Below are 111426 nucleotides of genomic sequence, written 5' to 3'. Positions count from 1 at the left end.
CGGGAAGCCGAGATAGACGATCTCCATGCCGATGCCCATCCTCCCCTCCCGCCTCGAAGTCAGTGCGTGTGCATATCCATTCCTGTCACTGTAGAAGCACGCCGCTTGCGGCGCTTGACCTGCATCAACCGGCGTGCAGCATGGGCGCGCTTGATCTGCGTCAACAGCCGCGCCTACCCGGCCCATAGACTCGATCTCAGCACGGGCTGACGCCCGTCCCTGCACGTTCTGTCACGGAGCCCCGGCGATGAGCTACAAAAGCATTCTCGTTCACCTCGATACGAGCGTTCCCGCTCATCCACGCTTCGAAATCGCGTTGCAGCTCGCGCACCGCTTTCATGCGAGGCTGACCGGCCTGTTTTCGACCTACGTGCCGCCGCGCCACGCGTTCTTCGTGATGGCCGGCACCGCCGTGTACTACGCGGAACACGAGCGCCTGCGCCACGAACGCGCCGGCGCGCTCGAGCGGCAGTTTCATGCGGAACTCGCGCGCACGAAAATCGACGGTCAGTGGATCGCCCCGGAGGGCTACGCGAACGACGTCGTGCCGCAATACGCCCGCCTCACCGATCTGATCGTGCTCGGGCAGACGGACCCGGTCGATCCCGAGGCCTTCGTCGCCGAACAGTTCGTCGAGCACATCGTGCTGTCGGCCGGGCGTCCCGTGTTGCTGGTGCCGTCGGCAGGCAGCGTCGCGCCGCCGGGGCGGCACGTGCTGGTCGCGTGGGACGGCAGCCGGGAAGCCACCCGTGCGATCCACGACGCGCTGCCGTTCCTTGCGCATGCCGCAAACGTGTCGCTGTTGAGGGTCCATTCACCGAGCGATCAATCGCCGCGCGACCGGATTCCGGGCGCCGACATCGCGCTGACCATCGCGCGTCACGGCGTGAAGATCGACGTGCGCGAGGTGAGCGTCGAAGCCGACACGCCGGTGGGAGACGCGCTGCTGTCGCAGGCTTCGAACCTCGGCTGCGACATGATCGTGATGGGGGCGTACGCGCATTCGCGGCTGCACGAAGTCGTACTGGGCGGCGCGACGCGCACGATGCTGCAGTCGATGACCGTGCCGGTGCTGTTGTCCCGCTGAAGTTCGCGTTCACGGAGACCACCATGTTTCACCGCCTACTCGTCGCGCTCGATGGCAACGACACCGCCTCCCGTGCATTCGACACCGCGTTGAACCTCGCCGCCGACGAGGCCGTCCCGGCCTCCGTCGAAAAGGAGCTGACATGAGCTACAAGACTCTGCTCGTTCACATCGACGATAGCCGCCGCAGCGACACACGCGTCGCAGTCGCGCTCGATCTCGCGCAGCGTTGGGACGCGCACCTGATCGGGCTGTACGTCGTGAGCAAGGACCTCGCGAGGCCGCTGTTCGGCCTCGACGACCACTTCGCTGCCAAGCTCACCGCGCAGGCGGACGTACGGCGGCAAACGGCGCGGGAGGCGTTTCTCACTGCGGCCGGGCGCGCCGGCCGCGCCGCGGAGTGGCGCGCCCCGGCGGGCCCGCCGGTCGACATCACGACGCTGCATGCGCGGCACGCCGACCTGCTGGTGCTTGGCCAGCCCGACCCGCTCGACGCCGCCGCCTACGTCGACGAGCACTTCATCGGCGACGTCGTACTCGGAGCGGGCCGGCCCGCGCTCGTGATTCCGCGCGCGGGAGCCGTGCCGACTCTCGGAGAAAACGTGCTGATCGCGTGGGACGGCAGCCGCGAAGCCTCGCGCGCGATCGCCGACGCGCTGCCGCTGCTCCAACACGCGCGCTTCGTCGGCATCGACGTCGTCAGGAGTACGGATGCCGGGAACACCGCACCCGGCGCAATCGACGTCGCCGCGTGGCTCGCCGCGCACGGCATACGCGCTTCGTTCTCGACGACGTCGCGTCATGGCATTGTCGGCACGGGCGCGACGCTGCTGAACCGGGTATCGGATCTGCACGCCGATCTGCTCGTGCTGGGCGCATACGGCCATTCGCGCGTGCGCGAGCGCGTGTGGGGCGGCGTCACACGGACGATGCTCGAGTCGATGACGGTGCCCGTCCTGATGGGACACTGAGCGGCCGCGCCGACTCCGATATCGCCTGGCTCCAGCACCGTCGAAATGACTCTGCACACAGACGGGTCGCACTGCCTGCTTCGGAAAGCGGATAATGAATGAGGAGCCAATCGCAAGACAGCCGAAGGCGAAGGTCTGGACAAACCGTTTGTTCCGTTTGCCGTGCAATCGATGCAACAGGAAGACATCGACCCATGATCAAGGTGTTGCTGGCCGACGACCACACGCTCGTGCGCGACGGGCTGCGCCATATCCTGCAGCAGGCGAGCGGCTTCGAAGTGGCCGGCGAGGCGTGCGACAGCGCGACGACGCTCGCGCTGATCCGCGCGACACATGCGCACGTGCTCGTGCTCGACCTGTCGATGCCGGGACGCAATGGCATCGAGTTGATCAAGCAGATCAAGGACGAAAAACCTGACCTCCGAATTCTCGTCTTGACCATGCACGCCGAGCAGCAGTATGCAGTGCGCGCTTTCAAGGCGGGCGCATCCGGCTACCTGACCAAGGAGAGCGCGAGCGCGGAGCTGGTCGGCGCGGTGACGAAAGTCGCCTCCGGCGGCGTCTACGTGAGCCTCGCGATGGCCGAGCGCTTCGCGCAGCATCTGAACGAGCCTGCCGACGCGCTGCCGCACCAGCGGCTGTCCGATCGCGAATTCGACGTGTTCCGGCGCCTCGTCGAAGGCCAGAGCATCACCGAGATCGCCAACGAACTATGCGTCAGCGTGAAGACGATCAGCACGCACAAGACGCGCATCCTCGACAAAATGCAGATGCCGAACGAGAACGGGCTCGTTCGCTACGCGATCCGCCATAAGCTGTTCGACGACGAAACTGGCCTGTAACGCCTTCCGGCCCTGCCCTCGCTTTAACGACAGGAACCGCGTGCTTGCGGCCACGATCCGACAGGAGATTTCGAGATGACCGATACCGCTCGACAAGATGCCTGGGAAATCGGCGAACCGCACTTCCCCCCCTCCACGCCACTGGAGCAGCAGTTGCGTTTTGCGCTGCACTATGCGGTGCTCGCGCCGTCGAATCACAACACCCAACCGTGGCGGTTCATCGTCGACGGCGAGACGGTACAGCTCTGCGCCGACCGCATGCGCGCGCTCCCCGTCGTCGATCCTTTCGATCGCGAACTTCTGATGAGCTGCGGCGCGGCGTTGTTCAATCTTCGCGTGGCGCTGTGCCGTCTCGGTCTCGCGTATGCGATCACGCTGTTTCCGTCGGAAGCGGATCCTGACATCGTTGCGCACGTACGCGTGTCGCGCGACGGGCCTCGCGACCCAAAGTTGCACGATCTTTTCGACGCGCTGACGGTGCGCGTGACGACGCGTGCGCCGTTCGTCGATGAACCCGTTCCGGCGGCGCTGCAACGCAAGCTTCACGACGCCTGCGACGACGAGGGCGCGATTGCCTGCTGCGTGGAGCAACAGCCCGCGCGCGAGGCGCTCGCGCAACTGATCGCCGACGCCGATCATGCGCAGTTCGCGGACCCGCGTTTCAGGCGCGAGCTCGCCAGCTGGGTCCATCCGCTGCGACGCGACGACGGCATGCCCGCTTACGGTACGGCTGTTGGCGCGCTGCTCGATTTCGCGGCGCCGCTCGTCACCCTGGCCGTCCGCGTAATCGATGCGGGGGCGGGCCAGGCTGCCACGCATCAGCATCTCGTGCAAGGCTCGCCGCTGATGGTCGGCATTGCCACGATGCGCGACGACCGCGAGGCATGGCTTGCGGCCGGACAGGCGCTCGAACGGATGCTGCTGGTCGCGGCATCCGCGGGACTGACCGCTTCCTATCGATTGTGTTGAAAAAGTCTTGTTTTGGTCGGAGACGCAGGAGTTCGCAGCACGTTTTCGAGTTGTGGCGATCGGCGAAGCGGCGACCTTGAACGAGGCAACGGTCCCCCGTTGCTCGTCATGCAACGGTCTGGTTCATCTGCTTGCTTCCAGGCATGAACCGCTTGGCCATTCTTCGCAGGTTTTGCGCAGTCGCTGCCATCAGGAACTCATCATGAGCACCGCTTGGACCTCGCAGTCGCAAACGGTCCAGTTTCAGGATGCGTTTGAGATGCGCAAAGAGCATTTCCACCTTCTTTCGCTCACGGCAAGATCGCTTGTATTCAGGCGTCTTCGCAATACGCCTGGCCTCGTCGCGTGCAGCTTCATGGATGCTGCGGGCAATCTTGCGGAATGGTGTATTCGGGCAGCAGCGCTCCTTCATCGAACAGCTCCCGCAGTCGAGCGGGCTTGCCCGATAGATGATCGTGTCTGCCTTCGTGATGCGCGAGCGCGGATTCCTGAATTTGCGCCGATCACTGCGTAGTGCGTGCCCGGTAGGACAGCGATATTCATTAGCGAGTTCATCCCATCGGAACTCGCTGCTGGACAATGTATTGTCCTTGCGCGTCGTTTTATCCCAGACCGGAACATGTGGTGCAATTTCCTTCTCTTCGATCATCCAGGCAAGCATCGCTGCTGAGCCATACGCGGTGTCGCCTGCAAGACGTCGAGGTTTGAGATCGCGCCGCTGCTCAACGCGATCAATCATCGTCCTGGTTGATTCCACTTCGTGGGAACGGTTCGCGGGCGTCGCCTCGACGTCAACGATGATCCCTGCTTGCAGGTCAATCAGATAATTGGTCGAGTAGGCGAAGAACGGCAAGCCACCCTTGGCGGCTGTCCAGCTCGCAGCGGGATCCGTCAGGGATATCCTCTTTGGAGGCGTCGATGACTCTGTCATCTCCGCCGCTTCGGTGCCTGCTGGATTCGCTTCTTCCAACGCTTCCAGATACTCCCGCACGGCACGGCTTTGGCCCTTGACACAACCCCAGTCGATGGGTTCAGAACCCGGAACACCGCGTACAGAACTCGCGTCGGCTCTGATGATGCTCGCGTCAATCGCGAATCCTTCACCCTTTACGAGCCCTTCGGACATGCACCGACCCAGTACCGACTCGAACACATGGCGCAGCACATCGCTATCGCGGAAGCGACCGTGGCGGTTCTTGGAGAATGTCGAGTGTTCGGGTACGGCGTCCTCCAGGCCCAGGCGGCAGAACCATCGATACGCCAGATTCAGATGCACTTCTTCGCATAGCCTGCGCTCGGACCGGATGCCGAAACAGTAGCCCACAATCAACATGCGGATCATGAGCTCCGGATCAATCGATGGCCGTCCCATGGGACTGTAGAACGGCGCAAGATGCTGGCGTAGATCACGCAGATCAAGAAAGTGATCGATGCCTCTCAACAGGTGCTCGCGAGGGACGTGACTATCGAGGTTGAACGAGTAGAAGAGTTTGTCCTGTCCGCTGCCCAGTTGACCCATCATGACGAATCACTCCCGTCGATCGATGGCTTCCAGGATACCCAACAATCCGCATGCCGGGCGACTTTTTCAACACAATCTATCTGAACCAGCCGATCGAAGTGGACCCGCTGCGTGAGCGGCTCCGCACGCTGCTGCACACGGATGCGGTCCCGCAGCTTCTGCTTCGTGTCGGACGCGGCCCGCGTGTGAGCCATGCGCCGCGGCGGCCACTGGCCGATGTCGTGTCCTGATACGTTTGATCGAGGTCAACCAGCACCGATTCGCCATCCGTACACTGATCTTATTTCTGGTGCGGGAGCTTTGCCGTGATCGTGCGAATCCGAAATCGTCTACTCATATGCGCGGCGCTTGCGCTGACAGCCGGCCTCGCCTACGGCGAACCCGAGCCGAGCGCGCTCGTCGATCAGCAGCACTGCATGTTTTGCCATACACGCGATGCGCCGTTTCTCGCGCCGTCGTTCCAGCAGATCGCCGAGCACTATCGCAACGTGCCCGACGCGCAAACGATGCTCGAGCAGAAGCTGCGGCTCGGCGGCAAGGCGCACTGGGGCGATACGCCGATGCCGCCGGCAGTCGAGCGCGGCGGGCCGCTGTCGGCCGGGGACGCGCACACGCTCGTGCAATGGGTACTCAGCCAATGAGCCCGGATGGCGACGTCACAGTGCACGCATCGCGGCGTCGATATGCAATCCGGCTCGCAGCAGTTCCGCACGAGGATAACGCACGAGTGCGAATGCGCGCGTCCGGGGTGGATCACCAGGAATCCGAGCAACTCGGAACTCGATTTCGTGGCTCGCCTGAGTATCGTCCTGTCTGATCACGTTCATGAGATCCAGACGAATGCTGCGTCTTTCGACATACAAGTGGTCGGTGGGATGGGAGTAAACGTCGCAAACCCGATCGAGTTCAAGTTCGACCGCCTCGGTTGGAACGCGAAGGGCAGCCAGGTTGCGGGCGTTCTCTTCAATCTGAACCTCCAGCCGGGCCAGTTCGTCAGCATCGGCATCCGGTCGATCTCCGAGCACCGAGCGGATACCCACGCCGCGGCGTTCGAGCAAAGCCACTCGCGCTTCGAGAAGCTCGCGTCCTTTCGCGACGAGGTCACGTCGATCTACAGCGAGTCGGGCTAGCCCTTCGAGCGCCAGTTGGTCCACCAGCCGCCGCGCAATTTCGTCGCGGAGGTCGGTCTCCGTTCGACCGCAGATGATGATGCGATGGTCGCTGAAGCACAGCTTGGTCTGGGCGACGTCATGGCGCACCAGCTCGCCCTCGAGCGCAACGCCGAGTACGCGTCGCTCGTACATCGCCATGCCGAGCGTCGCGTATGCGTGGGTAAGGTCGGAATTTTGCGCGAAGAAGCCGCGCAGTTGTTCCGAACGGCTGAAAATCTTAGCCAGATCATCAGGCGTGGCGAAGAATGCGCGAATGAATGGATCAGTGGACCAGGCAGCCGCATTGGCCTCATGCGAAGGGGGCAAAGAGGCGGTCAATCTGTCGATGTAGTCCAGCGAAACGGCGACTGCGTAGCCGAGCCGTTCCTTGTGGCGCTGCGCCAGTCGCAAACGCGGGTTGACCGCGATGGCGCGATCGATCATTTCATCGAGGCGCACAGTCCCGCTTTGTGGATGTTGCGCGTGCTTTTGGCCCGATAGCCAGGCAAGGAAACCCATATCTCCACCTGTCGTGAGGAAATTGCGTTACCCGCTGCTGATCCGTCGCAGGCGACAGGGTTCGCCGGGACAGTCGAGATCGACTTTAAGGGTCCGCGGCCGCGTCGTTTTGATCTGCGTCAACACGAGACGATGCGCCTTTCAATGTAGGAATTGATTTGCCTGTGGACCAGTTGGAAACCATGCGCCAATGTGGCTTAGGTAACGTTCAGTGCCCGTTCGCTGTGAGTTACTGATCAGGATCAACTCGCAGCCCTTGTGGCGGTCTTGTCCAGACCGACTCTCGCGCTGAATCGAACCAGGACATCAAACGGCATGTTCGGGGGACGAACTCATGACCCACGCGGCCCGAATCGTAGGCACGATACTGCTTGGCGTGTTGCTCGCCTTGACCGGCGCTCTGTCGGATGCGGAAGCGGCCGATGGAGAGACCCTGATCAATGTGAGGGCGCGTGGCGTGCTGCGCTGCGGCGTGAGCGAGGGCATTACGGGCTTCTCTTCCCGGGACACCGCCGGACATTGGGCGGGTATCGATGTGGATTTCTGCCGCGCGTTGGCCGCGGCGGCGCTTGGCGACAGGGACAAGGTCGCGTTCGTCCCGCTCAAGGCGTCCGCGCGATTTCCAGCGCTTCAGACAGGCCAGATCGATGTCCTCTCGCGCAATACGACTTGGACATTGCTTCGTGAGGGCGCATTGAAGGTGCAGTTCGCGGGCGTGCTGTTTTATGACAGCCAGGCCTTCATGGTTCCAGGCCAGGGTCAAAAGCAGTCGGTTGCATCGCTCGAAGGGAGCACGGTGTGCGTGCAGAAGGACACTTCCACACTCGATCATCTGATCGCTTATTCGAGCGCAAACGGATTGAATCTCAAGCCCCTGGTGATGGATTCCGCGGACGACTCGAGCCGCGCATTCTTCGCGGGCCGCTGTGCGGCGTACTCGGCGGACTCGTCTTACCTGCAGGCGCTACTCCTGCGCGCACCCGGTGGTGCAGCGGCCTTTGCGATTCTTCCCGAAAGGATTGCGAAGGAGCCGCTTGGACCCGTCGTGCGTGGCGGTGATGAACCATGGCTTACGCTCGTCCGGTGGGTGCTCCTGACGCTGATAGCAGCCGAAGAACTTGGCGTGACACGGGAAAACCTTCAGGCGCGCACGAGCGAGCCGGCCGTTCAGCAGGCGCTCGTGCCCGACGACTCGGTCACCCGGACGATCGGCGTCGAACCCGGCTGGACGCTACGGGCCCTGCAAAGCGCGGGCAATTATGGAGAGATGTTCGACCGGAACGTCGGAGCGCACAGTCCTCTGCGCCTCGAGCGTGGAATCAACGCGTTGTGGACGCATGGCGGCCTGATGTACGCGCCGCCAGTTCGATAGGTCACGCGAGGCCCACATGAGCGATCTACAGGTCTATATCGTCGTCGGGGTCTTCTCGGCCGTCATCCTCGCGATCGCTTTCAATGTGATCGACATGGCCGTGGCGGCGCTGGTCGGCATGTGCGCGCTGATTGCGCTGAACATACTCGACGAGCAGGATCTTCTCGCGGCGGCCCGAATCGCGGCGGGACCGATCAGCCTGCTGTTCGGAGGCATGGTGGTCGCCCGCATCCTGTCGACAACGGGTCTCTTCGACGTGATCGGCGACTTGTACCTTCGGGCGACCGGCGGGAGTGGCAGACGCTTCCTGCTTCTGCTGATCGTGATTGTCGCGCCGCTGTGTGCGTTCCTGCCGAATGCAACCACGGTCATTCTGATCGCGCCGATTATCATCCGGGTGGCGGTGGCCCTCGACGTAGACATCGTTCCACCGATGATCCTGACCGCGATAGTCAGTAATGCAGCCGGGCTGCTGACGCTGGTCGGCGATCCGGCGACGTTCCTCGTCGGCAGCTCGATCGGCATGACGTTCGGCGAATATCTGAACCGCGTTAGTGCAGGCGGACTGCTGGCGCTGCTTGTGATCGTGCCGTTGCTGCCTTTCCTGATGCGCGATATCTGGAAAGTCCGCAGGAGCTTACCGCCCACCGAGCACGCTGCGCGAATCACAAGACCCGTGTACGCAGCTGTGTCACTCGCGGTGCTGGCGGCCATGATGGTGCTGTTCGTGTTTGGCGAAAATCTGCCCACGCGCATCGTGCCGCCCGTGGTCGCGCTGATTGCCAGTGCGCTGGCGCTGCTGGTCGGCTACGCGGCGAGGATCGAGCCGACTGAGAACGTGCTGCGCGACGTCGACTGGAAGACCCTTCTGTTCCTCGCGTCCATCTTCTGTCTGGTTCAGGCAATGGCGAAGACAGGTCTTCTTCAGGTCATGTCGCTCAAGCTCTATCAGGTGTTCGGTACGCAACTGTCGCTCGTTGCACTGGCGATGATCGCGGGGATCGGCGTGCTCTCTTCACTGCTCGCCAATGTACCCGTAGCCGCCGCGTCGATTGTGATGGTCAAGGGTTACCTGGTGACGGCGCAGTTCGTGCCCGAGGTCGCGCTGTCGGATCAGTTCACGCAGTGGCCAGCGGCCACCATTCCGGTGTTCGTCGCCATGATGTTCGGCGCGACGCTCGGCGGAAATGCCACACTCGTTGGTGCTTCGGCGAACATCGTGTCAGCGGGAATCTGCGAGCGCGAAGGCAAGCCCGTCACCTTTGCGCGGTTCCTTCGCTACGGGTTGCCGGTGACGATCGCGCAGCTCGCGGTATCGGCCGTCTACGTGCTCGCGCTTGCGCGTTTCATGCGGTAAAACCGACCTGCGCCTGTCACGTGCACATGGCGCGCGGCGCGACGATGCCTCGCGCGTTGCGCTACGCCTCGTCGTCGGCTCTGCCCGTCAGCGCGTGCCGCGCGGCGTCGCCCTGCTCGTGCGACTCCGCGTAAAACATTTGCGCCCGGCGAATCACGATTTTGAGCGCCGCGATCACCGGCACCGCGAGAAAAATCCCCGCGACGCCGCCAAGCTGATCGCCCGCGAGCAGTCCGACGATCACCAGAAACGGACTGACCTCGACGCCCTCGCTCATCAGATACGGATTGAGCACGTAGTCCTGAAACAGCCGATACAGCCCGATAAAAAGCAGCAGCCACAAGATATGCGGAAAGCCGCTGAACACCGCGACCACGAGCGTGATCGCTATCGCGGCAAGCGGCCCCGCGAACGGCACGAATTCGAGCAGCGCCGCGCTGACCGCGAGCAGAAACGCGTACGGCACACCGAACAACGAGAACGCAACCCCGTAGCACAGCAGCGTGGCGAGCGACAGAAGCAGCAGCGCGCGTACGTACTTCGACAGCAGCACGTTCACATCGTCGACGATCTCGCTCCATAGCATGCGATGCGGCCGGTTCATCAGCGCGAGAAACGCTTCGCGCATCTTCTCGCCGTCCTTGATCAGCAGGAAGCTCAGGATCGGAATCAGCACCAGATAGATCACGTTGCTCGCCGCATGCACGACGCCGAGCCCGACGCTGCGCGCCAGCGGAACTGCCTTGTCGGAGCCGGTCTCGATCTGGCTGCGCACGAAATCGAGGATCCGCTCGCGCAACGGTTCGAGAAAATGCGGCAGCGGCAGGCGGTTCTGCACGTCAGTGCGCAGCAGCGCGGGCAGTTGCTTGACGAGGCGGGACGCCTGATCCTGCAATTCCACGCCGAACACCGAACCCACCACCGCGAGCAGCGCGACCACGACGACGAACACGAATGCGATCGACGCGACGCGTGGCACGCGGCGCGGCCTCACGCGTTCAACCAGCGCCACCATCGGGTAGATCAGATAGCTGAAGAACACCGCGAACACGACGACGAGCACCGTCGTCGACGCGATGTAGATGATGAAAAACAGCAGACCGATCAGAAACGCGGTCCAGACTTTCCTGGCCGCGCCGACGTCGAATCCCAGCATGAGGCGTCCTCGAATGGGCGATGCGAGTCCGGCGCGACGCGGCGCGCACCGACGGCGTGCGAAAAGCCTCGCACGTGGTGCGTCAGCGCACGGCTTGCGTGCCTGACGTGATGCGCTCCAATCCGGGTCGGTGAAGCTGCGGCGCGCGCTAACTCTTCACACGCTCACGCAGTTCATCGGCCTCTTCACCGATTCTCGCCTGCATACGCCCGGCTATCTTTTCGGCCGCTCCTTCGGCCTGCTTCGCGCGATTGCCGGTCACCTTGCCGATCGCTTCCTTGACCGACCCCTTCAGTTCCTTCGCCGTACCTTCTACACGATTCTTGTCCATGATGCCTTCCTGCTGGTTTGGACTGTGGAGTTGCCTGCTGGCGTTGCAACGAAACAGCCAAGGTGCGGCGCGACGCGCCGCGTTATGGCGCGGATCGCTTCGTGTGAGGCGATTCGCGTCGGAGCAACCTTAAACCTCAAGCATGCACCGTTCCCGGCGCCCACGGCGCAGCGCAGAACCGCATGACTTCGGCCTTCAGGATGTCCTCTGGTATCGCATAGTAGATCGGATAACCCGACCTCAGATATAGCTGCAATTGCAATACTTCGTAACAGCGCCCCAATGCCAGGCATACCTAATGGCGGGCGAACTTCAATCAAGACAGTCAACGCAAATCGGGAAAATCCTCTTCCCAGTACTCGTCGGGCAGACGCGCGGGTTCCGCCGCGCGCTCCATTTCGCGGCGCCGCAACTCGACGCGGCGGATCTTGCCGGAGATCGTCTTCGGCAGTTCGCTGAATTGCAGGCGACGAATCCGCTTGTACGGCGCGAGTTTTTCGCGCGAGAACGCGAACACCGCGCGCGCGAGTTCGGGACCGGCCTCGTAGCCCTGGCGCACGGTGACGAACGCTTTCGGCACCGACAGACGCAACGCGTCCGCGCTCGGCACGACGGCCGCCTCGCCGATCGCCTCGTGTTCGATCAGCACGCTTTCGAGTTCGAACGGACTCAAACGATAGTCGGACGACTTGAACACGTCGTCCGAGCGGCCGACGTACACGTAGTAGCCGTCGTCACGACGCAGCGCAACATCCGATGTGCGATAGAAGCCGTTGCGCATCGCCTGCGCGGTCGCGGCCGCATTGTTTGCATAGCCGGTCATCAAGCCTAGCGGCCGTGCGGCGAGCGTCAGCGCGATTTCGCCTTCGCCGACGGGGTGGTCGTCGGCGTCGAGCAGTTCGACCCGGTAGCCCGGCAGCGGACGCCCCATCGAGCCGGACACGACCGGCTGGCCCGGGGAATTGCCGATCTGGCAGGTCGTTTCGGTCTGGCCGTAACCATCGCGAATCGTGATACCCCACGCGTGCTTCACGCGCTCGATGATCTCCGGGTTCAGCGGCTCGCCCGCGCCGACGATCTCGCGCAGCTTCACCGGATAATCGCCGAGCCGCTCCTGCACGAGCATGCGCCAGACGGTCGGCGGCGCGCACAGCGTAGTGACGTTAAAGCGCACGAGCGCGGCGAGCGTGTCCTTCGGGACGAAGCGCGCGTAATTGAACACGAACACGCAGGCCTGCGCGTTCCACGGCGCGAAGAAGCAGCTCCACGCGTGCTTGGCCCAGCCCGGCGAGCTGATGTTCCAATGGATGTCACCGGGTTGCAGGCCGATCCAGTACATCGTCGACAGATGCCCGACCGGATAGCTCTGATGCGTATGCTCGACGAGCTTCGGCTTCGACGTGGTGCCGGACGTGAAGTACAGCAGCAGCGGATCGCTGGCGCGCGTGACGCCGTCCGGTGTGAAATGCGGCGAGGCCTCGTACGCGGCGGCGAGATCGATCCAGCCGTCGCGCGGCGCGCCGGCCGAGAAGCGTGTGAGCGGCAGGTCGAGCGCATCGAATTTGCCCAGCTCCGCGCTATCGACGACGACGCACTTCGCGCCGCCGATCTGCACGCGCTCGCGCACGTCATCGGCGGATAGCTGTGTGGTCGCGGGCAGGACGATCGCACCGAGCTTCATCGCGGCGAGCATCACGTCCCATAGCTCGACCCGGTTTGGCAGCATCAGCAGCACGCGGTCGCCGCGGCCGACGCCCGCGCCGCGCAGAAAATTCGCCATCCGCGACGAGCGCTCCGACATCTGCGCGTACGACAGACGCAGGCCGTCGCCTGAAGGATCGTCGACGATCCACAGCGCGGGGTTGTCGTTATCACGCGCGATTTCGTCGAAGTAGTCGAGCGCCCAGTTGAACTCACCGAGCGCGGGCCATGCGAACTCGCGGTACGCACGGTCGTAGTCGGTGCGATGGCGCACCAGCAGATCGCGCGCTTCGAGAAAGGCTTTCGCTGCTGTCATCGTCGTCTCCTGTTTTGCCCGGTCTTTTTTTTTGTTGCCGCCGCTGTGCCTCGACCAGGCACCGGCGGCGAGGCTATTGTGCGCTCAAACGGCACCATCAAACACGGCTGTCCGTGACTGCGTCATCGCTGGTGCTGACGAGCGTTCCGGCGATCGCGGCAATGCGGCAAGTGTAGGCAAGCGGCTGGCGCCGCTCGATGCCAGCTCCGCTCATTCTTGCTGAGCGCCTTTACCATACTGCTACCATACGGGTGCACAGCGGGGTGCACAGCGCCCCGTTATGTCAGGGGCTTGAGAAACCGCAACCCGCCACCGCTGAGCGCTTTTGCCAGACCCACCGGAACCCGATGAAAAGCGACAAAGGCACGATCTCCGTCAGTCTCGTCGAGGAAACGCTCGCGCTTGCGAAGGCGCGCGGGCTCGACACGCGACCGCTCGCGGAAGCGGCCGGCATCGCCGCACCGATGCTCGCGTCGCCGAAAAGCCGTGTGTCGTCGGCGCAATATGGCGCGCTGTGGGCCGGCATCGCACGCGCACTCGACGACGAGTTCTTCGGCCAGGACTCGCATCCGATGAAATGCGGCAGCTTCATCGCGATGACGCAGATGGCGCTCGGCGCGCGCAACGGCGCGCAAGCTCTTTCGCGCGCGGTCGGCTTCATGCGGCTCGTGCTCGACGATCTCGGCGCGACGATCGACACCGACGCGCAACGCGTGCGCCTGAAGTTCATCGAACGCGTGGGCACACGCAAGCCCGCGATGTTCGCTTACGCGACGTATTTCATCCTCGTGTACGGGCTCGTGTGCTGGCTCGTGGGCCGGCGCATTCCGTTGCTCGAGGCGCGCTTTCGCTGCGCTGCGCCGCCCGCCGCGCACGAGTACCGGCTGATGTTCTGCGAAGACATGCATTTCGACGAGCCCGAGTCGTACGTCGATCTCGACCCTGCCTTTCTCGAACTGCCGGTGATCCAGACCTCGCGCTCGGCGCGCCCGTTTTTGCGCGAAGCGCCAGGCAGCTTCATCGTCAAGTACCGTAATCCGGGTTCGCTCGCCGCGAGCGTGCGCAAAACGCTGCGCGCGCTGCCGATGTCGAACTGGCCTGCCGCCGATCAGATGGCCGCGCGCCTGCACGTCGCCGAGGCGACGATGCGGCGGTATCTGAAGCAGGAGGGCCACACGTATCAGTCGATCAAGGACGCGCTGCGGCGCGACATCGCCATCGCCGAACTGCAGCGCACGCAGCGCACCATCGCCGATATCGCGAACGCCGTCGGTTTCGCGGAGCCGAGCGCGTTTCATCGCGCGTTCCGCAAATGGACCGGCATGCGGCCGGCCGACTATCGGCCGGCCCGGACCGCCGGGGCCGATCTCACGCGACGCGCCGAATCGGACTAAGCTTTAAGCGGCAACAGGCCAGCCTTGAGCGAGGTATCGGCCCGCGCCACCGGTTCACACCGGCAGGCGCGGCGGCCGTCAGCGATGAACACGTCTCCGCGTCTCCCGCTCCGGCAGTCCGGTTCGCGCAGGCCGCTTATCCGCGGCGGCATCGTGGACCGTTTGATGCGCGGCATCGCCGTGCTCGGCGCGCTATGCGCGATCGGCTTCGCGACCCGCGAAGCGCTGGCGCCGGTGCAGCCGGCCAACGCGGCGAGCGCGGCAAGCCTCGCCGCCGCGACCGCGAACAGCGTCGTCGTGATTCCGGTCAACGGCGCGATCGGGCCGGGCAGCGCCGATTTCATCGTGCGTGGTTTGCAGCGCGCCACCACCCAGCGGGCGCAGCTCGCGGTGCTGCAGCTCGATACGCCCGGCGGCCTCGATACCTCGATGCGACAGATCATCAAGGCGATCCTCGCCTCGCCCGTGCCCGTGGCGACCTTCATCGCACCAAGCGGCGCGCGCGCCGCCAGCGCCGGCACCTACATCGTCTACGCGAGCCATATCGCGGCGATGGCGCCGGGTACGAACCTCGGCGCGGCGACCCCGATCGAGATGGGCATCGGCGGCAACGAGCCGCCCGCGGGTGGCGGCCCGCCGGGTGCGCCGGGACTGCCGGACATGCACACGCTGCCTGGCAGCGCGTCCGCACCCGCCGCTTCGTCGCCTAACGCGTCGCCCCAAGCCGCCGGCGCCCTGCCGCTCGACACCCAATCGACCGAGATGCGCAAGCAGCTCCACGATGCCGCCGCCTACATCCGCGGCCTCGCGCAGATGCGCGGCCGCAACGCCGACTGGGCCGAGCGCGCGGTCCGCGAAGCGGTGAGCCTGTCCAATGAAGAAGCGCTTGCGCAGCACGTCGTCGATATCGTCGCGCGCGACGTGCCCGACCTGCTGCGCCAGCTGAACGGCCGCACGATCGTCACGAGCGCCGGCAGCGTCACACTGCAGACCGCGCATGCGCCGCTCATCACGCTGGAACCCGACTGGCGCAGCCGCTTTCTCGCCGTGATCACCGATCCGAGCGTCGCGCTGGTTCTGCTGATGCTCGGCATGTACGGCCTGTTTTTCGAATTCGCGAATCCGGGCTTCGTGCTGCCCGGCGTGGTCGGCGCGATCAGCCTGCTGCTCGGCCTGTTCGCGATGCAGATGCTGCCGATCAGCTACGTCGGCCTCGGGCTGATCTTTCTCGGCATCGCCTTTCTGATCGGCGAGGCGTTTCTGCCGACCTTCGGCTCGCTCGGCTTCGGCGGCATAGTCGCATTCGTGGTCGGCGCGATGATGCTGATGGATACCGAAGTGCCCGGCTACGGCATCCCGCTGCCGTTGATCGCGGCGGTCGTCGTGTTCAGCGCCGCGTTCGTGTTCGGCGTGGCGCAGCTCGCGCTGCGCGCGCGGCGGCGGCCGGTGGTGACGGGCTCGGAGGCATTGATCGGCTGCGTCGGGGTGGTGCTGGAAGGCGGCCTGCTGCCCGAACCCGAACACGTGGCGGGCGGCACGCTGGCCGGCTGGGCGCGTGTGCACGGCGAGCGCTGGCGCGTATTGAGCACGATGCCGGCCGCGCCAGGGCAAAGCGTGCGCGTCACGGCGCGCAACGGCCTCACGCTGACCGTGATGCCTGTCACCCCGGTCGACGTCATACAACAAGGAGAACGCTCATGATCGGCTTCACATTCGGCTTCAGTAGCATCCTGATCCTGCTCGTGGCCGCGCTGATTGCGTCGTCGGTGCGGATCTTTCGCGAGTACGAACGCGGCGTCGTGTTCATGCTCGGCCGCTTCTGGAAGGTCAAGGGGCCCGGGCTCGTGCTGATCATTCCTATCGTGCAGCAGGTGGTCCGCATGGACCTGCGCACAGTCGTGTTCGACGTGCCGACGCAGGACGTGATCACGCGCGACAACGTCTCGGTAAAAGTCAACGCGGTCGTGTATTTCCGCGTGGTCGATCCGGAAAAGGCGGTGATCCAGGTCGCGCGCTACTTCGAGGCGACCAGCCAGCTGGCGCAGACGACGCTGCGCGCGGTGCTCGGCAAGCACGACCTCGACCAGTTGCTGTCCGAGCGCGAGCAGCTCAATACCGACATCCAGAAGGTGCTCGATGCGCAAACCGACGCGTGGGGGATCAAGGTGTCGATCGTCGAGATCAAGCACGTCGATATCAACGAAACGATGATCCGCGCGATCGCGCGTCAGGCCGAAGCCGAGCGCGAGCGGCGCGCGAAGGTGATTCACGCGGAAGGCGAATTGCAGGCGTCGAGGCAATTGCTGGAGGCGGCGCAGACGCTCGCGCGGCAGCCGCAGGCGATGCAGCTGCGCTATCTGCAGACGCTGACGACGATCGCCGCCGACAAGAACTCGACGATCGTGTTTCCGCTGCCGATCGACCTGGTGAGCGCGGTCATGGAACGGTTCAACAGGTCTTCGGCACCATAAGACGATCCCGGAGCGCACCGGAAAACCGGAACGCCCGGCTGTTTTTTCCCGCTCCCCAGGAGCCCATCATGCACATGTTTCCCCGCATTGGACTCGGCGCGCTATTGGCCGCCGTGAGTATCAGCACCGTCTACGCGCAAGCGGTGACGCAGCCCGCCGACCCGTCGGCGCCGAAAACGCGCGCTCAGGTCCGCGCCGACCTCGTCGACTGGCTCGCCGCCGGCTACGACCCGAACGACTGGGTCAACTATCCGGAGAACGCGCAGCGCGCAGGCCGCATCGTCGCGCAACGGCGCGCGCAGCAAGGCGACACTCCGATGAACGTGCAGTAACGCGGTCGCGGCTTCCGTAGCCGCAGCCGCCTGAATGCCGCCCGCCGCGGGCGGCATGGGTACGGCTTGCGCCGCGGCAAGGTATCATCCCGTCCCTTCAACCCCTACGCAGCAAACCATCCGCACTCAGCCGGAACCCGCACCATGCCAATCTGGGTCGATGCCGACGCCTGCCCGGCCGTCGTCAAGGACATGCTCTATCGCGCGGCGCGCCGGACCGGCATGCCGCTGACGCTGGTCGCCAATGCGTTCCTGCGCGTACCGCCGTCGCCGCTGATCCGCGCGATCCAGGTGCCCGCCGGCTTCGACGCCGCCGATCAACTGATCGTCGAGCGCGTCGCCGCGGGCGATCTCGTGATCACCGCCGACATTCCGCTGGCCGCCGCCGTGCTGGCAAAAAACGCCCATGCGCTCGATCCGCGCGGTAACTGGTACACGCCCGGCACGATCGAAGAACGGCTGCGGATGCGCTCGATGCTCGACCAGTTGCGCGCGAGCGGCGTCGACACGGGCGGCCCGGCCGCCTTCAGCGCGCGCGACGGCAAGACGTTCGCTGGCGAACTCGATCGCTGGCTCGCACGCCACGCGCCGCGCGGTGATGCGCCGGCGCCACACTCGGGCGGCCAACCGTCCGCCTGACGGGCCTGGGCGACCTGCCGGCTCCTACGTCAGCGCCGGGACGCCGCCATTCGTGTCTACAATTCCGCGGTAACACCGCCGCGCGGGCCGCTTTGCGCGGCCGCGCAGCGACTGCCCCAATCACAAAGAATTCCTTTCTGACCGACGCGAGAGAAAAAGACCCGCAAAATGGACTCGATCAAACGCTACTTCGGCTTCGACGCCGTCGGCACCAACCTGCGCACCGAAGTGCTAGCCGGCGTGACCACATTCCTGACGATGGCCTACATCATCTTCGTGAACCCGGCGATTCTCGGCGACGCCGGGATGCCAAAGAGCGCGGTGTTCGTCGCGACCTGCATCGTGGCCGCGCTTGCGTCGCTGATCATGGGTCTATACGCGAATTACCCGATCGCGCTCGCGCCCGGCATGGGCCTGAACGCGTACTTCGCGTACACGGTCGTCAAGGGCATGGGCTATACGTGGGAGGCCGCGCTCGGCGCGGTGTTCGTCTCCGGCTGCCTGTTCCTGATCGTCACGCTGTTCCGCGTGCGCGAGGTCATCGTCAAGGGCATTCCGCATTCGATCCGGATCGCGATCACCGGTGGTATCGGCCTCTTTCTCGCGATCATTTCGCTGAAGTCGGCCGGCATCGTGGTCGGCAATCCGGCGACACTCGTCACGCTGGGCAATCTGCATGACCCGCACGTCGTGCTCGCCGCGATCGGCTTCTTCGCCATCGTCACGCTCGATCATCTGCGTGTGCGCGGTTCGATCCTGATCGGCATCGTCGGCGTGACGATCCTGAGCTTTTTCTTTGGCGGCAACCAGTTTCACGGCATCGTGTCCGCGCCGCCGTCGATCGCGCCGACGCTGTTCCAGCTCGATATCCGCAGCGCGTTGGCGAGCGGCGTGCTGAACGTGGTGCTGGTGTTCTTCCTCGTCGAGCTGTTCGATGCGACCGGCACGCTGATGGGCGTCGCGAACCGCGCGGGGCTGCTCGTCGAAGGCCAGATGCATCGGCTGAACCGCGCGCTGCTCGCCGACAGCACTGCGATCCTCGCCGGCTCGATGCTCGGCACGTCGTCGACGACCGCATATATCGAAAGCGCATCGGGCGTGCAGGCCGGTGGCCGTACCGGCGTCACCGCGATCACGGTCGCCGTGCTGTTTGTCGCGGCACTTTTTTTCGCGCCGCTCGCCGAAGTCGTGCCGCCGTATGCAACCGCGCCCGCGCTGCTGTACGTATCGTGCCTGATGCTGCGCGAAATGCTCGACCTGCCGTGGGACGACGCGACCGAAGTCGTGCCGGCCGCGCTGACCGCGCTGCTGATGCCGTTCACCTACTCGATCGCGAACGGGGTCGCATTCGGCTTCATCTCGTACGCGGCGCTCAAACTGCTGACGGGCCAGGCGCGCAAGGTGAAGCTCGTCGTCTGGATCATCGCGGCGATTTTCCTGTTCCGGTATTTCTATCTCGGCAGCGAGTGAGGATGGAAGTCGGCTACGTGCCGCCGACGGATTTGACGCGGTCACGGCTTGCGCGCGACCGGGATGAGGATGACGCGGAACTGTGCGCTTCGGCAGCAATAACGCTTGCCGAAGCTTCAATGCCGACAACCAGTCGATGACGCCCGGTCAGTCAGGTACGCCAGTTCGCCTCATAAAAACGTACGTAACCGCTTCTGAGCACGAGACACTGTGCGCGCGTTTCCGACAAGAGCCGGCGCGTGGCGGCCTCGATGCGGGGCCGGTGCGCGTCGAACGCGACGATCATGTCTTCCAGACGGGGCGATGCGGCGCCAAAGTGATCTTCGAGCGCTTCCGCGGTGATCATGCACTCCACCCTCTGCCCATCGACCATTGCCGGAAACGCCAGAGTAAGTTCGCGACCTGAATATTCAGGGGCTTCGTTCGGAAATAGGATCTGCATGGGAGTCACCTGGAAGAGTGCGCGCACGATGCGCTCAGGGTAATGCGCGCGCGGGTTGCTTGCTGTCGCGTCGCCGCTCTTTCCTCCTTGTCCCATGCAGTCGACGCGGGCCCTCACCTCGACGCGGGATCGTCAATTCGCGCCACGCGGAGGTGAATTGATTCACTTTAGACGAGTTAACGCCAGGTGCAAGATTTCCCCGTTTTTTTCTTGAATGTGCGACTGAAGGCGCATGTTGCGACGCGGCATAAAGCGGCGTCCGATCCCGTGTAAAGTGTCGCGCACCCAGCCACTGATCCGTACGATGTCCGCCCCCACCCGCCCGCCTGTGATTCGCGTCGAGCCGCTCGGCCAGAGCTTCGAAGCACCCGATTCGCTGACGATTCTCGAAGCCGCCGGTTTTGCGAATCTGCGTTTGCCGCGTTCGTGCCGCAACGGCACGTGCAGGACGTGCTTGTGCCGGATGAAGTCCGGGCAAGTGCGCTACTCGATCGAATGGCCGGGCGTAAGCCGCGAGGAAAAGGCCGAGGGCTATATCCTGCCGTGCGTGGCGATCGCCGAAACCGACGTGGTGATCGAAGTGCCGGATGCGGTCTTGCTACCGGCGCGTTGAGTGGGATCGAAGCGCGAGCGTGAGGCCCCCGCTCGCCGACGGCTTCAGATGCAGCGTCTTACCGCCCATTGTTCATGGCGCGGGCGATTTTCTTGTCCGTGTTGTACTGGCTCAACGCATACACCGACCAGATCGCGGCCGGCACCCAACCGATCACCGTAAGCTGCAGAATCAGGCAGATGATGCCCGCGAACGGACGCCCGATCGTGAAAAACTGAAACCACGGCAGAATGATGGCAAGCAAAAGACGCATTCGGTTTTCCTGTTCCTGTCGTTGCGGCAGCGTGCGTTAGTCCGAGTGGGACGCATCTGCCTCGTTAATGGACGTATCAAGCGGACGTATCAAGCGATATCAAGCGGCGCAAACCGCGGCACCTTGACGCCTTCCAGTTCGACCAGCTCGAAAAATACCGTCGCCGGCCGGGTCCAGATCGTACCGTTGGCCGCCTTGTAGACGATCATCGTGACCGTCGGATCCGATTCAAGCGTGGCCTCGCAGACCAGTTCGTAAATGCCGCCTTTGTAGTGCCGGTAACGCACGGTGCATGTCCTTGTATTTTGGGTTCGATCGACGTATTTGCAAGCGCGGCACCTTCAGCCGCCCTCCTTCATCTGCTTCAGAATCTTGTAGACGGTCGCGCGGCCCATCGTCAGCACCGCGGCCACGTAGTTCGCCGAGCTGCGGCCGCGAAACGCGCCCTGCGCGTGCAGCGCCTCGACGATTTCACGCTTGTGCTCGCGCGTCAGCGCATTGATGCCGATCTGCCGGTCCCGCAACCACGTGTGCAGATACGTATTGATGCGGTCCTGCCAGTCGTCGCGGAACAGATCGTCGGCGGGCGCGTCAGTCATCGTGCCGCCCTTGATGAACAGATCGAGCGTCGAGCGCACGTCCTCGAACACTGCGATGTTGAAGTTCACGCACAGGATGCCCGCGGGCTTGCCGTCGTCGTCGAACAGGATGTTGCTCACGCAGCGCATGCGGCGGCCGTCCCAGTTCAGTTTCTCGTAGGGACCGATGGTCTGGCCGCGCGCCGCGAAGTGCGCGTCGTCGAGCACCGACGGAGCGCCCACCTCGAGCCGCGACAGATTGTTCACCAGATACGCGATGGTCTGATCGCGCAGATCGTGAATCACCACTTCGGCACAGGGATAGAGCAGCGCGGCGATGCCGTCGGCGATCGGCGCGTAGCGCTTGAGCAGCAGGTCTTTGACAGGAGACACGTTCGGGTTTCGCATGGGAAAGACGCGAGGTTCGAAGGAGGCGACGCGCGGTATCGGGCAACGACGGTGTGAGATGCCCGCAGCGGCCCCCGTCGCGCGCGCCGCCCGCATTCAGGACTCGCCATTGTAGCGGCCAGGCGCCGGGCCTCGCGAGTCAACACCGCACAGCAATTTTGTCCGTCTCGCGAGCGCATTTTTTTCATGCGATAAACGTTGATCCAACCGAAACCCACCGAACGGAGCAAACCGATGGCCACACTCGAAGCGTTTCGCGCCGTGCTCGACGACAAGCGCACGCCGGAGATCATCCGCAACCACATCATCGATTCGCTGCAATACGCACTGCGCAACTTCGGTCAGGTCTTCACGGCGAAGGAACTCGAATGGCTGGCCGGCTGGGATGATGCGCGCCTGCCGCTCGCGGCCACGCGTGAATTGCACAAGCGCCTCGCTGAGACGTCGCGCTGACGCGTTCAGACAGCGAACCTTGCGCTCGCCACTCGCGCGTCTCACGCCCGCCACAGCTCTGACACGCTATCGCCAACCGCTCGCGAAGCCCCGCCAGCCGGGCGTTCTGGCCGCGCGCCGAAGTTTTCACTATCCAATCACCCCCTTTTCAGGCATCATATTGGAATAGTTGCACCACGCACCCATATAGCACTGGCAGCACCAGGCAGTCTCAAACCGGCATCTCCGCACCACCCCCGACTGTTCGACCGCCGCTCGTCGGCGATCCCGTCATTCCGGCAATGCGCCACCTGCATTCGCCGTCGCGAGAAGTACACCGAGCGGTTCAGCATCATGCGTCCGGCGCGTCAATTAGCGTCGCTTCAGCGTTTTTCCGGTCGAATTCGCGCGACCGCTCGAGCCATTGTCATTGAGTCCGCCGGGTCTAGCAGGCCTGTGCAAACCATTTTTATCGCGGCGCGCCCATCGGTGCTGCGCCGCCGGTTCGCGTCGCGACGCGTCAGAGAGGCGCTGCCGGAAGCAGCGCCACCAGTGCGCCTCGCGGACCACGCAATACAGGACACGTTGTTCATGAATTCAGCAGTCAAGACCTACAAGGGTTACGAAATTCACCCGCTCGTTTATCCGCGCCGCCCGGCGGGCGCTCCGGCGGGCCGCGATCCGGGCGCCGGCTACGACGCGTCGGTGCGCATCTGCCGCGTCGGCGCCAATCCCGCGGCCGACGGCCGGGTGTTCCGCCTGCAGTATCTGTTTCCGTTCGACGGCATGGGCAAGGCGCGCATCGCGTGCATGGCGCATGCGGAACGCTTGATCGACGGCCAGGTGAGTGGCCAGTCGGTCGCCGATCTTTGAGCGGCGTCATCGGCGCGTCACTCACGTCGCGCAGCGTGCTTTCGGGCGCCGCTGCTTTTCCAATGAATCCGCAGTCGCGCCGCTTGCAATGCGCGCGGCCGGCTTCCCCTTTATCCCATCGACCAGGAGTGATGCATGGCGAAAGAAGAACTGCTTGAACTTGACGGTATCGTCGACGAAGTACTTCCGGACAGCCGCTACCGCGTGACGCTGGACAACGGCGTCGTGGTCGGCGCTTATGCGTCCGGACGCATGCGCAAGAACCACATCCGTATTCTCGCGGGCGATCGCGTGACGCTCGAATTGTCGGTCTACGACCTGACCAAGGGGCGGATCAATTTCCGTCACAAGGACGAGCGCTCGAGCGGTGGCGGTGGGCCACGGCCGGCGTCGCAGGGGGCGCGGCGGCGGTAAGATGCGCCGCTTCGGTGCATCGGGCGTGCGAGGTCTCGCATGCCCCGCGCCGGTGCAACGCGACTGGCGTGGCCGCGTCGCCCCGCTCCCGGGCGATTCGCAGACAGCGCCCACGAAATTCCCTAGCGGCCCGCCCCATTCGCGGGCGCCAACCCACATGCCCTCCCCGGCAAGTCCCGCAGCACGGCAACTGGCACATTTATTGCTTAATCGGTAGTCAGTTGTCCCTCCCACCGACTCCATGCTGCGTGTTCTCCTTGTCACCGACACAGACAAACCCATCGGCGATCTGCGCGATGCGCTCGCCTGCCTCGGCTGCGAAATGCTCGCCGGCACCGCGACGCCGCAGGCGCTGCATCGCGCGGTGCAGGACGAGCGGCCCGACGTCATCATCATCGATACGGAGTCGCCGTCACGCGATACGCTCGAACAGCTCGCCGTGATGCACGCGACCGCGCCGCGCCCCGTGCTGATGTTCAGCCATGACGCGAACCAGCAACTGATCCGCGAGGCGGTGAACGCGGGCGTCACCGCGTATCTGGTCGAAGGTCTCGCGACCGAACGGCTCGCGCCGATCCTCGAAGTCGCGCTCGCGCGTTTCGCGCAGGAGTCGCAATTGCGCGAGCGGCTCGCGCAGGCCGAGAACGAACTGGCCGAGCGCAAGCTGATCGATCGCGCGAAACGCCTGCTGATGGATCAGCAGAAACTCTCCGAACCGGCCGCCTACGCAAGTCTGCGCAAACGCGCGATGAACCAGGGCGTCAAACTCGCCGAGGTCGCGCGCGAGGTCGTCGCGTCGGCCGGCTCGCTCAAGTGATGCGCTCATGAATCCAGCCACTTCCGTCACCGCGGCGGCCTTTGCGGAGCCGCCTGAAAAGACCCATCTGCGGCTCGGCTTCGTCGCGTTGTCCGACGCGGCGCCGCTCATCGCCGCGAAGCTGCTCGAGTTCGGCCACGCGCACGGACTCACGCTCGAACTGTGCCGCCAGCCGTCGTGGGCGGCCGTGCGCGACAAGCTGCTATCGGGCGATCTCGACGCCGCGCACACGCTTTACGGCCTCGTATATGGCGTGCAGCTCGGCCTCGCCGGCCCGCGCACCGACATGGCCGTGCTGATGGTGCTGAACCGCAACGGCCAGGCGATCACGCTGTCGAATCGTCTCGCCGATTTGCTCCAGAAACACGGCACCTTAGCCGACGCGCTCGCGGCGCTCGGCCGCAAGCCGGTGTTCGCGCAGACCTTCCCGACGGGCACCCATGCCATGTGGCTGTACTACTGGCTCGCGGCGCAAGGCGTCGATCCGTTGCGCGACATCGACAGCGTCGCGATCCCGCCGCCGCAGATGGTCGCCGCGCTCGCCGACGACCGGCTCGATGGTCTATGCGTCGGCGAGCCGTGGAATGCGATGGCCGAAGCACACGGCGTCGGCAGAACGATCGCGTATTCGAGCGAGGTATGGCCCGAGCATCCCGAGAAAGTGCTCGCCTGCCGCCGCGATTTCGTCGACGCGCATCCGCACACGACGCGCGCGCTCGTGCAGACCGTGCTCGAAGCGTGCCGCTGGCTCGACGGTGCCGGGCATCGCGACGAGATCGCGCGCTGGCTCGCGCGGCCCGAATACATCGGTATCGAAGAGACGCTGATCGCGGCGCGGTTGGGCGACCGCATCGACCCGGCGAACGCACGCCGCCTGCCGATGCGTTTCTTCGACGACGGCGCGGTCAACTATCCGCATCCATTCGAAGGCGCGTGGTTCCTCACGCAGTTCGAGCGCTGGGGGATGATCGATGCACGCAACGATTACGAAGCGATCGCCGCGCGCATCAACCAGACGCAGCTATATCGCGAGGCCGCCGCACGCGTGAACGTGGCGGTACCGGGCGAGGACGTGACGCGGGAATTGATCGATGGCGAGGTGTGGGGAAGCGGCTCGCCATCCGCCGCCTATGCTCGGCGTTTTGCGATCCGCCGTTAAAGCGGACCGCACGCGAAAGCTCAAGACAATGCTCAGAAGTTGTACTTGTCGATATTGCTCGCATCGAACGTCGTCGGCGGTCCGAGAATGATTTCGCCTTGCGCGCCGATCGTGCGCTTGCCGAGCTTGCCGGCGTCGAACGTTTCACCTTCCTTACCCGTAATCTTGCCCGACGCGAGCGACGCCGCCGCGTACGCGGCCAGATAGCCGAGCTGGTTCGGATCCCACAACTGGAACGCCTGCACGGTGCCGTTCTTCACGAACGCGCGCATCTGGTTCGGCGTGCCGAGACCCGTCACCACCACCTTGCCCTTGCTCGACGATGACGAGATATAGCGCGCCGCCGCCGCGATGCCGACCGTCGTCGGTGCAACGATGGCCTTCAGGTTCGGATACGCCTGCAGCAAACCCTGTGTTTCGACGAAGGACTTCTGATCGTCATCGTTGCCGTACGCGATCTTGACGAGCTTGACCTTCGCGTACTCCGGCTTCTTCAGCTCTTCCTGCATCCACTTGATCCAGGTGTTCTGGTTCGTCGCGTTCGGCGTCGCCGACAGGATCGCGAACTCGCCCTCGCCGCCCATCAGCTTCGAAACCAGTTGCACCTGGCCCCGGCCGATGCCCTCCGCGTTCGCCTGATTGACGAATAGCTGACGGCCTTCGGGCGCGGTATCGGAGTCGAACGTGACCACCTTGATGCCCTGGCCCATCGCTTTCTTCAGATACGGCACGAGCGCGTTCGCATCGTTCGCGGCAATCACGATCGCGTCCTGGTGCTGCGTGATCAGCGTATTGATGTACGACACCTGCGAGGACGCGCCGGCATCCGATGGTCCCACCGCCTTGCCCACGCCGCCGAACTCCTTGATTGCGGCGAGGCCGCCGTCGTCGGCGATCACTTCATACGGGTTGTTGATCTGCTTCGGCACGAACGCGATTTTCAGCCCGCTTTTCAGGTCCGCGGCGAACGCGCCGCCGCAACTGATCGCGAGCAGCGCGGCGCATAGGGCGGCCATGCCGGTGTGACGTAGAGGTTTGAACATGAAGTGTCTCCAGCGTTGTTGTGGACTAGGATGAGGATGAGGATGAAGCAGACGCGGCCGCGGACTTCGCGATGAAACGCCGGTCGCGCGCCGCCCGCCAGCGCGCGACGAGGTTCGGAATCAGCACCGACGCGAGCAGCAGCACGCCGGTCACGATGGTCAGCGTTTCGCTCGATACGTCATCGAGCGTCAACGCGTTCTTCAGCACGCCGATGATCAGCAGCGACAACAGCACGCCGATCATCGAGCCGCGTCCGCCGAAAATGCTGACGCCGCCGAACAGCACCGCCGCGATCACCGATAGCTCGAAGCCTTCGCCGTTATCGCCGCGCGCACTCGTGAAACGCAGCGTATAGACGATGCCCGCGAGCGCGCTGACGAGGCCCGACAGCACGAACAGGCGCAAGCGGATCTTCGCGACCTCGATGCCGGAGAAGGCGGCGGCGGTCGGATTCGCGCCGATCGCATAGAGACTGCGGCCGAACGCGGTGGCTTGCAGCAGCACGGTGAACAGCACGGCGGCGACGATCACGATCATGAACGGCCACGGAATGAACGTCGCGGCAAGCGTGTTCATGCCGAACGCCGTGTACTCGACCGGAAAATCCGCGACCGCCTGATCGCCGAGCAGCACATACGCGAGACCGCGAAACAGCGCGAGCGTACCGATCGTGACCGCGAGCGACGGCAGATTCAGCTTGACGATCACGAGCCCGTTCAACAGCCCGGCCAGCGCACCTGCGATCAGAACCAGCACGATCACGACCGGCATCGGCAAGCCCATGTGCCACAGCACGCCCATCAACGCGCTCGATGCACCCAGCACCGACGCGACCGACAGATCGATCTCGGCGGCGACGATGATCAGCGTCATCGGCAACGCCATCAACGCGATTTCGGTCAGATCGGCGAGCACGTTGCTCAGGTTCGCACCGGTCAGAAACACCGGCGACAACCAGCGCCCCAACACGAGCGACACGATCAGCACGATCACGAGCAACACTTCCCATTGCAGCGGCGTTTCACGTTTGCGCGTGAGCAGCGCGGAATCGGGTTTAGCCATGATCGCGTTTCCTCATCATGCGTTTGGCGACAGAGCGGGCCAGCAAGGTATCGGCGGCGATCGCGGCGACGATCAGCGCCCCCTGGATCGCCTGCTCCCAGAACGGCGACACATGCAGCACGACGAGCGCGATGCTGATCACGCCGAGCACGAGCGCGCCGAGCGTCGCGCCGAGAATCGTGCCGACGCCGCCCGTGATCGCGACGCTGCCGACCACCGCCGCCGCGACGACCTGCAATTCGATGCCCTTCGCGGTGCTTGCATCGACGGTGCCAAAGCGCGCGAGCCACAACGCGCCGGCAAAGCCCGCGATCGCCCCGGACAGCAGAAAGCCCGACATCACGCGACGCTCGACGTTCACGCCCGCGAGCCGCGCGGCCTCCGGATTCGAGCCGATCGCGTAGTGCTCGCGACCGCCGCGAAACTGCTTCAGATACACGGACAGACCGGCCAGCACGACGAGCGCGATCAGCGCGAGCGTCGGGATGCCGAGCAGCGTGCCGGTCGCGAGCCGCGAATACGCGTCGGGCAGACTGGTCGCGTTGATCTGGCCGCCGTGCACCCACGCGTAATCGGCGCCGCGAAAGATGTACAGCGTCGAGAGCGTCGCCACGAGCGAAGGCACGCGCCCCACCGCGACCAGCAGCGCATTGATGCCGCCCGCGACGAGCCCGAACGCGAGCCCCGCGGCGAGGGCGACGAGCACCGGCATATGCGGGAACACAACGTACAGGCTCCCCACCGCGTACGCGCTGATACCCACCGTCGAGCCGACCGACAGATCGATATGCCGCATCACGATCACCACGGTCATGCCGGCCGTCAGCAGACCGATGATCGACACGTTCAGCAGCACGTCGCGCAGATTCTGCAGATTCAGGAACTGCGGCTTCGCGATCCCGGTCCCTGCGATCAGCAGGATCAGTACGACGAACAAGGTAGTTTCGCGGCTCTTCGCGATGCTCGCGACGAGACCGCCCGGCGCAGCGGCGGAACGTTTCGGCAGCGACTGCTGTACCGGCGCCGGATGGGTCGAATGGCGCATCATGCTGCACGTCCGAAGGGTGAAAGACCCTGGCCGAGCGCGGCGCCCATGATGCGCTCCTCGTTCGCGTCGGCGCGCGCGATCTCCGCGCTGATGCGGCCTTCGTGCATCACGAGCACGCGATCGGCCATGCCGAGCACCTCGGGCAGCTCGCTCGAAATCATCAGCACGGCCATGCCGTCGCGCACGAGTTCGGCCAGCGCGCCATACACCTCGGCTTTCGCGCCGACGTCGATGCCGCGCGTCGGTTCGTCGATGATCAGCACTTTCGGGTCCGTCGCGAGCCATTTGCCGAGCACGACCTTCTGCTGGTTGCCGCCCGACAGTGTGCCGACCGGCGCGTTAGGATCGCCCGCCTTCACGCGCAGGCGCGTGCCCCACCGGTTCGCGAGCTGCGTTTCGCTGCGCGTCGAAATGAGACCATGCCGCACGAGCCGGCCGAGCACCGTCATCGACGCATTGCGCGCGATGCTCAGTTCCAGCGCGAGCCCTTGCTGCCGACGATCCTCCGGCACGAGCGCGAGCCCCGCGCGCACCGCGGCCGCGGGCTTGCCGGTGTCGAGCCGCTTGCCGGCGAGCCAGACCTCGCCCGCGTCGAGCGGATCGATACCGAAGATCGCGCGCGCGACCTCGCTGCGTCCCGCCCCAACGAGGCCCGCGAGCGCGACGATCTCGCCCGCGCGCACGTCGAACGAGACGTCCTTGAATACGCCGATGCGCGTCAGGCCACGCACCGACAGACGCACGTCGCCGGGCGTGCAATCGGCCTTCGGATAGAACGTTTCCAGATCGCGGCCAACCATCTTCGCGACGATCCCGTCGGTGCTCAGATCGGCGGTCAGTGCGTCGAAAACTTTCGCGCCGTCGCGCATGATCGTCACGCGCTGCGTCAGCGCGAACACTTCGTCGAGCCGGTGCGTGATGAACAGGATGGCGACGTTGCGTTCGCGCAGCTTGCGCACGATCGCGAAGAGCCGCTCGACTTCGGGCAGCGACAATGCGGCGGTCGGCTCATCCATGATCAGCACGCTCGCGTTCAGCGACAACGCCTTCGCGATTTCGATCACCTGCTGGTCCGCGATCGACAGACCGCGCACCAGTCGATCCGCGCGCAGCTCGACGCCGAGCGACGCGAGCAACCCGTCCACCTCGCGATGCATCGCGTCGTACTGGATGCGGCCGAAGCGGTCGACCGGCTGCCTGCCCATGAAGATGTTCTCCGCGATCGACAGATCGAAGAACAGCGTCGGTTCCTGATAGATCACCGCGAGCCCGGCGTCGCGTGCTTCGGCGGGCGTCGCGAAGCGGCGCGGCTCGCCGTTCACCAGCAGTTCGCCGGCGTCGGGCTGATGCACGCCAGCGAGGATTTTGACGAGCGTCGATTTGCCCGCGCCGTTCTCGCCGAGCAGCGCATGCACCTCGCCGGGCCACAGCACGAGGTCGCCGTCGGACAGCGCGCGCACCCGGCCGAAGGATTTGCTCGCGTGCCGCAATTCGAGTCGCGGCACCGCGGATGGGGATGGCTGCACTGCGTTGTCTCCTAAGCGTCTGCTTGTACGATTTTTGTCCGTGCGCGCGACGCATCAAATACGGTAGTACCGTTCTGCGTTGCGCCGAAACAGCGCATCTTTCTCAACTTCGCTCGCATCCGCGACGATCGCCGCATACGCGTGCCACAAATCCGTGTACGAGCCGAACAGCCGGTCGACCGGAAAGTTCGACGCGAACATCGCGCGTTCGACGCCGAACGTATCGATCGTTTCCAGCACATAGGGCCGCAGGCTTTCGACGCTCCAGTGATGATCGAACATGGCAAGCCCACTGATCTTGACCACGATGTTCGGACACGCCGCCAGCGCGCGCATGCCATCGCGCCAAGCGCGATAACCCGCCACGCTATTGCGATCGACGAACATGCCCGCGTGATTGACAAGCAGAAGCGTGTCCGCATGCGCGCGTGCCAGCGCGGCCGCCTCTTCCATCTGCGACGGATACAGTTGCAGATCGAACGACAGGCCGTAACGACGCAGCAGCGCGAAATGCTCACGCCACTGCGGCTCGTGCATGAAATGACGGCCGACGTAATCGAACAGCCTGTTGTCGTGCACGTTGAGAATCTGCCGGATGCCGCGCGTATTCGCGAACGAAGCATGCGCTTCGAGCAACGCGGGCGCGTTCTGCGCGGAAAGATCGACCGCCGCGACGATCGCGTTCGGCATGCCGCGCGACACCTCGCGATCCGCGATCGACTGCAGCCAGCGCGTTTCCTCGACAGGATCGGCCGGATCGTGATTCGCCTCGACGTGCACGATCTTCAGTACGTCGATGTCGCCCGCTTCACCGAGCAGATCGTCGAGCAGATAGTCGTGCTTCAGATCGCGCGCATCGCCGACGAACGACACGCCCGGGTTCTCCAGCCACGGATAGCGATGCGTCTTCAGATCCCACAGATGGATATGCGAATCGACAACCTGCATGCGGCACCTTCGTCGGGTGAAAAGCGTTTCGAGGTTCGTGCGTCGTTGCGGGGTTCAGCTGTGTTCAGCGCTACTCAATGACTGAGATGAAAGACGGGTTCGAGCGTTCGCGACAGCGGCGTATGATCCGGCGCGGTCTGCATGATGTCGGCCATGTAATCCCACCATTTGCGCATCACGTCGAGTTGCGGCAACTGGTCCATCGTGTGATCGCTCGTGCGTGCGAGCACCGCGAAAAGATGATTCGTGTCGGGGTCGAAGAAAATCCGGTAGTCGCGCACGCCGGCGTCGTACAACGCGTCCACGAGCTCGGGCCAGATCTGCGCGTGACGCCGTTCGTATTCTTCGCGCATGCCGGGGTTGAGCACCATCCGGAAAGCGATTGTCTCCATTGCGGCCTGCCTCCTGTCGCTCCTTCGAACGACTATAATTCCTGCATCGATAGCCTCTCAATCCGTTGTTGGGATTGGGCGATCCACAAACCGAATCGCACGGGCACCCACACTGGCACCATGAGCCAACATTCAGCCGCCGTCGCACTCGTCAACCGTCTCAAGTTCAAGCATCTCGCCCTGCTCGTCGCGCTCGACGACACCCGCAACCTGCACCAGGCCGCCGAGGCCGTCAACGTCGCGCAACCGAGCGCGAGCCGCATGCTGGGCGACATCGAGGAAGCATTCGGCTTCCTGCTGTTCGAGCGCAACGCGCGCGGCATGACGCCGACGCCACTCGGAGTCGTCACGCTCGCTTACGCGCGCCGCGCCCTTGCCGAACTCACGCGCTTCGCCGAAGACCTCGACGTCAAACGACGTGGCGGTCACGGACAGTTGACCGTCGGCGCGATCATGGGCGCCGCGCCCGATCTGCTGGCGATGTCGGTCGCCGCGCTGAAGACCGAAAGCCCGCTGCTCAACGTACGCATCCTCGGGGAAACGAGCGACCAGGTCGTGCAATTGCTGCATCGCCGCGAGGTCGACCTCGCCTTGGGGCGTCTGACCAATCCCTTGCAGCACAATGACTTCAGCTTCGAGCCGCTCGCGCGCGAAACGCTGCTGCTCGTCGTGCGCGCCGTGCATCCGCTCGCGCGGCGCGCGCGCATCACGTTGCGCGAACTCGTCGTGTGGCCGTGGGTTGCGCAGCCGGTCACGAGTCCGGCGCGCGTGCTGTTCGAGGAAGAACTTGCGCGCGCGGGGCTCGCCACGCCGGTCAATCTGACCGAGTGCGCGTCCATCTTCGCGACGCTGCAATTGCTCGAGAATTACGATGCCGTTGCGATGCTGCCGGAGTCGGTGGTGCGTGATCATGTACGCGGCGGACTGCTCGTCGCGCTGCCGCTCGAAATCGGTAAGAGCCTCGCGGGCTTCGGCATTCTGACGCGCAAGGAGGAGCCCCTCGCCGAGCCGGCGCTGCGCTTCATCGAACTGCTGCGCGGCTTCTCGCGCAACCTCGCGCGCGACAATCCGCTCGACGCGCCCAGCACGCTGACTACGCCCGCCACGGTCAATTGACGCCAGCATCGCGCGCCGCTTATTGCAGATTGACGAACAGGCCGCCGTCGACGAGCAGCGCGGCGCCCGTCACATAGCGCGCGCGGTCCGACGCAAGAAACACCACGCAATCGGCGACGTCGTCGGGATGCCCCAGGCGGCCGAGCGGAATGCGCTTCTCGAAGTAGGCCTTCTTCGCTTCATCGGCGAGATCCTCGGCATTGAGGTCGGTGGCGATCGTGCCCGGCATCACCGAGTTGCAGCGGATGCCGAACGGCCCCAACGCAATCGCGCACGACTGCATCAGCGAATGCACGCCGGCCTTGGTCGGCGTGTAATGCGTCTGCATGCCGCCGCCCACCAATGCGCTGATCGAACTCGTCGCGACGATCGCGCCACCGGTGCCCTGCTTTTTCATCTGCTGCGCAGCGGCCTGCGTCACGTAGAACGCGCCGTTCAGATTGACCGCAACCGTCGATTCGAGCACCTCGGGCGGCATGTCGAGAAACGCGTGGAACGGGCAGATGCCGGCATTGCTCGCGAGCACGTCGAGCTTGCCGAACGCGTCGACCGTGCGGCGCACCAGCTGCTGGCCCGTGTCACGCGCCGCGACGTTGCCCTCCACCGCTATCACGTGGCGCCCCAACGCCTCGATTTCGCCGACCACTTCCGCGACCGCGGAACGACGGCCATACGATGCGTCGTTCTCACCCCAGTAGTTGATCGCCACGTCCGCGCCTTCGCGGGCGCAGGCCACCGCGATCGCGCGTCCAATGCCGCGCGAACCGCCAGTAACGATCACGACCTTGTCCTTGAGCAGCACGTTACTCTCCTCGTTCAATGCTGATAAGGCCGCACCAGCGCGCATTGCGGATTGAGCCGCACACCGAAGCCCGGCGTGTCCGGCACCTTCATGCGACCGTTGACCGGCACCGGTTCGTCGAGCAGCAGCGGGTTGAACATCGGCACCACTTCGTCGGCCTTCGGCGCCATCATCAGGAACTCGGAGAACGGCGAGTTATGACGCGTGACGACGAAGTGATAGCTGTACACCGACGATCCATGCGGCACCACCATCACGTTATGCGCATCGGCGAGCGCGGAAATCTTGATCAGCTCGGTGATGCCGCCGCACCAGCCGACGTCGGGCTGGATCAGATCGCAGCACTCCATTTCAAGCAGCATCCGGAAGCCCCAGCGCGTCGCCTCGTGCTCGCCGGTCGACACCATCATGCCGCGCGGCACGTTACGGCGCAGTTCGGCGTAACCCCAGTAATCGTCAGGCGGGAGGCATTCTTCGAGCCATTTGAGGCCGTATTCGTGCGCGCCTTGCGCGAGCCGCGTCGCGTAGCGCAGGTCGAGGCTCATCCAGCAGTCGTACATCAGCCAGAAGTCGTCGCCGACGCGCGCACGCATGTCGGCGAGCTTGTCGAGGTTCTGTTTGAGGCCCTCTTCTCCTTCCGCGGGACCATGCTGCAACGGCAGCTTGCCGCCGATGAAGCCCATCTCCTTCGCGAGATCGGGGCGCGCGCCGGTCGCGTAGAACACCAGCTCGTCGCGCACGGGCCCGCCCAAAAGTTGATAAACGGGCTCCTTGCGAACCTTCGCGAGCAGATCCCACAGCGCCAGATCGACGCCGGAAATCGTATTGAGCACGATGCCCTTGCGCCCGTAGTACAGCGTCGCAAAGTACATCTGATCCCACATCTTCTCGATGTCGGTCACGAGCTGCCCTTCGAGAAAACGCGCGAGATGCTTCTCGACGATGAACGCGCCGATCTCGCCGCCGGTCGTCACCGCGAAGCCCACCGTGCCGTCGCTCGCCTCGATCTCGACGACCAGCGTGCCGAGCACGTTGATGCCGAACGACTGGCGGCTCTGGCGATACTCGGGATAACGCGCCATCGGCGTTGCGATGTGATCATCGATCCAGTGTCCGCCGGCCTGATCGTGATAGTCCGCGCCGCCGCCGCGAACGATGAAGGCACGCACGTGCCGGATGGTAGGCATGGCCATGAAAGGGCTCCGTGAGAGAGGCGTCGAAGCGGCTCGACAACGCGGGCTCGACGCGTGTTCAATACGCGTGCAACAGGCGTGGAATTCGTGAGCGGCGCGCTCAGTAGGTGGCGCGGCCGCCGGACAGGTCGAACACCGAGGCGGTGCTGAACGCGCAGTCCTCAGAAGACAGCCACAGGATCAGCGACGCCGCTTCTTCCGGCAGCAGGAATCGGTTCATCGGAATCTTCGACAGCATGTAGTCGATGTGCTGCTGCGACATCGAATTGAATATCTCGGTTTTTGCGGCGGCCGGCGTGACCGCATTGACGAGGATGTTTCTGGTCGCGAGTTCCTTGCCGAGCGACTTGGTTAAACCGATCAACCCCGCTTTCGATGCGCTGTAGTGCGAAGCATTCGGATTGCCCTCCTTGCCCGCCACCGACGCGATATTGACGATGCGCCCATAGCCCTGCTTCAGCATCTGCGGCACGACGGCGCGGCAGGTCAGATACGGGCCGATCAGGTTCACGTCGATCACGCGGCGCCACACGTCGGGCGCGAGCTCCCACGTCGTACCGATGCCACCGGTGATGCCCGCGGAGTTGATCAGCACGTCGATCGAGCCGTGCTCGGCGACCGTTTGCGCGGTGGCCTGCTCGACCGCGGCTTCGTCGGTCAGCTCGACCGTGACGGCGCTGACCTTGCCGAGTTCGCCCAGCTCGCGCTGGCTACGCGCGAGGCGTTCGCCATCGACGTCCCACAACGCGACCGACGCGCCAGACTGCAGCGCCCGCTGCGCGACCGCGTAGCCGATGCCGCGCGCGCCACCGGTGATGACGACCGTGCGCCCCTCCAGATCGATCCGATTCATTGCTGTGCTCCTGTGGGCCGCCGAGCGGCGTGCCATCGAGTTGTTGTATATCGTTGCGGTCAATATACGGGCGGTGCGATCCGCCAACAATTCGACTATTGGAGGGGGCGATAGCAAAAGTGGATCGGCGGCTAGTGCGTTCGATATGCAAACAGACCTTAGTCACCCGCCGCGACGAAAAGCATCGAAACATAAAGAATGGTCGACACGGCGATGATGCCGACGCCGACCAGCACCTTGGTCTGGTCGAAGTTGATACCGCCGATGATCGCTATGCCGATTCCGAAGACTGACGACAAGGTGCCCACCGCCGCGAGGCCGACATGGATCTTGCTGCGGATCAGCCTTTTGCGCTCCGATTCGGCAGTGGATTCCGGTTCGCTCTGTTCCATTCCCTGCTCCTTCGCGCGCAACGCGATGACCATAGTGAAACCTGAGCCGCAATGGCCAGCGCGACATCGAACCCCCGGTTGCCGCTCGCCGTCGCGTGCCTCGATACGTTTGAAGCGTAGTTTATTTACGCCTTCTTAACTAAGCGCCGTTACTTGACGTCCGCGCCATCGCGCGACACCTTCGCCGCGATGGCCGACACGAACACCGCGCGCACCGAATCGCCGACCTTCAGTTTCTCGAGCGGAATGTCCGGCGACACGTCGAGCGTTTCCGTGCGTGACGGCCCGCGCAACGTGACAGTGCGATGCTTGCGATCGATCTTGCGCACTGTCGCCACGATTTCGACGCGCCGCGCCGACGCCACGACGCCATTGGCCGCCGGCTGTGTGACCTCGGTATCGAGGCGCTGGCGAATACCGTTCGGTGCGAGTTTGTCGACGCCGACCAGCATCGCTTTCTTGTACGCAATCGTCACGATGTCGCCGATATGCAGCTTGCTTAAGTCGGCGGCTTGCGGATTCACGTCGAAGGTTTCCTCGCCGCCTTGCGGGCCGCGCAGCGTCACGCTGTTCGTCGCGGGATCGATCGCGACGACGCGCGCCTGGACGTGCAGCAGCGCCGCCGCGCCGATTGCCTCCTGTTCCGGCGCGGGCGCCGACGCGTTGTCCTGCGCGATGGCCGGGCCCGCCGCGGCGACAGAAATCGCCAGCGCCACCGTGATCGCCTTCACTCGCGCGTGCCCTGTACCCGTTGTCTTGCGAGCCATGAAATGCTCCTTTTGATTGCGTCGTCGTTACGGTCAATGCATTTGTCGCAAATCGCGCACTACACGCCGCGGCCGCAAGTGCGAACGCATCGAATAAAAGAAACGGGACTTATAACCGCTGCTATCAAACCGCGAGCCGCTCTTGAAACCAAAGACGGTTCGTTTCCAATGCGTCGATTTGTCAACAAGGCCTGATTGCGAAAAGCGCGTGCTTCTCGATGCGATGAAATTGCCATGCGGAGTTGTTTCGGATGAGCCCGCAAGAGCAGCCGCGCGGCTTTGCGCGCGCGTTCCATATGTAAACAGACCCTAGCAAACGCGTAAAGGAATGGCAAGGCAGGCGCAACGCGCCGCTGTTCCCGATTAATCGGTCTTGATTGCGTCAAATTCTGGTGGTGAGTTGGCGATTCATATGGCGCGAAAAGATCGCGCATCGAATGGGAAGCAGGCTAGGCGTCATCGTTCGCGGCATGCTACGCGTGAGCCGCGAGTCAGCAGAAACCCTTACTGGTTGATACTGAAGCTATTGCGCGTCACGGCATCGACAAGTACAAAAAATTGTCGTCATTCATTGGAATACTGGTGATACCGCTTCATTGATCGAGCGAAATTTGCCGTTAAAGCGAAGTGAAAGGACGCCAGAGCAGGTGCGCACAGCGTGTGCAACCGTAGGCACAGCGTTTGCTCAAATTCGCGTCAGCGTTTAACGCACCACATTGGTTTATCGAAAGGACACCTCACATGGTCACGACCCGCCCCTGCACCGCCGCCTGCGTCATCGACGGCCGCCTCGTCACGCTGACTTTCTATCCGGACAACGGCGTCTTGCGTATTGCCGATTCCTCCGGCGTCTGCCTGAGGGAAACCCGCTGGCATGCGTCATGGCGCGCTCTACTCGATGAATTCCGCGGCTACTACGAAGCAGCGGAACACGGCGCTACGGCGCGCGGCGTCGACGATATCGTCGCGCGCCTCGGCGAGCGCAGCAATCAAACGCAGTGGGAATCGGCTTTCGCGTGAAATTGCGGGCGTTTGCGGGCGAGCGCCTGAAAAGTGGCGGCGGCAAAGCGCTGCACCTGATCGTCTCTCAGGGAACCCGCGTTGTACTCAGCGCGCGCGATTCGAGGCGCCCCGCTGTCGCTCGCGAACAGGTCATTGACCGAAATAAGTCTTGCACTCCGTATCAAACGAGCAGGACTGGCTGCGCCGGCCTCCCGCTTGCGACTCGCCCGCCGGGACGCCGCCATACGACGCGTTGCGCACGCCCTGCTGCGAATCCCAGTTCTGACCGAACGACATGTCGGTCGTCGCCTGCGCCGATTCGTTCGCATCGTGTTGCATCATCGCGCGCCCCGATGCACCGGGGTCCGCCTGACCGCTCAATTCCGCCGCACTGGCCGTGCTCGGCACGAGAAACAGAACGGCGATTGCGGCAATCATCAATAAACGTACTCTCATTTCCGGACTCCTCGAACCCGGCGCAGCAGTGTTCGTCCTCCACAAAGAATTGATCCGCGAAAAGCCAACCTGCCCAAAGGGGCCGAGGAACGGGTCGATGCCAATGCGCTACTGCTGCGACGGGTCATCGAACTAAGCGTCTGTTGAATTGCCGCGCCTGCGAGCGATCCACGACGCGTTCCCACACGTCGGCGGAATCGGCCCACACAAGCTGGCTGTAAGTCTGCATTGCGTAGTTTTTCGTCTTTCTTTTATAGCTCGCGCCTCCCGGAATTCAATCCCGTGGCTTGCACCAATGTGGTCAATTGTCCACAGCGTTCGATAAACCGCATTCTCTGAGAAAATCAATGTGTACGACGCGTGCTTTGCGCCCGCATTGCGTTATGATGCTGCTATAACGCGCAAAAGGCGGCACCCGCACGTCGACGAAAGTCCGGTGAAAGACGGACAGCGTGGAGTAGCTCCACCCACTCGCAATCATTGCATCGAGACACAGAGTTTTTCCTCGCGAACGTCAGGCTTACCGGCCTCGTTTGCCGCGTTGCGACATGCTGAAATATTTGCTGATCGAGACTCTCAGTTTGAGGGTCGGTTGTTCCGGCGGCCATGTTTGTCATAGGCCGTATTGCAATTCAGGGAGCAACGTTTTTTAACCCGGCACATGGCATTCCCTTCAATCGACAACCCATCGCGGGGCGGCCCCATCCAGTCGGGCTCGACGCTTCACGGCGTTATTCCCGCAATCTATCTTTGACAGTACGCTGCACGTTTAAGAAGGACGAATATCCTATGGACGAAAGGAAGCGAGATAGCATGATTGCGTATCTCCGCCATCGTATGGACGAGTTTGGTATCAGACCAGAAGACCTTGCTGCCGCGCTGGCGACCGAGTCATTGGCGAAAAAGGCTGAACGCTATCGCAATGCAACCGGAGACAGTTGGGACGGCAATGGCGAAATGCCGCAATGGCTCAAGCAGGCTATTAGCGCCGGCCAGAGCATCGAGCATTTCGAATTGTCCGAAAAACCGGCGCCCGCTCCCCAACCGAAAAAACAGGTCGACTGGTCGAATGACCCGTTCGCCGGCACGCGGCTCGGGCGGCAGAATAGCCGCTAGGTGCAAGCCGCCGCGCTCGAAGACACGGGTGTAATGGCCGCGGCTTCGAAATGAACCGCCGTGCCACGCACCGGTTTGGCGCAACCGCTTGCCACATCCACGGCATTCACGGTATTCCCAGAATTGATGGCATTCGCCGCATCGGTGCTATTTGCATGATTCGCGGCAGGCTGCGCATATTGCGGCAGCTCGATAAACGCGCTGACCTGACGCACGATCCGCCAGAACGTCTTGTCGAATAGACGGGCCTGCTCGTCAGCGGACACGTGACCGCCCGCGAGCGGATCGGCAATAGTCCAATCCACAAACGCCGGCGCGCCGGGAAATACCGGTGCATGCAGTCCGCCGACGAATGCGTCGAGCGCGATCACGACATCCATGCGCGGCGCCCATTCACCGGTGAATTCGAGCCAGCTTTTCGGACTCAGCACCGCGCGCGCCGAAATGCCCGGCCGCAATTGCGCGACCGCAAGTGGATGAATGCGCGCGGCTGGTTCAGGGCCCGCGCTGAACGCGTCGAACCGGTGTCCGGCCAGTTCGCGCAGTAAAGCTTCTGCAATGATGCTGCGGATCGAATTATCGCGGCAGAGAAACAACACCTTATATTTTCTGGACACGCTTACCCCGTACCGTTGTTCTTTTATTGGCCTCTGGGCGGAATTGTGCCGCTCCAGTCTTGCGCCCCCGTGACACTATGGCTTCTTTTTTATTTGCGCCACGGGATTCGCACCAGGTATCTCGATTCTCGGGCACAGAGCACAACTTAGCGAACGACGTGCAGTGTACCAGTGTCCGGCCCCCATTTTCAGTACCCCGTCAATATTCGTCTCACCAAATGCCGCCGGTGGCAGGCATGGGCGCGGCGGGCGTGACCTCGAACGACGTCGCAAGGGCAACGCTAAAGGCCGGAGTCCCGAGCAATCCGGTCGACGTCTCTCGCCTGCCGGTCACTTGCGGGCTCATCGCGCAACTTGCGCGGCGATACGTCAGAACTTCAGGCCATTGAGGAACTGGAACCAAAGATTGCCGAGCGTGCTGGCCGGATGCACGTCGCTAGCGGATTCGTCACGCCTCGCGTGGTTCGCGCGGTTGGAGTGCGGGGTGTCGTGCGGGGTGGCTTGTGCTTCGGTTTGACCAGCGGTTCGCTTTGAAGCCGTCGGCGCCGCGCCGGTTTCTTGCGCGGGTTCCTGCGGTTCGCGTTCGTCCGCTCCAGCCTCTGCCGTTTGCGCTCGCTTCCCAGTCCTGCTGGCGCGCTGCGCTTTTTGCGCGGCGTGTGCCTCGTCGCGTCGCGCCGCCTGCAACGCCGCGACGCTGTCGGCAATCTGCGCGGCGCGCTGGGCTTCGCATTGCCGCCCGAGCAGCACGCCGAACAGCACGTCGCGATTGTGACCCTGATCGGCGAAGCGGATCGCGATCGACACCATCGCCGCATACGCGGCTTCGTCAGCTGCGCGCGCCACCGCCTCGCGCTCCGCTTGCGTGCGTTGCCGGCGCATGTGCTCGGCTTCCCACTCGCGCATCTGTTCGGCATAAACCGTGTCGTAGACTTCGCGCTGCCCGGCATCGGACAGGATCGCGTACGCGTCCTTGATTTCCTGAAACGCGGCGCGCGCGACGTCCTCGGCGCCGTGGTTGCGGTCCGGATGCCATTTCATGGCGGCTTTCCGGTAAGCCCGCTTGATTTCGTCGTCGGTGGCGTGCGCGGGCACGCCGAGCGTGTCATACAGGGTTGCCATGCCAGGCTCGATCTCGCAGGGAATCCATGCGGGCATCGTAGCATGCAAAAAACGGCGTCATCGTGAAGCGGCCTCGATGCGCACGCGCGCATACGGGCACAGCCGCGCGGCTCGGCGGCTTGCGGCGGCATGGTTATATCGTTAGAACAAAAAGTCGCTTAGCGGCGCGGCGGCCGCTCATTAAGATGACGCTTCAAAGTCCGGTTCGTCCCGGCCGCTCCGTTCACGGCCGTGCGCGTGCCTTGCCGGCTCCGCATGCGTTCCGCATGAACCGTACTGTCAAGCGCACCGTGAACCGCAATCGAGGGAGCATTTCGTTGAGCAGATCTCATCATTCCCGCCCGCCGCTCGTCGTCGGTATCGGCGGCACGACGCGCGCGGCCTCGTCGACCGAGCGCGCGCTCGCCTTTGCGTTGCGCGGCGCCGAAGCCGCGGGCGCCCACACCCGCCTGTTCGGCGGCACCTTTCTGCATAGCCTGCTGCACTACGCGCCGGAACAGCCCGCCCGCACCGACGAACAGCTGGAACTGATCGAGGCCGTGCGTCGTGCGGACGCGGTGATCATCGCCACGCCGGGCTATCACGGCGGCGTGTCCGGACTCGTGAAGAACGCGCTCGATACGCTCGAGGAATTGCGCGCCGACGAGCGCCCGTATCTGGATGGCCGCGCGGTGGGCTGCATCGTCACCGCGTACGGCTGGCAGGCGGCTGGCTCCGTGCTGACGTCGCTGCGCTCGATCGCGCACGCGCTGCGTGGCTGGCCGACGCCGTTCGGTGCGGGCATCAACACGCTGGAGACGCGCTTTGATAGCGCCAACAGCTGCTCCAATCCGAAGGTGGTCGAGCAACTCGCGACCGTCGGCCGGCAGGCCGCGCAGTTCGCGCTTGCCTTCAATGCTCTGCAGGCGCATTGCGTGCCGGGTGCGTCGAGCGATTCGAGCGCGAGCCTCGCATCCGCACCAAACACCAGCACCATCGCCGCGGACAGCCGCTCCGCGCGCGTTCTGCACGCCGTCTGAAGCGCTGCCCGCCACACCGTGACGCCGCCGCAATCGCGCGCGGCGCCACGCTTTGCGTGGAGCGACCGTGCGCCACATAACAGACACCGCACCCCCACGCGAATACTGTGACCGAACACAGCGACTTTGATCCAATCCGGGCTTTTGATTACCACTCCTGCCTCGCGCTGATTTGCTTCCGACGAAAGATTGGTTCACCCGCTGCGCAGCGCGCCCTACGCTTGACCCTGCCCGCCGCTTCATTGACCTTCGGCATCGACAGGGCCGCGCCGCACGCATTGGTATTCCGCACAAGAATCGCGGACACACTGACAAGTCAGGATCATGAACTCACACATCCGCTACAAGGGCTACGAGGTCGAAGCGGCAACGCAACTGCTCCCGAACGGATTATTCGCCGCCAATCTGACGATCGAGCAGCGCGACGAAAACACGCGCAAGGCTTATTCGTTCGACGCGCTCGATTACTTCTTCGATGAAGAGCATGCCCTCGCTTATGCGTCTGACTGGGGGCGTATGTGGATCGACAATCACCAGTAAGCAGATCGTAGCGCGCATCGGTGCCGATGACGGCAAGCACAGTGCGCGCTGTCCATCGCCCGGCATCGGCTTGCACGCGGATGTGCAAGAATAGGTGAACCCTTGCGTTCGCGGTTCGCACGCGTGAGTTGCCCGCCATATCGACGGATACCGCCGAAACTCGCGCCCCCTCTCCCCGGATTTCGCGCTGCCCGCGTCGCGAACTCGCGTAAAGGCAAGCCGCATACTTGCATTCGCAGCGCGCCGCCCGCGACGCAGCCATCCATATGGAGACGCCGGCCATGACATGGACCGTCGACGCACAACTCGCGCTAAGCGCGACACAAGCGGTCGAGGCGCTGCAGTCCGGCCGCCTCAAAGCCGCCGACTACGTCGCCACCCTGCTCGCGCGCGCCGCCGCGCTCACGCACCTGAACGCACTCACCACGCTCGACTTCCACGGCGCGCTCACCGCCGCGCAGCGCATCGACGCATTGCCGCCGGCCGAGCGGGCCCGCCTGCCGCTCGCCGGTTTGCCCATCGTCGTCAAGGACAACATCAACACCGCAGGCCTGCCGACCTCTGCCGGCACGCCCGCACTCGCGGGCTTCGTGCCGAAGACCAACGCGCCATCGGTGCAACGCCTCGTCGATGCGGGCGCGATCGTGCTCGGCAAGGCCAACATGCACGAACTCGCGTTCGGCATCACGAGCACGAACCTCTCCGCGCATGCGGGGCCGGTGCGCAACCCGTACGATCCGTCGCTGATGCCCGGTGGCTCGTCGGGCGGAACCGCCGTGGCGATCGCCGCGCGCATCGTGCCCGCTGGGCTCGGCACCGACACCGGCGGCTCGACCCGCATCCCGGCCGCGCTGACCGGCACTGCGGGCTTACGTCCATCGGTCGGCAATGGCGGCGCCGAGCGGCGCTATCACGACCCCGACGCGGTCGTGCCGATCAGCCATACGCGCGACACGGTTGGGCCGATGGCGCGCAGCGTCGCCGATCTGGCGCTGCTCGACCGCGTGATCACCGGCGACGGTGCGCTGCCCACGGTTGCGCTCGATCGCTTGCGCATCGGCCTGCCCGCGCCGCTGTGGGACGCGCTCGAACTGCAGGTCGAGGACGTCGCGCGCGCCGCGTTACAAAAGCTCGAAGCCGCGGGTGTCACGTTCGTGCCGGTCGCGATGAATGAGTTGGAGCATCTGAACGGCATGGTCGGCGGTCCGGTCGCCATTCACGAAGCGCGCGACGACGTGCTCGCGTGGCTGGTCGCGAATCAGGCACCGGTGCAAACCGTCGCCGGGCTGGCCGTGCGCATCGCGAGCCCGGACGTGCGCGCGATCTACGACGACGTGCTCGCCGACGTGCTCGGCCCGCACTACACGGCGGCGCTCAACTACTGGCGACCGCGGCTGCAAAGCTACATGGCCGCGACCTTCGCGAATGCCGCACTCGATGCGTTGCTGTTTCCGACGACGCGGCTCGTCGCGGTCCCGATCGACGATCTGCACGGTTCGTCGACGGTCACGATCGACGGCGGCCCGCCGATCGATACGATGGAAGCGTTCCTGCGCAATACCGATCCGGCCAGCACGTCCGGCATTCCTGGGCTGTCGCTGCCGGCGGGGATGAGCGCGAGCGGCCTGCCCGTCGGTATCGAACTGGATGGACCGCTCGGCTCGGACAGGCGGCTACTGGCCATCGGCGTCGCGATCGAACAGGTACTGGGAGCGTTGCCGCCGCCGGTGCTTTGAGGTTTGTGCTTTAATGCCTGCGCGTTGTTGCCCGCACTCATACGCTTTCCTGCCCGAACCTCACCCTAAGCGACGATGACGATACCCGCCACCGCCCTCTCATCTCGCGGCCTCATGCGCCGCGTCGTTCACCTGAGCGTGGTCCTCGCGCTCGCCTTCAGCGCCGGCGCCTGCGCGCGCCTCTCGACGGTCGATTCCGACGCGCTGTGGAAGATCGTCGACATTCGCTGCGTGCCATCGCAGCAGGCCACCGGCACGCCGGGTCAATGCACGGTCGTCGATCTTGACAAACGTTACGTCATCCTGAAGGATATTCTCGGCCGCTCGCAGTTTCTGTTGATGCCGACCGATCGCATCACCGGCATCGAAAGTCCGCTGATCCTCGCGCCCGATGCCATGGACTACTGGAGCGACGCGTGGGATTCGCGCCACTACGTGCAGCAAGCGGTCAAACGCGATCTGCCCGACGATCAGCTCGGTGTCGAAATCAACTCCGAATATCGTCGCACGCAAAACCAGTTGCATATCCACATCGATTGCATGCGGCGTGAAGTCAGCGCCGCGCTCGCGAATCACGCACACGACACGCCCGGCGAATGGCGTTGGGACACGCTCGATGGCGAACGCTACCGGATCATGCGCGTGAACTCGCTGAGCGGCGCCGACAACCCGTTCCGGATCGTCGCGCGCGACAATCCTGCCCCAGCGACGATGGCCACGCAAACGATCCTCGTCACCGGCGCGGGACCGTCCGCGGATCGGGATGGGTGGCTGATTGTCAATAGCGGTATCGACATCGATGGCGGCAGCGGTGCGGCCGAAGGGCTGCTCGACCACGCGTGCCGCGTAGCCGACCCTCATTGAGCGTTAACCGAACACGCGCCAAACCTTACCCTCTGGCATTCGAACGGCTATCACTTCTCCGCCTTGAGTTGCAATGCAGAAGGAATGGCCTGAACCGCATATTTCGCGGTTCAGGTTCAACCCCAACCAGAAGCAAACGCTTCATCAGCCCGTCGACGCGAGCCGTGAGAGCTGGCGTAAGGGCGATCGTGTGTGCGTTTGCACTGCCCGTTGCGACGGCGTATGACAGGTTGCCGTTCTGGATCGAGGGGAGCAGCGACGACGGAAGAATTGGGGCGCCGGCGTACTGCGTGATGTTGCTGGAGGTGATCGTGGACTGGCCGTTGGCGACAGTGTCGATCCAGAGACCGATATAGCCAGCTGTAACGGCTGGCATCGTCTGCGCACCAGTCGCTGCCGCCGCCCCCGCCAGAAGCTGTAGCGAGACCTGTCTCGCGCGCCGGGTCGGCTGAGTCGAGCTGTTGCCACTGGGACCGTTCAGCGCCAGCGACGGGTTCGCGCTGTTGTAGTACGGTAGAACCGTGTTGTTCGTGTCCGTCTCGAGGAAAGTCGCCTGAATCAGGTAGTTCGACGCCAGCAGGCTTCTACTGGAAAGCTGCCGATAACACGCTGGTGCCGTTCACGCTGCCAGATCTTCAGGGGCTTTACACAACGATCCTTGCCCAAGGATGGGTGGCGTTCCAGAAGCGCACCACACTGAAAGAAGAAATCGCGGCAGCGACTACCATCGCCGCCGTGCAGGCGATCGTCTGGGCCTAGCCCTTGACTGCGGGAACTTCAGTTTTCCACCCCGGCGGCACCTGAATCATGAACCGGTCACCCTGCCGGATGATCGTCCATTCCATCGGCCCATCGATATTGAATACCGCAGCGCCATTCAGAACAATGAAGGCGCCAATGGCCGTACAGTACACCACGCCTGAGCGCCACCGCACCGATCCGCAGACCAGGATAATCGACCACAGGATGAATACCCCGGCGGGGTAGGTATAACGCGATCCCGCACCGCCCCAGAAGAAATGAGTCCCCGACGGGCTCTTGAGTATGCCGCCCGCCCATGCTGCACTGGTAATAAACAGCAGCATGAGCATTGGGAGGCGCGCTCGCGTGGTCAGGCCGATGACGATGACGACCCCGATCGCGGCTGCCGCCCATATTGCGACCGGTGGATGTGCGTCAATGGTCGATGGTGAGATCAGAAGAGTGGCGAGGAGGTGTGCGACGAGTTCGTGTACCCAGACCAGATCATTGGCGGGCAATACCTGCCGATGCGCGGCATACGTGACGAGTTGCAGGCCGCAACCGGCCAGATAGGTCGCAAAGACTGGCCATCCGGCCGCGCTCATGGGTTTGCGAAGCATCCACGTGCGGTGAAATACGCATAGAAGCGCGATAGGAAGCGCAAACACGCCGAAGGGCCCCGTAGTCGACAGCAGCAGCATGCAGATCGCTCTCAGCGCTGTCTCCCAACGCGACTGCGCGACGTCGTCTACCGTCACCGTTTCCCAGATGAACACCATGAATGCCGGCGCCAGTACCCATTGCAGGTTGGTGATGTCGAGAAACACTTCCCCGCTCTGAGGGGCAATCCACGGCACGAGCGCCATCAGCGTCGCCATCAGTTGTGGCGCGCGCACCCATTCATAGCGCAACAGGGCGCGATAAAGATAGGCGGATGAGGCGGCCGACAGCAGCAGGCAGCCGATGACGAAGAAATGCGGCGCGGCGCGCAAAGGCAATACCGACCATTGAAACAGCGTGATCAGCCGCGGGATGGTATGCAGATACCCTGCGTACTCCTGATGCAGCGAACATATGCCGAACGAATAAGCCGCGACGAGGAACTGGGCCGCATCTTCAGCCCACAGATATCCGTGGAGAATCCGTAATGGAGCCTTGGCGAAAAGGATCGCTGCTGCCAGAAAGGCGACAGACAGCGCGCCATATGACGAGGTGAATTTTTTAACCATCCAGAACACGTCCGCTTGCGGTCGGGCAAAGTTCGCTATCTTATATGAGGCGTCCGGTGGGATTTGACCTTTACGCTAAAAGCGCCATCCCGCATAAAACATATGCCCGCATCACCATGTGTAATTTGCGGTGAGCATATGTGCGCCTTTCACACCTGCCGGCGATGCATTGTCGGTGGTCCCGAAGTGGATCGGCGCATAGATGTAGTTGTACCGAAGGCTGAAATGCCCCTTGCTAACCGATACGCCCACTAACGAGCCGAGGTGCAGAGCTGGCGATGTCGTCAGCACATGATCGGTGCCCGGAGGGCCAAGCTTCCAGCCGTCCGTCTCGACAATAGCGTTCGTCGTCCACGTTGTGCGATAGATGGCCGGGCCCGCTTCGACGCCGACAGTCCATCCACTGCCGAGATCCCAATAGGGCTCAGCAGTGAACGCAAGTGCCTGAATCTGCCCGGACGAGCGGAAATCGCTCATCTGGTCGCAGTCGTTGTTCAGGCAGGTTTTTGAAACGGGATCATATCCGCCGACAAGCCCGCGCGCGGGGACCGCGATGCGCGCGTTGCTGATGTTCCGCAATACGTTGATCGGCCGATTGCTGTTCGGGCCAGCATTTTCGATTGCCGCGACAGGTGCGCAAGCGCTCGCCAGAGTTCGCGATGGCGATTGGCGCGACGTGCCCGCATGGCTCGCTGGCGCTTGCATCGGTGCGTTCGTTTCATGAGCATCGGGTTGCGGAGCAGCCCACGCATCGTACGGTGATCAACGAAGCGGGATGGTTGTGGCGGTTGCTGTTTCTGAACAACAACTATCATGCCGTGCATCATGATCTGCCGCGGGTGCCGTGGTTTGCACTTCGCAACGTCTACGAAACCTCCCGCCCGCAGTACGTCGAACGCTCCGGAGGCTTTCTGGTACAGGGCTACGGCGAATGGTTCAGGCAGTACTGAATCGCCGCGGTTGCGCATCCGGTGGCGGTCGTGGGGTCCGTCCAGTTCCGGGAAAGTCCGCCTGCCGTCCTATCTGGCGACGTTGCCCCCTACGCGCCACAATCGGGTGCAGGAGGCTGATGATTCAAACATGCGCTGGCTGCGTTCTCCGTAAGCCTCCACGATTCCCGGTGCGGGTCATGCTCCGGGTATCAGCGAAGTCGCGTATGCGCAGCGGTACCGCCTTCGCCCGCATGGCTAGCACTTGCCGCCGCGCGTTTCATAAACGTACTGGGCGTCATCCCACAGCACCGCTTGAAATGGCGGCCAAAATGGCTCTGATCGAAGAAGCCGACCTCCGTCGCGACCACCGAACCCGGCACGCCTTCGAGCAACAGCGTCTGTGCGCGCTGAATGCGCAGCCTGCACAGATAGCGATACGGCGAGGAACCGTATTGCTGCCGGAACACCGTGGCGAAACGCGACACGCTGAGCGCGGACAGTGCGGCGAGTTGGGCGAGCGTCACCGGTTCGTCGAAATGAGCTTCGATGAACGCGCGGGCGGCACTGAGGCTGATGGACTGTTTCATCACGTCACGATGGTCGAGCGGGCCGCAGGCTGTTTCTCGAAACGCCGGATGGAAAACGCGTCGAGGGGAATCATCGTGCTGCCTGTGGCGACGAGTTCCGCCAGCGTCTCGCCGACGCCCGGACCGATCTGAAAACCCGAGCCGCTGAAACCGAACGCGTAGAACAAGCCGTCAACCTGCCCACTTGGACCAATCACCGGCTCGCCGTCAGGCAGATAGCTTTCCACGCCACTCCACACGCGAATGATATGCAGCGGCGCCAACGCGGGCACGAGCCGCCGCATCTGCGCCAGTTGCCGCACGGTATTGATGGGCAATACGGAGGCTCGGCTCGTGACGGCATCGGCGGGACCGGCTGGACCGCCGCCGACGATGATGTTGCCGCGCGGAATCTGCCGAAAGTAAATGCTCTCTTCCTTCACCGATGTGAACACGCCCATTGACGACTTGAACACATACGGCACCGGCTCGGTCACGCACATTTGCGGGCCGCGCGCGGTAATCGGCACTGTTTCGCCGAACTGTTCGGTGAGCCGGCTCGCCCATGCGCCGGCGCAGATCACGAGTTGCGTCGCCCAGTAGACGTCGCCGCGCACGCTTTCCACGCGAAACCGTCCAGCGTCTTTTTCGACGCGCACGATCTCCGTATCTTCGATCACCTGCCCGCCGAGCCGCACGGCCGCGCGGCCAAACGCGGGCGCGGCGAGGCGCGGATTGGCGTGGCCGTCGAGCGGCGAGATCGAGGCCGCCAGCACCTCTCGGCCGAGAAACGGAAACCGCCTGAACATTGCCTCGCCGTGCAGCACTTCGAGCTCGAGTCCGTAGGCACGCGCGTCGATCGCGTACTGGTCGAAATTCTCGACGCCCTTCTGGTGGTAGCACACGCGGGTGTGGCCAGAGGGCAGGAACTCGATGTCCTCGCCGAGCAGTTCCGCCGAGCGTTGCCATGTGCGCAGAGCGCGGTTCGCCATCGCCAGTTGCGGCAGCGCGCGGCCTTGCCGGCGAATGCCACCGAAGTTCACGCCGCTCGCCTGCTGTCCGGTGAGTCCGCGTTCGAGCAGAATCACTGATCGATTGTGCTGGCGCAGAAAGAACGCCGTCGTCGTTCCCATGATGCCGCCGCCGATCACGATGACATCGGCCTCGTTGCGGGTTGTCGCGCTCATTCGATCACCTCGTCGCTCACCCCTTCGGTAAGCGCCACGGGTAGCGGTTTGACCGGCGCCTGGCCGCGCAGCCGTCCCACTGACGACAGCGGCACACTCGCCGCCGCCGCGATGATTTCGGCACCCGCGTGGCCACAATAGCGCCCCTGGCAACGGCCCATGCCGACGCGAGAAAACGCCTTTGCGCGATTGGCCTCTTTAGCGCCGGTCGCCCGCACCACGCGGCGCAGTTCGCCCGCCGTGATCGCCTCGCAACGGCAAACAATCGTTTCGTCAGGCAGTGACGTCGCGAATTTCGCCGGCCACGGAAAGGCTTTGCGCAAACCCGCGGCAAAACACGTGAAGCGCACGAGTTCGGCGCGCAAGCGCTCCACGCCGTTGACCGGTACACCGTGATCCTGCAAAGCCGCCAGCGCCGCAAGACGGCCGGAGCGTTCCGCCGCGTCGGCGCCGCGCACGCGTGCGCCGTCGCCCGCGAGATAGACGCCCTTGACGCTGCTGCGGCCGTCGGCGTCGATTTGAGGAAGCCACTGTTGCGCGTCCTCGTCGAACAGGAACCGGCAACCCGCGAGGTCCGCGAGTTGCGTCTCGGGCCGTAGGTGGTAGCCGAGCGCAATCGCGTCGCACGTCAGTTCGAGACGCTTGCCGCTGTGCAGTGCGACCTCGACCGAACTTACGCCGTCTTGCGGCGAGCCCTTGATCTCGAGCGGCTGCACGCCGTGATGAACCGGCACGCGAGCGGCGGCCAGCACGCGCGTCAACACGATGCCCTTTCTGAGTGCGGCGGGAATCGCCAGTAGGCGCGGCAACGCGGCCACGCGCTGCATCAACGTCGAGGTGTCGAGCACCGCGGCAACCTGTGCGCCTGCCTTCACGTACTGCGCGGCCACCAGATACAGAAGCGGCCCGCTGCCCATCATCACGACGCGCGAGCCGATCACGCAGCCCTGCGATTTCAGCGCGACCTGCGCGCCACCGAGGCTATAAGTGCCCGCGTGGTGCCAGCCCTTGACCGGCATCAGCCTGTCCGTCGCGCCGCTGCAGACGATCAGCGCGTCGAACGCAAGCGTGTGATACCGCGTGCCGGTCACAAGATGTACCGTGTTCGGCGAAATGTTCCAGACCAGTGTTTCAGGCAGGTAGTCGATGCGGCTCTTCAATGCATCGAAGCTCTGATGCAACGACGCGGCGCGGTCGGCCTCGGTGCCATAAAGCGTCTCATAGCTGCGAGAAAAACCTTCCGGCTGCCGCCGATAAATCTGCCCGCCGTCACGCCGCCCTTCGTCGACCACGACAGGCCGCAGCCCCGCTTCGACGAGCGCCTGCGCGGCGCGCACGCCCGCCGGCCCGGCCCCGATGACGACTACCCGCGGGGCCATACACCCTCCGCGGCTTCGGCCAGCTTCGTGACGATCGACATGCCCGGCATCGCCGCCGTGCTGCATGCGCGCACGCGGTCACCTTGTGCGGTCCATACCCAGCAGTCCTGGCAGGCGCCCATCAGACAGAATCCGGCGCGCCGGCCGTCGCCGAATTCGGAGTCGCGCAAGGTGCCCGTGCCGGTGAGCAAAGCGACCATCAGCGTGTCGCCTTCGGCGGCCTCGCGTACGATGCCGTCCACGATAATCGGAAAGGTCTTGCGGCCCGTTTCCGCGAGGCGTACAAATCGTCCGCTCATGCCGGGGTCGCCTCCACGGTCTGCAACCGGCTCAGTTCGGCGGCCGGATGGTGGCACAGAATCTCCGCGCCCGAAGGCAGCTTCTTTAGCGACGGTGGCGTCAAGTTGCACTTGCCGTCGATACGTACCGGACAGCGCGCGCGAAACGAACACAGCTCGGCCACGTCGGCGCTTTCGCCCATCGCCGGCAAAATGGTGGCGACCATGCCGCGTCGCGCATCGAGCCAGCCGGGCTTCAAGGCCGGCACGGAATCGACCAGCAAGCCGGTGTACGGGTGATACGGCGGCGCCGCGAGCACGTCGCGTTGCCCCGCTTCCACGCGATGCCCTGCGTACAGCACTATCACTTCGTCGCAGATCGCGCGCACGGTGGAAATGTCGTGGCTGATGAACATGTACGACACCTCCAGTTCGCGCCTCAACTCGGCGAGCAGATCGAGGATCGCGGCGCCCACCACCGTGTCGAGCGCGGAAGTCACTTCGTCGCACAGAATCAACGCGGGATCGGCGGCGAGCGCACGCGCCAGATTCACGCGCTGCTTCTGGCCGCCCGACAGTCCGGCCGGCGTGCGTGTCGCGATGGACGCCGGCAGCTTCACCAGATCGAGCAGTTCCAGCATGCGTTTGTTCGCGGCCGTTCCACGCAGATGGTGATAGAACGCGAGCGGCCGTGCCAGGATATCGGCGATCGAATGACTCGGATTGAGCGCCGTGTCGGCGTTCTGAAACACGATCTGGATCTGCCGATACTGCTCCGGGGTCCGCCGCGAAATTTGTGAGGGCAGCGGCTCGCCGTTGAACAGCACGTCGCCGCGCGCCCTGTCGACTAGGCCGGCCACCACGCGCGCAAGCGTAGTCTTGCCGGAGCCCGATTCGCCGATCACGCCGAGCGTGCTGCCACGCGGGATGGACAGGCTGACGTCGTCGAGCACGCGTACGGCTGGCGCACCCTGGCGGTCGATGCGGCCATAACCCGCGGAAAGTCCGCGAATTTCCAGCAACGGCGGCACGTGTTTGCCGAGGTCTTGCGGCAACGCCAGCGCGGCTTCGGGGCGGCGTGTCGCGGCCAGCAATTGGCGCGTGTACGCATCCACCGGCGCGTCGAGCACCTGCGTGACCGCGCCATTTTCCTTCACCGCGCCGCCGTTCAACACGACGATGCGGTCAGCCATCTGCGCGACCACCGCCAGATCGTGCGACACGTACACGGCCGTGGTGCCGAGTTCGCGCACCACCCTCTTGAAGGCCGCCAGTACTTCGATCTGCGTGGTGACGTCGAGCGCGGTGGTCGGCTCGTCGAACACCACGACGGCCGGATCGGTGATCAACGCCATCGCCGCCATCAAACGCTGCAACTGGCCGCCCGACACCTGGTGCGGATAACGCTCGCCGATCGTTTCCGGCGCGGGTAGCGCGAGCGAGCGGAACAGTCCGATCGCTTTGGCGCGCGCGGCCTCCTTCGTCATCAGGTGATGCAGCAGCGCCGGTTCTGTGACCTGATCCATGATCGTGCGCGCGGGATTGAAACCGGCCGACGCGCTCTGTGCGACATACGCGACCGTGCGCGCCCGCAACGCGCGACGCCCCTTCGCGTCGAGCGACAACACGTCGAGCTCGCCGATGCGCACCGAGCCGCCGCTGATCGCGCAGCCCGAACGCGCATAGCCGAGCAGCGACAGTGCGATCGTGGTCTTGCCCGAACCGGACTCGCCGATCAGCGCGAGCACTTCGCCCTTCTTCACCGAAAAATCGACCCCCTTGACGATCTCCGTCACCGGCCCCGGCGCAACACCCGCGACGACTCTCAGGCCCTTCACTTCGATCATGTCCCGATCAGCCATCACGCACCTCCGTGGCTACGGCTGCGCCGCCGCAGGTTGTCGATCAGCAGATTCATGCCGATGGTCAGCGTCGCAATCGCGACGGCCGGCATCAGCACGGCGGGCGCGCCTTCCGACAAGCCGCCGATGTTCTCGCGCACGAGCGATCCCCAGTCGGCGTTCGGCGGCTGCACGCCGAGACCGAGGAAGCTCAGCCCGCTCAGTAGCAGCACGATGAACACGAAGCGCAAGCCGAAATCGGCGAGCATCGGATGAATCATGTTGGGTAGCACTTCGACGCGTGCAATATAGAAGATGCCTTCGCCGCGCGCTCGCGCCACCTGCACGTATTCGAGGCCCATCAGGTTCACCGCCAGCGAGCGCGAAATGCGGAACGCGCCGGGAATGTAGGCCAATGCGGCGACTGCCGTCAGCATCGGAATCGACGAACCGAACGCGGCGATCACGACGAGCGCGAGCACCTTGCTCGGGATCGAAATAAGAGCGTCGAACAGACGGCTCAGGATTTCGTCGACCCAACGGCCCGACACCGCCGCGAGCAGGCCGAAGAACGTGCCGATCACGCTGGCGAGCACCGCCGCGGCGAGCGCGAGGCCGACCGTGTAGCGCGCGCCGTAGAGAATCCGGCTGAGCATGTCGCGGCCGAGATAGTCGGTGCCAAGCGGATAGGCCGCGCTGTAGCGGCCGAAGATTTCCGTCGAGGTCAGCGTGCCGCCCTGGTACGGCGCGACCAATGGTCCGATGAACGCGACCAGCAGCCAGAACGACACCATCAACAGGCCGATCAAGCCGAGCACGGAGAAGCGGTGCACGAGCCGTTTGAGCATGCCGTGTTTAAGCGCCGCCGCTTCCACCGGCGCGGGCGCGACGACCACTTCGTCGCGGCGCACGTCGTACAGCTCCGTGGTCGCGTGAGGAACGTGGTGGGGATTGGTAGATTGGCTCATCATCGACGCAGCCTCGGGTTGGAGAGGATTTGACACAGGTCGGCGATCAGCACGAGCGCGAGATACGCCGCGCAGAACACCATCACGCAGCCCTGCACGAGCGGCATGTCGCGGTTGGTCACCGCGTCCACCATCAGACTCGCAAGGCCGGGATAGTTGAAGATCGACTCGACGATCACCACGCCGCCGAACAGGTACGACAGGCTCAGTGCCACGGCGTTGGCGATCGGGCCGATGGTGTTCGGCAGCACATGCCGCCACACCACGCGGACCGGCGAGGCGCCCTTGAGCAAAGCCATTTCCACGTACGACGCATTGAGCTGGTCGAGCACCGCGGCGCGCGTCATGCGCGCCATCTGCGCGACAAGCACGCAGCACAGTGTCATCACCGGCATCGCGTAGATGCGCAGCAGCGCACCGAACGAATGCACTTCAGACAGATAGGAGAGCGCTGGCAGCCAGCGCAGCTTGACGGCGAAGATCAGCACGGCGATCGTCGCGATCAGGAATTCCGGGACGGCCACTGTGGAAAGCGTCAGCACATTGAGTGTGCGGTCGAGCAGCGAGCCGCGAAACATCGCCGACGAAATACCGATCATCAGCGCGACCGGCACCGAGACCAGCGCCGTGAGACCGGCGAGCACCAGCGAGTTGGGCAGACGCGTCGCGATCAGTTGGCTGACGGGCAGGTTGTTCGACAGCGAGGTGCCGAAGTTGCCGCTGAGCACATGGAGGAGCCACACGAAGTAGCGTTGCAGCGCGGGCTGGTCGAGACCGAACTGATGTCGCAAGGCGGTCACGGCTTCCGGGGTCGCCGCCTGGCCGAGCGCCTGCTGGGCCGCGTCGCCGGGAAGCAGGCCGGTGATGGCGAACACCACCGCCGACACGAGCAGCAAGGTGAGCAGCGCGAGGCCGAGTCGCGCGGCGATGAGACGTTGCGCATGTGCTTTCATCAAGACCCCTCCTTCCCATGCAAAGCTGTCGATCAGAGTTAGCGCTTTAGCGCTTACTCTGATCCCATGCAAAGCTGTCGACCAGAGTTAGTGCTTCAGCACTTACTCTGATCCCATGCAAAGCTGTCGACCAGCACCAACAAGCCCAGCTCAGGTTTCGAGCCAGACGTTTTCCGCGAACATAAAGCCCATCAGCCCGGCGAGCGGAATAGAGCCGAGGCCCTTGAGCTTGTTCGTATACGCATCGAGCGAACTCTGAAACAGCGGAATACCGATGCCGCCGGTCTCATGCACCAGCACCTGCATATCGCCATAGATTTTCTTGCGCTTCACCTCGTCCGGTTCCCCGCGCGCGGCCAGCAGCATCTGATCGAATTTCGGGCTTTTCCAGTTCGCTTCGTTCCACGGTGCGTCCGACTTGAAGAATTGCGTGAAAATCACGTCGGCGCTCGGACGCGCGTTGACGTTGCCGAAGCCGAGCGGATGCTTCATCCAATGGTTCGACCAGTAGCCGTCGGCCGGCACGCGCGTCACCTGCAGATTCAGGCCGGCCTGCGGCGCGACCTGTTGAAGGAACATCGCCATTTCAACCGACCCATCCGCAGCCGGCGACGCGAAAATCTGGATCGGCGCGCTGCCGATCTTTGCCTTCTGGAAGTAGAACTTCGCCTTGTCCGGATCGAACGCACGCTGCGGCAAGCCGGCCAGGTAATACTTATTGGTCGGATCGATCGGCTGGTCGTTGCCGATCGTGCCGTAACCCTGGAAGATCGCCCGGCGCATCTGCTCGCGGTCCTGCAGATACATCATGCCTCGACGAAAATCGTCGTTGCCGGTAATGCCGCCTTCGTCGCGCACGATCAGGTCGGTGTACAAACCGGTCTTCGTCTCCAGCACGGAGAAACCACCGGCGCTCTTGATCTGTGTGGTCGAACGCGGGGTCAGCGCGTTGATCAGTTGCACGTCGCCCGAAAGCAGCGCGTTCACGCGCGCCGATTCGTCGCCAATGCCAATCAGCTCGATTTCGTCGAGATGCGGCATACCCGGCTTCCAGTACTTCTCGTTTCTGATACCGACGGTGCGCACGCCCGGCGAGAATTCCTTGACCTTGAACGGGCCGGTCCCGATCGCCGTTTTGAAGTCCTTGGTGCCGTCCTTGATGATCTGGAAATGCGAGGTGGCAAGAATCACCGGCAGATCGGCGTTCGGACCTTCCAGTGTGATGGTCACTTCGTTCGGGCCGGTGGCCTTCACTTCCTTGATCTGGTCGGCGAGCGTCTTTGCTTTCGACGCGGTTGCCGGATCCTTGTGGCGCATGATCGAGTACACCACGTCGGCCGGCGCGAGCGCCTTGCCGTCGTGAAACTGCACGCCGCTGCGCAGCTTGACGACCCATACGGTGGCGTCTTTCGTATCGAGCGATGTCGCCAGCGACATCTTCGCGCCGAGGTGCGAGTCGAGTTCGGTCAGGCAGTTGTAGAACATGAAGCCGCGAACGTAATCGGTGCTTAGCGAGCCCTTTGCGGGATCGAGCGTATCAGCCGCGGAGGCGGACTGCGTCGCCACGCGGATCTTGCCGCCCTGCTTCGGCGTGGCCTGCGCGAGGGCCGCGCCGCTCGCGCTCAGCAAACCAGCGCCCGTGACGGACATCATGCCGGCTGCGGCCAACGCGCGCAGCACGTCGCGCCGCGAGGCGCCCCTGGCCGTCAATCGCTCCAACCCGGTGCCGAGTTCAAGAGCGCCATGCTGCGAGTTTTCCTTAATCATCGAACTTCTCCGCGGGGGTGAGCAATGAGGTTGAGCAGGCGTGGCTGCGTGGTTTTGAGTGCCAGTCGAACAACGAAAAATCAATAAAAAATGTCTTTGATGCGGTAATACGTGCCTACGAGCGGCAGGAACCAGGGCTTGCCGGTGTGGCCGGGAATCGCGGGCCATTCGGTCTCGCGCCACGGATTCCGGTCTTCGTGACCGTCCATCACGTCGGCCATCACCTGGCCCATGTGCGTCGACATCTGCGTGCCGTGGCCGCTGTAGCCCATCGAAAAATAGATGCCGTCGTGCTGGCCGGCGTGCGGAAGACGGTCGGCGCTCATGTCCACCAGACCGCCCCAACAATAGTCGATGCGCGCGCTCGCGAGCATCGGGAACATCGTGGCCAGGCCTTTTTGCAGGATGCGTCCGCTCTTCGCATCGGACGGCCGTTCGGACGCCGTAAAGCGCGCGCGGCCACCGAACAGCAACCGCGAATCGGGCGTCACGCGGAAGTAGTTATGCATCAAACGCGTGGTGGTGTACGCGCGCCGGTTCGGGAACACTTGCGCCAGCAAATCCGGCGACACGGGCTCCGTCACGACGATGAACGAGCCGATCGGTGCGAGGCGCCGCCGATACCAGCCGAACGGGCCATGCCGCGACGGACCGGTCGCGATCAGCACCTGCTTCGCGCGCACTTCGCCGCGCGCCGTGGTGATGCGAAAGCCGCCGCCATCTTTCACGATCGCGGTGACGGCAGCGTTCTCATACAGCTTCGCGCCACGCCGCACGGCGGCGTCGGCGAGACCGACCGCGAACTTGCCCATGTGCATCTGGCCGCCGTGCCGCTGCAGCAGCCCACCGTAAAAACTGTCGGACTGGATTTCGCTGCGGATACGGCTGCAGTCGATCAGTTCGATATCCGAATCGACTTCACGGCGAATCGCCTCCGCCGTCTTCTCCAGATGCGCGAGGTGATGCGGCTTGGACGCCAGCTTCAGCTTGCCGGTCGCAATGTAATTGCAATCGATGCTTTCCTCGCGAATCAGCCGCTCGACCGTGTCGACGGCATCAGAGAACGCGCGGTAGCACGCGCTCGCGCGCTCCACGCCGAGCTGCGCGACCAGCGCGACGAAGTCCTGTGCGACCCCGGTATTGACCTGCCCACCGTTGCGCCCGGACGCGCCACCGCCAATGCGGCCCGCGTCGAGCACGGTCACCGTCGCGCCGCGCTTGCCCAACGCCTGCGCCGCCGACAGTCCGGTGAAGCCGCCGCCGATCACCACCACATCGGTCTGGCCCGCGACCGGACCCTCGCACGCCGAAAGCAGGGGCGGTGCGGTGTCGAGCCAGTAGGAATCGAGCTTCATCCGGTCAGTCCTTGATTAGCAATGAGCGAGGCGGCGGGCAATCTTCGGCGCGTGAAAAAGCCGGCGCTTACAGACCGAGTTCCGAAGCCAGATGCGGAATGTCGTCGACCTCGTGGTACTGGTAATACGGAGTGGATGGTTCGTGGCCCCGGTTGACGAAAGCCTTGTGCTTGATGCCCATGTCGTGCGCGGTCATCAGGTCGTAACGCAGGCTCGACGAAACGTGCAGCACGTCTTCCGGATTGCAGTTCAACTGGTCGAACATGTATTCGAAGCCTTGCATGCGCGGCTTGTACGACTGCGCCTGCTGGGCGGTGAAAACCGCATGGAACGGTGCGCCGAGCTTGTCGACGTTGCGCTGGATCTGGTCGTTCGATGCATTCGACAGAATCACCAGCTTGTACTTCTTCGCGAGGCGCGACAGACCTTCCGGCACGTCCGGATGCGGCCCCCAGGTCGGCACCGCTTCATAGATGCTCTGGGCGCCCGCCTCGTTGAACTCGACGTTCATACGCTTGCAGGCGCGGCGCAGCGCGTTGACCACCACGTCGCGATACGGCTTCCATGCGCCGAGCACTTCGTCGCGGCGATAGCCCGCGTAAAACGCAACGAGCTTCTCGAGATCCTCTCCGTTCAACAGGTGGCCGTACTGTTCGCGTGTCATGTCGCCCATGCGAAACTTGATCAGCGTGCCGTAGCAATCGAAGGTGATGTATTTCGGTTCGAATTCGATCATGGTGCAGTCCTATCGTGGTGGTGAACTCGCAGTCGGAGTTCATTGGCGAAAACTGGATAAGCTCATTCCTGTAAAAGATTTAATCAGCGCAAAAACAAAGATGTTCCTGATTACGGCGCTGCTGGTGACACAAACCATGCGTTTTTGAGGCGGTTGACAGCACAGAATGCGGCGATCGGACTGAAAGCCTTGTCTGCTCTGGATTTGCGGGCGGTATGCAGTCAGGCGCGCAGGTCGATCAACACGCTTTTGAAGCGCAGGTTCGCCTCGTAGGCCTGGCGGCCCAGGTCCTTGCCGATGCCGGAGCGCTTGTAGCCGCCCGTGGGAATCATGAAGTCCGAGGTGCGGCCATAGCGGTTGACCCACACCGTGCCCGCTTCGAGCCCCCGCACGAAACGCAGCGCCCTGCCGAGGTCGGCGGTATGCACACCAGCCGCGAGGCCGTACTCGGGGTGCTGCGCTAGCGCGAGCGCTTCTTCTTCGGTATCGAAGGTTTGCAGCGTCAGCACGGGACCGAAGACTTCTTCACGCACCGCTTCGGAGTGGGCCGTGACGTCCGTCAGCAAGGTCGGGGTATAAAACGCGCCGTCAGCGCCGCCGTCGGCCCTGATACCGCCGTAGCGCAGCGTCGCGCCGGCGTCCAGCGTGCGGGCCACGATGTTTTCGATGCGCGCCGCCTGCGGCGCCGAGATGATCGGCGAAAGCGTGGTACCGGCCGTCCACGTCGCGCCGGGTCTCAACTCGGCGAAGATCTTGCCGATGCGCTCGGCGAGCGGCTCGGCGAGGCTTCGCTCGACCAGCAGACGGGAGCCCGCCACGCACACCTGCCCCGCGTTGCCCGTGATCGCACCGGCAATGCGGCGCGCGACGTCGTCCAGACGCGGCGCGTCGGCGAATACGATTTGCGGGCTTTTGCCCCCCAGTTCGAGCGTGACCGGCTTGGTGCCGCTGTTTGCGCACGCGGCCATGATCGACGCGCCGGTCCGCGTGGAGCCCGTGAACGTGACCTTGCTGATCTTCGGATGACGCACCAGCTCGTCGCCGGTCACTCTGCCATCGCCCTGGAGCACGTTGAAGATGCCCGCGGGCACGCCCGCCCGCACGGCCAGTTCGGCGAGCCGCAAGACCGAGAACGGCGTCATCTCCGACGGCTTGAGCACCACCGCGTTGCCCGCCGCCAGCGCCGGGGCGATCTTCCACGAGGCCATGACCAGCGGGAAATTCCATGGCGCGATCGCGCCGATCACGCCGTAGGGCTCGGCGATCGTCATGCCGAGATGATCGTGATCGGTGGCCGCCACATCGCCGCCGAGCTTGTCGGCGAACTCGGCGTAAAAACGAATGCCTTCGGCGGTGAACGGCACGTCCCAGCCGATCGCCTGGGCAATCGGACGCGTCGAACCGAGCGCTTCCAGCCGGCCGAGCGTCGGCGCGTCAGCTTCGACCAGCTCGGCAAAACGGCGCAGAGTCTTCGCGCGCTCACGCGGCGCCATGCGCGCCCAGCCACTGTGTTTGAAAGCCTGCCAGGCGTTCTCGACCGCGCGGTCCACTATGGCGGCATCGGCGAGCGGCACGGACGCATACACCACGCCGTCCGACGGCCGCGCCACCTCGATCCGGCGCTCGCCCTCCTGCACATATTCACCGCCGATGTAATGGCCGCTGCGAATCGCGACGTCGTCCGGATTGAAGCTGTCCATGAGAAAGGTTTCCTGTGTGACTGGCTGGTAGTCCGTGCGGCGCATTTAGAGGACGCCGCTGCCATGACAAAATCGTAGAGCCGCGGGCCTGGCATATGTCGCTGACAAAAATCGCCACGCAGCAGAATTCACCTGTAATGCGCGCCCAGACCTGGCGTTTTGCATCGAATTTCGATGCAGCCCTTTCCGGGGCACGCGATAAAAGGATCGTCCTAGTCACACCATGCACCGGATGACAAAGTGACGGTGTAAGCCTTCGGTCAATCAGGGAGCACGGCGTGTCCGATTCGATTACCTACAGACGCTTCACCCTCGACGACATTGCCGCCGCGCACGCGTTGACGGTCGAACTGAAATGGCCGCATCGCGCGGACGACTGGAGATTCGTCGCGCTTCTGGGCGGCGGTTTCGTCGCGGAAGACACGAGCGGCGTGATCGGCACGGCCCTGTGCTGGAAATACGGCGCCGAGCGCGCATCGCTCGGCATGGTGATCGTGTCGCCGGCGCACCAGGGGCGCGGCATTGGCAGAAAGTTGATGGATCTCGTGCTGGAAGAACTGGGCGGCCGCGTCACCTTCCTGCACGCCACGACCGCGGGCCAGCCGCTGTACGAAAAGCTCGGCTTTCGCGCGGCCGGCACGCTCGACCAGCATCAGGGCGCGGCGTTCCAGCCGCCGCTCGTGTCGCTGCCGCCGGGCGAGCGTTTGCGCCCGCTCGGTTCGAGCGATACCGCGCGCCTCATTGAACTGGCCTCGCGGGCGAGCGGTCTGGACCGAGGCGAAGTGCTGCCCGCGCTGCTGGGCACCGCCGACGGCATCGCGCTGGACCGCGACGGCGAACTGATCGGCTTTGCGCTGTTTCGCCGCTTCGGACGTGGCTTTGCGATCGGTCCGGTAGTCGCGCCCGCGTCGGAAGACTCGAGTCGCGCCAAGGCGCTCATCAGCCACTGGCTGGCGCTGAACGAAGGCGTATTCGTGCGGATCGACACACCGGGCGAAAGCGGTCTCACGGAGTGGCTGGAGCAGTTGGGATTGCCGCGCGTGGACACGGTCGTCAAAATGGTTCGCCCCGTTCCCTCCGGCGAGCCCGCGAGCGGTGGACCGCATGGGCATTACCTGCAATACGGCATCATCAACCAGGCAATCTGCTGATCATCATGGCCTTCCTCTATAAAGCCGACCCAACGCGCGGCGCCCAGTGGGCCAAACTCTTCGCACGGAAGGCGCCGGATCTGCCGTTCCACATCTGGCCCGATCTCGGCGACCCGGCCGCGATCCGCTATCTAGCAGCCTGGCAGCCGCCTGAAGATCCCACGCGCCTCCTCCCCAATCTGGAAGTCGTGTTCTCGGTAGGCGCCGGCATCGATCAGTTCGATCTGTCGGGCGTGCCGGAGCATGTGCCAGTCGTGCGCATGATCGAACCGGGGATCGTCGACGGCATGGTCGAATATGTCACGCAGGCCGTGCTGACGATTCATCGCGACCTGTTCGACTATGCCCTTCAGCAACAGCAGCAGGTTTGGCGCGAGTTGCCGCTCAAGCCGGCCAGCGAGTGCCGTCTGGGCGTGCTCGGGCTCGGCGTACTGGGCACGGCCGTGCTGAAAAGGCTGCACCTGTTCGGCTTCGCCTGCGCAGGGTGGAGCCGTTCGGCTCGCGAGATCGGAGGCGTGGACTGTTATGCGGGCGAAAGCGAGCTGGATGCGTTTCTCGCGCGCACCGATGTCCTGATCTGCCTGTTGCCGCTCACAGCCGCCACGCGCGGGCTGCTCGACGCAGAGTTGTTCGCGAAGCTGCCGCGTGGCGCGTCGCTGATTCAAACGGGTCGTGGACCACATCTGAACCAGCAGGACCTGCTGGCGGCACTCGAAAGCGGCCAGCTGCACAACGCCATTCTCGACGTCACCGACCCCGAGCCGCTGCCCGCCGGCCATGCACTGTGGACGCATCCGCGCGTGCGCATCACGCCGCATATCGCCAGCGCGACGCGGCCGGAAACCGCGGTCGAGGTGGTGCTGGAGAATCTGCGCCGTCATCGCGAAGGCTTGCCGATGCTGGGACAGATTGACCGCACTGCGGGCTATTGAGCGCACAGCCGAACGAATGGCCGCGCGGCGCGGATTTTCAGCGTTCGCAGCAGAAAATGCTGAGGCCCTGCATCAAAACGCGTCGCGCGCGCTTTTCAGGCAATTGTTTAGGTGAGCAAGCGATCGTCGTTGCTCAGTAGTATGGAACGGTCAACAGCCCCTTCCCGCGACGAGAAACCATCATGCCGATTCAATCGCTCATCGAAGCCGACCGCAAGCATCTGATTCACCCGGTCATCAACTACCGCACGCACGAAGCGCACGGCGTCACCGTGCTCGAATCCGCCAGTGGCGCGTTTCTGCGCGACGCGGCCGGCAACGAACTGCTCGACGCGTTCTCCGGACTATGGTGTGTGAACGTGGGCTACGGCCAGCAGAGCATTGTCGACGCAGCCACCGCGCAGATGCAGAAGCTGCCCTACGCGACCGGCTATTTCCATTTCGGCTCCGAGCCGGCAATCGAACTTGCACAAAAGCTGATCGAGCTGTCGCCTGCTTCGCTGCAACATGTGTACTTCACGCTTGGCGGTTCCGATGCGGTGGATTCGGCGCTGCGTTTCATCACGCATTACTTCAACGCGACGGGCCGTCCGTCGAAAAAGCACGTCATCGCACTGCAACGCGGCTATCACGGCTCGTCGACCATGGGCGCCGGGCTCACTGCCCTGCCCGCGTTTCACCGCAATTTCGATCTGCCGCTGCCGAACCAGCATCATCTGCCGTCGCCCTACGCGTACCGCAACGATTTCGCCGACGATGCCGCGCTGATCGCCGCCTCGGTGGGCGCGCTCGAAGCGAAGGTGGCCGAGCTCGGCGCCGACAACGTCGCCGCATTCTTCTGCGAGCCGATCCAGGGTTCGGGCGGAGTAATCGTGCCGCCAGTTGGCTGGCTCAAGGCGATGCGTGAAAGCTGCCGTAAGCTGGGCGTTCTGTTCGTCGCCGATGAGGTCATCACCGGATTCGGCCGCACGGGTCCGCTGTTCGCCTGCGAGGGCGAAAACGTCGAACCCGATCTCATGACGGTGGCCAAGGGCCTGACCGCCGGCTATGCGCCGATGGGCGCCGTGCTGATGTCGGACGAAATCTACCAGGGCATTGCGGACGGCGACGCCGAAGCGGTCGTCGGCCATGGCCATACGTATTCGGCGCATCCGGTGAGCGCGGCCATCGGCCTCGAGGTGCTGCGCCTGTATCACGAAGGCGGGCTGCTCGCGAACGGCGTGGCACGCGCGCCGCGTTTCGCGCGCGGGCTCGACGCGCTGCTCGCGCATCCGTTGGTAGGCGACTCGCGCTACCGCGGCCTGCTCGGCGCACTAGAACTCGTCGCCGACAAGGACAGCAAAGCGCGCTTCGATCCGGCGTTGAAACTGTCCGAACGGATCGCCGCCGCCGCGTATGAAAACCGCCTGGTTTTCCGCGCCTTCGGCGACAACATTCTCGGTTTCGCACCGGCGCTCTCGTACACCGAAGCCGAGTTCGATCTGATGTTCGAAAGGCTCGAAAAGACCCTCGATGACGTTCTCGCACAAGCCGACGTACGCGCCGCGTTGAAGGTCAAAACTCATGCGGCTGCATGCTAGAGTGGAGGGTCATCCTGGATCCATCGCGGGAGCGACAACGTTACGATGAGCAGCGACTGTAAGCTAGACCGGATTGACCTGCGCATACTTTCCCAGTTGCAGAAGAAAGGCCGTATAACCAACGTCGAGCTTGCCGACGCGGTCGGGCTGTCGCCCAGTCCTTGCCTGATCCGGGTCAAGCGTCTGGAGAAAGCCGGCTACATCATCGGCTATGGTGCGCAGATCCAGCTCGAAAAGCTCGGCGACGTGCAGATCGTCTTCACCGAAGTCACGCTCGCCGACCATCGGCGGGAAGACTTCATCAAGTTCGTGAACGCGATTCGCGACATCGACGAGATCGTCGAGTGCCATCTGGCGAGCGGCGGCTATGACTATCTGCTGAAGTTCGTGACGCGCAGCGTGAGCCATTACCAGAGCATCGTGGAAGGTTTGCTGGAACGCGATATCGGTATCGCGAAGTACTTCAGCTACGTGATCATCAAGTCGCCGTTCGTGAAGAGTCATTACCCGCTCGAAACGTTGTTCTCGCAGAATCATCATTAGGCTTTCAACGCTCGCGTGGCGTGATTAACGCTCGGCATCTCCGTCGGCCGGTGGACTCCACTGCGCGAATTCCTCGCTCAGAAAGTCCAGGCAAACCCGTACCTTCGCTGACTGCGCAAGCCGCGCCGGATACACCGCCCACAGATTCGCCGGTTGCGTGACCTCGGGCAGTACCTGCTGCAACTGGCCGCTTTCGAGCAGCGGCCGCACGTCCCACATCGACCGCAGCACGATGCCGCGTCCGGCGAGCGCCCACTGAACCGCCGCCTCGCCATGATTGGTCGACAACGGTCCCGTGACCTTGATCGAGACCACCTCGCCGCGCACTGTCAAACGCCATAGACCGAACGGATGGTCGCGCTCCTTGATCGCAAGACACGCATGCGATGAAAGCTCTGCAAGCTGGCGCGGAGCGCCATGCCTCGCAAGGTAGCCTGGCGACGCACACAGCACGCGATGATTCGACGCGAGCCGCCGCGCGATCAGATGCGGCGCAATCTCGTCGCCGATGCGCACATCCAGGTCGAAGCCTTCGCCGCCCACGTCGACGAGACGGTCGAACAGATCGAGCCGCACGCTCAACTGCGGATAGCGCTCGGAGAAGCGCGCAAGCGCAGGCGCGACGAAGCGCCGGCCGAAGCCGAAGCTGCTGGAAATGCGCAGCTTGCCGGCGGGAATGCGGCGCGTGGTGGAGACGTCTTCCACGAGCTGATCGACGTCGTCGAGAATCTTTTCCGCCCACGTATAAACTCGCTCGCCCGCTTCCGTGATCGCCACCCGCCGCGTGGAACGGTGCAGCAAACGCGTACCGAGCGTTGTCTCGAGCACATTGATGCGTTTGCTGACATACGCCGCGGACACCGACAAGGCTTCCGCCGCCGCGCTGAAACTGGCCTTGCGCGCCACTTCACAGAACACGCGCAAATCGCCGAGATCGGGTGATGGGTCAACGCTCATAGATTGATGACTGGCGGCGCGGTTTATACACGAATCGTGCACAGTGGCTTAACTGAAGCGACCATTTTAGTCTCAAACAGCGGGAATAAAATAACCGTTATCGAATCGTCAAGAAGTCCCCAACGGAGAAGCACAAAATGTCGAAGAAATACCGGATTGCCGTCATCCCCGGCGACGGCATCGGCGCCGAGGTGATGCCCGAAGCGCTGCGCGTACTCGAGGTCGCGACCCAACGCTTCGGCATCGAGCTCGAGTATCAGCACATCGAGTGGGCAAGCTGCGACTACTACGCGAAGCACGGCAAGATGATGCCGGACGACTGGAAAGCGCAACTGCAATCGGCCGATGCGATCCTGTTCGGCGCGGTCGGCTGGCCCGATACCGTGCCCGATCACATCTCGCTGTGGGGGTCGCTGCTGAAGTTTCGCCGCGAGTTCGACCAGTATGTGAATCTGCGGCCCGCACGGCTGTTTGCAGGCGTGCCGTCGCCGCTCGCGGGACGCAAGGCCGGCGACATCGATTTCTGGATCGTGCGCGAGAATACCGAGGGCGAGTATTCGTCGGTGGGCGGCGTGATGTTCGAAGGCACCGAGCGCGAATTCGTGCTGCAGGAGTCGGTGTTCACGCGGCACGGAAGCGAGCGTGTGCTGAAGTTCGCGTTCGATCTCGCGCAGCGCCGCGCGCGCAAGAAAATCACCGTCGCGACGAAAAGCAACGGCATCGCGATCAGCATGCCCTGGTGGGACAAATGCGCGGCCGCTATCGCCGTGCAGTATCCGGACGTCAGCTGGGACAAGCAGCACATCGACATCCTGTGCGCGCGGTTCGTGCTGAACCCGGACCGCTTCGACGTGGTCGTCGCGACCAATCTGTTCGGCGACATCCTGTCCGATCTGGGCCCCGCGTGCACGGGCACGATCGGCCTCGCGCCGTCGGGCAACCTGAATCCGGACCGCAAGTTTCCGTCGCTGTTCGAGCCGGTGCACGGCTCGGCACCCGACATCGCGGGCAAACACATCGCGAATCCGATCGCGATGATCTGGTCGGCCGCGATGATGCTCGACTTCCTCGGCCATTCGGGCGGCAAGGAGCGCGACGCGCACGACGCGATCCTGAAAGCGATCGAGGCGACGCTGATCGAAGGTCCGCACACCGGCGACCTCGGTGGCAAGGCGAACACGACCGAAGTCGGCGAGGCGATCGCGGCAAAACTTGCCTGAACAGCCCACTCACTCTATATCAGGACACTCCCCCGTGAGCACGGAAGCCTATCCCATCGAAGTCGAATTCCCCGATATTTCGGTTCACGAACAATCGGCGTCCGGCATTGCCTACGTCCATACGTTCGACTCGGACGCACTGGGTCCACACGTGATGATCAATGCGCTCACGCACGGCAACGAGGTGTGCGGCGCGATCGTCGTCGATGAATTGCTGCGGCGCGGGTTGCGGCCCCGGCGCGGGCGCCTCACGCTGTCGTTCGCGAATGTCGCCGCGTACCAGCGCTTCGATCCCGCGAATCCCGATGCCGCGCGCTTCGTCGATCAGGACTTCAACCGCGTCTGGACCGCCGCCGTGCTCGACGACGCGTCGCGCACGTCGAGCGAACTCGAGCGCGCGCGGGCGATGCGCCCGGTGGTCGAAACGGTCGACGCGTTGCTCGACCTGCATTCGATGCACGAGCGGTGCAAGCCGCTGATCGTCGCGGGACCGCTGCAAAAAGGCATCGACCTCGCGGTACGGCTCGGCACGCCCGCCACGGTGATCTGCGACGAAGGCCATCCCGAAGGCCGCCGCATGCGCGACTACGAAGGGTTCGGCGACGCCGCGAGCCCGAAGAACGCGCTGCTGATCGAATGCGGCCAGCATTGGGAGCGCAGTGCGGTGGCAGTCGCGCGCGATACGGCTGCGCGCTTCCTGCTGCTGTCCGGTGTGATCGACGAAACGGATCTGCCGCCGGGGTGGCTCGCGCCGTTGCCGCCCGCGCAGCAGATCGTGCGCGTGACGCAGCCGGTCGTCGCGACGAGCATGGACTTCAGCTTCGCCGCGGCGTACACCGGCCTCGAGGTTTTCGCCGAGGCGGGCGCCGTGATCGGCTGGTCGAACGGCGAGCCGGTGTGCACGCCCTACGACAACTGCATCCTCGTGATGCCTTCGCTGCGGCAGTTGCGTCCCGGTGTGACCGTCGTGCGGTTGGGCAGGATCGAGCAGACGGTGACGAACACCCAAACCCGCGGCCAATGAAGCAGGCCGCGCCCACTCTGGAGCTAACGTAAAGATGAAGGTGCAGCAACTCAAGCAAAGCGTGAATCTGCGGAATCTCGAAGACTGGGGCAAGGTTGGACTGCCCGGCGCGAGTTCGCAGCAGAAAATGCTGTGGCACGTCGAAAATAAGTGTCGCGCTCTCGGCGAACTACTACTCGTTGAATAAATCGGCGGCGTCGCACGCGTAGCATTCATCCTTCAGAACCCTCGCATCATTCATTCACCCTTGCACCGGCCTGCGCGCCGCCGCATGCCCCGGCTTGCCCAGGGCCCTATGAAGGAGTCGTTCGATGTCTCTCGCACTCACCCGCAGCGATCTGATTCGCCGACACAATTTCATTGACGGACAATGGACCGGCGCGTTCAACGGCGCCTGCTTCGCGGTCAGCAATCCAGCCACCGGCGAGACCATCGCCGAGGTACCCGATAGCAGCAGCGCCGAAGCACGGGCCGCCGCCGACGCCGCAGCGCACGCGTTTCCCGCCTGGCGCGACATGCTTCCGCGCGAGCGAGCGGAGATTCTGCGGCGCTGGCATGAATTGATCGTCGCCAACACCGAAGACCTCGCCAGGCTGATGTCGATGGAGCAAGGCAAGCCGCTCACGGAGAGCCGTGGAGAAGTCGCATACGGCGCGTCGTACGTGGCCTGGTTCGCCGACGAAGCGACACGCATCTACGGCGATCTGATTCCGCAGCAGCAGCGCGGCAAGCGTATGACTGCAGTAAAGGAACCGGTCGGCGTGGTCGCGGCGATCACGCCGTGGAATTTCCCGCTGGCGATGATTGCTCGCAAGATCGCGCCCGCGCTCGCGGCCGGTTGCACCGTTATCGCCAAACCCGCCGAGGACACGCCGCTCACCGCACTCGCGCTTGCAGCGCTCGCCCAGGAAGCCGGCTTACCCGATGGTGTGCTGAACATGCTATCGGCGTCGCGCAAACAAGGCGTGATCGCAGTCGCCGACTGGCTCGCCGATCCGCGCGTGCGCAAAATCACGTTCACCGGGTCCACGCCGGTGGGCAAGCATCTCGCGCGCGAAGCTGCCGGCACGCTGAAGCGGCTGTCACTTGAACTCGGCGGCAACGCGCCCTTCATCGTCTTCGAAGACGCCGACCTGGACGCAGCCGTTACCGGATTGATGGCGGCGAAATTCCGCAACGGCGGCCAGACATGTGTGTGCCCGAATCGCGTCTATGTGCACGCCAGCGTCTACACAGACTTCGCGAATCTGCTGGCAAAGCGCGTCACCGCCCTGAAGGTCGGGCCCGCAACGGACGCGGGCGCGCAAATCGGCCCGATGATCAACGCGCGTGCGGTCGACAAGATCGCTCACCATGTCGAGGACGCGGTCCAGCGCGGCGCGACCGTGCTGGTGGGCGGAAGGCGTCTGACGGAACTCGGCGCGAACTTCTACGCGCCGACCGTGCTAACTGATGCTAACGACGACATGCGATTCTGCAGCGAAGAAACCTTCGGGCCGATCGCGCCGTTGTTTCGCTTCAATGACGAAGCAGAGGCGGTCCGCCTCGCAAACTCCACCCCATACGGGCTCGCCGCTTATTTCTACACGCAGGACGTACGGCGCATCAACCGTGTCGCCGGGCAGCTCGAGGTGGGCGTACTAGGTATCAATGAAGGCGCGGTATCGAGCGAGGCGGCGCCGTTTGGCGGCGTGAAGGAATCCGGTTACGGCCGTGAAGGCTCGAAGTACGGGCTCGACGACTACCAGGCGGTCAAGTACATGTGCCAGGGCGGCCTGAATTGATCTCCGGGGGGACAGAAGAAATGGAGATTTGCGGATGAACGTGGAAACCTCGTCAAGCAGCGATCTCTCAGGTGAGCGATTCTGGGAGAACGTTCGAGCTGCATATCCAATGCAGCAACCATTGATGAATCTGAACAATGCGGCGGTCAGCCCCCCGCCAATTGTCGTCGAACAGGCCACCATCGATGCCTACCGGTTCGTCAGCCGGAATCCTGACGTCAATATGTGGAGCAAGCTGGACGCCGCCCTGCCGTCGGTCAAGGAACAACTTGCGGCGTTGGCGGATTGCAGTCCAGAAGAGATTGCGTTGAATCGCAACTCATCAGAAGGCTTGTCGACGGTGATCTTCGGCCTGCCCTTGTCGGCAGGCGATCAGGTGTTGATCTCCGAGTGGGACTATCCGAGTGCGCGTGCCGCATGGATGCAACGCCAGCAGAGGGAGCGAATCACGGTCGCGAGCGTGGACTTCGATGTCATGGGCAGTGACGACGAAATCGTCAGGGCGTATGAAGAAGCGATGACTTCCAGCACGCGCGTGATATTGCTTACCCATATGCTGCACTGGACTGGTCGGCTCTTGCCGGTCAAACGCATATGTGAGCTGGCGCGCGAGAGGAAGATCATCACCATCGTCGACGGCGCCCAGACGTTTGCGCAAATGCCGGTCAGCTTCCGTGATCTCGATTGCGACTTCTTCATCACCAGCCTTCATAAGTGGTTATGTGCACCGGTCGGCAATGGCATGTTGATCGTCAGGGCAAACCGCATCGATGAAACGTGGCCACTGCTAGCCCCGTTTGACACGCCGCCGCTGCGCATCGATAAGTTCGATCACTGGAATCTCGGCACTTACAATTCAGCGCTGCAGGCAGGAATCGCACCGGCGCTGGAATTTCATCGAAAGATCGGCCCCACGAAAATCCACGCGCGGTTGAAGGAGCTTAGCCATTACTGGATTGAACTCGCCCACCATATCCCTGGCTTCACGCTACACACGCCGTTGAACGCGGACCTGGGAGCGGTCAGCCTATTCTCGATCGCCAATGTCGATTCAAGGAAGGTCGAGCAGGCGCTTCTGGAGCGCCACCAGATTCATGTGAAGTATCGTCAGGCACGGCACATCGAAGGACTTCGCGTGTCACCGCACATCTACATGCTGAAGACCGATATGAACGCTTTTGTGTCTGCGCTGGCACAAGTAGTCCATACGAGCCGCGGATAACCTTGCGGATTCAATCGACTGGTGCCGCAACGGAGGCCGGCAGCTTGATCGGCTCCCTCTGGTGTGAGAGCCCGCTGAGGTGGCGATCCGACCATTGCGGAAGGCCGGTGCGAAACATTTACAAGATATGTGTTGACCCGACACGCGAACGCGGTTATGGTGGCGACCGAAGTTCAAGAAGTCCGATTGCTGTTCATCAATGTCTCGCTATTCCCAGCGGTATTCGTTGTCCTCTCCCTCCTTGACGCTTCGTGCGCTCGTTACCTGAGCAAGTTTTCAATTTTTTTCGTCAAGGATTCTTCATGGATACCGGTACAGTTAAGTGGTTCAACGACAGCAAGGGTTTTGGCTTCATCACCCCGGACAAGGGTGGCGACGACCTCTTCGCGCATTTCTCGGAAATTCGCAGCGACGGTTTCAAAACACTGGCTGAAAACCAGAAGGTGAGCTTCGAAACGAAGCAAGGCCCGAAGGGTCTGCAAGCGGCTAACATCAAGCCGCTGTAAGTTGGAAAAGCCCGCTATACGGCAACCGTTAGCGGGCTGCAGCGACATCCTCGCGGAGCTTCGTCTCCCACAGTTGGCGCAATCAATTTTCGGCAATAGTGGTTCAAACAGATTGCCAAGCTCCCAACTCTTCGGTAGACGCCATATTCCCCTTCCGGCCGCAGCGCCGAATTGTTCGCTTCCCGACTCAGTCTGGATTCGGTTCGCAATGGCTTTGAGCAGCTTGTCTGCCTCGCCCGATTAACGAACTCCAAACGGAGCGGCTACGCACTGAAACATCATTAAATTACAGAATAAACAACAAACGTACTCATCATTACAACGGCTATACCGTCGAACTGTCGGCGCATCGTTTGCCTTGTGGCAACTTCTCGTCTGACCTGCTGCTCGAACGTGCGGGCTGCGCCCGCCATTGGGTCGACAATCGAGGCTGAGTAAGTCAAATCAGGGGTCTCAGGACTGCGCCGGGAAATCGACTACTTTAAGTGGGCGAAAAAACAATCGCCCCGCGGTCTTCGAAGTGCGTGAAACTCCGAATGAACCGGTATTTCTGACCATCGATCTCTATCCGGTTGGAACCAGAATGGGTCATTTTGAGAATGTCGCCCGCAGTAAGCGCAGCTATCACGCCAAAATACTGCCAGTGCCCCTGATCTTCTGTGACCCTGCCAATGTACATAGCGCAAAGGCCATCGCACCCTTGCATCATAATGACGCTGCCGCTCGTATCGAGCGAAAGCTCAAGATATTCGGCCAGCGTCGAGAGCGCATCATTAGTCGCCACGTAAATTCCCCATGGGCATGGGAGCCCATGCTTGTCACACACGAGGATCGCCGGACGCTCGCTGCCACGAACTCCGGTGCTTCTCGATCCATTCCGCGGCCCAACCGGCGGCAAAGCGAATCGCATCCTCGCGCACGTCGAAGCCGGCCAGATCTCCACTTGAATGGACGTCGTACTCGCGCCCGTCGTCGCCACTACTAGAGATTCTCGCATGCGCGATATATTCACCGTCGGCCCGACGTGGCGTGGGATCGACACGAAAAATTGCCGGGTACGCGTCCATCAGTTTCTCCTCACCGCATGCTGCGGAGACGGCCTCGCCCGTTGGACAACCGGCACGAGACCGGATTCGACCCACGCCCGATGTGTTGCCGATCCGGCCGCGTCGCATGGTTTCGGGCGATCGCAATACGCAGCCTTTCGCGCCTTAACCTGCACAGCCGCAGTTGCGCCTCGAGAAACGTCAGCGTGTCGTGATGCGGAAAGATCGTCGTGCCCGTTCCCTCGCGTTCATCGATAGATAGCCGACAGGTATTCAGTTCTCTTTCCCGGAGTACGACTTCGGCCTCCACACTGCGATGCTGCATGATCAGATCGTCGAGTCGGGACATGGCATCTCATTAGATCAGTCGTTCGAAAAACGCGCTTTCGTGGACAAGCGCTGCATGCAAAGCAATCACGTGCACGCGGCCAGCCGTCTGAAAAAGCGTCGGCAAACGCAATTCGAAACGAAGGACGGCGCGCCGCTGCTCGCGAATCACGCAGGGCCGAAAAGAACCCGCTTCCCTACTCACCATCCCAGATGGTCTTGCCCGGAGTGCATTCGTCGATAAGGAGTTCGCCGTAAGCAGTTGAGGCGCGCCTCGCATCACCGGTACACAAAAATGGCCTCTCGACGTGGAGGTGAAAGACGCGGCTTCTTGCCTTGAGCCCGTCACCATCGGGCTCCTTGATCCGGACTGCCGCGTCGAAGCCTTCATCGTAGTCGTGGGCCGAACCGGGCCGCGTGGCCACGTGCAGAAAAATAAGCGGACAAACTTCCAGTCCTTTGTACAGGTGAATACCGTCTGCCATAGTTACCTCTGTTTCGCCGCGCTGAGGCGGCACGTTTTCGGGAGGCTAGCGGCAACCGGTCGTTGTCCAGCGACCATATTCGCGCAGAAACCTGGGGGCACCTTCACGATGGCGCATACGCCGACCGCAAATGGGTTTTATGGCGAGCGCGAGCATCGGGCACCAAACTCATACTACGCGCAGCGCCGACCTGCGTCGCGGAATATTCTCAGCGTCTGGATGGCAATTCTCGCCGTCATCGTTCAGGTAACTTCTGCTGACGCAAGAGCGGGCGTCGGGCCGGGTCCGTCAGTCTTGCGGGTAGATTGTCTTTAGAATTCGGCGTAGCTGTCCGTCACGAGGCTCACCGATGCGCTCCTTCTGAGCGCGAAACCGCAAGCCATACCCTATAAGCTCGCTGGCCCCGTTTCGATGTACGCTCCGGCTCGTTTTCCCCAACGTGGCGCAAATGATGTCGAAATCGCGCCCCGGACTCGATTCACTTCCTATCATGTAATTCGAACGCGGCGAACAAGCCGCCAGACGAACATGATGCGGCACGGTCATGCCGGGTTCCAGCCGCTCGTGGACCTGGCGCCTATCTACCCGTTATAAGGCCATCGATATGAACACGCCATGCATCATTACCGTCGCCATCACCGGTTCCGTGCCCCGCAAAAAGGACAACCCGGCCGTGCCCATCTCGGTCGCCGAACAGATCGAAAGCACGCAGGGAGCGTTCGAGGCCGGCGCCACGCTGGTCCATCTGCACGTGCGCGACGAGAACGAGAATTCGAGCTCCGATCACACCCGCTTTGCGCAGCTTCAGGAAGGGATTCGCAAGCACTGCCCCGGTATGATCATCCAGTTTTCGACGGGCGGCCGCGGCCGGTCGTTCGAGCAACGCGGCTCGATGCTCGACCTGCGTCCGGATATGGCGTCGCTCGCGACGGGCTCGGTCAACTTTCCGACGACCGTTTATGAAAACCCGCCCGACTTCGTCCGTTCGCTTGCATCGATGATGCTCCAGCACAACGTGAAACCGGAGATCGAGATTTTCGATCTGGCCATGCTGTACAGCACGGTCGATCTCGTGCAGCAAGGACTACTGAAGTCGCCAGTGCACGTGCAGTTCGTGCTCGGCGTGAAGAATGCGCTGCCGGCGCGGCGCGAAATTCTCGAGTTCGAGGTCAAGCAGCTCGCGGCCTTGCTGCCGGACGCGACGTGGACCGCTGCCGGCATCGGCCGGCATCAGCTGGAGGTCAACCACTGGACGCTGGAAATGGGTGGCCATGTCCGCACCGGCCTTGAAGACAACGTGCGCTGGGACAAGGACACGCTCGCGGCGAGCAACGCACAACTGGTGGAACGCGTCGCGTCGCTGTGCGGCGAATATCAGCGCCCGGTCGCGACGGCCGCGCAGGCCCGCGAGCTGCTCGGCCTGCCTCAGGCCTGAATCCACGGGGCGCGCAACGGCGCAACGCCTGCGTCCCGGAGCAGCCCGGGAGCAGGCGGAGAAAGCCTGAATCATGGCGGCAAGAATCGATCCAATACTGATTGACCCTCATTGCGTTTTGCGCCGCTACGAACGCCGCCGGGCCGCGAGGTCATCCGGCAGTTTACGCTCCCCACCGAGTGTGCAAGTATCCTTGCCAAGGTGTATCCCGCACATCTTTGCGAGGTCCCAGATGGCCTGGAAACTTTGGAAAACCGAGAAGCAGCAGGACGACACGCGCAACTGGCCGAGCGGTACGCACGAGTCGTTAAAACAGCTTCTGGATATGTACCTGAACAGCGACTCGGCACCATTTGCGAACTGGGCCGCACCGGGGATTACCTTCCCCCCCGATGTCGAAGCGCTTGCCCGCAACGGGGTCCGGGGATATCAGCTTGCCCTCTGGTTCTGGCTTTTTGCCGAGAAGCACGGCTCTATCGCGGCAAAAATGGTGCGTGAATCTTTTTGCCTGCTGGCCGACGCAATGCAGGCATCATCCGGCGACAGGATCGACGCGCTCCTCGAACTCGAAAACCGCCTCGCGCATTCTGTCGAGGGCCTTTCCGCTCAACAGTCCACCTTTCGGCTGGAGAGTCTGTCCGTGGAGCTACCGACAGAGTTTTTCCTGGCTACGGGCTTGCTCCGGCTCGCACCGGACTCGCCTTATGCCGGAAGCGAGGGCTCCAGTCTGCAAGGTAACGACTTCAAGCTGGCCGATTGTTTTCGCCATGCAACCGAGGAGGGACTGTCGATCTTCCGGCCGATGATCGACGCGGTCGACTTTGACGCAAAATCGCTGCCCGACTGGAAGTGGAGCGCTCATCCCGGCGCCGCCGAGCGCCATCTGCAACGACGTCACAACAATCCGCTATTTTCGCTGCATCGCCAGATGGTGACGGCCCACGAGGTCTTTGAAGCACGTCTTGCCGATGCCCAGTCGCTTCAGGACATCAGGAGCGCGCTCAATGAGACTAGCCGCTCGTTCTCCGGGACGACCGAACTGCCGCTGAACTGGCAGTCCTTTCTCGAAGGATACCGGGACCACGTCGACAGACTCGATGAACGCCGCCTCGTCGCCGGCGGACAGAGCACGTCCCTCGCAGAGGCCATTGGAAAATTGCGCACCGACATTCTCGCGACCTGGCGCGCTTCGATTCACAAGAACCCGCACAGTCTCGCCACCCTGGAGCAGGAAGAAGCGAAACGGGCCAAGCGACGGACGTTGCTGTATGAATGCCACTGGACCGCCCAGCTGTTGGGTCACGGGTCCGCGATTCCGCCGGAAGAGGTCGTTCCTGCCCTGCTGAGCGAGTCCGCCCCCGAACTGGAAAAGGCAGTGACCGGCCTGCAAAGCGAACCGCGACTGCACGAGACGCTTGCCCAGTGTCGCGCAACTGCGCATCGGCTCGTCAACGAGCTTCGCGCGGCGGGTCACCCTCTTCGCGAGATCGACGACAAGCTTCGCATTCTGGATGGCGCGCCCGGGAAGTTACCGGACTGATCACCTTCGCGGTGAGCCATGCCTTGTCACCTTTGCCTTGCACAACTACAAAGGCCACTTATGAATTCGCCCTCTCGCGATCCTCTCGATACAGCCACAGAGGCGGCGTCGACACTTTCAGAATATCTGGAGCTTTCGCTAGACCAGGGAAAGAGCCTGATTCTGGTTCGCTCTCAAGGCGAAAAGAGCGATGTCTACCTGGGTGAACCCGGCGAGCCGGATGCAGACTTGATAAGCTGCGCGGCCATTCGGAACGCGGTGGTCCACGCCATTCTGGAGTCCACGCGCTCGGGACTGAACGAATTGGTCATTGATGGACAGACCTACCGTTTCGTTCGGACCTTCGCGCAGGTTGCCGAGCATGGCGCCATCGTTTTTACACCCGCATAGACAGCCGGAACATGAGCTAACGCCAGGCCTGCGTGAACTCACCGATTACGCGCGCAAGATGCGCCTGCATCGCCGTGCGCGCAGCGCTCGCGTCCCGGGCCATGATCGCCGCAAAGATGCGCTGATGGTCGTCCTGTGAAGCCGCCCGCAACGCGGGAGTATGGAAGTGCTCCTCGATCTTTTTCCACAACGGGTCGGCGCGGGAGTTGTCCCATATCGCGGTCACCACGAGCACGAGCATTTCGTTTCCCGTCGCGCGCGCAATCGCCAGATGAAAATCGCGGTCAGCGGCCTCGTTCGCAGCCTTGTCCTCCATGTTTTCGCACATTGCGCGCAACGCGGCGAAGAGCCGGTCGAGGTCCGAATCTTTGCGTTCGGTAGCAGCGAGCGCCGCGATCCCGCTTTCGATCACCGACCGCGCGCGCAGCGTCTCGATCGGGCCCAGTCCGCTCGGCAGTCTGAACATGGCGGAGCGCGCCTGCGCTGCTTCGGCCACATAGATGCCCGACCCAACACGGACCTCAACCACGCCCTGCACTTCCAGCGCGATGATCGCCTCCCTCACCTGCGTGCGGCTCACGCCAAAACGCTCGGCTAGCGTGCGCTCGGAAGGCAGGCGCGCACCCGGCCCGAAGTCGCCAGCCGCGATCAGGTCGTGGATCTGTTTCGCGAGCCCGACATAGGAACGGTCGGTCGCGTCCGCATCGGCGGCGCGGCCGGCTAACGTGTGCGAAAGATCGGCCATCCGGGAGTCTCGAAAGCGTCGAAGCCGCCAGGGAGCGGTGGCTCGAGTTCGCGAGAATGGTACACCAGTTGCCGGGGCACGCTGTCCCGGTCCGGCGCCCCCAGCCTTTGGCCATCGCGTCGACCTGGCGGGGGTTTCAGCCCGCTCGAGGCCGTCCGTGACGCCGTGGTAAACCACTATCGCGCGCACATTGGTATGCCAGTACTGTCAGACGTGAAGACGTTCGCGCAGACCCTTCGTTTCGCTTCCAGGCGGCGCCTTTGAAGAGGTCATTCCACTGCTTCGGCGAGTCCGAGCCAGCCCCGCTGCAGCACATTCCGCAAGATTCCCTGCTTCACGCACAGATTCCGGTGATCCACGACCGCCCTGTGCGCCGGCAATCGGTAAGTTCAATCCAACATAAAGGAGACGACATGCTTTCAGGAATCCAGGTGCTTCGAGCGGCGGCGACCGCGTCATTGGCGCTGTGCGCAAGCGCGGCTTTCGCGCAGGTTTCGTTCGTTTCCGGACCGTCCAGCGATCCTACATGCATGGTCCCCTGGAAGAGCGACACGAAGTTCATCAAGTATCCGAAGAAGAACGGGCCCTACCGGATCGCACTCGTGAACGGCTATATCGCCAACACCTGGCGTATCCAGATGATCAAGACGGCCAAGGCCTACACGGCGCAACCGGCCATCGCCGCCAAGCTCAAGGAATTCAAGGTCGTCTCGACCGGCGAGGACGTTCCGGCGCAGATCTCGGCCGTCAACAACTTCATCGATGCCGGCTATGACGCGGTCATCGTGAACGCGCAGAATCCCTCCTCATTCGGCCCCGCGATCCGCCGCGCGAAAAATGCCGGCGTCGTGCTGATCGCTTTCGACAACACGCTCGACACCGAAGACGCGATCAACGTCAACGTCGACCAGTACGGGCTCGGCGTGCTGTGGGCCAAGTGGCTCGCGAGCCATCTGTCGAACGGAGGCAAGGTGCTCGAGGTTCGCGGGGTGGCGGGTACATCGGTCGACACTGACCGGCACAATGGTTTCCTGAAAACGTTGGACGACAGCGGCAAGAAGTGGACCGTCGTCCAGGTCTACGGCAAGTGGGACGACGGGGTCGCGCAAAAGGCCGCCGCCGACGCAATTGCCGTGCAGGGTCATTTCGATGGAATTTCCGCGCAAGGCGGCGACACGGGGGTCGTGCGCGCGATGATCGATGCGAAACATCCGTTCGTGCCTTTCGGCGGCGAGACGGAGAACGGCTTTCGCAAGTTCTGCGCGCAGTATGGAGCCCAAGGCCTGAAGTGCACGTCGGCGGGCACCGGTCCCGCGCAGGTCGCCGTGGCGATCAAGACGGCACTCGCCGCGCTGGACGGCCAGACGATTCCCGTCGCGATCAAGCTGCCGCTCGACGTCACCGACGATTCGATGCTGAAGGCGGGCGTCAACTATTTCCCGAACGACTCCGACAACTTTTTCGTCGGCAACTCGTTTCCGACTTGCGGCATCAATTTCTCTGCGCAGGAAATCATGAAGCAGAGCCAGGGCAACCAGTGATCGGATGATGATCGGCGCTGTGACGGGAGACGAAGCATGCGGCAGGATGCGGAGCAGCCGTTCTTTCAGATGTCCGGCGTGTCGAAAAGCTACGGCGGCGCCGTCGCGCTCGATCACGCCGAACTCAAAGTTTGCAAGGGCCGCATTCACGCGATCCTCGGCGAGAACGGCGCGGGCAAGTCCACGTTGCTGAAGGTGATGTCCGGCGTCGTGCAGCCGGACGAAGGGACGATGCACCTCGATGGCCGGGAGGTCTCGTTCGCGTCGCCCGCCGAGGCGAACGCGGACGGCATTGTCTGCGTGTATCAGGAGTTGTCGCTGATCCCCGACTTGAGCGTGGCGGACAACATCTTCGCTTCGAACCCGCCGCGACGTTTCGGGATGATCGACCGGCGGGCCCAGCGCCGTCAGGCCGAGGAGGCGCTCGCGCGAGCGGGCGCCGCCGACATCAATCCGCTCGCGAAAGTCCGCGACCTGCCGCTGTCGCGCCAGCAGATGGTCGAGCTCGCGAAGGGCCTGGCACACGCGCCGCGCATTCTGATCCTCGACGAAGCCACCTCGGCGCTGACCGCGGCCGACGTCGCGCGCGTGATCGAGGTGCTCAAGCGCCTGCGCGAAGAGGGGCTCGCGCTGCTGTTCATCTCGCACCGCATGCACGAGGTGAAGGCGCTCGCGGACGAATGTACGGTCTACCGGAACGGTCGTCATGTGATGAGCTTCGAGGCGGGCACGCGCTCCGACAATGAGGTCGTCGAAATGATGATCGGCCGGAAGTACCAGCATGCGTTTCCTGCCAAACCCGCGGCCAAACCGGCGGACGGCCCCACCACCGCCCCGGTTCTCGCCTGTCATGATCTCGCGTGGAGCGACACGCTGCGGGGCATCAGCTTTTCATTGCAGCCTGGTGAAATCCTCGGGCTGGGCGGCCTCGACGGACAGGGCCAGCGCGAACTGCTGCTCGCGCTGTTCGGCGTGTTGCGCGGTGGCACTGGCAAGATCGAGATCGACGGCAAGGCCGTGTCGATCGGGAGTCCGACGGCCGCGCGCGCCAACGGAATCGGTATGGCGCTGATACCGGAGGACCGCAAGACCGAAGGCTTGATGCTGCCGATGTCAGTACGCGAGAACCTGTCGTTTGCCGCGCTCGATCGCATGTCCACCGCCGGCGTCATCGATCGCGACCGCCAGCAGTCGCTCGTCGAGCGGATGATGGAGCTGCTTGCGATCAAGTCGTTCAGCGTCGACGCGCCCGTGGGCTCGCTGTCGGGCGGCAACCAGCAGAAGGTGGTCATCGCGAAGTGGCTGGCCCGGCAGCCGAGGATCCTGCTGCTCAGCGACCCGACGCGCGGTATCGACGTCGGCACCAAGCAGGAGCTTTATCAGCTGCTCAGGCGCCTCGCCGATGAAGGCGCCGCGGTTCTGTTCTATTCGACCGACTATGACGAGCTGATCGGCTGCTGCGACCGTGTGCTCGTACTGTACGAAGGCAGGATCAAGAAGGAACTCGTCGGCCCGGCGATCACCGAGCAGAACCTGATTGCCAGTGCTCTCGACCTGCCCGTCGGACAGATTTCGCCTTCCACGGGAGTCGCGCTATGAGCGGGCTGCGTTACTGGTATGCGGAGAATCGCGGGGCGGTGTTCGCGTTCGGCCTGTTCGTGCTGATGTTCGCGATCTATCTGTTCAACTATCCGTCGGCGTTGTCGGCCAACGTGTTTCAGACGGCAGCGAACAAAGCGGTACTGCTCGCACTCGTCTCGATGGCGCAGGCGCTCGTGGTGCTGACCGCCGGCATCGACCTGTCGATCGGCACGACGCTGGTGCTGACGAATTGTGTTGGCTCGTGGATCGTCACGGGCGACACGCTGCACAGCGCGCTCGGCATCGCCGGTGTGCTCGCGGTGGGCGCGCTGTGCGGCGCGCTGAACGGCGTGATCATCATTTTCGGCCGGCTGCAGCCGATCGTGACGACGATAGCGACAGGCGCCGTCTACTACGGACTGGCGCTGCTGCTGCGCCCTGTGCCCGGCGGATCGATCAACGAGGCTCTGGCCGACGCACTGACGGGCAAGGTCGCCGGCGTCCTGCCGGCGAGCTTGCTGATTCTGCTCGCAGCGATCGTGATCATCTGGATTCCTTTCAAACGCTCGGCGCTCGGGCGCGCGGCGTACGCGACCGGGTCGTCCGAACCCGCGGCTTTCCTGTCCGGCATGCCGATCCGCCGCGCGAAGTTTGCGAGCTATACGCTGGCCGGCCTGCTCGCCGCAATCGGCGGCCTGTTTCTGACGTTCTTCACCGACACCGGCGAAGCGAGCCTCGGCAGCGCGAACTCGTACACGCTGTTTTCGATCGCCGCGGTCGTGATCGGCGGCGTGTCGCTGCTCGGCGGCAAAGGCACCGCGATCGGCGCGGTCTTCGGCGCATTCGCGTTCCGTTCCATCGGCGATCTGCTGTTCGTGTTCAACGTCGATGCGCTGTGGCAGCCGCTATTCCAGGGCGTGATTCTTCTGCTTGCCGTCGCGATCGGCGCGGCCGGGTTGTTCAGGGTGCGCAACCGTCTGGAGTGGTTTCAATGAGCCACGCTTCCGCAACCAGCCGGACCACGTTCGTGTCGAGGCTCACGCGCAGAATCGACAAACCGATCGTGATCGCGTTCGCGTGCATCGTCGCGCTGCTGCTCGTCGGCGGGATGTTTTCGCGCAACTTCACGTCGCCGGAATACATCCTGCTGCAGCTGAAGGTCGGCGCATTCCTCGGCATCATTGCGACCGGCCTGATGATGGTGATCCTGCTCGGCCACATCGACCTGTCGCTGCCGTGGACGATCACCGTCGGCGCGATGATGGCGTGCGCGGTCGCGGGGCACGGCGAACTCGGGCGCATTCTCGCGATTCCGGTCGGGATCGGTTGCGGCGTGCTGATCGGCATCGTCAACGGCATCCTCGTTGCGCTGCTGCGCATCCCGTCGATGATCGCGACGCTCGCGACCAATGCGGTCGCGCAAGGCATCATGATCGTCTATACCGGAGGATCGTCGCCGCAGGATTCCGCGCCCGAGGTGATGCGCTGGCTCGCGGCGGGCTGGCTCGTACCGGGCGTGCCGAATGCCGTCGCGCTGTGGGTGGTGATCGGCGGCGCCACGATATTCCTGCTGTCGCGCACGACCTTCGGCAGGACGCTGTACGCGATCGGCAACACCGAACGCGCGGCGTATCTTTCCGGCATCAATACGCGACTCGTGACCGTGGCCGCGTTTGCCGTTTGCAGCGGGTTCGCCGCGTTTGGTGGCGTATTGCTCGCGGGTTATGCGTCGAAGGCGGCGCAGTCGATGGGCGATGCCTACCTGTTGCCGGCGATCGCGGCAGTCGTACTCGGCGGCACGTCGATTCTGGGCGGACGGGGTTCGTACCTCGGCACCGTCGCCGGCGCGATCCTCATCACGCTGCTGCAGTCGATCCTCTCGGTCGCGCAGATGCCGGAGGCCGGGCGTCAGATCATCTACGGCGTGGTGATCGCGGCGATGTTGCTGCTGTATGGGCGCAGCAAGCGGGAGACGTAGGTTTTGACGTCGAGCCGCTGGTGCGTCGTTCGGAGTTGATCGTTGAAACGGATACTGATTATCGGCATAGGCGCGGGAAACCCCGAGTACGTGACCATTCAGGCGGTCAATGCGCTCAATCAGGTCGACGTCTTTTTCGTCATGGACAAAGGCCTGCCGAAACGAAAGCTCATTGCATGGCGCAAGGAAATTATCGAGCGCTATGTGAAGGACCGGGCCTACCGGATCGTGCAGACGACGAGTCCCGAACGCAAACGTGACGAGCGCGATTACATTGCAGCCGTCCGGGAACTCAATCAGGAAAAGCAGCGGGTTTTCGAGCGTCTGATTGCGCAAGAGCTGTCAGACGGCGAATGCGGCGCTTTTCTCGTGTGGGGCGATCCGTCGCTATACGACAGCACGGTGCGGATCATCGGTGCGATCTCGCGCGGCGGCCGGCATGAGTTCGAGTACGAGGTCATTCCGGGAATCAGCAGCGTGCAGGCGCTTGCGGCGAAACACCGGATCGCGTTGAACGAGATTGGCCAGTCGATCGCGATCACGAACGGACGGCGTATCGCGGAGGGTTTCCCGGACAATGTGGATAGCGTCGTCGTCATGCTCGATGCGCAGAACGCTTTCCGGCAACTCTGCAACGAGGATCTGGACATTTACTGGGGCGCATACGTCGGCACGCCAGACGAAATCCTGCTGGCGGGCAAACTGTGTGACGTGGTGGATCAAATCGAGCGTATCCGCGCCGATGCACGCGAGCGGCATGGCTGGATCATGGATACTTACCTGCTGAAACGACGAGGCGAAGCGGAGGAATAGTCGTCGCGCTGGCCGACGGACGCTCCGTGAGCGCCGGCTTGGCCCGTCGAAGCGGCGACTCAGGCCGCCGGAAAGCCCACCGGAATGAGATAGACGACAGTCTGGCCGGCAGGCAGGGCGAGCGCGTGCGCCGCAGGAGGCCCTTCGACGGCGGCAACGGGCACGGCCACAAGCCCGAGAACGGTGGCCTGAAGCAGTATGTTCTGGGCCGCATGCCCGACCTCGTGGTCGGTATACGGCTTGGCTCTCGCGCCATACCTCTCGGAGAGCCGACCGGCATCGGCGGCGATCACGATCAGGGCCGGAGCCGACCCGACAGACGCTTGCCCGACTGCAAGAGCTTGCAGTTTCGGACGCAGGTCGGGCGAGTCCCGCGTCTCGGCCCGGTGGCCTTGAGGCAGGTAGTGCATCACCTGCGCAGGGGTCACCACGTAAAGTTCAAGCGGGTACAAAGCGCCGGCCGACGGAGCCGCGCGAAAGCGGTCCCCGCCGGTGATGCCCTGCCCGGCCCACAACAACTGGCCGATGGTGTCGACAGGCAGCGGGTCCGGCCCGAACCTGCGTACGGACCTGCGTTTCTCGATGGCTTCCTCAAGCGAGACCGAGCCGGCGAGCTTGGGCTTGGGCAACTCAGTCTCATTGGTGAATTTCGCCGGGCTCGCCTGCGCGAGGCTCGTGGTTCCCTCGGCGATCGCGCCTGCGGCCAGCGCAACCAATAGTTCGCGGCGTTTCATCGGGCACCTCCATTCTCACGGAGCAAACACCAACGCGGCTAAGCAACGTGACCCGCCGCGACCGGCGTGCGACGCACTTCCGACAGGTAAATCAGGATCAGCGAAACCCATACGATCCCGTAGAGGAACATGAAGCAGGTGGAACGTACCCGGAAAAAATCCAGCAATATGCCGAAGATAATCGGCAGCAGGAAGCCGCCAAGGCCCCCTGCAAGTCCTACGATCCCGGTGACGACGCCCATGTTCTCCGGAAAATCGTCGGCCACGTACTTGAAGGTCGACGCCATGCCAAACGCTAAAACGGCGCCGAGCACGAACGTCAGCGCAACGAATGCATAGATGGACACCCGCAGGTGAATGCTCGCGGTACCGTCGATCGTGTGAATCACGAAATCGGTCGGCGGATAGGAGAGCAGAAACAGGCAAATCCACGCGACCCATAGCCCCCACCAGGTCACGCTATGCGCACCCAGGCGATCCGCCAGCGCTCCGCCTACGGCCCGCAACACCGACCCCGGCAACGAGAATCCCGCCGCGAATGCAGACGCCATCACCAGCGACATCCCGTACTCGGCCTTCAGATATTGCGGAATCCAGAGCGATAGCGCGGTAAAGCCGCCGAAGGTGATCGAGTAGTACTGGCACAGCCGCCAAACGTTGGGATCGCGCAATACCTTGAACGAATCGAGCCACGATCCTTTCGATTTCCCCGCACCCGGATCAGGCGCCGACGCGAACCAGAAGATCACGGCCGTCACGAGCAGCGCGACAGCATAGACTCGTGGCACGAAACGCCAGCCATAAGCCGCCTGCAACGACGGTGTGACGAACAGGTTGACCGCGGCGCCCGCGGTGCCCGCACCGAAGAAACCCATGGCGAAGCCGCGGCGCGCAGGCGGAAAAAACCGCGCGACATACGGCGTACCCACGGCGAACGATGCACCGACACAGCCGAGAAAGAGTCCGATCAGCAGAAACTGCCACAGTACGGTCGCATAGCTGACGATATAGACCGGCACCGCACAAACGACCAGCAACACGGTCATCACGATACGGCCACCGAAGCGGTCAGTCCATGTGCCGAGGGGCAGACGCATCAACGCCCCTGTCAGCACCGGGGTCGACGTCAACATGCCGAACTCGGTGCTGTTCAATTGCAGTTCCTCGCGCAATGGCACGCCGAGCACGCCGAACATCATCCAGACGACGAAACAGACGAGAAATGCAAACGTACTCGCAAACAGGACTGACCACGCCTTCGCCGATACGACCGGTTCCACGGCCGGTCGGCCGGTACCACTTGGTGCACTCATGCAAGCTCCATCGTCTATTGGACCAGTGGTCCGTTGGTCTCACCCAGTTCGGTCCCTTCGATACAGGCACGCGACGCGAGGATCGTTACGTACTGCTGCATCGCCTTCTGTCGTACGCGCTCGTCAAGAAATCCCGCAATCTCCGCCTCGACGTCCTCGAATGGCACCGGCGTGCCGGGCACGCGGCGCTCGATGCGCACGATGTGAAAGCCGAAACGCGTATTGATGAGGCGAGGCAGCATGCCTGTCTCCTGCGTGTCGAACACTGCGCGCTCGAACTCGGGCACGCTGTCGCCGCGCAGCAGTTGACCCAGGCTGCCACCCACCGCGCCCGATGGGCAGTTCGACAGGTCGCGGGCCACGGCTTCGAAGGTCTCCGGCGCGGCGAGTACCGCGCCCAGCGTCGCCTCGGCCTTGCCGCGGATCAGGGCGAGCGGCGTCTGCGGAGTCACCGCGAACAGGATGTGGCTCGCGTAGACGATTTCATTGCGCACAAAGCGCGATGCATGGGTCGCGTAGTAGCGCTCGCAGTCCGCACGCGTCGCGGCCGGCACGGAAAGCTCGCGTCCGAGCAGCCGATCGAGCGCGGCGTCGTCAAGCGCAACGGCATCGTCGATCAGTTCGAGCGCGCAAGCGCGCTGTCGCAACAGCTCGCGGATCGCGAGCGCGCGCCGGCTGGCTGCGAGCGCATCGGCGGCGTCGGCGTGATGGCGCGCCTCTTCGGCAATCGCCGCAGCATCGATCACGACGCCATTGACGCTTAGCGTGGCAGCCTCGTTTATATCCTCTCGCGCGGCTCCCGCAAGCCCGGAGGGCGGCATGGTGCTCATCCCGGTTGCCTCAACGCTTGCGTACCAGCTGGTACGGACGGATCAGATACGCGACCGAGGCGATCCCGCTCCAGATGTGGACCATCCGCGTGAACGGCGCGACCAGGAAGATCGTGAAGCCCAGTGCGATATGCACCTGATAGGTCAGCGGCACGCCGATGAGCAGTCCTGCCACGCCCGGCCGGAACGTGACGACCCCCTTCACGTAGTCGCTCAACTGCTCGAACAACACGCCGTCCATGTGGTGCATCGACAGCACGACGGTGCCAAGACCTAGTGCGAGTTGCACCCACAGCATCAGCACGATGATGATGTCCCACGTGCGGCTGTTGTGGCGAATCCGCGCGTCCGTCAGCCGTCGATGTATCAGGATGGTCAGGCCGATGATGGCCACGACCCCCGACACGCCGCCGGCCACCATCGCCACCAGTTGGTGACCCGTGGCGCTCAGGAACGGAGACACCAGCCAGTGTGGTGCAAGAAACCCGGCGAAATGGCCGAGCACCACCACCAGCACGCCCCAATGAAACAGGTTGCTGCCGAGGCGCAGCTGACCGTGCCGCAGCAGTTGCGACGAATCGCTCTTCCACGTGTACTGCTCACGGTCGAAGCGGATCAGGCTGCCGAGCAGCAGTACCGCGAGGCAGATGTACGGATAGATTCCGAACAGGAACTGATGGAAGTAGTCATCCATGCCGGTTCTCCTGAGAGCGGTTGCGTGCCGGCGTCGAGTGAGCGCTATCGTCGGGACGCCGGTCGTAAAAACGGATGGGCTCCTGCGCCGGGGCAGGCGCGCCGCCGAAGCGCACCGGCTCGTCGACCCAGGCTGCGTCGAGCGCGTGATAATCGGCCGGGCCAGGCGGTGAGTGCGCGTCGTCCCCGCTGATTTCGCGCGGCGTATCGGCCCCGCGCACGCCCGCGAGGGTCGCCAGCGCGCCGACCACGAAGCCGTAGGCACTGCCCCGCTTCGTGAGTTGAGCTGCGATCGATTGCAAGATCTCCGCCGTTTCCGCGAGCAATGCACGTGCTTCCTCGCCCGGTAAGCGCGACAGATACTCGAGGAACACCGGGAGATAGTCGGGCAGTTCGCCCGACGCAAGATAGAGTCCGTGCTGCTCGTACATCTGCAGCAGGTCGATCATCGCCTGGCCCCGATCCCGCGATTCACCATGCACATGCTCGAACAGATAGAGCGAAGTGCTCCGTCCGCGGTCAAACTGCGCGACGTAGTTCTCTTGCAGCGTCATGAGATCACGCGCTTCGAAGTATTCGAGGAAGCGCTCGAGGCCGGCCTTCGATTCGCGGGTCAAGGCGCGCTCGCCGTCCAGCAGTGGACGGACCTCAGGCAACGCCTTCAGCAACTGTTCGTCCGGGTAGTCCAGCAGCGCGCCGAGCACGGAGTAGACGAGCCCGGTTGGCGTGGCAGTCGATTTCATATCAGGACTCCTGCCGGATGGGGATCGTGCGACGGCCTTTCTTCGTGCTGAACAGGCTCATTTCCGACTTGCCGTCCGAACAGCCGTTACCGAACGAGAAGCCGCATGATGAACGCAGGTCAAAGGCATCTTCCGCATACTCGCGATGCGTAGTCGGAATCACGAAGCGGTCTTCGTAGTTGGCGATCGCCAGATAGCGGTACATGTCCTCCACCTGGGCGACCGACAAGCCGGCCTGGGTCAGCACGCCGGGAACTTCGATCTGGTCGACATGGCGGGCGCGCATGAAGGCACGCATTGCCAGCAGCCGTTCGAGTGCCAGCTTGACGGGCTGTTCCTTGCCGGCGGTCAGAAGGTTGGCGAGATAACGCAGCGGGATGCGCAGCGCGTCGACATCGGGCAGATACCCGTGCATGCCGAGTTCGCCGCTGTTGGCCGCCGCGTTGATCGGCGATAGCGGCGGCACGTACCACACCATCGGCAGCGTGCGGAATTCCGGATGCAACGGGAAGGCGATTTTCCAGTCGATCGCCATCTTGTAGATAGGCGAGCGCTGCGCACCTTCGATCCAGGCTGCCGGCACGCCATCGAACTCGGCCTGGGCGATGACCTTCGGATCGAATGGGTCGAGAAAAAGCGAGAGCTGCGCTTCATACAGATCGTGTTCGTCTTCGACGCTGGCGGCCTGGTTGATGCGATCCGCGTCGTAAAGCAGTACGCCGAGATAGCGGATGCGGCCGACACAGGTTTCCGAGCAGACCGTGGGCTGGCCGACTTCGATGCGCGGATAACAGAAGATGCACTTCTCCGCCTTGCCGGTCTGCCAGTTGAAGTAAATCTTCTTGTACGGGCAGCCCGATACGCACATGCGCCAGCCGCGGCACTTGTCCTGATCGATCAGCACGATGCCGTCCTCTTCGCGCTTGTAGATCGAGCCCGAGGGGCACGACGCGACACAGCTCGGATTCAGGCAGTGTTCGCACAGCCGCGGCAGATACATCATGAAGGTGTTTTCGAACTGCCCGTAGATGTCCTTCTGCACGTCCTCGAAGTTGTAGTCTTTCGAGCGTTTCTCGAACTCGCCGCCGAGGATCTCCTCCCAGTTCGGCCCCCATTCGATCTTCTCGAGCCGCTCGCCGCTGATCAGCGAGCGCGGCCGAGCCACCGGCATCGCTTTCGCATCGCCCGCTTCCTGCAGGTTCGCGTAGTCGAAGGTGAAGGGCTCGTAGTAGTCGTCGATCTCCGGCAAATGCGGATTGGCGAAGATCTTGGCTAGCAGCCGCCACTTGTTACCCTGGCGCGGCTCGATCTTGCCGTCGGTGCGGCGTGTCCAGCCGCCGCGCCAGCGCTCCTGATTCTCCCAGTCCTTCGGGTAGCCGATGCCGGGCTTGGTCTCAACGTTGTTGAACCACGCGTATTCCATGCCCTCGCGGCTCGTCCAGACGTTCTTGCAGGTCACCGAGCACGTATGGCAGCCAATGCACTTGTCGAGGTTGAGCACCATCGCGATCTGCGCACGCACTTTCATGATGCTTCTCCTTGCCGCAATGGCCGGACAGGTGGGCTCATGGTAAGAGGCGGGGTCTCGTCGAGCCAGTCGATCTGCTTCATCTTGCGCACGATCAGGAACTCGTCGCGGTTCGATCCCACCGTGCCGTAGTAGTTGAAGCCATACGCGAGCTGCGCGTAGCCGCCGATCATATGCGTCGGCTTGAGCGCCACGCGGGTGACCGAATTGTGAATGCCGCCACGGGTGCCGGTAATCTCCGAGCCGGGCGTGTTCACGATCTTTTCCTGTGCGTGATACATCAGCACCATGCCGCGCGGCACACGCTGGCTGACCACGGCGCGCGCGCACAGTGCGCCGTTCGCGTTGTAGCACTCGATCCAGTCGTTATCGACCACGCCGATCGCTTTCGCATCGGCCTCCGACATCCAGACGATCGGTCCTCCGCGCGAGAGCGTGAGCATCAGCAGGTTGTCGGTGTAGGTGCTGTGGATGCCCCACTTCTGATGCGGCGTAATGAAGTTCAGGACGATCTCCGGGTTGCCGTTCGAGCGCACCTGCTCCATGTGCTCATAGCTGCCGGTTTCAATCGGGGGCTTGTACACACACAACGACTCGCCGAACGCACGCATCCACAGGTGATCCTGATAGAGCTGCTGGCGACCGCTCACCGTTCGCCACGGAATCAGCTCGTGCACGTTGGTGTAACCCGCGTTGTACGAAACGTGTTCCGATTCGATACCGCTCCAGGTCGGCGACGAGATGATCTTGCGCGGCTGGGCCTGAATGTCGCGAAAGCGGATCTTTTCGTCGGCACGCGCATCGGCGAGGTGCGCGTGTTCGATCCCGGTCATCGCGGAGACCGCGTCCCACGCCTTGACGGCCACCGCGCCGTTGGTCTCGGGCGCGAGCGACAAGATGACCTCGGCGGCATCGAGCGCCGTGTCGATGCGCGGACGGCCATTCGCACAGCCCGCTTCGGCGACCCGATAGTTGAGGTCCCCGAGCAACGCGACCTCCTCCTTCGTGTCCCAGCTCACGCCCTTGCCGCCGTTGCCGAGCTTGTCCATCAACGGCCCGAGCGAGGTGAACTTCGCGTACGTGCCGGGGTAGTCGCGCTCGACCACGAGCACCGAGGGCATGGTCTTGCCGGGCACCGGCTCGCATTCGCCATGTTTCCAGTCCTGCACGTCGAACGGCTGGGCGAGTTCGGCCGGGGTGTCATGCGCGATCGGCGCGAGCACGATGTCGCGTTCGACGCCGAGGTGTCCCTGGCTCAACTCGGAGAATCGCTTTGCGATGCCCTTGAAGATCTCCCAGTCGCTCTTCGACTGCCAGGCCGGGTCGACCGCGGCCGACAGCGGGTGAATGAACGGATGCATGTCGGACGTGTTCATGTCGTCCTTTTCGTACCACGTCGCGGTGGGCAGCACGACGTCGGAATACATGCAGGTGGTCGACATGCGGAAATCGAGCGTGACGAGCAGGTCGAGCTTGCCGCGCGGCGCCTCGTCGTGCCAGGCGATCTCTTCAGGACGCGGGTGGCCGGACTTGAACACTTCCTCGCCCTGCACGCCATTGGTCGTGCCGAGCAGGTGCTTCAGAAAATATTCGTGCCCCTTGCCCGACGAGCCGAGCAGGTTCGAGCGCCAGACGAACAGGTTGCGAGGAAAGTTGACCGGATTGTCCGGGTCCTCGCAGGCCATGCGCAGGCTGCCGGACTTCAGATCGCTGACGACCGTTGCCCCGGCCTGCGCCGGGTCAGCCAGCGCCCGCCCGTAATCGAGCGGGTTGGTCGCCAGTTGCGGCGCGGACGGCAGCCACCCCATGCGCTCGGCGCGCACGTTGTAGTCGATCGGCGCGCCGTGAAAACGCGTCGGGTCGGTTAGCGGCGAGAGCAGCGCCGTGGGGTTCATCGGGTCGTAGCGCCACTGGTCGGTATGCGCATAGAAGAACGATGTCGCGTTCATATGACGCGGCGGGCGGTGCCAGTCCAGCGCGAAGGCGAGCGCGGTCCAGCCCGTTTGCGGCCGCAGTTTTTCCTGGCCGACGTAGTGTGACCAGCCGCCACCCGACTTGCCGATGCAACCGCACATGATCAGCATGTTCATGATCGCGCGATAGGCCATGTCCATGTGGAACCAGTGATTGATGCCGGCTCCGATGATCACCATCGACTTGCCCTCGGTCTTGTGCGCGTTCTCCGCAAACTGGCGCGCCACCGAGATCACATCCGCGCGCTTGACACCCGTGATCGCTTCCTGCCATCCCGGCGTGTACGGCACATCGTCGTTGTAGTCCTTTGCGATGTGCTCGCCGCCGAGCCCCTGGTCGAGCCCGTAGTTGGCAACGAAGAGGTCGTGGACCGTGGCGACGAGCATCTCGCCATTGCGGGTGGCGATCCTGCGCACGCCGATCCGGCGCGAAAGTTGCGAAGCATGCGTGGTGTGATGGAAATGCGGGTGCTGGATATTGCCGAAGTACGGGAACAGCACGTCGAGCACGTCGTCATGCGCATCGGCGAGCGAAAGCCGCGGCGTGACCGGCGCGCCTGAGGCCGCTTCGGACTTCAGGTTCCATTTGCCCTTGTCCTCGCCGTCCTTTTGTCCCCAGCGAAAGCCCACGGAGCCGACCGGCACGATAAAGTCATTGCTCGCCGTGTCGATCATCACGGTCTTCCACTCCGGATTGCTGGCCTGACCGAGCGCGTCGTCGAAGTCCGAGGCGCGCACGAGCCGTTCGGGCACATAGGCGTCGCCATGCGGCACGAGGCGCACCAGACACGGCATGTCGGTGAAGCGTCGGCAGTAGTCGACGAAGTAGTCGCTCTTACCTGCCAGATGGAATTCCTTCAGGATGACGTGACCCATTGCGAGCGCGAGCGCCGCGTCGGTGCCTTGCTTGGGGTGCAGCCAGATGTCGCCGAACTTCGCGCCTTCCGCATAGTCAGGGAAGATGGAGACGATCTTCGCGCCCTTGTAGCGCACCTCCGTCATGAAATGCGCGTCCGGCGTGCGCGTCTGCGGGACGTTCGACCCCCACATCATGATGAAAGTGGAGTTGTACCAGTCCGCCGACTCCGGCACGTCGGTCTGCTCGCCCCACGTCTGCGGCGAGGCAGGCGGCAGGTCGCAATACCAGTCGTAGAAGCTCAGGCAAACGCCGCCGATCAGCGAAAGATATCGCGAACCCGCCGCATACGAGACCATCGACATCGCCGGGATGGGCGAGAAGCCGATCACCCGGTCGGGTCCATGGTGCTTGACGGTATAGACGTTGGCGGCGGCAACGATTTCATTCACTTCGTCCCACGTGGAGCGAATGAAGCCGCCGAGGCCCCGGCGGCTCTGATAGCCACGCCGCGCCGTCTCGTCCTCGACGATCGACTGCCAGGCTTGCACGGGTTCCAGCGAGGCGCGGCGCTCGCGCCAGAGCTTGACGAGCGCACTGCGCACGAGCGGGTATTTCAGGCGGTTCGCGCTATAGAGGTACCACGAGTAGGATGCGCCTCGCGAGCATCCACGCGGCTCGTGATTGGGCATGTCGGGCCGGGTGCGCGGGTAGTCCGTCTGCTGCGTTTCCCACGTGACGATGCCGCCTTTGACATAGATCTTCCACGAGCATGACCCCGTGCAGTTCACTCCGTGTGTAGAGCGAACTATCTTGTCGTGCTGCCAGCGCTGTCGGTAAGCATCCTCCCACTGCCGGTCTTCGTCTGTGACGGCTCCGTGACCATCCGAAAACTGGGGACGAGGGGCCGTAAAGTAACGTAACCTGTCCAGAAAGTGGCTCATGTGCGTCCTGCCTCTATCAGATTAGATCGGTGCAAGGTCACAACAGGATTTGAAACTTACAAGCGCGGAGCTGACGTCCGCTTCATGCTTGACCGGTTGCCTTGCCCTCCCCCCCGACACGTCGGCAACCGAGCGATATGGTGACACGCACGGCGCGTCATGGTCAATCTGATCCGCAGCCGTGCGGCTAATCTTCGCCAGGTACCCTGCGTCGAAGGCACGATGCTTGCAATGGTATTGTCGTTTCTGCGGTTGAGAATTGACATACATCATGCCGACCGGGTTCTTCATGTATAGACCGACAGGAGATCAATCATGTGCCGCTGGCTCGCGTATACCGGCAATCCGCTTCAGCTCGAAACAGTGCTGTTCAACGCCCGACATTCGCTGATCGATCAGAGCCTGCATTCTCGGCTCGGCCACACCACCACCAATGGCGACGGTTTCGGGATCGGCTGGTATGGACACCCTACCGACATTCCGTTTCGTTACCGCTGCATCCAGCCGGCGTGGAGCGACCGCAATCTACGCGAGGCCGCGCGGGCGATTCACTCACCGTTGTTCGTCGCGCACATACGTGCGGCGACCGGCACGCCGTCGCAGGAAACCAACTGTCATCCGTTCCGCCACGGCCGCTGGCTGTTCGCTCACAACGGGCTGGTGCGCGACTTCCCGAAGGTGCGCCGCGATCTGATGGTGGCGATCGACCCCGAACTGTTCCCTTCCATCGAAGGCTCGACCGATTCCGAAGTGCTGTTTTTTCTCGCGCTGACTTTCGGGCTGGAGCTTACGCCCGTCACCGCGCTCGAACGGATGGTCGCCTTCGTCGAAGCCACGGGCCGCAAGCATGGCGTGGACGAGCCGCTGAACATGACGGTGTGCGCGACTGACGGTGAGCAGATCATCGCGGTCCGTTATTCGAGTGAAGGACAGTCGCGCTCGCTGTTTCACACCACCTCGTTCCGTCATCTGCACGAGATGTATCCCGACGATCCACGCATCGAGGCGGCCGGCGAGAATGCGTTCCTTGTGCTGTCCGAGCCGCTCTCGGACCTGGCCGGCTGGTGGCAGGAGATTCCCGAGAGCACGGCGGTGGTCGCGCGCGGCGGCGAGATTGAGCAGTACCCGTTCAGGCCGCAACCGGCCTGAATTGACCGCGGTCCCCGGCGGCCGACCGCGTGCGCGATCTGAAGCTTGCGTTGAATGCATCGGGTCCGCAATTTGCTAAACGTTGCCGCGAGGCGTCATGGCGACGGTGCATCTGGCCCGGCACGGCATCGTCACATGCTGACATTTCGCCGACAACCGCGGGGCCGCTCTTTCCCGACGATCAAGGAGAACTGGACATGCCAAAGAAGCGCTCGAACGAATCGCCGGCCGCGCGCGGCACCGGCAATGGCAGGATTCTCGCCGCACCCGTTTTTTCGCAGCCACAGCCCACGCCGGATCCGCAAACGTTCGTAGTCAGGCATGCATCCGATGCCGCAGCCTACAAGGTCATTGACGAACTGAACCGGGAGCACAAGCTGACGGCGCTCCCGTTTCCCGCGCCGCGCGGCGGCACCGAGCCCCGCCTGACGTTTGCGGAGGTGATCAACAACAACCAGACGCTCCTCGACAGCATCAACGCGAGCGGACAGCTCGTCTTTCACGCCACCGGCGATTGTGGCAGTACGAAAGGCCCTGCGACCCAGAATGAAGTGTCGGACAAGATGGTCAGCGATTTCGACGAAGCGGATCCCGCGGAGGTGCCGCAATTCAACTTTCTGCTCGGCGATATCGTTTACAGCTTTGGCGAAGCGCAGTACTACTACGATCAGTTCTATGAGCCGTATCGCGACTACCACGCGCCGATTCTCGCCGTTGCCGGCAATCACGACGGCATGGTTTCGCCGTTGCAGCACGAGAAGAGCTTACAGGCGTTTGTCAGGAACTTCTGCTGCGACCGCTTCCAGGTCTCTCCCGATGCGGGCCAGCTTTCACGTACGGCACAAATCCAGCCGGGCGTTTTCTTCACCTTCGAGGCGCCGTTTGTGCGCATCATTGCGTTGTACAGCAATACGCTCGAGGATCCCGGCGTGATTGCAGACCCTCACATCGGCAACAGCCAGCTGAAATTCCTGAAAGCGGCGTTATTGCGGGTAAAGAAAGAAAACTATCGCGGCGCGCTGCTTTTCGCGCATCACCATCCCCCCTATGTGGCGCGCGGCCGTCACGGCTGGAGCGTGGACATGCAACAGCAGATCGATACAGTCTGCAATGAGGTCGGCGTATGGCCACATGCCGACCTCGCGGGCCACGCGCACAACTATCAACGCTTTACGCGAACCCGTCCCGATGGCACCCACATCCCTTACATCGTCTGCGGGAACGGCGGTCACGCCGTGCAGCGGCTCACCACCAATGGACAACCGCCACTTCGCGCGCCGCAGTTGATCCAGGCTGCGTCAAACGATACGGATGCGGTCGTCCTGGAAAACTACGACGACCGGAACTTCGGTTATTTGCGGCTGATCGCCAACGCAAGGCAATTGCGTATCGAATACCATCCTGCGGTTGACGGACCCAACACGAAAACCCCCGACGATCAGGTGACCATCGATCTGGCCACCCGGCAGGTCGCTCATTACGTTGCCCGCGACTCCGGCATACCCGCTCTTGCGGAGCGCATCCGGCAGTTCGCGCAAGACCAGCCTCACAAAGGCTGATGGGCGCTCCTCAGTTCCCGATCAGGTCTCCAAGGACTAAAGATTTGTCACTTCGTACCGTAATAGCAAAGACGAAGTGGCAGGTAGCATTCGAGAAGTCGCTCAAACAGGTAGTCGGAGACCAGCGTGAAATCCAAAGCGGCATCGTGCCCTGATAAATTCAAGCCGATTCGGTCTGAGGGCGATACTGACGCACACACCAATGGTTGGTCAGCCCGGAACCAGCAGTTCCTTGCCTATTTCCTCTCCCGGTATGGTCGACACAGGACCATACCGCTGACGAGTTTCCTCATTGCCCTTGCCGCCGGCGTTGGCATAGCTTCTCTTGTGCACCAGGCAGCCAGTGAAGCGGCGATGACCCTACGTCTTGCGTTGTCGATCGCGGCAGGCGTCACCGGCCTCGTGGTTGTGCGTCGCAAACTCTGCGTTGACCATGCTCAGCAGCGTGCCGCTACCGCATTGGCGAGCGGGCTTCTGCATGCCAATCGCGACTGCCTGAAGATGCTGGCGACGGACGGGAAAATGCTGCGGGTGTCGGAGCATGGCGCCATGTTGATGGAGGCGGAGTCACCGGACCAACTCACCGGCGCCGACTGGCTGGGTTTCTGGACCGGCGACGACCGCACAGCGGCCGAGACGGCTCTCGCGGGCGCCCTTTCAGGGACGAGCACATCTTTCACTGGCAGCTGCGCGACGACCAAGGGGCGTACCAAATGGTGGAATTCCACGCTCACGCCGGTGACAGGCGACGATGGTGCCGTCTCCGCGCTCCTGTGTGCGTCCGAGGATGTCACTCAGCAATGCGAGTTGTTGAAAACACTTCGCGAACGCAATGATCTGATGCATGAGATGGAGACTCATGTCGGCCTGGTGTTCTATTCGTGCTCGGATTTTGAACACTTTGATCATGTCAGCGCAGGGGTTGAGGGCGTGTTCGGCCTGACGCATCAAGAGGTCAGCAGGAGGCCTTCCGCGTGGCTCGATCTCGTGGTTCCCGAGGACCTCGAGCCCGTGCTCGCCGAGATGAAGCGCGTCACGTCCGAAGCGACAGAAGGCCGCGTCGAATACCGCATCCGCCGCCCGGATGGTTGCCTGCGCTGGATTCGAAGCACGGCCTACCCCGTGCGCGATGGCGGCGCAAACGTGACGCGCATTGTCGGTGTCAGCGAGGACATCACGCTGGAACAGGAACGCCTCGCGGCGCTTGACCGACTGGCCTACACCGACGGGCTGACGGGTTTGGGTAACCGCGCCGCCCTGGTCCGCAGCATGAAGACGCTTTGCAGGCAGAACGTCGCCTTCGGTCTCATGTTCGTCGACCTCGACCGGTTCAAAGTCCTCAACGATACGCTCGGCCATACAGCCGCTGACCGCCTGTTGAAGAACATTGCGAAAGTCATTCAGGGCGCACTTCCTCCGGATGCATGTGTGGCGCGCCTCGGCGGAGACGAGTTCGCGGTCATCGTCACGGGCGAGAGCGACAAGGCCACGTTGGCAACGTTGGCGCAGTCTCTTCTCAACCTGTTTTCAAACGACGTTCGAAAGGACCACGCTGCGCCATTCGTCACGGCGTCGATCGGCATATCTATCTTTCCTGAGCACGGTCGGGACCACGAGGCGCTCCTCACAAGCGCGGATATCGCCATGTATGCGGCGAAAAAAGGTGGGCGCAACGGCTTCAGGTTTGCCGACAAAGCGTCCAGCGATCTGCTCGGAGATTTCGAACTCGAGCGCGATCTGCCTACGGCGCTGGCGTCGAACCAGTTTGTCCTCCATTTCCAGGGCATTCATGAGCCAGCCTCTCTGGCGGTGAAAGGCGTCGAAGCACTCGTTCGATGGAATCATCCGGCGCGAGGGTTGGTGGGTCCCGCCAGCTTCATCCCCATACTGGAAGAAAGCGGGTTCATCGTCGAAGTCGGGGCGTGGGTCATGGACGCGGCCCTCGCGCAACTGGCGATCTGGCAGAGCGCCGGAAGAAAAGGGCTTTCCATGTCGGTGAACGTGTCTGCGCGTCAGCTCAGGGATGACTCCCTGGTCGCCATAGTCGACGAGGCGCTGCGAAAACACCAGGTGTCGCCGGGCCGCCTTGAAATCGAACTGACCGAAAGCGCGTTGATGGAAAACTCATCACTCGCTCAGGCAACGTTGTTGGCGCTCAAGCGCCTTGGCGTGCGCATCGCAATCGACGATTTCGGCACGGGGTACTCCAGCCTGCGCTATCTGGCCGATTTCTCACCTGACATCGTCAAGATCGACCGTTCATTTACGGCAAGGCTGGGCAGCGACGCGGCGGCTACGTCAATTGTCCGCGGCATCATTCAGATGTCGCACGAACTCGGCATCAAGGTGACGGCTGAAGGTGTCGAAACGAATCAACAGTTTCATGCGTTGCGCGAAGCGGGCTGCGACTATGTGCAAGGGTTCTGTTTGTCCATGCCGACGGATGCGGAGAAACTTTTGCGCGGCGAAGGTTTGGCATCCTCGTGCGCAGCGGGAGAAACTAGCTGCTGCTTGCGCTGAGAAACAGATCGGCGACGACCGAGCGCAGCCAGCGATTGCCGGCCTCGTGATGGTACTTCGCATGCCAGTGCTGGCGCACCGCAAACTTGTCCACCGGGAAAGGACACGAATGGACTGCGACGTCATTCGTGTGCGCCAGCGTTTCGCCAATGTGCCGAGGCAGCGTAGCGATAAGATCGGTCGAATTGATGATTGACCCAAGCCCGAGAAATCCAGGCAATTCAAGCACGACGTCGCGTTCGATGTGCTCGCGCAACAACGCCTGTTCGAGCAGTTGCGCTCCAGTGCCCGCGGCAATCACAACGTGCCCCTCGGCGCAGTATTGCTTCAAACTCATCCGCGCACGCACGCGTGGATGATTCCGATTGGCGAGGCACACCCAGTCCTGCAGATAAAGCTGTTGCTGATACATACCGCCCCCGAGCCACGGCAGGTGCCCGATCGCAAGATCCGCCTCGCCGGATTCGAGCGCTCGCTCCGTATTGCCGTCGATCCTTGCCGCCTCCAGCCGGATGCCCGGTGCCTGAGCCCGCACATGCGCCAGCAATCGCGGCAGAAGCGTGACGTGGCTCGCGTCTGTCATGCAGATACGAAACCGTCGCTTGGCCGTGGCGGGATCGAAAGCGATTTCCCACGCAGCAAACCGGCGCAGCGACTCCAGAATCTCCCTGCACGGTCCGATCAAGGCGTCCGCTTGCGGAGTGGGCGCCATGCCGCCCGGTGTGCGGACGAACAGTGGATCCTGCAAATGATCGCGCAAGCGGCCTAACCAGATACTGACCGTCGGCTGACTTTGTCCGAGCTGTTCAGCGGCGCGCGTGACACTGCGCAAGTCGTAAAGCAGGTCGAAAAGCTGAAGCAGCTTGAGGTCCGGAAGCTCAGTGGTACTCATGGCCGTATTGTCATATGCAATACAGCGATTGTACCCATTGCATTGGGCCCGTGGACCGGCGTCAATCGAGCGGAACGGTCAACCGGTCGATAACCGCTTGCGTCTGCGGACGAACACCGCGCCACCATTCAAACGCCTCGGCCGCCTGCTCGACGAGCATGCCGACACCGTCGGCGATACCTTGCACGCCCGCATTGCGCGCGAGCCGCAGAAACGGCGTGAGCCCCTTGCCGTATGCGAGTTCATACGCGGCCCCGGTTGGGCTGAACACGCTCGGCGCAACGGGAGGCAACTGACCGGTGAGGCTCGCGGAAGTGGCGTTCACGACGAGGTCGAACTGACCCATCGCGTCGAGTTCCCGGTAGCCACATGCAAGCAGTGGGCTGCTGCTTGCGACTCGCGCTACCAGCGCCTCGGCCTTCGCCACGTCCCGGTTCGCGACGACCAGTTCCGCCGGCCGCGCCGCGATGAACGGCAGTAACGCGCCGCGCACCGCTCCTCCCGCGCCGAGCACCAGCACGCGCTTGCCCGCCATCGGTTGATTCAGGTTGACTTCGATGTCACGCACGAGGCCGACGCCGTCGAAATTCTCGGCAATGATCCCGCCGTTTTCGAACTTCATCGCATTGACGGCACCGGCGAGCGCCGCCCGTTCGCTGCGCTCATCGGCGATCTCGAACGCCTGCAGCTTGAACGGCGCGGTAACGTTCATGCCCCTGCCGCCCGCGGCGATAAACGTCCTGACCGTCGCGGCGAACGCGCCGGCCGTCTCGATTGGACCCTCGATCGCCGTGTAGGTGATGTCCTGCCCGGTCTCTTTCGCAAACAGACCATGAATCAGCGGAGATTTCGTGTGTCCGATCGGATTGCCGATCACAGCGTATTGGTCGGTCATCACGTACTCCGCTTTGAATACAACACGCCCTGGGTCTGCATCGCGTCGATCTGCGCGGCGTCGAAGCCCAACGACCGTGCAACTTCCGCGTTGTGCTGACCGAGGTCCGGGCCGACTTCGCGGATCGACGTGTCGCAATCGGAAAAGCGGAACGGCAGGTTCGGCAGCCGCAGTTTTCCAAAGCGCGGATGGTCCTGCTCGATCACCATGCCACGCGCGACGATCTGCGGATCAGCGACGACTTCGTCGATGCGCTGGACCTTCGCGCAAGGCACGTCGACACCATCGAGCAGCGCCAGCACTTCAGCGACCGGCCGGGCGGCAACCCACGGCTTGACGACGGCGAGGATTGCCTCGCGATGGGCATTACGACCGTTCAGACTGTCGAATCTCGCGTCGGCGCCGAAGCCGGCCGGACCGCCGTTCTTTTCGACGAGCGAAGCGAACCGCTTCCACGAGTCATCGACTTGCGCGGCGATCACGAGATCGCCATCGGCCGCGCGAAACACGCCGTACAGCGTCGACGTCGGCATGTCATGTCCCGTCTGCTCGGGCAACACCCCTTGCATCGTGTAGCACTGAACCGCGTATTCGTGCATCGACACCAGCGTGTCGTACAACGCCATGTCGATGTGCTGGCCGCGTCCGCTCTTCACGCGGCCGAGCAACGCGGCGTTGATCGCGGCGACCGCGTGAATGCCCGTGTACATATCGCCGAGCGAGATGCGCATCAGCGGGGGCGGTTCGCCGGGATTGCCGATCATCTGCATGATGCCGCTCTTCGCCTCGGCGATCAGGCCGAAGCCCGCGCGATGCGCGTCGGGTCCGGTATGGCCGTACGCCGAGATCGAGCAGTACACGAGCCCCGGATTGCTCCCGGATAAGGCGGCATACCCAAGGCCCAGCTTGTCCAGCGCGCCTGGCCGATAGTTTTCGATGAACACGTCGGCTGAATCGCAAAGACGTCGCATGAACTCCTTGCCGCGCGGATCTTTCATGTCGACGCTGACGCCGCGCTTGCCCATGTTGAGCTGCAGGAAGTAGGCGCTTTGCTGGTCGTCGAGGACGGTCGCGTGCTGCCGGCCGGCATCGCCGCTGCCGGGGCGCTCGACCTTGATCACTTCGGCGCCGAGCGCCGCGAGGCAGCGGCCCACATAAGGACCGGCGAGAAAGTGGCTGTAATCGACGACGCGAATACCTTCGAGGGGACGCGCTTGCATCAGTTCTCTCCCGGACGGCGCGGGATCATCAGGCGATGTTCGCCGCGCTGGACGACCTGGCCATCCTGATTGATCAACTCCGACGGCAGCACGACGATGCCCCAGTCCGGGCGGCTCCTGCTCGCGCGCATGTTGCCCACGCGAAACTCAACGTGAAGCACGTCGTTGACCCTGATCGGCAGCAGGAAATCCCACGTCCAGCCGAGTGACATGCCGGGCAGGAAGCGATAGTCGCTCTGCGATTTCAGGCCGTCCGCGATGGACAAACCGAACAGCCCGTGCGCGACGATCGAACCGAAATGGCTCGCGTTCGCGTAGTCCTCGTCGACATGCACCGGCGTGTGATCGCCGGTGAGATCGGCGTAAGCGAGAATGCGTTCTTTCGTGACCGCATAGGTCGGGCTCACGCAGGCGTCGCCTTCCTTCGCGTCGTCCCAGTACTTTTCGATGATCGTGCTCATGCTTTACGCCTCCGCGCGCGGATTGATCGCCAACGCCTGCGCAACGCACGTCGCAGGTTTGGCCTGAATGAGTTCGACCGCGAGTCCGTCAGGCAGACGCAGCCAGTTGCGCCCCTGCTGCATGGTGGTCACGCCGAACTCTTGTGCCGCGGTTAGCGCGGCCTCGAGGTCCTCGCACATCACGCCGAGATGCGCGAGACGGCCCTCGGGACCTTCGTAATGCGGATCATTGATGAACTGCAGCCCGCCGAGCGTCCAGTACTGACGTGGCTCGTCGCGGGTGCCGTCGACCTCGCGCATGGTCATGCCGAGGACTTCCTCGAAGAAACGGATATGCCATTGGATGTCCTTGACCCAGATGGCCACGTGTTCCACGTATGCTTTGGAGCCGCTCATGCTGTCGCTCCTTCTTTCTGACGGTCCGTCATGGCGCGCTCGATGCCCTTGATGCACGCGACGAGCGTCGAATTGACCGGAGTCGGGACGCCGAGGCGTTCGCCCCAACGCACGACGGCTCCGTTGATGAAGTCGATTTCGGTGACCGAGCCTTTTTCCAGGCTCTGCAGCATCGAAGTTTTGAATGCGGGCGACAGGCCTTCGGCCGCCATCGTCCAGGCTTGCTCGGCCTGGGTTATCGAAAGGTGGATACCGGCGGCCTTCGCGGCGGCCATCGCTTCTTCGATCGCCGCCAACGCGGTGGCTTTCAGTACGGACTCTTCGTACAGTTGCCCATACGTCAGACCGGTGATGCCGGTGATCGCGCCCGTCGCGACGTTGATCAGCAACTTGTCCCACATGGTGCCGAGGATGTTGTCGCTGACCGTGGTCGTCAGGCCCGAGCCGTTGAACGCGTCGGCGATTGCGCGCACCCGGCCGGTTACCCGACCATCGAGCTCGCCGACGATCGTCAGTTTTCCGCTTACGCCCGACTGGATGTGTCCGGGTGCCTTCAGCACGCCGCCGACATAGGTCTTGCCCGCCAGCACGCGCTCCCGGCCGACGATTTCGCTGAGCACGTCTTCGTGGCCCAGGCCGTTTTGCAGCGACAACACCAGGGTGTCAGGTCCGACGAGGTCGAGCGCACCGCGCATCGCCGAATCAGTGTGAAAGGACTTGACCAGCACGATGACGAGGTCCGCCGATCCGACTTCGGCGGGGTTCATCGTCGCGCGGACTTTCACGCGGCGTGAGCCGTTGGCATCGTCGACTTGCAGGCCGTCGCGGCGCATGGACTCGACGTGCGCCGCAAAGCGGTCGACCAGCCACGTCTCATAGCCGCCTTCGGTTAGCGCGGAGCCGATCGCGCAACCCAACGCGCCGGCTCCCAGGAATGCGATCTTCATAGGTGTCTCCGTGATATGGAGCCGAAGATACGATTCCAGACTCATACTGGCAATGCAATGAATTCAATACCATCATTGCGTATGGCAATGTTCAATGCGTGTGCACCTGTGGCCCACTCTGCCCCGCGCTCGTCGCCGCGGCTCTTTCCGCTCGATGCATGGCCGCCACCTTCGCTTCCGCGGCCTGAATATCGGCGGGATACGAACCATCATCGCCCATCGAGGGGTTGTACCCTGCCGCTTCCAGTTCCTCGAGTTCGTGCCTGACTTCCGCGCGGGTGACTTGATGAGGCTCGGGCTCCGACACCATTTGCGCATACACGCTCGCTGAACTCGCCATCGCCATGACGCCAGCGATCACGAAGCGGAGTAGCGGGAAACCTGCGTACTGATTCATCGATTCCGATTTCATGATGCACTCCTTATTACCTGAATATGTGTTCGCACACCTGCATTCGCTCAGATCGTGAGTGTTGCGCGATGCACATCAGGTAGACGCAGATTCCCCCATGGATATTCCAAGGCCCCTCGTCAAAGAACATGGCGGCATGAAAAATTATTCTCGAAGCCTGAATAGGGCGGATGCCGCACAAGGCAATCCCGGTGTCACGAGTTCACTGAACGCTCGCGCAATCGTTGGCGTTCGAGCGCGTTGCGCAGTTGACCTGCGACGAACGCGCCGACGATCAGAGCCAGGTATAAGGCCACGAGATCATGACGCCAGGCATTCAGCGCGAGCTGATGCGCAACCAGTTTCGGATCGGGAGTCGCAAGGATTGCGCTTTTCGCCTCGACCGTTCGCATCATCCGTGTAAAGCCTGCCGCGGATAGCAACGGCAACAGAATGACCCACGTGAGCAGCACGGGCTTCAAGCGGAGCGCCCACGGCAAGTGACGCAAGCGAAACCAGAGCCCGAGGCATCCGTGTATCCATCCGGGCGCGAGCAGCGCAAGCTGCAAACCCTGCGTACCACTCGCGAGCAGCTGGACGACGACGCGCTCGTAGTCAGGTTCGAAGCCATAGAGCGACGACGCCAGCCGGGTCGTCACCGCGTGGCGGATCAAGAGCAGCGGCAAGCTCAGTCCCGCCCACAGGCGCACCCACTCAGCCAGAGGCAACGCCCAGTGACGGCGCGCGTATATCGTGCGTATGGCCAACGCAAAATGAAGCGCGGCCGCACCATACAACGCGATGGTCCCAGGCGCGCTACGCCAAAGCCACAGCGCTAGCATCAGACCCCGTCCGGCAAGTTCGAGCGACCAGATGCCGAGCGCGTGATTGAGCAGATGGAGAAAAAGATATACCAGCATCACCACGCCGGAGCCGAGTTGCAACCGACGCAGAACCGCTTGCATCCGTACCATCATGGGAACGTCCCGCTAGTGCCGTGCGTCACATGACGGTCAACCGCCGCCTGGATGACGACCATTCCCGATGCACGGGCCATGTCGACGATGTTCATTGGGTCCCCCATCTGCCGTCAGTCTTGCCTGCAAGACCGCGCAGATGCGATGGTTATTCCCGAATTGACCCGGGCTACCCCATGAAACCGGTCATGGAGAGGCTCGCCGGCCTCTCCACCGGTGGTCGAAACGGAGTTACAGCGTGGCCGTCACTCCGCCATCCACGTAGAGAATGTGGCCATTGACGAAGTCCGAAGCGCCGCTCGCGAGGAAGATCGCCGCACCGACCAGATCCTGTACATCGCCCCAACGTCGCGAAGGCGTGCGAGAGGTCAACCAGTTGCTGAAGGTTTCGTCGTTGACGAGCGCCTCGGTCAGTTCCGTCCTGATGTAGCCGGGGCCGAGGCCGTTGACCTGGATGCCGTGCTGGCCCCAATCGATTGCCATGCCCTTCGTCAACATCTTTACCGCGCCTTTGCTCGCGGTATAGGCGGCGATATTGGGCCGGCCCAGTTCGCTCTGCACTGAGCAGATGTTGATGATCTTGCCGCGCTTGCGCGCAATCATGTGCCGTGCCACCGCCTGTCCGACCAGAAACACGCTGTCCACATTGGTCTTCATCAGCTGTTCCCATTGGGCGTGGGAGAACTGCTCGAGCGGCGCGCGGCGCTGCATGCCGGCATTGTTCACGAGAATATCGATCGCGCCGATCTCACGTTCGATCTGCGCCACCGCCGCTTCCACCGCTTCAGGCGAGGTCACGTCGAAACATTGCGCATGCGCCTTCGCGCCCGTGTCGCGCAAGCGGCTCACCGCCGCCGCCAGCCGCGCTTCGTTGCGGCCGTTCAGAACGACTTCGGCGCCGGCGCCCGCCAGCCCTTGTGCCAACGCATAACCGATACCTGTACTCGATCCGGTGACGAGCGCGCGACGCCCGGTCAGGTCGAACATCTGCAAACTGTGGTTCAATTCCATCCCCTTTTTGAATTCGATGTACCGGGCTTTCGATTCGTGAGACTACCTGGATAAATCGAGATCGTGCCTGAAGTGACGGCGGTGCGTGGCGTCGGAGATGCAGTCTTCGATGCGCTGAACGAACTCGCCGAAATTCGCGGTTTGCGCCGCGCTGGTGACGAATGGTCGGAGGCCGCATGGAATCTGGGCCGGCTCAATTGCGAGCCGCACTCCCATCAGTCGCCAGAAACTGATCCATCAGCGAGATCTTCAGCGGCTTGCCCGCATCGAGCTTTTTCTTCTCGATCACATACTTCCAGCCATCCCCGCTACCAGGATTGCGATAGAACGCGACAACCGCCACATATTTCGTATCGGCCTGCATCGGCTGCGACAGGCTCGCCGAGGCGCCCGGATTCAGCACCGACGCCATGCTGGCCTGCAAGTCCTGCGCAAGCAGCGTGCGGTCGCTTTTCAGCAGATCGTCATACGACGCGCCGTCGAACATCTTGCGGTCCTTCAACTGATAGATGCGCACGGCTACCGATGTCGCGCGACCGGCGTCGTCGGGGTTCAGCGCTTCGCGCGCGGACAGGTCGACGTCGAGCACTTTGACCTGCTTGAAAAACACCGCGTGATACGCGCTCGACGACGCGTCCGACACGGTTTGCCATGCGCCGCACGCCGACAGCAGCGCAATGGCCGCAAGGGTGGAAACGATAACTCGAAAGTTCATGAATTGTCCTTGGAGCGCATGGTTCATCACGCGGATTGAATCAGGTACGGATTGGCCGCGGGCTTCGGAAACGCTTGATATACCCCGAGCGCGACGTTGATCAGGCGTTCGCTCGCGGCAGGTAGCACGGTCGTCCAGCCGAGCCGTGGAGCCGGTCTGGCTCGTCCGTCAGCGACCGAGCCAGACGAGTTGATCGACGGCAGCGGCGCGAGGTGCGACGACATCTCCATCCTCAGATGCACATCCGCCTTCAGCCCTACGTACAGTTGCACGAACGCCATCAACTCGCGATGCAGCCACGCGCCCGGTAAAAGATCGTGCGCCAGGGTCGCAGAGGCCGGACGCAACGTCACACGCACCGCACGGCTGCGATACGCAAGCCGCTTGCCGAGCACGTAGCCGCCGCCGAGGCCGCGGCGCACGCCGTCGTTCGCCACACCGGCACGAGCAGGCGACGAAGCCAGCGGCTGCGGCTTGCCGGCGCGCGCAAGCGCGGGAAAGAACTCGTCGACGCGCACGTCGACGCCGGGCGCCGCGAGCGCAATCACACCGGCGAGCCCTTCGGGCGTGCGCGTGCGCTGAATCAGCAGACCGAGCAGCGCGAGCATCCGCGAATCGGGTAAGCCGGCGCGCTGCGGCTTGTCGCCCCAGCCGAAGCCAGCGAGGCACAACAAATTGCGCGAATGTTCGTCGCGACCTCCCGCGCGAAAACTTTCCGGATAACGGTACTTCTTCCACGCGCGATACAGCAGCGTGACGAAACGATGATTGAACTGATCGAGAAAGGCCTCGACCACTTCGTGCCCTTCCTCGCGCAGCACGATCTCGTCGATCATGTGCGACGGCATCGCGGCGTCGACGCCGTAGAGGCCCATGAAGGTCGTGCGCACAGTCGGTGGCGGAGCACTTGTCAAGGAATCCGGATCATCGTCGAATTCGACCCCAGCGATCTCGCCCGCCGGAAAACCTGTGCGCGCGCGTGGCCGGAAGCGCACCGGTTCGTGCGCCGCGGTATCGCGCGTGCCGAAGCCGGGATGCTGCGGCACCCGCGCTTCGAGCAGTCGGCACAACTGCATGAAGTTCATGCGCGGCGCGCGTGCGAGCAATGCCGCGACAAGCGGTTCGAGACTCGGCAGTTCGTTCCGCGCTTCAAAGGCGTTTGCGTACGCACTCATAGCGGCGCCCGTCGCGCCTTGCTGCGCGGCCAGACCGTGCGGGTCTGCGACGGCAGGCTCACGATCGAGAGCTTCGTGAACAGGTTGATTTCCGCGTACGCCGCAAAGAAGCGGTGCAGCAACTCGCCGAACAGCATCAGGTCGCCGTCGCCGGCGAACGCCTGTGAATCCAGCGTCACCTCGATCAGCACACCCCGCTCCACTGAGCCGCCCGACACTTCCTCGAGCAGCTCCTGCGACACCCAGAGAATGCCAGCCAGACGCCGCGCGTTCAGTTCGTCGTCGGTCCAGTCGTAGAGCGCGAGCGCGCCGCGCAGCACTTCCGCGTCCATCATCGAGAGGAAGTTCGGGGCAAGGTGTGAAAGCACGCGCCACTGGAACCGGTCGCCCGTGGGGGGATAGAGCGGCAACGTGGGGGCGACAAGATTACGCACCTCTGTCACGTTCGGCGTGCTCGCAGCGAGTTCGCTGAGGTTCGCCTCGCGCAGCCCCTTGCGCGGCAACATCCCGTTGGTGCCGGTGACGCGCAGCGAAAGGCTTTCTTCCGGCAGCGTTTCGATGGTTTCCCATGCGTGGCCGCCCAGGATCACCCACGTCTCGTGCAGTCCCGCCATGCCGGGGCGTACGCGCGCATGGAAATAACGCTCCGGCGCCTCGTGACGCAGCATGCCACCGCGATGCCGGAACGTGGCAAACGGCACGTACTCGTAGCGCTCAGCCGTGTCGTGATCGAACGTTTCGATCGCATCCACTGAATACGTTTCGACGTGTTCGCCCTGATGTCCCGCCGGCACGACGCGGTACTCCGTTTCGTGATGGTTGATCTCGATGGGTTCTGCGTCGAGTTCGAACAGGTTAATCACCGGTGAGCAGAACAGTCGCACATTCTCCCTGCTGAAATGCTGGTCCGACGGGTAGGTGTCCTTCAGGACGATTTCAAGCTCGAAACGGGTCGTTCCCGCAGGAAGCTTCGCGACGTCGAGTCCGCACAGGTCAATGAAGAGAAATTTCTCGCGGAATGAAAAGTACTCGAGGAGTAGCTGATAGCCCGAGAATGCCGCATCGGCCTTGGGCCAGAGCCGTTCTTCGGTCGAAAATCCCGCGGGCTCGATCGTGATGCCTGGTAACAGCACGGCCTCGCCGTCCTGCACCTCCGGAATGCGGCACAGGACCGAATCAATCTGGCGGGTGAGCGCCAGGTGCATGGCGAAGGCGACCGGCAGATCCGCATTCAGATGCAGGCGCAGGCGCGACAGATCGGTTTCCTCGCGTCGCGCCGATTGATGGAGCTCAAAGCCCAGGCGAATCACCGAGCGGCCGTCGTGGGGTACGGTCGGGCCTGCGTGTGTGATGGACAGCGGCTGGAGCTGGACGGCCTGCGTGGTCCTGTACAGGCATTGCACGGTCTTCGGCGTCGTGCCCTCGGCGCCCGCCGGCGGTGGAACGCTGATGGGCGCCGATCGGACGGGCACACCGGCAGGCACCACCTCGGTTCTCTGGAGCTTTTCCCGTAGGGGGATCAGTTCGGCGACCGAGAGCGACGGAATCATGCGCAGATAGTGCGGCCACAGCAGGCTCACGAGCCCTTCGGTTAGCTCCGGCAGCTCGTCGTCGAGTTTCTGCTGAAGGCGCCCCGTCAGAAAGGCGAAGCCCTCATGGAGCCGCTCGACATACGGATCGCGGTCGCCCATGCGATCGAGGTTGAGCAGGCGCGCACGGTCAGGATGCGCCTTCGCGAACTCCTTTCCGGATTCGCGCAGGTAGCGCATCTCGGCTTCGTAATAGCGCAGGATCGGGTCGTCTTTTTCCATTCGGATTTTTTATGGGAGAGTCAATGCACGTGCAGGGTCAAGCACGGCCAGTTCCGCCTGCAGTTCACCGATGCGGCGTGCAAGCGCTGGCTTGTCCGCGTCCTTGCGGTTGCTCATCGCCTTGAACGCCCGGGTCAGCTGCTGCTTGACCTCGAAAACCAGTGCCGGCTCCCAGCGCGTGAGCGGCAGGGAGCGTGCGGCCGCATCGAGTTCGGTCAGCAGTGCGAGCGCGGTATCGGGCCGACCGGCATGATCGGCAAGGCGCGCCATGACGAGTCTTTGCAAATAGCGATGGCGATCAGTTTTCATACCGGGCAGCGCCTCCAGCCAGGCGAAGGCCGCCTCGATCCCGTCGCGTTCAGTCAGGTCTCTCGCCTGCGCCTCGATCTCGGGCCAGTCGCCGGCATGTCCGTCCTCGCTGCCGGCAGAGACCGGCAGCGGCGCCACGCTTTCCCCTGCTTCCAGATCCCGCACGACCGCGTGCCGGGCAATCCACTCTAGCGTCGAATCGTCGGCGAAGGGCGTGCCATCGTTGAACGCCAGCCGTTCGATGCCAAGCAGGCGCTCGAGAAAGAGCGCGAAGTCCGCACGCAGCGATTCGCGCCACGCGCTGTACGGCGCACCCATATGATCAAGCGCGACGTGCTGGAAGTACTGCAGGTCGAACCAGAGGTGATTGACACCTTCCATAAACGCGCCCTCGACACGCTCCAGCAACTCGTGCCACTGTTTCTGCAGCACAAGCCTTTTCATCTGCGCGCGTAGTTCCGCGCGCGGCGCCACAAGCCGTGTATGCGATGCGGCGTCCGACGGGGGCACCTCGTGCAAGGTGTCCCAGCGCACGCTGCGCACGAGCCGGACCGATGACAGATAGCCATTCTCCTGATCGCGCAGCCACGTGGCCATCGTACGGGCCTGATCGAGCAGATCGCGCGTCGAAGCGATCGCCCCGAACGAAACGCTCGCCGTGGCTGGCAATACTACCTGGACGGACTCCGCTCCTCCTGTACCCGCCATGCCTTCCTTGCGCTCGAACCTTGACACCAGCGGCTGCAGGTTCGGACGCGCGGCCTCTGGCCATCCACCGGTCAGCGTGACCAGTACATCGAGCGCCGCAAGCGCACGTTCGAGGTCCACCAGTGCGAATTCACCGCGGCTCTCGAGCAGCTCCAGCACGCGCGTGGTTGCCAGCATTTCAAGCGCGCCTTTCCTCGCTTCGGCACGCGCAGGCAGCACAGCCCCGCCAAACCGGTCGACGAGCGCAGCGGACAACTCCAGTCCGTCGGCAAAGCCGGCCGGACCATCCTGGCGCAACCGGGCACACGCGTAGTAGCCTGCAAGACGCAGATCCTTGCCGGTCTCTTTGAGAAGCTGTTCACACGAGCGGACGATCAGGCCATCGTCGATACCCGAGAGCTTGCCTGCTTCATCCTTGAGCTCGAAGAACGTGTCTTCGTAACCGGGGTCGCGGCCGACGCCCCCGTCGCCCGGGAACGGCAGCAGCCACGATGCCCACGCATCGAGGCGTGCTCGTGCAAGTTCGCCTGCGTCTTCGCGTGCCGGAAAGAGGCTCCTGAAAAGTTCTCCCAGCTTCATTCAACCTCCGGCACGTTACCGTTGGGCAAGGGCATGGCTGCGTGCTTCGCGGCGGCGGCCGCGGCCGGTGGCAACGGCGGTGGATTGCCGGCAGAAATTTTTGGTCCTGCCTTTGTACCGCCGGTCACAAAGATGCGTGTGGGTAGTGCGAAGTGCCGGAGCTGGAGCACATCGAGCGGACCCGAACCCGCATCACTGCGCAACTGGACCTTGAGCGCAATGCCCTGGCTCGTATCGGGCGCCCACGTCAGCAGATAGCGCGCGTTGTCCTGCTGGGAGACCTCCGCGCGTTCCAGCAGCCGGATCAGTCCGAAGCGTCCCTGCGCGTGGAGTGCTGACCGCAGGCCGCCTTGCTCCGTCTGCCATTCGATGTGCGACAGGTTCTCCAGCGACTGTCCGGGCCACTCGAATGGCACCCAGTCCTCTTTCTGGTTGAAGTAGTTGAGCTCGCGCGCGGACAGTACG

Annotated in this window: 114 protein-coding genes and 2 pseudogenes (2 of these 116 cut by a window edge); 52 read left to right on the top strand and 64 right to left on the bottom strand. The window is 63.3% G+C overall.

Annotated elements, in window-relative coordinates:
* Positions 1-39: the start of a hypothetical protein gene (locus L0U81_RS20215; RefSeq protein WP_233805288.1), read on the bottom strand. It extends 276 nt beyond the left edge of the window; only the first 39 of its 315 coding nucleotides appear in the window; its start codon is at positions 37-39; its stop codon lies beyond the left edge, outside the window.
* Between the two features lie 208 nt (positions 40-247).
* Between L0U81_RS20215 and L0U81_RS20210 the strand changes: the two genes are divergently transcribed.
* From L0U81_RS20210 to L0U81_RS20190, 5 genes are all read left to right on the top strand, one after another.
* Positions 248-1087, top strand: coding sequence for a universal stress protein (locus L0U81_RS20210; RefSeq protein ID WP_233805287.1), 840 nt, complete (start codon positions 248-250; stop codon positions 1085-1087).
* 23 nt (positions 1088-1110) lie between these two features.
* Positions 1111-1233, top strand: a complete 123-nt coding sequence (locus tag L0U81_RS20205) for a universal stress protein (protein ID WP_233805286.1) — start codon at positions 1111-1113, stop codon at positions 1231-1233.
* A complete protein-coding gene (locus L0U81_RS20200) occupies positions 1230-2057 on the top strand; it encodes a universal stress protein (protein ID WP_233805285.1) in 828 nt (275 codons plus the stop codon). Before L0U81_RS20205 ends, L0U81_RS20200 begins: the two co-directional genes overlap by 4 nt.
* A gap of 194 nt (positions 2058-2251) precedes the next feature.
* Positions 2252-2899 carry a response regulator gene (locus L0U81_RS20195; protein WP_233805284.1) on the top strand — a complete coding sequence of 216 codons (648 nt, stop codon included), beginning with the start codon at positions 2252-2254 and terminating at the stop codon, positions 2897-2899.
* Positions 2900-2974: 75 nt separating this feature from the next.
* On the top strand, positions 2975-3868 hold the full coding sequence (locus tag L0U81_RS20190; protein WP_233805283.1) for an Acg family FMN-binding oxidoreductase: 894 nt from the start codon (positions 2975-2977) through the stop codon (positions 3866-3868).
* 106 nt (positions 3869-3974) lie between these two features.
* Here L0U81_RS20190 and L0U81_RS20185 read toward each other — a convergent pair whose 3' ends face one another.
* Complete coding sequence (locus L0U81_RS20185; RefSeq protein ID WP_233805282.1) at positions 3975-5390, bottom strand: IS1182 family transposase; 1416 nt, start codon at positions 5388-5390, stop codon at positions 3975-3977.
* 77 nt (positions 5391-5467) lie between these two features.
* On the opposite strand from L0U81_RS20185, the pseudogene L0U81_RS20180 reads away from it, so the two are divergent.
* Both L0U81_RS20180 and L0U81_RS20175 read left to right on the top strand, forming a co-directional pair.
* Positions 5468-5620, top strand: a pseudogene (locus L0U81_RS20180) (Acg family FMN-binding oxidoreductase); the annotation flags it as partial.
* A 105-nt stretch (positions 5621-5725) separates the two neighbouring features.
* Entirely contained in the window at positions 5726-6031 is a 306-nt protein-coding gene (locus tag L0U81_RS20175; RefSeq protein WP_233807866.1) for a c-type cytochrome, read from the top strand.
* Positions 6032-6046: 15 nt separating this feature from the next.
* Here the strand turns inward: L0U81_RS20175 and L0U81_RS20170 are convergent, their stop codons facing one another.
* The gene (locus L0U81_RS20170) at positions 6047-7060 is read right to left on the bottom strand and encodes a hypothetical protein (protein ID WP_233805281.1); all 1014 of its coding nucleotides are present in this window, start codon (positions 7058-7060) and stop codon (positions 6047-6049) included.
* 334 nt (positions 7061-7394) lie between these two features.
* Here L0U81_RS20170 and L0U81_RS20165 point away from each other — a divergent pair, with 334 nt between their 5' ends.
* Together L0U81_RS20165 and L0U81_RS20160 are read left to right on the top strand one after the other, a co-directional pair.
* Positions 7395-8432, top strand: coding sequence for an amino acid ABC transporter substrate-binding protein (locus L0U81_RS20165; protein ID WP_233805280.1), 1038 nt, complete (start codon positions 7395-7397; stop codon positions 8430-8432).
* Between the two features lie 16 nt (positions 8433-8448).
* Positions 8449-9789 (top strand): SLC13 family permease, encoded by a 1341-nt coding sequence (locus L0U81_RS20160; RefSeq protein ID WP_233805279.1) that lies wholly within the window; start codon positions 8449-8451, stop codon positions 9787-9789.
* 61 nt (positions 9790-9850) lie between these two features.
* Here L0U81_RS20160 and L0U81_RS20155 read toward each other — a convergent pair whose 3' ends face one another.
* From L0U81_RS20155 to L0U81_RS20145, 3 genes are all read right to left on the bottom strand, one after another.
* Positions 9851-10945, bottom strand: a complete 1095-nt coding sequence (locus L0U81_RS20155; RefSeq protein ID WP_233805278.1) for an AI-2E family transporter — start codon at positions 10943-10945, stop codon at positions 9851-9853.
* Between the two features lie 148 nt (positions 10946-11093).
* Positions 11094-11276: a CsbD family protein gene (locus tag L0U81_RS20150; RefSeq protein WP_233805277.1), complete on the bottom strand. Its 183-nt coding sequence runs from the start codon at positions 11274-11276 to the stop codon at positions 11094-11096.
* 325 nt (positions 11277-11601) lie between these two features.
* Positions 11602-13293, bottom strand: a complete 1692-nt coding sequence (locus L0U81_RS20145; protein ID WP_233805276.1) for an AMP-binding protein — start codon at positions 13291-13293, stop codon at positions 11602-11604.
* A 347-nt stretch (positions 13294-13640) separates the two neighbouring features.
* On the opposite strand from L0U81_RS20145, the gene L0U81_RS20140 reads away from it, so the two are divergent.
* The 6 genes from L0U81_RS20140 (at position 13641) to L0U81_RS20115 (ending at position 19599) form a co-directional block, all read left to right on the top strand.
* Complete coding sequence (locus L0U81_RS20140) at positions 13641-14687, top strand: AraC family transcriptional regulator (protein ID WP_233805275.1); 1047 nt, start codon at positions 13641-13643, stop codon at positions 14685-14687.
* Positions 14688-14771: 84 nt separating this feature from the next.
* A complete protein-coding gene (locus L0U81_RS20135; RefSeq protein ID WP_233805274.1) occupies positions 14772-16388 on the top strand; it encodes an NfeD family protein in 1617 nt (538 codons plus the stop codon).
* Positions 16385-17158 (top strand): slipin family protein, encoded by a 774-nt coding sequence (locus L0U81_RS20130; protein WP_233805273.1) that lies wholly within the window; start codon positions 16385-16387, stop codon positions 17156-17158. Before L0U81_RS20135 ends, L0U81_RS20130 begins: the two co-directional genes overlap by 4 nt.
* Positions 17159-17226: 68 nt before the next feature.
* Positions 17227-17490 carry a DUF4148 domain-containing protein gene (locus L0U81_RS20125; protein WP_233805272.1) on the top strand — a complete coding sequence of 88 codons (264 nt, stop codon included), beginning with the start codon at positions 17227-17229 and terminating at the stop codon, positions 17488-17490.
* A 144-nt stretch (positions 17491-17634) separates the two neighbouring features.
* Complete coding sequence (locus L0U81_RS20120) at positions 17635-18129, top strand: YaiI/YqxD family protein (protein WP_233805271.1); 495 nt, start codon at positions 17635-17637, stop codon at positions 18127-18129.
* A gap of 168 nt (positions 18130-18297) precedes the next feature.
* Positions 18298-19599: an NCS2 family permease gene (locus tag L0U81_RS20115; RefSeq protein ID WP_233805270.1), complete on the top strand. Its 1302-nt coding sequence runs from the start codon at positions 18298-18300 to the stop codon at positions 19597-19599.
* A gap of 151 nt (positions 19600-19750) precedes the next feature.
* On the opposite strand, the gene L0U81_RS20110 is transcribed toward L0U81_RS20115, so the two are convergent.
* Complete coding sequence (locus tag L0U81_RS20110; protein ID WP_233807864.1) at positions 19751-20041, bottom strand: DUF1488 domain-containing protein; 291 nt, start codon at positions 20039-20041, stop codon at positions 19751-19753.
* Between the two features lie 304 nt (positions 20042-20345).
* Here L0U81_RS20110 and L0U81_RS20105 point away from each other — a divergent pair, with 304 nt between their 5' ends.
* Positions 20346-20654, top strand: coding sequence for a 2Fe-2S iron-sulfur cluster-binding protein (locus tag L0U81_RS20105; protein WP_233805269.1), 309 nt, complete (start codon positions 20346-20348; stop codon positions 20652-20654).
* A gap of 58 nt (positions 20655-20712) precedes the next feature.
* Here the strand turns inward: L0U81_RS20105 and L0U81_RS20100 are convergent, their stop codons facing one another.
* The 3 genes from L0U81_RS20100 to L0U81_RS20090 all read right to left on the bottom strand — a co-directional run bounded on the left by L0U81_RS20100 (position 20713) and on the right by L0U81_RS20090 (position 21893).
* Complete coding sequence (locus L0U81_RS20100; protein WP_233805268.1) at positions 20713-20907, bottom strand: YqaE/Pmp3 family membrane protein; 195 nt, start codon at positions 20905-20907, stop codon at positions 20713-20715.
* A gap of 89 nt (positions 20908-20996) precedes the next feature.
* Entirely contained in the window at positions 20997-21194 is a 198-nt protein-coding gene (locus L0U81_RS20095; protein WP_233805267.1) for a DUF1653 domain-containing protein, read from the bottom strand.
* 54 nt (positions 21195-21248) lie between these two features.
* A complete protein-coding gene (locus L0U81_RS20090) occupies positions 21249-21893 on the bottom strand; it encodes a helix-turn-helix transcriptional regulator (RefSeq protein WP_233805266.1) in 645 nt (214 codons plus the stop codon).
* A gap of 234 nt (positions 21894-22127) precedes the next feature.
* Here L0U81_RS20090 and L0U81_RS20085 point away from each other — a divergent pair, with 234 nt between their 5' ends.
* The 5 genes from L0U81_RS20085 to L0U81_RS20065 all read left to right on the top strand — a co-directional run bounded on the left by L0U81_RS20085 (position 22128) and on the right by L0U81_RS20065 (position 25588).
* The gene (locus L0U81_RS20085; protein ID WP_233805265.1) at positions 22128-22346 is read left to right on the top strand and encodes a hypothetical protein; all 219 of its coding nucleotides are present in this window, start codon (positions 22128-22130) and stop codon (positions 22344-22346) included.
* 570 nt (positions 22347-22916) lie between these two features.
* Positions 22917-23198 carry a hypothetical protein gene (locus L0U81_RS20080; RefSeq protein ID WP_233805264.1) on the top strand — a complete coding sequence of 94 codons (282 nt, stop codon included), beginning with the start codon at positions 22917-22919 and terminating at the stop codon, positions 23196-23198.
* A 135-nt stretch (positions 23199-23333) separates the two neighbouring features.
* Entirely contained in the window at positions 23334-23612 is a 279-nt protein-coding gene (infA, locus tag L0U81_RS20075; RefSeq protein WP_233805263.1) for a translation initiation factor IF-1, read from the top strand.
* A gap of 241 nt (positions 23613-23853) precedes the next feature.
* Positions 23854-24429 (top strand): ANTAR domain-containing response regulator, encoded by a 576-nt coding sequence (locus L0U81_RS20070; RefSeq protein ID WP_233805262.1) that lies wholly within the window; start codon positions 23854-23856, stop codon positions 24427-24429.
* Positions 24430-24436: 7 nt separating this feature from the next.
* The gene (locus tag L0U81_RS20065) at positions 24437-25588 is read left to right on the top strand and encodes a CmpA/NrtA family ABC transporter substrate-binding protein (protein ID WP_233805261.1); all 1152 of its coding nucleotides are present in this window, start codon (positions 24437-24439) and stop codon (positions 25586-25588) included.
* A 32-nt stretch (positions 25589-25620) separates the two neighbouring features.
* Here L0U81_RS20065 and rhaS read toward each other — a convergent pair whose 3' ends face one another.
* The 6 genes from rhaS to rhaM form a co-directional block, all read right to left on the bottom strand.
* Entirely contained in the window at positions 25621-26631 is a 1011-nt protein-coding gene (gene rhaS / locus L0U81_RS20060) for a rhamnose ABC transporter substrate-binding protein (RefSeq protein WP_233805260.1), read from the bottom strand.
* 25 nt (positions 26632-26656) lie between these two features.
* Positions 26657-27694: an ABC transporter permease gene (locus L0U81_RS20055; protein WP_233805259.1), complete on the bottom strand. Its 1038-nt coding sequence runs from the start codon at positions 27692-27694 to the stop codon at positions 26657-26659.
* The gene (locus L0U81_RS20050; protein WP_233805258.1) at positions 27687-28742 is read right to left on the bottom strand and encodes an ABC transporter permease; all 1056 of its coding nucleotides are present in this window, start codon (positions 28740-28742) and stop codon (positions 27687-27689) included. Before L0U81_RS20050 ends, L0U81_RS20055 begins: the two co-directional genes overlap by 8 nt.
* A complete protein-coding gene (locus L0U81_RS20045) occupies positions 28739-30268 on the bottom strand; it encodes a sugar ABC transporter ATP-binding protein (protein WP_233805257.1) in 1530 nt (509 codons plus the stop codon). Before L0U81_RS20045 ends, L0U81_RS20050 begins: the two co-directional genes overlap by 4 nt.
* 54 nt (positions 30269-30322) lie before the next feature.
* Positions 30323-31216: an amidohydrolase family protein gene (locus L0U81_RS20040; RefSeq protein ID WP_233805256.1), complete on the bottom strand. Its 894-nt coding sequence runs from the start codon at positions 31214-31216 to the stop codon at positions 30323-30325.
* A 74-nt stretch (positions 31217-31290) separates the two neighbouring features.
* Positions 31291-31608, bottom strand: coding sequence for an L-rhamnose mutarotase (gene rhaM / locus L0U81_RS20035; protein ID WP_233805255.1), 318 nt, complete (start codon positions 31606-31608; stop codon positions 31291-31293).
* A gap of 120 nt (positions 31609-31728) precedes the next feature.
* Here rhaM and L0U81_RS20030 point away from each other — a divergent pair, with 120 nt between their 5' ends.
* Positions 31729-32724 (top strand): LysR family transcriptional regulator, encoded by a 996-nt coding sequence (locus L0U81_RS20030; RefSeq protein ID WP_233805254.1) that lies wholly within the window; start codon positions 31729-31731, stop codon positions 32722-32724.
* 19 nt (positions 32725-32743) lie between these two features.
* On the opposite strand, the gene L0U81_RS20025 is transcribed toward L0U81_RS20030, so the two are convergent.
* From L0U81_RS20025 to L0U81_RS20005, 5 genes are all read right to left on the bottom strand, one after another.
* Positions 32744-33526, bottom strand: a complete 783-nt coding sequence (locus tag L0U81_RS20025) for an SDR family NAD(P)-dependent oxidoreductase (protein ID WP_233805253.1) — start codon at positions 33524-33526, stop codon at positions 32744-32746.
* 14 nt (positions 33527-33540) lie between these two features.
* Complete coding sequence (gene rhmD / locus L0U81_RS20020; RefSeq protein ID WP_233805252.1) at positions 33541-34719, bottom strand: L-rhamnonate dehydratase; 1179 nt, start codon at positions 34717-34719, stop codon at positions 33541-33543.
* Between the two features lie 100 nt (positions 34720-34819).
* Positions 34820-35572: an SDR family NAD(P)-dependent oxidoreductase gene (locus L0U81_RS20015; RefSeq protein ID WP_233805251.1), complete on the bottom strand. Its 753-nt coding sequence runs from the start codon at positions 35570-35572 to the stop codon at positions 34820-34822.
* A 158-nt stretch (positions 35573-35730) separates the two neighbouring features.
* A complete protein-coding gene (locus L0U81_RS20010) occupies positions 35731-35964 on the bottom strand; it encodes a hypothetical protein (protein WP_233807862.1) in 234 nt (77 codons plus the stop codon).
* Between the two features lie 149 nt (positions 35965-36113).
* Positions 36114-36731, bottom strand: coding sequence for a copper-binding protein (locus L0U81_RS20005; protein WP_233805250.1), 618 nt, complete (start codon positions 36729-36731; stop codon positions 36114-36116).
* Between the two features lie 741 nt (positions 36732-37472).
* Between L0U81_RS20005 and L0U81_RS20000 the strand changes: the two genes are divergently transcribed.
* The gene (locus tag L0U81_RS20000) at positions 37473-37751 is read left to right on the top strand and encodes a hypothetical protein (RefSeq protein WP_233805249.1); all 279 of its coding nucleotides are present in this window, start codon (positions 37473-37475) and stop codon (positions 37749-37751) included.
* Between the two features lie 132 nt (positions 37752-37883).
* Here the strand turns inward: L0U81_RS20000 and L0U81_RS19995 are convergent, their stop codons facing one another.
* Positions 37884-38189 carry a hypothetical protein gene (locus L0U81_RS19995; protein ID WP_233805248.1) on the bottom strand — a complete coding sequence of 102 codons (306 nt, stop codon included), beginning with the start codon at positions 38187-38189 and terminating at the stop codon, positions 37884-37886.
* Between the two features lie 789 nt (positions 38190-38978).
* On the opposite strand from L0U81_RS19995, the gene L0U81_RS19990 reads away from it, so the two are divergent.
* A complete protein-coding gene (locus L0U81_RS19990) occupies positions 38979-39305 on the top strand; it encodes an H-NS family nucleoid-associated regulatory protein (protein WP_233805247.1) in 327 nt (108 codons plus the stop codon).
* On the opposite strand, the gene L0U81_RS19985 is transcribed toward L0U81_RS19990, so the two are convergent.
* Both L0U81_RS19985 and L0U81_RS19980 read right to left on the bottom strand, forming a co-directional pair.
* Positions 39302-39922, bottom strand: a complete 621-nt coding sequence (locus L0U81_RS19985; RefSeq protein ID WP_233805246.1) for an arsenate reductase/protein-tyrosine-phosphatase family protein — start codon at positions 39920-39922, stop codon at positions 39302-39304. The two genes, L0U81_RS19990 and L0U81_RS19985, sit on opposite strands and share 4 nt — an antisense overlap.
* 369 nt (positions 39923-40291) lie before the next feature.
* Positions 40292-41041 (bottom strand): J domain-containing protein, encoded by a 750-nt coding sequence (locus L0U81_RS19980; protein WP_233805245.1) that lies wholly within the window; start codon positions 41039-41041, stop codon positions 40292-40294.
* Between the two features lie 185 nt (positions 41042-41226).
* Between L0U81_RS19980 and L0U81_RS19975 the strand changes: the two genes are divergently transcribed.
* The 5 genes from L0U81_RS19975 (at position 41227) to L0U81_RS33560 (ending at position 45959) form a co-directional block, all read left to right on the top strand.
* Positions 41227-42060 (top strand): NADPH-dependent FMN reductase, encoded by an 834-nt coding sequence (locus L0U81_RS19975; protein ID WP_442793438.1) that lies wholly within the window; start codon positions 41227-41229, stop codon positions 42058-42060.
* Positions 42061-42384: 324 nt separating this feature from the next.
* Positions 42385-42600 (top strand): hypothetical protein, encoded by a 216-nt coding sequence (locus L0U81_RS19970; RefSeq protein WP_008917353.1) that lies wholly within the window; start codon positions 42385-42387, stop codon positions 42598-42600.
* Positions 42601-42881: 281 nt separating this feature from the next.
* Positions 42882-44336, top strand: coding sequence for an indoleacetamide hydrolase (gene iaaH / locus L0U81_RS19965; RefSeq protein WP_233805243.1), 1455 nt, complete (start codon positions 42882-42884; stop codon positions 44334-44336).
* A gap of 75 nt (positions 44337-44411) precedes the next feature.
* Complete coding sequence (locus L0U81_RS19960; protein WP_233805242.1) at positions 44412-45200, top strand: CDP-diacylglycerol diphosphatase; 789 nt, start codon at positions 44412-44414, stop codon at positions 45198-45200.
* Positions 45201-45569: 369 nt separating this feature from the next.
* On the top strand, positions 45570-45959 hold the full coding sequence (locus tag L0U81_RS33560; protein WP_326489860.1) for a DUF4376 domain-containing protein: 390 nt from the start codon (positions 45570-45572) through the stop codon (positions 45957-45959).
* Here the strand turns inward: L0U81_RS33560 and L0U81_RS19950 are convergent.
* Positions 45956-47170, bottom strand: coding sequence for a hypothetical protein (locus tag L0U81_RS19950; protein WP_233805240.1), 1215 nt, complete (start codon positions 47168-47170; stop codon positions 45956-45958). The two genes, L0U81_RS33560 and L0U81_RS19950, sit on opposite strands and share 4 nt — an antisense overlap.
* A 111-nt stretch (positions 47171-47281) precedes the next feature.
* The gene (locus L0U81_RS19945) at positions 47282-47749 is read right to left on the bottom strand and encodes a hypothetical protein (protein ID WP_233807973.1); all 468 of its coding nucleotides are present in this window, start codon (positions 47747-47749) and stop codon (positions 47282-47284) included.
* Between L0U81_RS19945 and L0U81_RS19940 the strand changes: the two are divergent.
* Positions 47709-48240: pseudogene (locus tag L0U81_RS19940) on the top strand (fatty acid desaturase); the annotation flags it as partial. The gene L0U81_RS19945 and the pseudogene L0U81_RS19940 sit on opposite strands and share 41 nt — an antisense overlap.
* A 71-nt stretch (positions 48241-48311) precedes the next feature.
* Here L0U81_RS19940 and L0U81_RS19935 read toward each other — a convergent pair.
* The 10 genes from L0U81_RS19935 to L0U81_RS19890 all read right to left on the bottom strand — a co-directional run bounded on the left by L0U81_RS19935 (position 48312) and on the right by L0U81_RS19890 (position 59132).
* Entirely contained in the window at positions 48312-48689 is a 378-nt protein-coding gene (locus L0U81_RS19935; RefSeq protein WP_233805239.1) for a helix-turn-helix domain-containing protein, read from the bottom strand.
* Complete coding sequence (locus L0U81_RS19930) at positions 48689-49855, bottom strand: NAD(P)/FAD-dependent oxidoreductase (RefSeq protein WP_233805238.1); 1167 nt, start codon at positions 49853-49855, stop codon at positions 48689-48691. Before L0U81_RS19930 ends, L0U81_RS19935 begins: the two co-directional genes overlap by 1 nt.
* The gene (locus L0U81_RS19925; RefSeq protein WP_233805237.1) at positions 49852-51234 is read right to left on the bottom strand and encodes an FAD/NAD(P)-dependent oxidoreductase; all 1383 of its coding nucleotides are present in this window, start codon (positions 51232-51234) and stop codon (positions 49852-49854) included. Before L0U81_RS19925 ends, L0U81_RS19930 begins: the two co-directional genes overlap by 4 nt.
* Positions 51219-51533, bottom strand: a complete 315-nt coding sequence (locus L0U81_RS19920) for a (2Fe-2S)-binding protein (RefSeq protein ID WP_233805236.1) — start codon at positions 51531-51533, stop codon at positions 51219-51221. The genes L0U81_RS19925 and L0U81_RS19920 overlap by 16 nt, the downstream gene beginning before the upstream one ends.
* On the bottom strand, positions 51530-53374 hold the full coding sequence (locus L0U81_RS19915) for an ABC transporter ATP-binding protein (RefSeq protein ID WP_233805235.1): 1845 nt from the start codon (positions 53372-53374) through the stop codon (positions 51530-51532). Before L0U81_RS19915 ends, L0U81_RS19920 begins: the two co-directional genes overlap by 4 nt.
* Positions 53374-54324 carry an ABC transporter permease gene (locus L0U81_RS19910; RefSeq protein ID WP_233805234.1) on the bottom strand — a complete coding sequence of 317 codons (951 nt, stop codon included), beginning with the start codon at positions 54322-54324 and terminating at the stop codon, positions 53374-53376. Before L0U81_RS19910 ends, L0U81_RS19915 begins: the two co-directional genes overlap by 1 nt.
* The gene (locus L0U81_RS19905; RefSeq protein WP_233807860.1) at positions 54321-55274 is read right to left on the bottom strand and encodes an ABC transporter permease; all 954 of its coding nucleotides are present in this window, start codon (positions 55272-55274) and stop codon (positions 54321-54323) included. Before L0U81_RS19905 ends, L0U81_RS19910 begins: the two co-directional genes overlap by 4 nt.
* A gap of 150 nt (positions 55275-55424) precedes the next feature.
* The gene (locus tag L0U81_RS19900) at positions 55425-57041 is read right to left on the bottom strand and encodes an ABC transporter substrate-binding protein (protein WP_233805233.1); all 1617 of its coding nucleotides are present in this window, start codon (positions 57039-57041) and stop codon (positions 55425-55427) included.
* A gap of 80 nt (positions 57042-57121) precedes the next feature.
* Positions 57122-58396 (bottom strand): NAD(P)/FAD-dependent oxidoreductase, encoded by a 1275-nt coding sequence (locus tag L0U81_RS19895; protein WP_233805232.1) that lies wholly within the window; start codon positions 58394-58396, stop codon positions 57122-57124.
* A 67-nt stretch (positions 58397-58463) separates the two neighbouring features.
* Positions 58464-59132: a haloacid dehalogenase type II gene (locus L0U81_RS19890; protein WP_233805231.1), complete on the bottom strand. Its 669-nt coding sequence runs from the start codon at positions 59130-59132 to the stop codon at positions 58464-58466.
* Here L0U81_RS19890 and L0U81_RS19885 point away from each other — a divergent pair.
* Positions 59131-59280 (top strand): hypothetical protein, encoded by a 150-nt coding sequence (locus L0U81_RS19885; protein WP_233805230.1) that lies wholly within the window; start codon positions 59131-59133, stop codon positions 59278-59280. The genes L0U81_RS19890 and L0U81_RS19885 overlap by 2 nt on opposite strands.
* 73 nt (positions 59281-59353) lie before the next feature.
* Here the strand turns inward: L0U81_RS19885 and L0U81_RS19880 are convergent, their stop codons facing one another.
* A complete protein-coding gene (locus tag L0U81_RS19880; protein ID WP_233805229.1) occupies positions 59354-60832 on the bottom strand; it encodes an aldehyde dehydrogenase family protein in 1479 nt (492 codons plus the stop codon).
* Between the two features lie 278 nt (positions 60833-61110).
* Between L0U81_RS19880 and L0U81_RS19875 the strand changes: the two genes are divergently transcribed.
* The 4 genes from L0U81_RS19875 (at position 61111) to L0U81_RS19860 (ending at position 65038) form a co-directional block, all read left to right on the top strand.
* Positions 61111-61983 (top strand): GNAT family N-acetyltransferase, encoded by an 873-nt coding sequence (locus L0U81_RS19875; protein WP_233805228.1) that lies wholly within the window; start codon positions 61111-61113, stop codon positions 61981-61983.
* Positions 61984-61988: 5 nt separating this feature from the next.
* Positions 61989-62915 carry a 2-hydroxyacid dehydrogenase gene (locus L0U81_RS19870; protein WP_233805227.1) on the top strand — a complete coding sequence of 309 codons (927 nt, stop codon included), beginning with the start codon at positions 61989-61991 and terminating at the stop codon, positions 62913-62915.
* 182 nt (positions 62916-63097) lie between these two features.
* A complete protein-coding gene (locus L0U81_RS19865; RefSeq protein WP_233805226.1) occupies positions 63098-64495 on the top strand; it encodes an aspartate aminotransferase family protein in 1398 nt (465 codons plus the stop codon).
* A gap of 45 nt (positions 64496-64540) precedes the next feature.
* On the top strand, positions 64541-65038 hold the full coding sequence (locus L0U81_RS19860) for an Lrp/AsnC family transcriptional regulator (protein WP_233805225.1): 498 nt from the start codon (positions 64541-64543) through the stop codon (positions 65036-65038).
* 24 nt (positions 65039-65062) lie between these two features.
* Here the strand turns inward: L0U81_RS19860 and L0U81_RS19855 are convergent, their stop codons facing one another.
* The gene (locus L0U81_RS19855) at positions 65063-65995 is read right to left on the bottom strand and encodes a LysR substrate-binding domain-containing protein (RefSeq protein ID WP_233805224.1); all 933 of its coding nucleotides are present in this window, start codon (positions 65993-65995) and stop codon (positions 65063-65065) included.
* A gap of 137 nt (positions 65996-66132) precedes the next feature.
* Here L0U81_RS19855 and L0U81_RS19850 point away from each other — a divergent pair, with 137 nt between their 5' ends.
* The 6 genes from L0U81_RS19850 to L0U81_RS19825 all read left to right on the top strand — a co-directional run bounded on the left by L0U81_RS19850 (position 66133) and on the right by L0U81_RS19825 (position 71751).
* On the top strand, positions 66133-67215 hold the full coding sequence (locus L0U81_RS19850; protein WP_233805223.1) for a tartrate dehydrogenase: 1083 nt from the start codon (positions 66133-66135) through the stop codon (positions 67213-67215).
* Positions 67216-67249: 34 nt separating this feature from the next.
* The gene (locus L0U81_RS19845; RefSeq protein ID WP_442793437.1) at positions 67250-68239 is read left to right on the top strand and encodes a succinylglutamate desuccinylase; all 990 of its coding nucleotides are present in this window, start codon (positions 67250-67252) and stop codon (positions 68237-68239) included.
* Positions 68240-68273: 34 nt separating this feature from the next.
* Entirely contained in the window at positions 68274-68426 is a 153-nt protein-coding gene (locus L0U81_RS19840) for a hypothetical protein (RefSeq protein ID WP_233805221.1), read from the top strand.
* A gap of 124 nt (positions 68427-68550) precedes the next feature.
* A complete protein-coding gene (locus tag L0U81_RS19835) occupies positions 68551-70023 on the top strand; it encodes an NAD-dependent succinate-semialdehyde dehydrogenase (RefSeq protein ID WP_233805220.1) in 1473 nt (490 codons plus the stop codon).
* A 34-nt stretch (positions 70024-70057) separates the two neighbouring features.
* Positions 70058-71245: an aminotransferase class V-fold PLP-dependent enzyme gene (locus L0U81_RS19830; RefSeq protein ID WP_233805219.1), complete on the top strand. Its 1188-nt coding sequence runs from the start codon at positions 70058-70060 to the stop codon at positions 71243-71245.
* Positions 71246-71547: 302 nt separating this feature from the next.
* Positions 71548-71751, top strand: coding sequence for a cold-shock protein (locus tag L0U81_RS19825; RefSeq protein WP_028225987.1), 204 nt, complete (start codon positions 71548-71550; stop codon positions 71749-71751).
* 481 nt (positions 71752-72232) lie between these two features.
* Here L0U81_RS19825 and L0U81_RS19820 read toward each other — a convergent pair whose 3' ends face one another.
* From L0U81_RS19820 to L0U81_RS19805, 4 genes are all read right to left on the bottom strand, one after another.
* Positions 72233-72535: a hypothetical protein gene (locus tag L0U81_RS19820; protein ID WP_233805218.1), complete on the bottom strand. Its 303-nt coding sequence runs from the start codon at positions 72533-72535 to the stop codon at positions 72233-72235.
* A 34-nt stretch (positions 72536-72569) separates the two neighbouring features.
* A complete protein-coding gene (locus L0U81_RS19815) occupies positions 72570-72818 on the bottom strand; it encodes a hypothetical protein (protein ID WP_233805217.1) in 249 nt (82 codons plus the stop codon).
* 10 nt (positions 72819-72828) lie between these two features.
* Positions 72829-73146 (bottom strand): hypothetical protein, encoded by a 318-nt coding sequence (locus L0U81_RS19810; protein ID WP_233805216.1) that lies wholly within the window; start codon positions 73144-73146, stop codon positions 72829-72831.
* Positions 73147-73321: 175 nt separating this feature from the next.
* Positions 73322-73609 (bottom strand): hypothetical protein, encoded by a 288-nt coding sequence (locus tag L0U81_RS19805; RefSeq protein ID WP_233805215.1) that lies wholly within the window; start codon positions 73607-73609, stop codon positions 73322-73324.
* A 604-nt stretch (positions 73610-74213) separates the two neighbouring features.
* Here L0U81_RS19805 and L0U81_RS19800 point away from each other — a divergent pair.
* The 3 genes from L0U81_RS19800 to L0U81_RS19790 all read left to right on the top strand — a co-directional run bounded on the left by L0U81_RS19800 (position 74214) and on the right by L0U81_RS19790 (position 76974).
* Complete coding sequence (locus L0U81_RS19800; RefSeq protein ID WP_233805214.1) at positions 74214-75044, top strand: 3-keto-5-aminohexanoate cleavage protein; 831 nt, start codon at positions 74214-74216, stop codon at positions 75042-75044.
* A 232-nt stretch (positions 75045-75276) separates the two neighbouring features.
* Positions 75277-76584, top strand: a complete 1308-nt coding sequence (locus L0U81_RS19795; RefSeq protein ID WP_233805213.1) for a tryptophan leader peptide — start codon at positions 75277-75279, stop codon at positions 76582-76584.
* 60 nt (positions 76585-76644) lie between these two features.
* Complete coding sequence (locus L0U81_RS19790; protein ID WP_233805212.1) at positions 76645-76974, top strand: hypothetical protein; 330 nt, start codon at positions 76645-76647, stop codon at positions 76972-76974.
* A gap of 16 nt (positions 76975-76990) precedes the next feature.
* On the opposite strand, the gene L0U81_RS19785 is transcribed toward L0U81_RS19790, so the two are convergent.
* Positions 76991-77719: a FadR/GntR family transcriptional regulator gene (locus tag L0U81_RS19785; RefSeq protein WP_233805211.1), complete on the bottom strand. Its 729-nt coding sequence runs from the start codon at positions 77717-77719 to the stop codon at positions 76991-76993.
* A gap of 413 nt (positions 77720-78132) precedes the next feature.
* Here L0U81_RS19785 and L0U81_RS19780 point away from each other — a divergent pair, with 413 nt between their 5' ends.
* Genes L0U81_RS19780 through cobF form a run of 5 tightly spaced genes read left to right on the top strand, consistent with a single transcriptional unit; the run spans position 78133 to position 83632 of the window.
* Positions 78133-79260: a sugar ABC transporter substrate-binding protein gene (locus tag L0U81_RS19780; RefSeq protein WP_233805210.1), complete on the top strand. Its 1128-nt coding sequence runs from the start codon at positions 78133-78135 to the stop codon at positions 79258-79260.
* 36 nt (positions 79261-79296) lie between these two features.
* Entirely contained in the window at positions 79297-80859 is a 1563-nt protein-coding gene (locus tag L0U81_RS19775; protein WP_233805209.1) for a sugar ABC transporter ATP-binding protein, read from the top strand.
* A complete protein-coding gene (locus L0U81_RS19770; RefSeq protein ID WP_233805208.1) occupies positions 80856-81836 on the top strand; it encodes an ABC transporter permease in 981 nt (326 codons plus the stop codon). Before L0U81_RS19775 ends, L0U81_RS19770 begins: the two co-directional genes overlap by 4 nt.
* Positions 81833-82819, top strand: a complete 987-nt coding sequence (locus tag L0U81_RS19765) for an ABC transporter permease (RefSeq protein ID WP_233805207.1) — start codon at positions 81833-81835, stop codon at positions 82817-82819. Before L0U81_RS19770 ends, L0U81_RS19765 begins: the two co-directional genes overlap by 4 nt.
* Positions 82820-82861: 42 nt before the next feature.
* Positions 82862-83632 (top strand): precorrin-6A synthase (deacetylating), encoded by a 771-nt coding sequence (gene cobF / locus L0U81_RS19760; protein WP_233805206.1) that lies wholly within the window; start codon positions 82862-82864, stop codon positions 83630-83632.
* Between the two features lie 59 nt (positions 83633-83691).
* On the opposite strand, the gene L0U81_RS19755 is transcribed toward cobF, so the two are convergent.
* The 7 genes from L0U81_RS19755 to L0U81_RS19725 are packed head-to-tail and all read right to left on the bottom strand — an operon-like array spanning position 83692 to position 93246.
* Complete coding sequence (locus L0U81_RS19755) at positions 83692-84366, bottom strand: SagB/ThcOx family dehydrogenase (RefSeq protein ID WP_233805205.1); 675 nt, start codon at positions 84364-84366, stop codon at positions 83692-83694.
* Positions 84367-84404: 38 nt separating this feature from the next.
* Positions 84405-85679 (bottom strand): MFS transporter, encoded by a 1275-nt coding sequence (locus tag L0U81_RS19750; RefSeq protein ID WP_233805204.1) that lies wholly within the window; start codon positions 85677-85679, stop codon positions 84405-84407.
* Positions 85680-85693: 14 nt separating this feature from the next.
* A complete protein-coding gene (locus L0U81_RS19745; protein ID WP_442793436.1) occupies positions 85694-86509 on the bottom strand; it encodes a peptidylprolyl isomerase in 816 nt (271 codons plus the stop codon).
* Positions 86510-86519: 10 nt separating this feature from the next.
* Positions 86520-87203 (bottom strand): respiratory nitrate reductase subunit gamma, encoded by a 684-nt coding sequence (gene narI / locus L0U81_RS19740; protein ID WP_233805203.1) that lies wholly within the window; start codon positions 87201-87203, stop codon positions 86520-86522.
* Entirely contained in the window at positions 87196-87945 is a 750-nt protein-coding gene (narJ, locus tag L0U81_RS19735) for a nitrate reductase molybdenum cofactor assembly chaperone (RefSeq protein ID WP_233805202.1), read from the bottom strand. Before narJ ends, narI begins: the two co-directional genes overlap by 8 nt.
* Position 87946: 1 nt before the next feature.
* A complete protein-coding gene (gene narH / locus L0U81_RS19730; protein ID WP_233805201.1) occupies positions 87947-89473 on the bottom strand; it encodes a nitrate reductase subunit beta in 1527 nt (508 codons plus the stop codon).
* On the bottom strand, positions 89470-93246 hold the full coding sequence (locus tag L0U81_RS19725) for a nitrate reductase subunit alpha (RefSeq protein ID WP_233805200.1): 3777 nt from the start codon (positions 93244-93246) through the stop codon (positions 89470-89472). The genes narH and L0U81_RS19725 overlap by 4 nt, the downstream gene beginning before the upstream one ends.
* A 315-nt stretch (positions 93247-93561) precedes the next feature.
* Here L0U81_RS19725 and L0U81_RS19720 point away from each other — a divergent pair, with 315 nt between their 5' ends.
* The 3 genes from L0U81_RS19720 (at position 93562) to L0U81_RS19710 (ending at position 98474) form a co-directional block, all read left to right on the top strand.
* Entirely contained in the window at positions 93562-94395 is an 834-nt protein-coding gene (locus L0U81_RS19720) for a class II glutamine amidotransferase (protein WP_233805199.1), read from the top strand.
* Between the two features lie 440 nt (positions 94396-94835).
* Complete coding sequence (locus tag L0U81_RS19715) at positions 94836-95954, top strand: metallophosphoesterase family protein (RefSeq protein WP_233805198.1); 1119 nt, start codon at positions 94836-94838, stop codon at positions 95952-95954.
* A gap of 126 nt (positions 95955-96080) precedes the next feature.
* Positions 96081-98474 carry a putative bifunctional diguanylate cyclase/phosphodiesterase gene (locus L0U81_RS19710; RefSeq protein WP_233805197.1) on the top strand — a complete coding sequence of 798 codons (2394 nt, stop codon included), beginning with the start codon at positions 96081-96083 and terminating at the stop codon, positions 98472-98474.
* On the opposite strand, the gene L0U81_RS19705 is transcribed toward L0U81_RS19710, so the two are convergent.
* From L0U81_RS19705 to L0U81_RS19640, 14 genes are all read right to left on the bottom strand, one after another.
* Positions 98455-99366: a LysR family transcriptional regulator gene (locus L0U81_RS19705; protein ID WP_233805196.1), complete on the bottom strand. Its 912-nt coding sequence runs from the start codon at positions 99364-99366 to the stop codon at positions 98455-98457. The genes L0U81_RS19710 and L0U81_RS19705 overlap by 20 nt on opposite strands.
* A 61-nt stretch (positions 99367-99427) precedes the next feature.
* A complete protein-coding gene (gene aroE / locus L0U81_RS19700; RefSeq protein WP_233805195.1) occupies positions 99428-100261 on the bottom strand; it encodes a shikimate dehydrogenase in 834 nt (277 codons plus the stop codon).
* On the bottom strand, positions 100261-101481 hold the full coding sequence (locus tag L0U81_RS19695; RefSeq protein WP_233805194.1) for a CaiB/BaiF CoA transferase family protein: 1221 nt from the start codon (positions 101479-101481) through the stop codon (positions 100261-100263). Before L0U81_RS19695 ends, aroE begins: the two co-directional genes overlap by 1 nt.
* Positions 101481-101942 (bottom strand): MaoC family dehydratase, encoded by a 462-nt coding sequence (locus L0U81_RS19690; protein WP_233805193.1) that lies wholly within the window; start codon positions 101940-101942, stop codon positions 101481-101483. Before L0U81_RS19690 ends, L0U81_RS19695 begins: the two co-directional genes overlap by 1 nt.
* A 3-nt stretch (positions 101943-101945) precedes the next feature.
* Positions 101946-102338: a VOC family protein gene (locus tag L0U81_RS19685; protein WP_233805192.1), complete on the bottom strand. Its 393-nt coding sequence runs from the start codon at positions 102336-102338 to the stop codon at positions 101946-101948.
* Positions 102335-103285 (bottom strand): ketopantoate reductase family protein, encoded by a 951-nt coding sequence (locus L0U81_RS19680; RefSeq protein WP_233805191.1) that lies wholly within the window; start codon positions 103283-103285, stop codon positions 102335-102337. Before L0U81_RS19680 ends, L0U81_RS19685 begins: the two co-directional genes overlap by 4 nt.
* 91 nt (positions 103286-103376) lie before the next feature.
* On the bottom strand, positions 103377-103697 hold the full coding sequence (locus tag L0U81_RS19675; protein ID WP_233805190.1) for a DUF4148 domain-containing protein: 321 nt from the start codon (positions 103695-103697) through the stop codon (positions 103377-103379).
* Positions 103698-103891: 194 nt separating this feature from the next.
* Positions 103892-104641 (bottom strand): hypothetical protein, encoded by a 750-nt coding sequence (locus L0U81_RS19670; protein ID WP_233805189.1) that lies wholly within the window; start codon positions 104639-104641, stop codon positions 103892-103894.
* A 243-nt stretch (positions 104642-104884) separates the two neighbouring features.
* Positions 104885-105664, bottom strand: coding sequence for a glucose 1-dehydrogenase (locus L0U81_RS19665; protein ID WP_233805188.1), 780 nt, complete (start codon positions 105662-105664; stop codon positions 104885-104887).
* A 193-nt stretch (positions 105665-105857) separates the two neighbouring features.
* The gene (tssJ, locus tag L0U81_RS19660; RefSeq protein ID WP_233805187.1) at positions 105858-106379 is read right to left on the bottom strand and encodes a type VI secretion system lipoprotein TssJ; all 522 of its coding nucleotides are present in this window, start codon (positions 106377-106379) and stop codon (positions 105858-105860) included.
* Positions 106380-106405: 26 nt separating this feature from the next.
* Positions 106406-107554, bottom strand: coding sequence for a type VI secretion system baseplate subunit TssG (tssG, locus tag L0U81_RS19655; protein WP_233805186.1), 1149 nt, complete (start codon positions 107552-107554; stop codon positions 106406-106408).
* On the bottom strand, positions 107551-109365 hold the full coding sequence (tssF, locus tag L0U81_RS19650; RefSeq protein WP_233805185.1) for a type VI secretion system baseplate subunit TssF: 1815 nt from the start codon (positions 109363-109365) through the stop codon (positions 107551-107553). Before tssF ends, tssG begins: the two co-directional genes overlap by 4 nt.
* A gap of 9 nt (positions 109366-109374) precedes the next feature.
* Positions 109375-110961, bottom strand: coding sequence for a type VI secretion system protein TssA (tssA, locus tag L0U81_RS19645; protein ID WP_233805184.1), 1587 nt, complete (start codon positions 110959-110961; stop codon positions 109375-109377).
* Positions 110958-111426 carry the final stretch of an ImcF-related family protein gene (locus tag L0U81_RS19640; protein ID WP_233805183.1) on the bottom strand. 3083 nt of this gene lie beyond the right edge of the window, so 469 of the gene's 3552 nt are visible here — the last part of the coding sequence; its start codon lies off the right edge, out of view — the gene reads right to left on this strand; its stop codon occupies positions 110958-110960. The genes tssA and L0U81_RS19640 overlap by 4 nt, the downstream gene beginning before the upstream one ends.

The organism is Paraburkholderia sp. HP33-1 (genome assembly GCF_021390595.1).
Classification (GTDB): domain Bacteria; phylum Pseudomonadota; class Gammaproteobacteria; order Burkholderiales; family Burkholderiaceae; genus Paraburkholderia.
This window is presented reverse-complemented; position numbering and strand designations above follow the sequence as displayed.

Bases quoted from the DNA above. Each gene is read 5' to 3' on its own strand.
- L0U81_RS20210 (WP_233805287.1), top strand. From the start codon at position 248: ATGAGCTACAAAAGCATTCTCGTTCACCTCGATACGAGCGTTCCCGCT.
- L0U81_RS20205 (WP_233805286.1), top strand. From the start codon at position 1,111: ATGTTTCACCGCCTACTCGTCGCGCTCGATGGCAACGACACCGCCTCC.
- L0U81_RS20200 (WP_233805285.1), top strand. From the start codon at position 1,230: ATGAGCTACAAGACTCTGCTCGTTCACATCGACGATAGCCGCCGCAGC.
- L0U81_RS20195 (WP_233805284.1), top strand. From the start codon at position 2,252: ATGATCAAGGTGTTGCTGGCCGACGACCACACGCTCGTGCGCGACGGG.
- L0U81_RS20190 (WP_233805283.1), top strand. From the start codon at position 2,975: ATGACCGATACCGCTCGACAAGATGCCTGGGAAATCGGCGAACCGCAC.
- L0U81_RS20185 (WP_233805282.1), bottom strand. From the start codon at position 5,390: ATGATGGGTCAACTGGGCAGCGGACAGGACAAACTCTTCTACTCGTTC.
- L0U81_RS20170 (WP_233805281.1), bottom strand. From the start codon at position 7,060: ATGGGTTTCCTTGCCTGGCTATCGGGCCAAAAGCACGCGCAACATCCA.
- L0U81_RS20165 (WP_233805280.1), top strand. From the start codon at position 7,395: ATGACCCACGCGGCCCGAATCGTAGGCACGATACTGCTTGGCGTGTTG.
- L0U81_RS20160 (WP_233805279.1), top strand. From the start codon at position 8,449: ATGAGCGATCTACAGGTCTATATCGTCGTCGGGGTCTTCTCGGCCGTC.
- L0U81_RS20155 (WP_233805278.1), bottom strand. From the start codon at position 10,945: ATGCTGGGATTCGACGTCGGCGCGGCCAGGAAAGTCTGGACCGCGTTT.
- L0U81_RS20150 (WP_233805277.1), bottom strand. From the start codon at position 11,276: ATGGACAAGAATCGTGTAGAAGGTACGGCGAAGGAACTGAAGGGGTCG.
- L0U81_RS20145 (WP_233805276.1), bottom strand. From the start codon at position 13,293: ATGACAGCAGCGAAAGCCTTTCTCGAAGCGCGCGATCTGCTGGTGCGC.
- L0U81_RS20140 (WP_233805275.1), top strand. From the start codon at position 13,641: ATGAAAAGCGACAAAGGCACGATCTCCGTCAGTCTCGTCGAGGAAACG.
- L0U81_RS20135 (WP_233805274.1), top strand. From the start codon at position 14,772: ATGAACACGTCTCCGCGTCTCCCGCTCCGGCAGTCCGGTTCGCGCAGG.
- L0U81_RS20130 (WP_233805273.1), top strand. From the start codon at position 16,385: ATGATCGGCTTCACATTCGGCTTCAGTAGCATCCTGATCCTGCTCGTG.
- L0U81_RS20125 (WP_233805272.1), top strand. From the start codon at position 17,227: ATGCACATGTTTCCCCGCATTGGACTCGGCGCGCTATTGGCCGCCGTG.
- L0U81_RS20120 (WP_233805271.1), top strand. From the start codon at position 17,635: ATGCCAATCTGGGTCGATGCCGACGCCTGCCCGGCCGTCGTCAAGGAC.
- L0U81_RS20115 (WP_233805270.1), top strand. From the start codon at position 18,298: ATGGACTCGATCAAACGCTACTTCGGCTTCGACGCCGTCGGCACCAAC.
- L0U81_RS20110 (WP_233807864.1), bottom strand. From the start codon at position 20,041: ATGCAGATCCTATTTCCGAACGAAGCCCCTGAATATTCAGGTCGCGAA.
- L0U81_RS20105 (WP_233805269.1), top strand. From the start codon at position 20,346: ATGTCCGCCCCCACCCGCCCGCCTGTGATTCGCGTCGAGCCGCTCGGC.
- L0U81_RS20100 (WP_233805268.1), bottom strand. From the start codon at position 20,907: ATGCGTCTTTTGCTTGCCATCATTCTGCCGTGGTTTCAGTTTTTCACG.
- L0U81_RS20090 (WP_233805266.1), bottom strand. From the start codon at position 21,893: ATGCGAAACCCGAACGTGTCTCCTGTCAAAGACCTGCTGCTCAAGCGC.
- L0U81_RS20085 (WP_233805265.1), top strand. From the start codon at position 22,128: ATGGCCACACTCGAAGCGTTTCGCGCCGTGCTCGACGACAAGCGCACG.
- L0U81_RS20080 (WP_233805264.1), top strand. From the start codon at position 22,917: ATGAATTCAGCAGTCAAGACCTACAAGGGTTACGAAATTCACCCGCTC.
- infA (WP_233805263.1), top strand. From the start codon at position 23,334: ATGGCGAAAGAAGAACTGCTTGAACTTGACGGTATCGTCGACGAAGTA.
- L0U81_RS20070 (WP_233805262.1), top strand. From the start codon at position 23,854: ATGCTGCGTGTTCTCCTTGTCACCGACACAGACAAACCCATCGGCGAT.
- L0U81_RS20065 (WP_233805261.1), top strand. From the start codon at position 24,437: ATGAATCCAGCCACTTCCGTCACCGCGGCGGCCTTTGCGGAGCCGCCT.
- rhaS (WP_233805260.1), bottom strand. From the start codon at position 26,631: ATGTTCAAACCTCTACGTCACACCGGCATGGCCGCCCTATGCGCCGCG.
- L0U81_RS20055 (WP_233805259.1), bottom strand. From the start codon at position 27,694: ATGGCTAAACCCGATTCCGCGCTGCTCACGCGCAAACGTGAAACGCCG.
- L0U81_RS20050 (WP_233805258.1), bottom strand. From the start codon at position 28,742: ATGATGCGCCATTCGACCCATCCGGCGCCGGTACAGCAGTCGCTGCCG.
- L0U81_RS20040 (WP_233805256.1), bottom strand. From the start codon at position 31,216: ATGCAGGTTGTCGATTCGCATATCCATCTGTGGGATCTGAAGACGCAT.
- rhaM (WP_233805255.1), bottom strand. From the start codon at position 31,608: ATGGAGACAATCGCTTTCCGGATGGTGCTCAACCCCGGCATGCGCGAA.
- L0U81_RS20030 (WP_233805254.1), top strand. From the start codon at position 31,729: ATGAGCCAACATTCAGCCGCCGTCGCACTCGTCAACCGTCTCAAGTTC.
- rhmD (WP_233805252.1), bottom strand. From the start codon at position 34,719: ATGGCCATGCCTACCATCCGGCACGTGCGTGCCTTCATCGTTCGCGGC.
- L0U81_RS20015 (WP_233805251.1), bottom strand. From the start codon at position 35,572: ATGAATCGGATCGATCTGGAGGGGCGCACGGTCGTCATCACCGGTGGC.
- L0U81_RS20010 (WP_233807862.1), bottom strand. From the start codon at position 35,964: ATGGAACAGAGCGAACCGGAATCCACTGCCGAATCGGAGCGCAAAAGG.
- L0U81_RS20005 (WP_233805250.1), bottom strand. From the start codon at position 36,731: ATGGCTCGCAAGACAACGGGTACAGGGCACGCGCGAGTGAAGGCGATC.
- L0U81_RS20000 (WP_233805249.1), top strand. From the start codon at position 37,473: ATGGTCACGACCCGCCCCTGCACCGCCGCCTGCGTCATCGACGGCCGC.
- L0U81_RS19995 (WP_233805248.1), bottom strand. From the start codon at position 38,189: ATGAGAGTACGTTTATTGATGATTGCCGCAATCGCCGTTCTGTTTCTC.
- L0U81_RS19990 (WP_233805247.1), top strand. From the start codon at position 38,979: ATGGACGAAAGGAAGCGAGATAGCATGATTGCGTATCTCCGCCATCGT.
- L0U81_RS19980 (WP_233805245.1), bottom strand. From the start codon at position 41,041: ATGGCAACCCTGTATGACACGCTCGGCGTGCCCGCGCACGCCACCGAC.
- L0U81_RS19975 (WP_442793438.1), top strand. From the start codon at position 41,227: ATGACGCTTCAAAGTCCGGTTCGTCCCGGCCGCTCCGTTCACGGCCGT.
- L0U81_RS19970 (WP_008917353.1), top strand. From the start codon at position 42,385: ATGAACTCACACATCCGCTACAAGGGCTACGAGGTCGAAGCGGCAACG.
- iaaH (WP_233805243.1), top strand. From the start codon at position 42,882: ATGACATGGACCGTCGACGCACAACTCGCGCTAAGCGCGACACAAGCG.
- L0U81_RS19960 (WP_233805242.1), top strand. From the start codon at position 44,412: ATGACGATACCCGCCACCGCCCTCTCATCTCGCGGCCTCATGCGCCGC.
- L0U81_RS19950 (WP_233805240.1), bottom strand. From the start codon at position 47,170: ATGGTTAAAAAATTCACCTCGTCATATGGCGCGCTGTCTGTCGCCTTT.
- L0U81_RS19935 (WP_233805239.1), bottom strand. From the start codon at position 48,689: ATGAAACAGTCCATCAGCCTCAGTGCCGCCCGCGCGTTCATCGAAGCT.
- L0U81_RS19930 (WP_233805238.1), bottom strand. From the start codon at position 49,855: ATGAGCGCGACAACCCGCAACGAGGCCGATGTCATCGTGATCGGCGGC.
- L0U81_RS19925 (WP_233805237.1), bottom strand. From the start codon at position 51,234: ATGGCCCCGCGGGTAGTCGTCATCGGGGCCGGGCCGGCGGGCGTGCGC.
- L0U81_RS19920 (WP_233805236.1), bottom strand. From the start codon at position 51,533: ATGAGCGGACGATTTGTACGCCTCGCGGAAACGGGCCGCAAGACCTTT.
- L0U81_RS19915 (WP_233805235.1), bottom strand. From the start codon at position 53,374: ATGGCTGATCGGGACATGATCGAAGTGAAGGGCCTGAGAGTCGTCGCG.
- L0U81_RS19910 (WP_233805234.1), bottom strand. From the start codon at position 54,324: ATGATGAGCCAATCTACCAATCCCCACCACGTTCCTCACGCGACCACG.
- L0U81_RS19905 (WP_233807860.1), bottom strand. From the start codon at position 55,274: ATGAAAGCACATGCGCAACGTCTCATCGCCGCGCGACTCGGCCTCGCG.
- L0U81_RS19900 (WP_233805233.1), bottom strand. From the start codon at position 57,041: ATGATTAAGGAAAACTCGCAGCATGGCGCTCTTGAACTCGGCACCGGG.
- L0U81_RS19895 (WP_233805232.1), bottom strand. From the start codon at position 58,396: ATGAAGCTCGATTCCTACTGGCTCGACACCGCACCGCCCCTGCTTTCG.
- L0U81_RS19885 (WP_233805230.1), top strand. From the start codon at position 59,131: ATGGTGCAGTCCTATCGTGGTGGTGAACTCGCAGTCGGAGTTCATTGG.
- L0U81_RS19890 (WP_233805231.1), bottom strand. From the start codon at position 59,132: ATGATCGAATTCGAACCGAAATACATCACCTTCGATTGCTACGGCACG.
- L0U81_RS19880 (WP_233805229.1), bottom strand. From the start codon at position 60,832: ATGGACAGCTTCAATCCGGACGACGTCGCGATTCGCAGCGGCCATTAC.
- L0U81_RS19870 (WP_233805227.1), top strand. From the start codon at position 61,989: ATGGCCTTCCTCTATAAAGCCGACCCAACGCGCGGCGCCCAGTGGGCC.
- L0U81_RS19865 (WP_233805226.1), top strand. From the start codon at position 63,098: ATGCCGATTCAATCGCTCATCGAAGCCGACCGCAAGCATCTGATTCAC.
- L0U81_RS19860 (WP_233805225.1), top strand. From the start codon at position 64,541: ATGAGCAGCGACTGTAAGCTAGACCGGATTGACCTGCGCATACTTTCC.
- L0U81_RS19855 (WP_233805224.1), bottom strand. From the start codon at position 65,995: ATGAGCGTTGACCCATCACCCGATCTCGGCGATTTGCGCGTGTTCTGT.
- L0U81_RS19850 (WP_233805223.1), top strand. From the start codon at position 66,133: ATGTCGAAGAAATACCGGATTGCCGTCATCCCCGGCGACGGCATCGGC.
- L0U81_RS19840 (WP_233805221.1), top strand. From the start codon at position 68,274: ATGAAGGTGCAGCAACTCAAGCAAAGCGTGAATCTGCGGAATCTCGAA.
- L0U81_RS19835 (WP_233805220.1), top strand. From the start codon at position 68,551: ATGTCTCTCGCACTCACCCGCAGCGATCTGATTCGCCGACACAATTTC.
- L0U81_RS19830 (WP_233805219.1), top strand. From the start codon at position 70,058: ATGAACGTGGAAACCTCGTCAAGCAGCGATCTCTCAGGTGAGCGATTC.
- L0U81_RS19825 (WP_028225987.1), top strand. From the start codon at position 71,548: ATGGATACCGGTACAGTTAAGTGGTTCAACGACAGCAAGGGTTTTGGC.
- L0U81_RS19815 (WP_233805217.1), bottom strand. From the start codon at position 72,818: ATGGACGCGTACCCGGCAATTTTTCGTGTCGATCCCACGCCACGTCGG.
- L0U81_RS19810 (WP_233805216.1), bottom strand. From the start codon at position 73,146: ATGTCCCGACTCGACGATCTGATCATGCAGCATCGCAGTGTGGAGGCC.
- L0U81_RS19805 (WP_233805215.1), bottom strand. From the start codon at position 73,609: ATGGCAGACGGTATTCACCTGTACAAAGGACTGGAAGTTTGTCCGCTT.
- L0U81_RS19800 (WP_233805214.1), top strand. From the start codon at position 74,214: ATGAACACGCCATGCATCATTACCGTCGCCATCACCGGTTCCGTGCCC.
- L0U81_RS19795 (WP_233805213.1), top strand. From the start codon at position 75,277: ATGGCCTGGAAACTTTGGAAAACCGAGAAGCAGCAGGACGACACGCGC.
- L0U81_RS19790 (WP_233805212.1), top strand. From the start codon at position 76,645: ATGAATTCGCCCTCTCGCGATCCTCTCGATACAGCCACAGAGGCGGCG.
- L0U81_RS19785 (WP_233805211.1), bottom strand. From the start codon at position 77,719: ATGGCCGATCTTTCGCACACGTTAGCCGGCCGCGCCGCCGATGCGGAC.
- L0U81_RS19780 (WP_233805210.1), top strand. From the start codon at position 78,133: ATGCTTTCAGGAATCCAGGTGCTTCGAGCGGCGGCGACCGCGTCATTG.
- L0U81_RS19775 (WP_233805209.1), top strand. From the start codon at position 79,297: ATGCGGCAGGATGCGGAGCAGCCGTTCTTTCAGATGTCCGGCGTGTCG.
- L0U81_RS19770 (WP_233805208.1), top strand. From the start codon at position 80,856: ATGAGCGGGCTGCGTTACTGGTATGCGGAGAATCGCGGGGCGGTGTTC.
- L0U81_RS19765 (WP_233805207.1), top strand. From the start codon at position 81,833: ATGAGCCACGCTTCCGCAACCAGCCGGACCACGTTCGTGTCGAGGCTC.
- L0U81_RS19755 (WP_233805205.1), bottom strand. From the start codon at position 84,366: ATGAAACGCCGCGAACTATTGGTTGCGCTGGCCGCAGGCGCGATCGCC.
- L0U81_RS19750 (WP_233805204.1), bottom strand. From the start codon at position 85,679: ATGAGTGCACCAAGTGGTACCGGCCGACCGGCCGTGGAACCGGTCGTA.
- L0U81_RS19745 (WP_442793436.1), bottom strand. From the start codon at position 86,509: ATGAGCACCATGCCGCCCTCCGGGCTTGCGGGAGCCGCGCGAGAGGAT.
- narI (WP_233805203.1), bottom strand. From the start codon at position 87,203: ATGGATGACTACTTCCATCAGTTCCTGTTCGGAATCTATCCGTACATC.
- narJ (WP_233805202.1), bottom strand. From the start codon at position 87,945: ATGAAATCGACTGCCACGCCAACCGGGCTCGTCTACTCCGTGCTCGGC.
- narH (WP_233805201.1), bottom strand. From the start codon at position 89,473: ATGAAAGTGCGTGCGCAGATCGCGATGGTGCTCAACCTCGACAAGTGC.
- L0U81_RS19725 (WP_233805200.1), bottom strand. From the start codon at position 93,246: ATGAGCCACTTTCTGGACAGGTTACGTTACTTTACGGCCCCTCGTCCC.
- L0U81_RS19720 (WP_233805199.1), top strand. From the start codon at position 93,562: ATGTGCCGCTGGCTCGCGTATACCGGCAATCCGCTTCAGCTCGAAACA.
- L0U81_RS19705 (WP_233805196.1), bottom strand. From the start codon at position 99,366: ATGAGTACCACTGAGCTTCCGGACCTCAAGCTGCTTCAGCTTTTCGAC.
- aroE (WP_233805195.1), bottom strand. From the start codon at position 100,261: ATGACCGACCAATACGCTGTGATCGGCAATCCGATCGGACACACGAAA.
- L0U81_RS19695 (WP_233805194.1), bottom strand. From the start codon at position 101,481: ATGCAAGCGCGTCCCCTCGAAGGTATTCGCGTCGTCGATTACAGCCAC.
- L0U81_RS19690 (WP_233805193.1), bottom strand. From the start codon at position 101,942: ATGAGCACGATCATCGAAAAGTACTGGGACGACGCGAAGGAAGGCGAC.
- L0U81_RS19685 (WP_233805192.1), bottom strand. From the start codon at position 102,338: ATGAGCGGCTCCAAAGCATACGTGGAACACGTGGCCATCTGGGTCAAG.
- L0U81_RS19680 (WP_233805191.1), bottom strand. From the start codon at position 103,285: ATGAAGATCGCATTCCTGGGAGCCGGCGCGTTGGGTTGCGCGATCGGC.
- L0U81_RS19675 (WP_233805190.1), bottom strand. From the start codon at position 103,697: ATGAAATCGGAATCGATGAATCAGTACGCAGGTTTCCCGCTACTCCGC.
- L0U81_RS19670 (WP_233805189.1), bottom strand. From the start codon at position 104,641: ATGCAAGCGGTTCTGCGTCGGTTGCAACTCGGCTCCGGCGTGGTGATG.
- L0U81_RS19665 (WP_233805188.1), bottom strand. From the start codon at position 105,664: ATGGAATTGAACCACAGTTTGCAGATGTTCGACCTGACCGGGCGTCGC.
- tssJ (WP_233805187.1), bottom strand. From the start codon at position 106,379: ATGAACTTTCGAGTTATCGTTTCCACCCTTGCGGCCATTGCGCTGCTG.
- tssG (WP_233805186.1), bottom strand. From the start codon at position 107,554: ATGAGTGCGTACGCAAACGCCTTTGAAGCGCGGAACGAACTGCCGAGT.
- tssF (WP_233805185.1), bottom strand. From the start codon at position 109,365: ATGGAAAAAGACGACCCGATCCTGCGCTATTACGAAGCCGAGATGCGC.
- tssA (WP_233805184.1), bottom strand. From the start codon at position 110,961: ATGAAGCTGGGAGAACTTTTCAGGAGCCTCTTTCCGGCACGCGAAGAC.